A 111,866-nucleotide genomic window follows, 5' to 3' on the forward strand; every position below is an offset into this window, starting at 1 on the left:
TTCCCTTACATCCCTATCCCGTGCCTTACCCACCCGGTTATCACCCCCCCCCCCTTATCTAACTGCCAAAACAACCCAAACCGGCCCCACACCCCCCAAAACTCTGTTGGGGGGCGCGCATCTTATGTCCCCCGCCCCCCACTTCCTGTCCGGTAACAGGCGAACCCGTCACCGGTCTGCTACACCACCGGTCCGCTACTGGTCCCGGTACATCTCGGCGACGAGGAACGCCAGGTCGAGCGACTGGCTGCGGTTGAGCCGCGGGTCGCAGGCGGTCTCGTAGCGCTGGTGGAGGTCGTCGACGAAGATCTCGTCGCCGCCGCCCACGCACTCGGTGACGTCGTCGCCGGTCAGCTCGACGTGGATGCCGCCCGGGTGGGTGCCGAGGCCCTTGTGGACCTCGAAGAAGCCCTTGACCTCGTCGAGCACGTCGTCGAAGCGGCGGGTCTTGTGACCGGAGGCCGCCTCGAAGGTGTTGCCGTGCATCGGGTCGGTGATCCAGGCGACGGTCGCACCCGAGGCCGTGACCTTCTCGACCAGCTCCGGCAGCTTGTCGCGGACCTTGTCGGCGCCCATGCGGACGATGAAGGTCAGCCGGCCCGGCTCCCGGTCGGGGTCCAGACGCTCGATGTACTGGAGCGCCTCCTCGGCCGTGGTCGTCGGGCCGAGCTTGATGCCGATCGGGTTGCGGATCTTCGAGGCGAACTCGATGTGCGCGTGGTCCAGCTGCCGGGTGCGCTCGCCGATCCACACCATGTGCGCGGAGACGTCGTACAGGCGGCCGGTGCGGGAGTCGACGCGGGTGAGGGCCGACTCGTAGTCGAGGAGCAGCGCCTCGTGGGAGGCGTAGAACTCGACCGTCTTGAACTCCTCCGGGTCGGCCCCGCAGGCGTGCATGAAGTTGAGCGCCTGGTCGATCTCGCGGGCCAGCTGCTCGTAGCGCTGGCCGGACGGGGACGACTTCACGAAGTCCTGATTCCAGGCGTGGACCTGGCGCAGGTCGGCGTAACCGCCGGTGGTGAAGGCGCGGACCAGGTTCAGCGTGGAGGCGGACGCGTGGTACATCCGCTTCAGGCGCTCGGGGTCCGGGACGCGGGCGGCCTCGTTGAAGTCGAAGCCGTTGACCGAGTCACCGCGGTACGTCGGCAGGGTCACGCCGTCGCGGGTCTCGGTGTTCTTGGAGCGCGGCTTGGAGTACTGGCCCGCGATCCGGCCCACCTTGACGACCGGCACGGAGCCCGCGTAGGTGAGGACGGCGCCCATCTGGAGGAGGGTCTTGAGCTTGTTGCGGATCTGGTCGGCCGACACCGCGTCGAAGGCCTCGGCACAGTCGCCGCCCTGGAGGAGGAACGCCTCTCCCTTGGCGACGGCCGCCAACCGGGCGCGCAGCTGGTCGCACTCGCCCGCGAAGACGAGCGGCGGATACGACTCGAGGTCCGCGATCACTGCGCGCAGAGCCTCGGTGTCGGGGTACTCGGGCTGCTGCGCCGCGGGCAGGTCTCGCCAGGTGTTGCCAGCGCTCGCGCTGGTCTTAGCGTTCACGGTCACGCATCCCACATTACGGGGTCGTGTCGAGTGATTTTCGTGGGGCCCGACAGGTGAGACGCCCCGGTGCTCAGGTGCGCGTGGGGTAGGGTGCGTCGCGTGTTCGCGCTTTCGATCCAGAACTGGTGGTGGACCGCTCATCCGGCGGCCCACTGACTGCGCGTACGCAAGACTTCGCGAAGGCCGCCCGAGGGGCGGCCTTCCGTGTTTCCGGGCCCGGCCGTCCCTGTCGACTCTCTCCACCGAGAAGGACACGGACCCATGCATCTGCTCGACCTCCTGGCCGATCCCCGACCGTTCGCCCTGCTGCGCCGCCGCACGCCGGGCAGCCCCACGGAGGACGGCGCCACCGTGGAGCTGCTCCTCGGCCCGGTAGCCGTCCGCGAGCGGCTCATCGACCTGCCCGACGAGGGCCTCGCGCTCGTGCCGTTCCGTCAGATCCGGGAGCGCGGCTTCGACGTCCGCGACGACGGCACGCCGCTGTCCGTCCTGATCCCCGAGGAGCGGTACGAGATCCCGCTCGCCGCGGCGCTGGAACAGCTCCCCGCGCACGAGGTGCGTGTCGAGGGCGGCGGCTTCGACGTCGGCGACGAGGAGTACGCGGAGATCGTCGGGCGGGTGCTGCGGGAGGAGATCGGACGGGGCGAGGGGGCGAACTTCGTCATCCGGCGGACGTACGAGGGCGCGATCCCGGGGTTCGGAAGGGCCGACGCCCTCGCGCTGTTCCGGCGGCTGCTGGAGGGCGAGCGGGGCGCGTACTGGACGTTCGTCGTGCACACCGGGGACCGCACGCTGGTGGGGGCCAGCCCCGAGGTGCATGTGCGGATGTCCGGCGGCACGGTCGTGATGAACCCGATCAGCGGGACGTACCGCTATCCCGCCGAGGGGCCGACGCCCGAGCATCTGCTGGACTTCCTCGCCGACGGCAAGGAGATCGAGGAGCTGTCGATGGTCGTCGACGAGGAACTGAAGATGATGTGCACCGTCGGCGACATGGGCGGAGTGGTGGTCGGGCCGCGGCTGAAGGAGATGGCCCACCTCGCGCACACCGAGTACGAGTTGCGCGGGAGGTCCTCGATGGACGTGCGCGACGTGCTGAAGGAGACGATGTTCGCGGCGACCGTCACGGGTTCGCCGGTGCAGAACGCCTGCCGGGTGATCGAGCGGCACGAGGTCGGCGGGCGCGGCTACTACGGGGCCGCGCTGGCGCTGCTGGGGCGGGATTCCGGCGGGGCCCAGACCCTGGACTCCCCCATCCTCATCCGTACCGCCGACATCGACGCGGCCGGCCGGCTGCGGGTGCCGGTCGGGGCGACGCTGGTGCGCGGTTCGGATCCGGCGGGCGAGGTCGCGGAGACGCACGCGAAGGCGGCAGGGGTGCTGGCGGCCCTGGGCGTACGGCCGGGAAGGCCGCGGGCGGAGGAGGCGCGGGCCGGGCTGGCCGACGATCCCCGGGTGCGGGCGGCGCTGGACGGGCGCCGGGCCTCACTGGCGCCGTTCTGGCTGCGGATGCAGGAGCGGTCCCGGGAACTGACCGGGCACGCCCTGGTGGTCGACGGCGAGGACACCTTCACAGCGATGCTCGCGCACGTCCTGCGCTCGTCCGGGCTGGACGTCACCGTCCGGCGCTACGACGAGCCGGGGCTGCGGGCGGCCGTGCTCGCGCACGAGGGTCCGGTGGTGCTGGGCCCCGGTCCGGGCGACCCCTCCGATCTCACCGATCCCAAGATGCGGTTCCTGCGGGAGCTGACCGCGCGGGTGGTCCGGGAGCACCGGCACGGGGTGCTGGGCGTGTGCCTCGGGCACGAGCTGATCGCGGCGGAGCTGGGGCTGGACATCGTACGGAAGGAGGTGCCGTACCAGGGGGCGCAGACGCGGGTGGAGCTGTTCGGGCGGGAGGAGACCGTCGGGTTCTACAACAGCTTCGTGGCGCGGTGCGACGACGACGCCCGGCAGGAGCTGACCGCGCACGGGGTGGAGGTGAGCCGGGCGGAGAACGGGGAGGTGCACGCGCTGCGCGGGCCGGGGTTCGCCGGTGTGCAGTTCCATCCGGAGTCGGTGCTCACGCTGGACGGGGCGGCGATCGTGCGGGAGTTGATGGGTCAGCTGCGGGGCACCAGCACGTTCTCCGAGCGGCGCCCGGCGCTGTAGTCCAGGACGTTGCGCACCGTCGCCTCGACGATCTGGCCGACGGCGTCCTCGGTGTAGTACGCCTGGTGCGAGGTGACGAGGACGTTGGGGAAGGTGACCAGGCGGGCCAGGGTGTCGTCCGAGATGGCCTCCAGGGACTTGTCGAGGAAGAACAGGCCCGCCTCCGCCTCGTAGACGTCCAGTCCGACGCCCGTGAAGCGGCCCTCGCGCAGTTCGGCGACGAGGGCCGCGCTGTCGATGAGGCCGCCGCGGCTGGAGTTGACCAGGATCGCGTCGTCCTTCATGGCCTTGAGGGCGGCCGCGTCGATGAGGTGGCGGGTCTCCGGCATCAGCGGCAGGTGCAGGGAGACGAGGTCGGACTCGGCGAGGAGCTGGTCCTTGGGGACGTACGTCATGCCGCGTTCCACGCAGGCGGGGTTCTCGGCGATGTCCCAGCCGAGCAGCTTCACGCCGAAGCCGTGCGCGATGCGGGTGAAGGCCTCGCCGATCTTGCCGGTGCCGAGGACGCCGACGGTACGGCCGTGCAGGTCGCGGCCCATCAGTCCGTCGAGGCGGAAGTCGAAGTCGCGGGTGCGGTTGGAGGCCCGGACCACCCGGCGGTTGACGGCCATGGCGAGGGTCCAGGCGAACTCGGCGACGGAGTACGGCGAGTAGTACGAGACCCGGGCGACGGTCATGCCGAGGCGTTCGGCGACGTCCAGGTCGATGTTGTTGAAGCCGGTGGAGCGCTGGGCGATCATCCGGGTGCCGCCGGCCGCGAGGGCCTGCAGGACGGGCGCGCCGAGGTCGGCGTTGACGCTGGTGGAGATCACCTCGTGACCGGCCGCGATGGGGGCGGTGTCCTCGTTGAGGAAGACGTCGAGGCAGCGGACCTCGTGGGGCGCGGGGAAGGCCCGCTCGATCAGGGGCTTCTCGTCGGCCTGGACGCCGAAGGCGAGGATCTCCATGACAGCTGGCTCCCGATTCGTACGACTATGAGCGGAATCGACTCCGCCGAATATACGGCCCGCGCCCCGGAGGTTCAGCCGAAGAACACCCCGACCTCCTCGTACAGCTCGGGATCCACCGTCTTGAGCCGGGCCGTCGCCTCCGCGATGGGTACGCGGACGATGTCCGTGCCGCGCAGGGCGACCATCGTGCCGAAGTCGCGTTCGTGGACGGCATCGACGGCGTGCAGGCCGAATCGGGTGGCGAGCCAGCGGTCGAAGGCGCTGGGGGTGCCACCGCGCTGCACATGGCCGAGAACGGTGGTGCGGGCCTCCTTGCCGGTCCGCTTCTCGATCTCCTTGGCCAGCCACTCGCCGACGCCGGAGAGCCGGACGTGCCCGAAGGCGTCCAGGGTGCCGTCCTTGAGGACCAGGTCGCCGTCCTTGGGCATGGCACCCTCGGCGGTCACCACGATCGGCGCGTACGACGCCCGGAAGCGGGAGGTCACCCAGGCGCACACCTGGTCGACGTCGAAGCGCTGTTCGGGGATGAGGATGACGTTGGCGCCACCGGCCAGGCCCGAGTGGAGGGCGATCCAGCCGGCGTGACGGCCCATCACCTCGACCACGAGGACGCGCATATGGGACTCGGCGGTGGTGTGCAGGCGGTCGATGGCCTCCGTGGCGATGCCGACGGCGGTGTCGAAGCCGAAGGTGTAGTCGGTGGCGGACAGGTCGTTGTCGATCGTCTTCGGCACGCCGACGCAGGGCACGCCGTACTCGTCGGACAGGCGCGCGGCCACCCCGAGGGTGTCCTCGCCGCCGATCACGATCAGCGCCTCGACCTCCTGCCGGGCGAGGGTGTCCTTGATCCGGCGGATGCCGTTCTCCACCTTGAGGGGGTTGGTCCGGGAGGAGCCGAGGACGGTGCCGCCACGGGGCAGGATGCCGCGCACGGCCGCGATGTCCAGGGGGATCGACCGCCCCTCGAGGGGGCCGCGCCAGCCGTCGCGGTAGCCGACGAACTCATGGCCGTACTCCTGTACACCCTTGCGGACGACGGCCCGGATGACGGCGTTGAGGCCGGGGCAGTCGCCGCCCCCGGTCAGTACTCCGACGCGCATGGAAATGTCCCTTCGCCGCGGTTGCCTGACGAAGGTCACGGTAATGGTGATACAGGTCACACAGATATGCCCCGGCGGGTGCAATTCCGGTGAATCGGCGGGGTGTTACTCGTCGTCGAGGCCGCGCTCAATCGCGTACCTCACCAGCTCCACCCGGTTGTGCAGCTGGAGCTTGCCGAGGGTGTTCTGCACGTGGTTCTGGACCGTGCGGTGCGAGATGACGAGGCGTTCGGCGATCTGCTTGTAGCTCAGCCCCTTGGCGACCAGCCGCAGCACCTCGGTCTCGCGGTCGGTCAGCCGGGGCGCCTTCGGCTCGTCGGGGTCCGTGGCCGGCCCGGGGTCGGACGCCAGCCGCCGGTACTCGCCGAGCACCAGCCCGGCCAGCCCCGGTGTGAACACCGGGTCGCCGACGGCCGTACGCCGCACCGCGTCCAACAGCTCCTCCGTGGACGCCGACTTCAGCAGATAGCCGGTCGCACCGGACTTCACGGCTTCCAGTACGTCGGCGTGCTCGCCGCTCGCGGACAGCACCAGGACGCGCAGTGCCGGGTCGGCGGCGACGACCTCCTTGCAGACCTGGACGCCCGGCTTGGCGGGCAGGTTGAGATCCAGGACGATCACGTCGGGCGAAGTGGCCCTGGCGCGGCGCACGGCCTGCTCGCCGTCGCCCGCGGTGGCGACCACGTCGAGGCCGGCCTCGGCGAGGTCACGGGCGACGGCGTCGCGCCACATGGGGTGGTCGTCGACCACCATCACCTTGATCGGGCCCTGTCCGCTGCTCATCCTGTCCCTGCCTTCCCCCGCTTGGCCTGCTGTTTCGGTACCGTCAGTTCGACCTCGGTGCCCTGCCCCGGCGTCGACACCAGCTCGGCCCCGCCGCCGAGATCACGCAGCCGGCCCCGGATCGACTGGGCGACCCCGAGCCGCCCCTCGCCCTCGGCCTGCGCCAGCCGGCCCGCGGCGATGCCCGGACCGTCGTCCCGTACGGTCACGATCACCGCGTCGGGTTCGTCCTCCACCAGGATCCACGCCCGTGCCTGCTCCCCCGCGTGCTCGCGTACGTTGTCCAGCGCGGCCCCGACGGCGGCGGCCAGCTCCCGGGCGGCGGCCGGGGCCAGCAGCACCGGGGCGCCGGGCTCGGCGAGGTTGACCCGGGCGGCGGCGAAGGGGGCGAGCAGCGCGCGCAGATCGACCGGACCGTCCGCGGCCGAACCGTCCTCGGATTCGTCCACCGCGACCACGACCGCTCCCTCGGCGGCGTCCCGCGACACCCGGGAGACCGGGACGAGGCCGCGGGAGACCAGGGTGCGCAGCGCGACCTCCTGCTCGCCGGCCATCCGGCCCAGCTCGGCCGCCTCACCGCCGATGACCGCGCCCCGCCGCTGCACCATGGCCAGCACCTGGAGCACGCTGTCGTGGATGTCCCGGGCCAGCCGCTCCCGTTCACGGGTCGCGGCCTCGATCTCCAGGGCGCGGGCGAGGGTGCGCTCGGAGGCGCGGGCGACCTCGACGACGTAGCCGATGGCGATGGAGGCGACCCAGACGAGGATGACGTTGTGGACGGTGTCGCGGGCCGGGTGACCGCGCTCGATCAGGTTGGCGGCGGCGACCGGCGTGGAGGCGAACGCGGCCCAGCGCCAGCCGCCCTTGATGGCGAACGCCAGGACCGAGCCGGCCGTCCATATCGACGGCAGGGTGGGACCGCTCTCCTGGATGTGCTGGTCGCTGACGACCAGCGGGGTCAGCAGGATGCCGGTGAGCGCGATGAGGAGGTCGGCGGTGAGGAAGCGCTTGGTGCACGCCGTCGCGTTCTGCACGCGGGGCAGGGTGGCGAGCGTCCAGACGCACAGGACGGCGAAGTAGGCGACGGCGATGCCGGGGCGGTCGTAGGAGTCGTGGGAGGAGACGAACAGGCCCACCGCGTACAGCATGGTCAGCACCCGGTAGGCGGTGAGCGCACGCCACAGCGGCAGCTCGACCGACATCCTCATGACTCTCTCGCGCTTCGGCACTTCCCCCACCCCCCTGAGCCCCGGACTGCCGCCCCTAGGGCTCGGTCCGCTCGGACTTCTCCTTCTTGGCCTGGTCCTTCTCGGCCTGCGCGAGGGCCGCCTTCGCGGCCTTCTCCGCTTCCTTGTCGGCCTTCGCCGCGTCCGCGATCTGCCGCTTGGCGGCCGTCGCGTAGATGTCGACGTACTCCTGGCCGGAGAGCTTCATGATCTCGTACATGACCTCGTCGGTCACCGCGCGGAGCACGAACCGGTCGTGTTCCATGCCGTGGTAGCGGCTGAAGTCCAGCGGCCTGCCGATGCGGATGCCGGGACGCATGATCTTCGGCATCACCTGGCCGGGCGGCTGGATCTTCTCCGTGTCGATCATCGCGACCGGGATCACCGGAGCGCCGGTGGCGAGCGCCACGCGCGCGAGGCCGCCCGGTTTGCCGCGGTAGAGCCGGCCGTCGGGCGAGCGGGTGCCCTCCGGGTAGATCCCGAACAGCTCACCGCGCTCCAGCACGTCTATGCCGCTCTTGATCGCCGCCTCACCCGCGCCGCGGGCGCCGGAACGATCCACCGGGAGCTGACCGACGCCCTTGAAGAAGGCCGCCGTCAGCCGGCCCTTCACACCGGGCGTGGTGAAGTACTCGGCCTTCGCGATGAACGTGACCTTGCGGTCGAGGACCGCGGGAAGGAAGAAGGAGTCCGAGAAGGAGAGGTGGTTGCTCGCCAGGATGGCGGGGCCCTCGGCGGGAACGTTCTCCAGGCCCTCCACCCAGGGCCTGAAGATCATCTTCAGTGGCCCCCCGACGGAAACCTTCATCGCGCCGTACAACAACCGAGTGCCTCCTGATAAGTGTCGCTCAGACCTTAACCCGGAGTCGTGGCCAAAGGCCCCGACGACCCTGGTCGGTGTCAGTGCGGTCGCGTACGGTGAACCTCACGCCCCTCCCACCGAGCAATCCCCCGTCAAAAGCCTTCCCTCGAGAAATGACGAAGACAGGAGACCGAAGGTGCCGGTCCTTCCTGGAGCCGAGCCGTACCGCCACGACGGCGGGGAGGTCGGCATCCTCCTCTGTCACGGCTTCACCGGTTCCCCGCAGTCACTGCGCCCCTGGGCGCGGTACCTGGCCGGGCACGGCCTGACCGTCTCGCTGCCCCTGCTGCCGGGACACGGCACGCGCTGGGAGGACATGGCGCTCACCGGCTGGCCCGACTGGTACGCGGAGGTGGACCGCGAGCTGCGCGTCCTGCGGGAGCGGTGCGCGCGGGTGTTCGTGGCCGGGCTCTCGCTGGGCGGCGCCCTGGCCCTGCGGCTCGCCGCGCGGCACGGCGACGCGGTCGAGGGCGTCGTGGTCGTCAACCCGGCGAACAAGGTGCACGGCCTGGCCGCCCCCGCGCTTCCGGTGGCCCGTCACCTCGTCCGTACGACGAAGGGGATCGTCGGCGACATCGCCAAGGAGGGTGTCCCCGAGACCGGCTACGACCGCGTGCCGCTGCACTCGGCACACTCCCTGCGGACCTTCCTACGCCTCGTCGACGGGGAGCTGCCTCAGGTCACCCAGCCGCTGCTGCTCCTGCGCAGTGTGCGGGATCATGTGGTGCCGGCCGCCGACGCGGCCAGGATCCTGAGCCGGGTCTCGTCGACGGACGTGACCGAGGTCCTGCTGGAACAGAGCTACCACGTGGCGACGTTGGACCACGACGCGGACCGGATCTTCGAGGAGACTCTCGCGTTCATCGGCCGGCTCGCACCCAGTGTCGGCAAGGAAGGGACGACCGCAGGTGGCTGAGCACGACTCCGACCGCGAGGACCGTGAGGACCGCGAGGACGGCCGCGACCACGAGCCGGAGCAGAGCGTGCCCTTCGACGAGGAGGCCGCGTGGGCGGCGATCGTCGAGGGGTACGGCGACGAGCCGGTGGACCCGCCGGGCGCCAAGCCGTTCAAATCGGTCGAGGACCTGGCACTCCTCGAAGTGGAGACCAACGACGACACCCCGGCGTCCGGCGCACCCTCGGGTGCGGGCGCCGCGGACGAGCCCGGCGAGGAGAAGAAGCCGGCCAGACCGCTGGGCAGCTCGGTCTCCTTCGCCCCCGGTGTCGGTCCGCGCGACTACTCGCCGGCCGAGCCCGCCGAGCCCGCCGAGACGGACCTCGACGCGGAGGACGAGGGCCACTTCGTGCCGCCCGAGCCGCCGCCGCTGCCCGACGCCGACACGACGGCCAGGTTCGCCTGGCTCGGGGTGATCGGCGGCCCGATCCTGCTGTTGCTGGCGATCCTGCTCGGCTGGGACATGACCTGGTGGCTGACGACGATCTGCATCGGCGGCTTCCTCGGCGGCTTCGCCACGCTGGTGATGCGCATGAAACCGGACGACGAGGACGACCAGGACCCGGGGCGGGGAGCCGTGGTCTGAGGACCCGCCATGTGCTCGGCACTCCGAGGGCGGCCAGGACGGGCAAGTGGTCGGTGGCCGTCCTCAAGGCGGAATCCCCTGATGCCCCCACCGCTCTGCTCCGGAGGCCTCTCCGGCTTCGGGGGCCGCGCCGAACTCCGTCCGGCGGTCGGGGCTCAGACCGGGGGCAGCCGCAGGGCGGCCAGGACGGGCAAATGGTCCGTGGCCGTCCTCAGGTCCGTTTCGCTGATGCCCGGGAGACCGATCGGGACGCCGCAGCCCAGGACCTCCACGCCCTTGGTCGCGAGGACGGCGTCGATGCGGCGGTCCGGGTGGGCGGGCGGGAAGGTGTTCTCGCCGCCCCAGGGTGCCGTCGTCCGGCAGTCCTGGAGCGTGGCGGTCAGCCGGGTGAAGGTGCGTCCGCCGGGCCGCTCGTTGAGGTCGCCGCCCGCGATGGCGTGCTCCACGCCCAGCCCGGCGAGCCGGTCGAGAAGCATCCCCGCCTGGTCGTACCGCTCGGCCTCGTCCAGGCTCAGATGGCAGCTGAGGACACCGAGGCGGGCGCCCCCCAACCGGACGACTGCGGTGGCGAAGCCCCGTCGGTGGTGTCCGGGGGTGAGGGGCAGGAGCACGTCCTCGGTGCGTTCGACGGTCGCCCGCAGCGAGCAGAGGACGGCGGGACCCGCGGCCGTACCGCCGCCGGTGAGGATGACCTGCCCGGACGCGGCCGCGAGCCGGGCGAGCTTCTTGCGCCAGCGGAAGAAACGGGGGGCTTCCTGGACGAGGACCAGGTCGGGGGCGCAGGCGGTGATCACTCGGGCGAGGGCGTCGGTGTCGTCGTGCATCGACCGGATGTTGTAACTGAGGACGCGGATCACGGCGGAGCCGTCGGGTTCCGTACGGGGCTCGGGGAGCGGCGGGGACGTCACCATACCGTCACGATACGGGCTGATCGTCCGGCGGGCGCAAGGTCCCGGGAGGCCGCGCAGCAGTTCCCCGCGCCCCCGGAAGGGGTGCGGGGAACGCCCCTGCGTCAGAGAGCGACGGTCACATGATCGGGTCGGGTTCGCGGGCCAGGTCGGCCGCGCCCACCAGGCCCGCCTTGTTGCCCAGCTGGGCGGCGATCACGTCGGCCACCGGGCGCCAGTTGCCGCCGACCAGCCACCGCTTGTACGACTTGCGGATCGGGTCGAGGACCAGCTCGCCCTCGTCGGAGAGGCCGCCGCCGACGATGAAGGCGGACGGGTCGAAGAGGGAGGCCAGGTCGGCGAGGCCGGCGCCCGCCCAGCGGGCCAGCTCGCGGTAGGAGTCGACGGCGACCGGGTCGCCCTGGCGGGCGGCCATGGAGATGTGCTTGCCCTCGATGCCGTCGGGACTGCCGTCCCCCAGACCGAGCAGGATCGCGGCGTTCTCCGGGGTGGCGTTGGCGCGCTGCTTGGCGTACCGCACGAGGGCGCGGCCGGAGGCGTACTGCTCCCAGCAGCCCTGGGAACCGCAGCCGCACTGCAGCCCGTCCGGGACCATGCGGATGTGACCGAACTCGGCGGCCACGCCGAAGTGCCCGCGGCGCAGCTTGTTGCCGATGATGATGCCGCCGCCGAGGCCGGTGCCGAGCGTGATGCAGATGACGTTGCGGTGGCCCTTGCCGCCGCCGAACTTGTACTCGCCCCAGGCGGCCGCGTTCGCGTCGTTCTCCACGACGACCGGCAGGCCGACGCGGGCCTCGACCTTCTCCTTGAGCGGCTCGTTGCGCCAGTGGATGTTGGGCGCGAAGTAGACCGTCGAGCGCTGGCGGTTGACGTAACCGGCGGCACCGATGCCCACGCCGACGATCTCGTGCCCGGCGCGCGCCCCCTCCACCGCGGAGGCGATGGCGTCCACGATGCCCTCGGGCGTACCCGGGGTCGGCACCTTGAAGGTCGAGAGGATGTTGCCTTCCTCGTCGACCACGCCGGCCGCGATCTTCGTGCCGCCGATGTCGACGCCGATGGTGAGTCCCATGAATCCCTCAGTTTCGGTCGAGCCCCGCTACGGCCAACCGTACCCGAGGGCGCGGTGCCCCTACCGCGCGAGCGCCGGCCGGGGTGCGGGGCCGAGGACCGTCAGTCGAGGTCGATGCGCTGGTTGGGGCCTGGGCCGGGGCCCTCGTCGTCGTCGCGGGGGCCGGCCGGGTCCTGGCGCGGATCGGCGGTGCGGGCCGTCCAGCGCCGCTCCTGCTGCTGGACGGCGGAGCGGTAGGCGGCGAGCAGCTCGCCGCCCGCGGCGGCCAGGTGGTCGAAGACGTCCGGGTTGCGCTCGATGACCGGTTCGACGGCGGCCTTGGCCTGCTGGACGACCTGGCGCACCACCTGCTGGGCGGCGGGTCCGGCGACCGCGCCGAGCAGCGGGGACTGGAGGCCGGAGAGCTTGTCGGCGACCGTGTCGACGAGCCTGCGCAGTTCCTCGGCGGCCGATCCCTGGGGCACGCCGTGCTCCGCGCGCCGACGGGCCTTCTCCGCCGCCAGGTCCTCGGCACAGGCGGTGGACCAGGCGTCGGCGTCGGTCGCGCGAGGTACCTCGTCGACGGTCTGGTGCTCACCGGTGTCCGACGGGGGAAGCTCTTCGCTCATGACGGGCTCCTGACTACGTTTCGTCCCTACGACGTTACCCGAACGGCGGAACGTCCTTCAGCGGGTCCGCGGCCAGAGCGCGGGATCCGGCGCGAACCGCACGCGCAGTTCGCCGTCGCGCAGGGCGGCGCCCTCCACGGTGCAGCGGCGCAGGGCGGAGGGCAGTGGGACGATCCGGCGGAACGGCCCGGCGGTGACGACGAGTTCGTCGCCGCGGCGGACGAGGTCCAGCTCGTCGCGCAGAGCGCCGGGCAGCGGGAGGTGCCACACCAGGACGCCGTCCTCCGCGATCCGGTCCTCGACGGGCCACTCGACCGGGGAGGCAGCCGGATTGACGCCCGGCACGGCGAGCGCGGCCAGGTCGTCGGCGCCGCGGGGGTCACGGCCCAGGTGTGCGACGGTCCGCGCGTCGGCCCACTCCCCGAGGGTCTTCTGCTGCTGGGTGTGGAGCCCGGCCGGCCAGCCGCCGCCGGTCTCCTCGGGCAGGACGCGGTTGGCGAGGAGCGACTCGACGGACAGGCCGCGCAGGGCCAGACCGAGGCGGGCGTCCCGGACGGCGTCGGCACCGGCCGGCCCCGGCTCGGCGACCAGCCGTACGGCGGTCCGGCGGTCGGCGAGGACGGCCTCGACGGCGGCCAGTTCCATGTCCCAGCGGGCGGTCGTCTCGTACAGCCACTCGGCGGGCATGGGGACGCCGGCCAGGCGGCCGAGTACGGGGCGCAGGGCGCGGGCGGCCTGCCGCTCCGGGGGCAGCAGCCGGCGCAGGTAGCGCCGCAGTTCCTCCGGGAGCGCGAGCAGGGCGAGGGCCTGCGGGGCGGCCGGCAGGTCGACGACGAGGAGGTCGTGGGTCTCGGCGAGGGCGGCGTCCCGCAGGGCGCGCAGCAGGGTCAGTTCCTCCGCGCCGGGCAGCGGGGTGACCTCCTCCGGGTCGAGCCGGGAGGCGCCGAGCAGGTCCAGGACGGTGGAGGCACGGTCCTGGAAGGCGGTGAGGTCGTCCCGGAAGCCGGCGGTGGCGTCGGGGCGCCAGGCGGTGAGGGCCGGGCCCGCCTTCACCGGCACCGCCCCCGTCGCCACGCCGAGCGCCGCGCCCAGGGTGTCGGTGCGGTCGGCACTGAGCACGAGGGTCTTCACGCCCTCGCGGGCCGCCCCCAGTGCGGTGGCCGCGGCGACGGTCGTACGGCCGCTGCCGCCGGGGCCGGTGATCAGGAGGGTGCGCATGAGGGTGAACGGTAACGGAAGTCGGGGTTGTGCCCGGTTGACCGGTGGGCGTCGGCCGCGGCTGAGCCGGGGGTGGGGCTACTTCCCCGACTCGACGCGCTTCTTCAGGCCCGCCAGTGCTCGGTCGATGATGACCTTCTCCGCCTTGCGCTTGATCATGCCCAGCATGGGGATCTTGACGTCCACCGTCAGCTGGTAGGTGACCTCGGTCGCGCCCGCCCCGGCCGGCTTCAGGAGGTACGAGCCGTCCAGTGAACGCAGCATCTGGGACTTGACCAGCGTCCAGGAGACCTCGTTCTCACCGGTCCAGGTGTATGCCAGAGTCTGGTCGTCCTTGATCGCGCCCGCGTCCATGACCAGCCGCACCTGCTCGGCCCGCCCGGTCGCGTCGGCCGCGAGGACCTCCGCCTCCTTGACCTCGCCGGTCCAGTCCGGGTAGCGGGCGAAGTCGGCGATGACCGCCATGACGTCGGCCGGTGCCGCCTCGATCGTGATGCTCGAGCTGGTGTATTCCGCCATCGCGGTGGCTCCTCCAGATGCGGGCCGGTAGGGAGAGATCCCCCGTGCGCGAGCGTGCGCACGTGTGTGCAGCGTGAAGGCTACCGCGCGCCCGACCAGCCGCCTTCACTCCCGGTGTTCACCACTCCAGCGCCCACGGCTTTCCGGTGCCCGCGAAGTGCCCGACGTTGACGCATTCGGTGGCCCCGATCCGCATCCGGCGTACCAGCGGCTGGTGGACATGTCCGAAGAGGGAGTAGCGGGGGCGGGTGCGGCGGATGGCGTCCAGCAGGGCCCGGCTGCCGCGTTCGAAGCGGCGCGCGACGGTGTCGTAGACCAGTTCCGGCACCTCGGGCGGGATGTGCGTGCACAGGACGTCAACCTCACCGACGGCCTCGATCTTCGCGGCGTACTCCTCGTCGCTGATCTCGTAGGGGGTGCGCATCGGGGTGCGCAGGCCGCCGCCCACGAAGCCGAAGACCCACCCGCCGATCTCGACCCGTTCCCCGTCGAGCACGGTGGTGCCCGGTCCGGCGAACTCCGGCCACAGGGTCGGCATATCGACATTGCCGTAGGTGGCGTACGTCGGTGTGGGGAACGCGGCGAACATCTCGGCGTACTGCTTGCGCACCGCCCGCTCGATCACCGCGGACCGGTCCTCACCGACGCCGCCCCACAGCCGGGCGCCCAGCTCACGGGCCTCGGCGAAGCGGCGGGCCGTGCGCAGTTCGACGATGTGGTGCGCGTTCTCCACGCCGAACAGGTCCGGGAAGATGCCGCGGGAGTGGTCGGCGTAGTCGAGGAAGAGGACGAGGTCGCCCAGGCAGATCAGCGCGTCCGCGCCCTCGCCGGCCAGGGCCAGATCGCGCGCGTTGCCGTGCACGTCACTGACCACGTGGATACGTGTTCTGGGGTTTCCGGACGGTGTGGAGGCCATGGCGATCAAGGGTAGGCGTGTGCGGCATAGGTGAACAGTGGCGGCGAAGATAGCGGTTACTGGCCAGTCAGTTAATGGGTGGACTACCGTACGGACTGCAACACCCATCTGTGTGACGCAGCGAACATCTCGCCGGGAACCCCTGTCGAAGAAGCCATACCGGCGGGTAACGTCCGGGCAGTCCAGTCGTGCTCAGCATTTCAACAACCGGATGCGCGAGCACTTGCCCGAGCCTTGGACCGCACCGTCGCATCACACAACGTCGTGGCGCCGGCGCCCTATGAGGAGCAGCAGTCTTGCGCGAGTTCAGCCTTCCGGCTTTGTACGAGGTCCCCGCGGACGGCAATCTGACCGACATCGTCCGGAGAAACGCCGCGCAGCATCCCGACGTCGCCGTCATCGCCCGCAAGGTCGACGGCGTCTGGCAGGACGTGACGGCCACGGCCTTCCTGGCCGAGGTGCACGCGGCCGCCAAGGGCCTCATCGCCTCGGGCGTCCAGCCGGGCGACCGGGTCGGCCTGATGTCACGCACCCGCTACGAGTGGACGCTGCTCGACTTCGCGATCTGGTGCGCGGGCGCGGTCACCGTGCCGGTCTACGAGACCAGCTCGGCCGAGCAGGTGCAGTGGATCCTCTCCGACTCGGGCGCGACCGCCTGCGTCGTCGAGCTGGACGGCCACACCGCCGCCGTCGAGTCGGTGCGCGACACCCTGCCGGCGCTCAAGCACGTGTGGCAGATCGAGGGTGGCGGCGTCGAGGAGCTGCGGCGGCTCGGCACGGACGTCTCCGACGCGACCGTGGAGGAGCGCGGCTCGCTCGCCAAGGCCGACGACCCGGCCACCATCGTCTACACCTCCGGTACGACCGGCCGGCCCAAGGGCTGTGTGCTCACCCACCGCAGCTTCTTCGCCGAGTGCGGCAACGTGGTGGAGCGGCTGCGACCGCTGTTCCGCACGGGCGAGTGCAGCGTGCTGCTGTTCCTGCCCCTCGCGCACGTCTTCGGCCGCCTGGTGCAGATCGCCCCGATGATGGCGCCGATCAAGCTGGGCATGGTCCCGGACATCAAGAACCTCACCGACGAACTGGCGTCCTTCCGGCCGACGCTGATCCTCGGCGTGCCGCGTGTGTTCGAGAAGGTCTACAACGCGGCGCGGGCCAAGGCGCAGGCGGACGGCAAGGGCGCGATCTTCGACAAGGCGGCGGACGCGGCGATCGCGTACAGCAAGGCGCTGGACTCCCCGTCGGGCCCGTCGATCGGCGTGAGGATCAAGCACAAGGTCTTCGACAAGCTGGTCTACAGCAAGCTGCGCGCGGTGCTCGGCGGCAAGGGCGAGTTCGCCATCTCCGGCGGCGCCCCGCTGGGCGAGCGCCTCGGTCACTTCTTCCGCGGCATCGGCTTCACGGTCCTGGAGGGCTACGGCCTGACGGAGTCCTGTGCGGCGACCGCGTTCAACCCGTGGGACCGGCAGAAGATCGGCACGGTCGGCCAGCCGCTGCCGGGTTCGGTCGTGCGCATCGCGGACGACGGTGAGGTGCTGCTGCACGGCGAGCACCTGTTCAAGGAGTACTGGAACAACCCCCGCGCGACCGCGGAGGCGCTGGCCGACGGCTGGTTCCACACCGGTGACATCGGCACCCTCGACGAGGACGGCTACCTCCGGATCACCGGCCGCAAGAAGGAGATCATCGTCACCGCGGGCGGCAAGAACGTCGCCCCGGCCGTGATCGAGGACCGCATCCGGGCGCACGCGCTGGTCGCGGAGTGCATGGTGGTGGGCGACGGGCGGCCGTTCGTGGGCGCGCTGGTCACCATCGACGAGGAGTTCCTGGGCCGTTGGGCCACCGACCACGGCAAGCCGGCGGGCTCCACCGCGGCGTCGCTGCGCGAGGACGCCGACCTGCTGTCCGAGATCCAGTCGGCGATCGACGACGGCAACGCCGCGGTCTCGAAGGCGGAATCGGTGCGGAAGTTCCGCATTCTCTCCTCCCAGTTCACGGAGGACTCGGGCCACCTCACCCCGTCGCTGAAGCTCAAGCGCAACGTCGTGGCGAGGGACTACTCGGCCGAGATCGAAGCGATCTACGCGAAGTAGCTGTCCCTGGAGTTCTCCTGGCGGAGCGTCATGGCGCGGTGTCCTCGGCGAGGACCCGCGCCATCGTGCGTTCGGCGAGCGCGGTGATGGTGACGAACGGGTTCACCCCGATCGACCCCGGCACGAGCGAGCCGTCGGTCACGTACAGCCGCGAATAGCCCTTCACCCGGCCGTAGTCGTCGGTCGCCCTGCCGAGCACGCAGCCGCCCAGCGGGTGGTAGGTGAAGTCGTCGGCGAAGACCTTGTTGGAGCCGCCGAACAGGTCGTAGCGGTAGATCGTCGCGTTCGCCGCGTTGATCCGGTCGAACAGCTTCTTCGCCATGCCGACGGACACGGCGCTCTGCGCGGCGCTCCAGCCGAGCTTCACCGTCCCCGACGCCGGGTCGTACGTGAACGCCGCCCGCTGCGGGTTCTTGGTGATCGCCAGATAGAGGCTGACCCAGTGCTCCAGGCCCGTCGGCAGCGGGGCGATCTCCGCGAAGACGGGGTTGGCGGTGTTCGCCCAGTCGTCGATGCCCATGACCGGCATGGTCGACTGGTTCGCGCCGACGGTGTCCCGCAGGTGGTTCGCCCGCCCGAGCATCACGTTGCCGTTGGTTCCCCAGCCGGCCCCCACGCTGGCGTTCAGCGCGGGCAGCGTGCCCGTCTCCCGGGCGCGGACGAGGAGTTCGCTGGTGCCGAGGCTGCCGGCGCCGAGGAACAGGTACGTGCAGCCGTACTGCTTGGTCTCGACGACGTTCCCGGTGACGTCGATGCGGTCGGCGGTCAGGACGTACGTGCCGTCGGCGGCCCGGCTGATCGCGCGGACCTTCTCCAGGGTGTGGATGGTGACGTTGCCGGTGCCGAGCGCGGCGGCGAGGTACGTCTTGTCGAGGCTGCGCTTGCCCTGGTTGTTGCCGTAGATGACCTCGCCGGCCAGCGCCGACTTCGCCGCCGTGCCGGCCGCCTCGCGCTGCATGTACCCGAAGTCGTAGACGTTGGGCACGAAGGTGGTCTTCAGGCCGGCGTTCTGCGCGTGCTTGCGGGAGACGCGGCTGAATCTGTACCAGTCCGTCGCCTCGAACCAGGCGGGGTCCACGCTGTTGACGCCGAGCATCGAACGGGCCCGCGGGAAGTACGTGCCGTACATCTCGGCGGCATCGACGGTCGGGAACTGCTCGGCGAAGTACGACCGGAGCGGGGTGACCGCCATCCCGCCGTTGACCAGGGAGCCGCCGCCGACCCCGCGGCCCACGAAGACGGACATGTCGGCGAAGTGCACGCGGTCCAGGACGCCGGGGTAGCGGCTGATGTCCCTGTTGACGACGTCCAGCCAGAGGAAGCTGGCCAGCGGGGCCTCGGTGCGGGTGCGGAACCACATGGACCGCTGGTCGGGGGCGCTGGTGGAGCAGAACACCTTGCCGTCGGAGCCGGGGCTGTTCCAGAGGCGGCCCATCTCCAGGACGAGGGTGCGGATGCCTGCCTGGCCGAGGCGGAGGGCGGCCACGGCGGCGCCGTAGCCGGAGCCGACGACGATCGCCGGCGCGTTGTCGACCGCGTCGGGCTCCTCGTCCGGCTCTGCGGCTTGGGCGGAGGTGAGGGTGATACGGGTGAAACCCAGGGCGGCTGCCGTTTGCAGGGCTGCCGTGCCCAGGATTTGACGTCTCGTCAAGTGACGATGTATCAGGTTTGGTGTCATGTGGGCAGCATGGGCGGATTATTCGGTTCCGCCTAGTGGCCGCGGCGGCATTGGGGCGCCGTCCGGGGCGTCGGCACTACAGCAGCGTCTTCAGGCTCTCCGCCAGCAGGTCCCAGCGCCACCGCTCCTCCACCCACCGGCGGCCTCGTTCGCCCATGCGGCGGCGGAGCTCGGGGTCGGCGAGGAGGGCGGTGACGCGGTCGGCCGTGTCTTCGGGGGAGGTGCCTCGCACCACCCAGCCGGTCTCGCCGTCGAGCACCGCGTCGGGGGCGCCGCCGGAGTCGCCGGCGACGACGGGGAGGCCGGTCGCGGAGGCCTCCAGGTAGACGATGCCGAGGCCCTCGACATCGAGTCCGCCCCGGCGGGTGCGGCACGGCATGGCGAAGACGTCCCCGGCGCCGTAGTGGGCGGGCAGCTCCGACCAGGGGACGGAGCCGGTGAAGCGTACGGAGGCGGCGACACCGGTCTCGTGGGCCAGACGGCGCAGGTGCTTCTCGTAGGGTCCGCCGCCGACGACGAGCAGCACGGTCTCCGGCTCGGCGGCGAGGATGCGGGGCATGGCCCGGATCAGCGTGTCCTGACCCTTGCGCGGGACGAGCCGCGAGACGCACACCACCACCGGGCGGTCGGTGAGCCCGAGACGGGCGCGGACCTCGTCGCCGCCGGAGCCGGGGTGGAAGGTCTTCTCGTCGACGCCCGGCGGCAGTTGCACCATGCGGGCCGCGGCCTCGGGGCTCAGCGCCGTGGCGATCCGCGAGCGCGTGTACTCGCCGAGGTAGGTGATCGTGTCGGTGGCCTCGCCGATCCGCCCCAGCAGCTGCCGGGCGGCGGGCAGCTGCGCCCAGCCGGCCTCGTGGCCGTGCGTGGTGGCCACCAGCCGGCGGGCGCCGGCCTTCCTGAGCGCGGGCGCCATCAGCCCGAGCGGCGCGGCCGCCCCGAACCACACGGACGTGCACCCGTGCTCGCGCAGCAGCCCGACGGCCCGCCGGGTCGCGCCTGGCGTCGGCAGCAGCATCGTCGTGGGGTCCCGTACGACGGTGAAGGGCTGCTCGGCGTCGAAGGCGGCCGTCGCCTCGGTCCCCTCCCGGCCGCGCTTCCAGGTGGACGCGTAGACGACGACGCACTCGGGGTCGAGGCGCAGCGCCATGTTGTGCAGGAACGCCTGGATGCCGCCGGGACGGGGCGGGAAGTCGTTCGTCACGATCAAGGTCTTGTGCATCGCCGCCGACCCTATCCAAACCCTCCTCACAGCCGCGCCCGGCCGTGCCGCACGGGTCACGCACAGCCGGGCGGGAGATCATATGACCCACATACCCTTACCAAGGCGGACGAACAGGGACACAGGTGGAGTTCATGGACGACAGGCGCTCCCCGACCAGCCTGACGGGCCTGCTGGGCACCTGGGGCGTGACCCGGCTCGCGCTGCTGCTGTGCGTGTTCAAGGTGTACGTCTTCCCGGGCCCGGACGTCACCACGGACGTGTCGGTGATCTACCAGGGCTGGTACGACGTGCTGAGCACCGGCACCTTCCCGGTGGACGACGTCACCTGGCAGTACCCGCCCGCCGCCGCCCTCGCGATCCTCTCCCCCGGCCTGCTGCCCTTCCTGGACTACGCGTCGGCCTTCTTCGTCCTGGCCTTCCTCGCCGACCTCGCGGTCCTCGTCCTGCTGCTGCGCGCGGGCCGCTCCCCGCGCGGCGCCTGGGTGTGGGTGGCGGGCGTCCCCCTGCTGGGCCCGACGGTGTACGCCCGCTACGACCTGATGGTGACCGCGGTGGCGGTGGCCGCGCTGCTCTCGGGTGTCCGGCACCCCCGGCTCATGGGCGCGCTGGTGGGTCTGGGGGCGCTGCTGAAGGTGTGGCCCGTGCTGCTGCTGGCCGGTGCCGTGCGGCGGCGGGCCTGGGGCGCGGCGGCCGTCACCGTCGGCGTGCTGTCGGCCCTGTTCGCGGCGGCCGCGCCCGGAGCCTTCGCCTTCCTCTCCTTCCAGCGGGACCGCGGCACCGAGGTGGAGTCGCTGGGCGCCCTGGTCTTCCATGTGGCCCGGCACTTCGGCTGGAGCGGCGAGGTGCTTCTCCACTACGGCTCGGTGGAGTTCCTCGGCCCCCACGTGGGTGTGGTGAGCGACGCGGCCCTCGGTCTGACGGTGGCCGCGTTCGGCTGGCTGCTGCTGTGGCGGCTGCGGGCGACACGGTGGGCCCCGCACACGCTCGCGGACGCCGCCTTCACCGCCGTCCTGCTGTTCACCGTCACCAGCCGTGTGATCAGCCCGCAGTACCTGGTGTGGCTGGTCGGCCTGGCCGCCGTCTGCCGCTGCTTCCGGGACAGCAGAATGGGGCCGCCGACCGCTCTGGTGCTGGCCGCGTCACTGGTGACGGTGCTGGAGTTCCCGGTCTGGTTCGGCCACGTCGTCGCGAGCGATCCCCTCGGGCTCACCCTGCTGATCCTGCGCAACGGCCTGCTCGCGGCGGCCACGGTCACCGCGGCCGTACGGCTGTGGCGCTCGACGGTGCCACGCCCCGAGGCCCCGCCCGCCGAAGCCGGTCAGGCCGCCGCCCGTACCAAGGGCACGCCGGTCTCCTCCTGACGCCACGCCCGCCGCAGCAGCACGCCCACCAGCGCGCACTGCACGGCCATCGAGAGTGCCAGCGCCAGGCACACCCCCGGCAGCCCGAGCCCGGACAGGGCGTACGCGAGCGGCAGCTGGACGGCCGTGCCGAGCACGGTCACCCGCAGCAGCACGGGCGCTCCCCCGCTGCCCTCGAAGACCCCGCCGAGCGCGATGAACCCGGCCGTCAGCAGCAGATACGGGCCCACCGAGCGCAGGAACAGCACGCCCTGCGCCGCCACGGCGGGCCCGGCGCCGAAGGCGGCCATGATCCAGGGCGCCGCGGCGGCCAGCAGCAGGGCCGCCACGAGCCCGACGGCCCCGGAGACGAGCAGCGCCTGCCGTCCGATCGCCCACCGCTCTCCCGGTCGCCCCGCGCCCAGGGTGTGCGCCGTGTGGATGGAGGCGGCCTGCCGCACGGCGTAGAAGGCCATGGTGGCGACGTAGAGGATCTTGTAGGCGATCGCGTACGCGGCCACGGCCGTCACCCCGAGCCGGGCGACGACGGCGACCAGCGCGAGCGCGCCGGCCTGGCGCACCGTGAAGTCGAGGGACATCGGCAGCCCGGTCGTCAGCGTCCGCCGCAGGGCCGCCCAGGTGGACACGCCGGCCGGTACCTCGGCGGCCGACTTCAGCAGCGTGTTGCGGCGCAGCGCGACCAGGCCCAGGCCGAGGGCCACGCACCGGCACAGCACCGTGCAGGCGGCGGCGCCCGGGACGCCGTACAAGTGGATGAGGAGCGGGTCGAGGACGAGGATCAGGGCGTTGGTGAGCAGGGCCAGGCGCATCGGGGTACGGGTGTCGCCGGTGCCCTTGAGGAGGCCGTCGACGAGGTTCTGCGCGAAGAAGACGGCCACGCCCGGCAGGGAGATCGCGAAGTAGGCGACGGCGAGGCCGAGCGCGGGTCCGTCGTCGCCGCCGAGGACCAGCCGCGCCAGGGGTTCGCGCAGCAGGAAGCCGCCCACCGCGGCGACGGGGGTGACCACCGCGCACAGCGCCCAGCCGCCCCGTACGGCCGCGCGCACGGCCGCCGTATCGCATGCGCCGCGGGCGTGCGACACCAGCACGGTCGTGCCGGAGGCGAAGACCAGGGCGATGCCCAGCAGCACGTTCTCGGTGTTGGTGGCCACCGCGACGGCGGCGACGGCGGGCCCACCGAGCCTGGAGACCCAGACGGTGTTGATCAGCCCGGCGGCCACGGAGGCGAGGAGCGAGAAATAGACCGGGCGGGCGAGCGCGACGAGCTGCTCGCGGTGGCTGCGCACGGGGATCTCCGTTCAGTCGGCCCTGCCGGCCCAAGTTCCTCTTGTCGAGCTACCTCGGTTCGAGGTAGCTCGACAAGAGGTAGCATGAGGCCCCGGTGACCGCAAGAAGGAGACCGCGGAAGGAGTCCGCCGATGCTGGAACTGTCGGTCCTCGGCTTCCTCGCCGAGCAGCCGCTGCACGGGTACGAGCTGAAGGAGCGCATCAAGGCGCTCAGCGGCCACGTCCGCCCGGTCAGCGACGGAGCCCTCTACCCGGCGATCACCCGGCTGGTGACGGCCGGGAAGCTCGACCAGCACACCGAGGAGGGCGCGAGCGCGGCCCCGCGCCGGGTGCTGTCACTGACGGAGGCCGGCCACGCGGACCTGCTGGAGCGGCTGCGGCACCCCCGGCAGACCGAGATCACCGACCAGGTCCGCTTCAACACCGTCCTGTCGTTCCTGCGTCACCTGCCCGACCCGCGCGAGCAGGCGGCCGTGCTGCGCCGTCGGCTGGACTTCCTCCTGACGCCGTCGAGCTTCTTCTACCGGGAGGGCGAACCCGTACGGGCGGAGGAGGCCGGGGACCTGTTCCGGCAGGGCGTGCTGCGGGTCGCGCGGGCCACGGGCGAGGCCGAACGGGCCTGGCTCGAAGAGGCGATCGCGGCGCTGGAAGAGTGAGGGGCCGGGGCGCTGCTCAGCCCAGTTCCTCCTGGAGGTACTGGTGCCACTCGGCGGTGAAGTCCTCCAGGGTCGTCCCCAGGACGCTCTCCATCGCCCCCTCGACCGCCCCCGGCCGCTTCCCGTGCTCCCCCACGGCCCGGTAGAACGCATCGAGCTTCTCCTCCCCCCACCGCTCGGCGATCATCCGGCAGGCCGTCCAGCCGCCCTCGTACGCCCGCGCCAGCCGTGCCGCGTCCCCGGCGAAGCCGAAGTCCCCGTCGGACGGCAGCTCCCCCGGCATCCGGCCCTCGCGGACGGTCTTCTGCAGTTCGGGCGCGGCCTCGTCCGGGGCGCGGCCGGTGCCGCGGTAGCCGACCCAGTCGGCATACCCCTCCGACAGCCACAGCGGGGTCGCCGCGTTGGTGTCGGACCGGGTGGCGACATGCGTGGTCTCGTGGGTGAGCACGACCTGTTGGCCGACCGGGCCGAGTACGGCGTAGGCCTCCGGGTTGACGATGACCCGGTCCGCGGGCGCGTCGGGCCCGCCGCCCGTCTCCCCCGTGGTGACCGCGGCGATCCCCCGGTAGGACGAGGCGGGCGAGCCGAGCAGCGCCGCCATGCCGTCCAGCGACTTCGGTACGAGGACGACGACCTGCCGGGCCCAGTCGGTGCCCCACGCCTGCGAGACCGCGGGGACGGCCCGGTCGGCCAGCCCGGCGAAGGTCCGCAGGAGCGCGCCGGACTGGCCGACGCCGAGGACGAGACTGTGTGTGCCCCGCACGACGGTGACCGTGCCCTGGTCCCAGAGCTGCTGTCCGGCCTTCCGCGCGGGCTTCTCGGAGGCCACGGCCCACCGCCCGGCCCCGTCCCGGGTCAGCCGCAGGGTGCGCGCGACGGTCACCGGGGCCCTGTCGTGGCCCTGGATGCGGTAGCTCAGCTCCGCGTCGGCCGCGACGGCGGCGGAGGACCCGTCGGACCGTACGGCGGTGACCCGGTAGGACCAGGCGGCCAGCGGCACGGCCCGCAGCCGGGTGTACGCGGCGGGATCCCCGGTGGCGGCGTAGGCGGTCGCGTCGTGGGCCAGGACGGCGGCGGCCCGCCGGTCCAGCACCCGCTGCACCTCGGCCCTGGCGGTGTCCGTGGCGGGCCGCCCGCCGCAGCCCACGAGCAGCACGAGCAGCAGCACCGCGAGCCCCACGGCTCCGGATCCGCGCGCCCGCCTGCGACCAGCCATTCCCCCGATCGTACGGTGAGCCGCCCCGGAGGGAACCCGGCCGGCGCCCGTCGCACGCCCCGGTCAGGGCCTCGTCACCGAGGACACCGGCATCATCCCGACCGGGTCGTACCGCACGGGTGCGCCCGGGTACGGGGCGTGGATGACCTGGCCGTTGCCCGCGTACATGCCGACATGGCTGGCGTCGGAGCGGTAGGTGACGATGTCGCCGGGCTGCGCCTGGGAGAGCGGGACCCGCCGCCCGGCGTGCGCCTGGGCCTGCGAGGTCCGCGGCAGGCCGACCCCGGCCTGCGCGTACGACCACTGCATCAGGCCCGAACAGTCGAAGCCCGTGGGGCCGTTGGCGCCCCACACGTACGGCCTGCCGAGCGCGGAGCGGGCGGCGGCCAGGGCGGCGGCCGCACGGCCCGAGGCGGCGACGGCACCCTCGGGGCCGGGCAGGTCGGAGCGGCCGGACCGGGAGGCCCGGTCGTAGGCGGCGCGCTCGGCGGACGGCAGGGAGTTCAGCAGTTGCCGGGCCTTGGCGAGCTTCTGCTCGACGGTCCGCTTGTGCTTCTCGACGGCCTCGCGGCTCTTCTCCAGCTCGCCGAGCTTGCGGGTGGCCTCGGCACGTTCCTGGGCGAGTTCGCGCAGGGCGTCCTGGAGGTCCTTCAGTTCACCGGCCTGATGGGTGGTGATGCGGTCGAGGACGGAGGCCTTGTCGAGGTAGTCGGCCGGGTCGCCGGAGAACAACAGCGCCAGCGACGGATCGAGGCCGCCGGAGCGGTACTGGGCGCCGGCCAGCGAGCCGAGCTGTTCGCGCAGGTCGTTGATGCGCTCCTGCTTGCGGGCGATCCGGTCCTGGGAGTCGCCGACCTGCCGGCGCAGGGTGCCGGCCCGCTCCCCGGCCTCGTTGAAGGCCTCGGTGGCCTTCTCGGCGGCCTCGTAGAGCCGGTCCACCTCGGTCCGGGTGTCCTCGTGCGGGGCGGCCGTGGCCGGTAGGGCGGTGGAGACGGCGCCGAGGGCGGCTGCCGTGGCGGACAGGACGCACAGGGCGCCCCGGTCGAACCCGGACGGTGCAAGGCGGCGATGGGACCCCACGGGAAGCCGCGCTCCTTCCACTGGCGGACAGAGACCGTCCCCCCGGCACAAGTGGCGGGGGGAAACGCGGCAGACAGTAGCCCCGTGACAGGGGGCCCACCAACGACCTCTGCGGCCACACAACGTGACACCCCGCCTCTGACGCAGGTCATGGGCGGGGTGTGGGGTCAGCTCACGTCGTGGTGATTCGCCCGTTCGGGCGTCACGGTGTCGCGATCGCGCGGATGCTCAGATCCGGACGCCGAACTGGAACGGCATGTTGTTGATCGACTCGTAGCGCACGACCGTGCCGCTGCGCGGGGCGTGCAGCACCTGGCCGTTGCCCGCGTAGAAACCGACGTGGTGCAGGTCGCCGTAGAAGATCACCAGGTCGCCGACCTTGAGGTCGGACTGGGAGTAGATCCTCGTGCCGGCATTGGCCTGGTCCTGCGAGATGCGCGGGATGCTGACGCCGGCCTGGGCGAACGCCCAGGAGGTCAGGCCGGAGCAGTCGAAGGAGGACGGGCCGCTGGCGCCGTAGACGTAGGGCGAGCCGATCTTGCTCTGGGCGGCCTGGAAGGCAGCCATCGCGCGGCCGGAGGCGGGGCCCGTGTTGCCGAGGTCGACGCGCTCACCGGCGTCGCGGCTGGCGCGGGCGTCGGCGGCGGCCAGGTCGGCCTTCTCCTTCGCCGTCAGCGTGTTGAGGAGCTTCTGCGCCTCGGCCAGCTTGGCCTGGACTTCCTTCTTCTTGTTGCCCAGTTCGGTGCGGGTGGAGGCGAGGTCCTTGAGCTTGCCGGAGGCCTCCGCGCGATCCTGGGCCAGCTCGCGCTGCTTCTCCTGGATCTTCTTCAGCGACTCGACCTGCTGGGCGCTCAACTGGTCGGCGGTGGACGCCTTGTCCAGGTAGTCGTCCGGGTTCGACGACAGGAACAGCTGGAGGGAGGAGTCGATGCTGCCGGAGCGGTACTGGGCCGCGGCCGCCAGGCCTATGGAGTCGCGCAGCTCGTTCAGCTCGTCCTGGCCGCGGGCGACGTTGTCCTGGATCGTGGAGATCTCCTTCTGGAGCTTCTCCTGCTTCTCCTTGGCCCCGTTGTACTTCTCGGTGGCCTGCTCCGCCTCTTCGTAGAGCTTGTCGACCTTGGACTTGACCTCGTCCTTGCTGGGCTTCTCGCTCGGAGCGGCGTTGGCGGCCTGCGAGCTGAGGGCAACAGCGGCAGCGGCCGCGGTGGTCAGCACAGTCACGCGTGTGCGACTCGGCTGCTTGGGTCGACGGTGGGACGCCACGGAGAGCGAGCTCCTTCTTGTGAGTGATCACTCGTGCGGAGGTTCGAAGGCAGACCCTAGTGACCTTCTTGTGATCACTTCAAATCCTGGCGCAGAAAAAGTCGGTGACGGACCGCATTCTTTACACACAACCCACATGCAGTGACGCGCGATTGACGCTACGTTGCGTGACGTTTGCGCCAATTCGGGCATTGGCCCCTTACGTTGACCTTCAGGTCAGTCGCTTCAGGAGCACCGCAGAAGCGACAGGACGCGCCCCCGCCTTGGCCACCCCGTCGGCCACCTCACGGTCGGTCGAGGCGACGATGACCGGCCGGCCGGGCGGCTCGGCCCGCACCAGCTGGCGGATCAGCTCGTCGGCGGTGATCCCCGGCTTGGAGAACAGCACCCGCACCCCGCGCGGCGGCGCCAGCAGCACCGGCGCCACCAGCTCGGCCCCGTCGAAGACACAGGTGACCTCGGCGCCGGTCTGCGCGGCGAGCGCCGAGAGCTGCCCGAGCAGCCGCAGCCGCTGCTTCTCCAACGGCATCTGCGGATAACCGGTCTTGGTGACGTTGTAGCCGTCGACGACGAGATGCGCCTGCGGCAGGGCGAGCAACTGGTCCAGGATCGCGGGGTCGTTCTCCGACAGCGCCCGGGCCGCGATGTCCTTCGGGGTCATCCGGCCGGGCTCCACCGCGTCGACGGTCTCCGCCGGACGGACCGACACCGGCGGCAACGCCAGTTCCCTGCGCAGCCCTTGGGCCGATTCCAGCAAGGTGTCCAGCAACAGCCGTACCCGCATGTCCTCGACGCTGCGGTTCTCGCGGGCCGCCCGCCGGGTGGCCTCCAGCGCGGCCTCCGCCTCGCCGAGCCGGGTCTTCAGCCGCCGCGACTCGCTCTCGGCCGCGGACACCTGCGCCTGCCCCTCGCTCCGCACGGTGTCCAACTCGCCGCGGAGCTTGCGCAGGGCGGCCTCACCGCGCTTGACGTCACTGAGGGCCGACCGCAGCTTGCGGTGCAGCGACTCGGCCTCCCGTTTCGCCGTGTCCAGTTCGGTGCGCAGCCGCTCGGTCTCGGTCCGGGTCAGCTCACGGGCCTCGGCGAGCTGCTCGCGCAGCCGCTCCAGCTCCGCCCGGCTCTCCTCGTCGGCCCGCTCGGCGTCCGCCCGCTGGGCCTCCTCGCCGGCCGCGGTGACCAGCTTGACCCAGCCGGTGGGGCGCAGCACGTAGGCCGCGGCCGCCACGTCGAGCGGGTCCGCGGCCGGGGGCGGCGAGCCGGAGTCGAGGACACCGGCCAGTTCCGGCTGGGCCTCTCTGAACTTCTCCCCGATGCGCTGCCGGAACAGCGGATCGGTCTCCAGCGCGGCCGCCATCGCGTTGCCCGCGAACTTGGCCCTGCGGTTGGGCGCGAACCGGGCGTACTGCCGCAACTGGGCGGGCAGTTCGGCGACGGTCAGGCCGCCGAAGCCGTCCGAGACGATCTGCACGACCCGGCGGCGGACGCCGTCGGGCAGCGGACGGTCGAGCACCTCGGCGGCGCCGTCACCCGGCCCCCCGCCCGTGGTCTCCACCATCCGTCACACCCCAATTCCGTGCGGGGGCCGTCCCCCGTCCTCAGGAGCCGGCGCCCGGCCTGTCCACCAGTTCCACCTGATCCACGGCGTTGCACCAACGGCACCGCACCGACTCGATGGTCTCACTGACCACCTCGCGCTCCTCCACGTTCGCCTCACCGGCGAGATCGAGGTGGACGTACTCGACGACCTTCGACGAGCGCGTCACGTCGAACCGCGTGAGGTTGCCGCAGAGAGTGCAGCGCCACCGCGTCGTGGCGGTCGGCAGGGGAACCGTCATCGTGACCGTCCGCTTCCTTCTAGTGTCCGTCGTCCGGGACCGGGGCGCGCACAAGGCTCCCCGGAGCATGTGGCTCGTAACCCTACGGCCTGGCGGGTACTCGCCGCCCGTCCGTCCACGGCGGCGAGGCGGTCCGGCTGAGTACGTCCCGTTACGTCATGCTCTATGTCCATGATCAGCGACTGGAGCGGGCACCTGGGCCGGGCCGTCCGCCACCCCGTGGCGCCCGTGACGTACCTCCTGATGGCCCTGTGCTGCCTGGTCTTCGTGATCGGCCCGGCCTCGGGCTTCAACCCGGTGTACGGCACCGGCGAGGAGCAGGTGCTCGCGCAGCGCGCCTACTTCCGCCGGTGGGGCGTGATCCCCGCAGACCTGTTCGAAGGCGGGCCGAGGGCCGCCCTCACCCCCCTCACGGCCCTGTTCATCCACGGCAGCTGGGTGCATCTGCTGGGCAACATGCTCTTCCTCTACGTCTTCGGGGCGATGACCGAGCACCGGATGGGCCGCGTCGCGTTCACCCTCTTCTACCTCGGCAGCGGCTGCCTGGCGCTGCTGGGCTACGCCGCCGCCAACGCCGACTCCGAGCAGTCCCTGGTCGGCGCCTCCGGGGCGATCTCGGCGGTCCTCGGCGCGTTCCTGTACCTGTTTCCCCGGGCCCGCGTCACCAGTCTTCTGCCGTTCCTCTTCTTCCTGCCGCTGCGCTTCCCGGCCTGGGTCGTGCTGCCCTTCTGGGCGGCGCTGCAGTGGCTGGCGGCGGGGCGGGCCGGGCAGGGGCCGGGCGTGGCGTACCTGGCGCACCTCGTGGGCTTCGGGCTGGGCTTCGTCTACGCGTGGGCCCGGTTCACCCGGCCCACTAGAGTGAGCAGCAGCCCAGCTCCGGCCCCCGAGGGAGAGAACCAGCCGTGATCACCGCGATCGTCCTCATCAAGACCAGCGTGGACCGGATCCCCGAGATCGCGGAGTCGATCGCTTCGCTGGAATCCGTGAGCGAGGTGTTCTCCGTGACCGGCACCTACGACCTGATCGCCATGGTGCGGGTGCGGCAGCACGAGGACCTCGCCGAGATGATTCCGGGGCGGATCAGCAAGATCCCCGGCGTGGAGGCGACGGACACGCACGTGGCGTTCCGTACGTACTCGCAGCACGACCTGGAGGCGGCGTTCGCGATCGGCCTGGACTCCTGACCGTCTGAACACCGCCTCCGGCGGACGGGATCCCCTACACCGCCGGGACGCAGCGGCCGTCCTCGGTCCTGTACGTCCACTTCGCGCCCACGGTCACCAGTTCCCGTACGGCCGCGACGAAGCGGTCGACGTGCTCGTCGGGGGTGCCCGCGCCGAAGCTCACGCGGATCGCGTTGAGGGACTTCTCACCGGGGGCCGCCTCGGGGGCGCCGCACTCGCCCTGGCTCTGGGGGTCGCTGCCCAGGAGGGTGCGGACCAGGGGGTGGGCGCAGAAGAGGCCGTCGCGGACGCCGATGCCGTACTCGGCGGAGAGCGCGGCGGCGAAGTGGGAGCTGTTCCAGCCGTCCACGACGAAGGAGATCACGCCGACCCGCGGGGCGTCGTCGCCGAAGAGGGACAGGATCCGCACCTCGGGGACCTCCGCGAGGCCGGTGCGGACCTTCTCGACGAGGTACTGCTCGCGGGCCACCAGCGCGTCGAAGCCCGCCTCGGTGAGCGCCTTGCAGGCGGAGGCGATGGAGTAGGCGCCGATGACGTTCGGGGAGCCCGCCTCGTGCCGGGCGGCGCTCTCGTGCCACTCCACGTCCACTCCCCCGTCCTGACGCCGGGTGACCTTGCGGCTGGCGCCGCCGCCCGCGAGGTACGGCTCGGCCGCCCGCAGCCAGTCGGCGCGGCCGGCCAGGACGCCGGAGCCGAAGGGGGCGTACAGCTTGTGGCCGGAGAAGGCGACCCAGTCGACGTCGAGGTCACGGACGGACACCGGGTGGTGCGGGGCGAGCTGCGCGGCGTCCAGGACGATCCGGGCGCCGTGGGCGTGCGCCGCGGCTGCCAGTTCGCGTACGGGCCACAGCTCGCCGGTGACGTTGGAGGCGCCGGTGACGCAGACCAGGGCCGGGCCGTGGCCCTCTTGACCGGATGCGGTGCGGCCGGCGAGCGCGCTCTCCAGGGTGGCGACGGCCTGCCGCGGGGTGCGCGGGGCGTCGAGGTAGGTGACCCGGGCGTCCTTCCACGGCAGCAGCGAGGCGTGGTGCTCGGTCTCGAAGACGAAGACCTGGCAGTCGGCGGGGAGGGCGGCGGCGAGGAGGTTCAGCGAGTCGGTGGTGGAGCGGGTGAAGACCAGCTGGTCGTCGGGCCGGCAGTCGAGGAACTCGGCAACCGTCCGGCGGGCGTTCTCGAAGAGGTCGGTGGAGAGCTGGGAGAGGTACCCGGCGCCGCGGTGGACGCTGCCGTAGTAGGGGGCGTAGGCCGCCACGTCGTCCCAGACGCGCTGGAGGGCGGGGGCGCTGGCCGCGTAGTCGAGGGCCGCGTAGCTGACTTCGCCGCCGGTGACGAGCGGGACGGTGACATCACGTCCCAGAACGGGCAGCGGGGCACAAATGGTCTGGGCGGCGGCAGCGGTGGAGACGGACATGACTGAACTCCCGTGAAAGGAAAGGGCCGGGGTTGGGGGGAACCCCCAAAGGGCACGGCACCACGCGAGCGGTTACGGCTCGAGCGCGGGAAAGTGACAGAGGGACGCTGAAGCGGGGCTCTGCGGCCCTATCGCATTCGCTTGCTCACGGAAGGCTCCTCGACGACCAGGACCCCTGGCCGCGCTCACTCGGAGAGAGTGCGAGGGGTCCGCGCTTGCCGCAGACCTTGCTGTCCACGGCCTGGTCCTCACCCGGGGCACCCCGCCACGGACGGAGGGTTGCCGGACAGTCGGCCGGGGCCTCATGACTGTCGCTCATGACCTGGTACAGCATCCTGCCATACGATCATCGACGCGCAAGGCGCGGTCCATTTCCTGAGACAGACGGAATGTGGACCGCGCCCCGCGTCGCACCGTGCCGCGCTCAGGCGTGGGTGGCCGCCGCCCAGCGGTCCAGCGTCCGCTTCGCCGCCCCCGAGTCCAGGGACTCCGCGGCCCTGGCCATGCCGGTCCGCAACTGCTCGGCGAGCGGCGCGCCGGTGGGCTCCAGGGCGACCAGGGCTGCCGCCGAGTTCAGCAGTACGGCGTCACGGACCGGGCCCGTCTCGCCGTCCAGCAGCCTGCGCGCCACCTCGGCGTTGTAGGCGGCGTCGGCGCCCCGCAGGGCCTCGACGGGGACCAGGTCGAGGCCGACGTCCCGCGGGTCGAAGGACTCCTCGGTCACCTTGCCGTCGCGCACCACCCAGACCCGGGAGGTGGAGGTCGTCGTCAGCTCGTCGAGGCCGTCGTCGCCGCGGAACACCAGCGAGGAGTTGCCGCGCTCGGCGAAGACACCCGCGACGATCGGCGCCATGCGCGGGTCCGCCACACCGACGGCCTGGGCGCGTACGCGGGCCGGGTTGGTCAGCGGGCCGAGGACGTTGAAGACCGTGCGGATGCCCAACTGGCCGCGGGCGGCGCCCGCGTGACGCAGCGCCGGATGGAACTTGATCGCGAAACAGAAGGTGATCCCGGCCTCCTCGGCGACCTCGGCCACCCGCTGCGGGGTCAGGTCGAGGCGGACGCCGAGCTTCTCCAGGACGTCCGAGGCGCCGGACGCGGAGGACGCGGCCCGGTTGCCGTGCTTGACGACCTTCACGCCGGTGCCGGCGACGACGATCGAGGACATCGTGGAGATGTTGACCGTCTTCGCGCCGTCGCCGCCCGTGCCGACGATGTCGACCGTCCGACCCGGCACCTCGATCACGTTGGCGTGCTCGTACATCGCGCGGACCAGCCCGTTGATCTCCTCGACGGTCTCGCCCTTGGCGCGCAGCGCCACCACGAACCCGGCGATCTGGGCGTCGGTCGCCTCGCCCCGCATGATCCGGTCCATCGCCCACGCGGTGGCGTCGGCGCTCTGGTCACGGCCGTACAGCAGGGCGTTCAGCACCTCGGGCCAGGAACGGTCCGCCGCGGTGTCGCCTCCGGCGGGGGTCACAGCGCTCATAAGCCGCTCCTGGGTCAGTGTGGTCCCGCTGCACGGGACGCGTCTCGTCTGGTCCACCCTATCCAGCCGCGGACAGGGCGAAGGGCCCCGTCCGTACACCGGACGGGGCCCTTCTCCGTTGCGTGGCGACGCAGCGATCAGTGGTGGCCGTGGCCGCTCGTGATCTCCTTGTACTCCTCGACGGTCGGCTTGGGAATCTGGCTCTCCTCGCCGTAGTACGCCTTGCTCAGCTTGACGCGGACCTTCTCGCCGCGCTTCACCTTGCGCTCGACGCCGTTCTCGTCGACCGTCGGGCCGATCTCGGCCGGCGCGTACTGCTCGTGCGAGGTGAGCGTGTAGAGCGCCTCCTGGCTGAGCGGCTCGTGCACCTCGATGAACTCACCGTGCGGCAGGCGCTTGATGGTGCCGGTCTCACGACCGTGCAGCACCTTGTCCTTGTCGCGGCGCTGGAGGCCGAGGCAGATCCGCTTGGTGACCACGAAGGCGATGACCGGTCCGGCGAAGAAACCGATCCGGACGAACCAGGTGACCGCGTTGATCGACAGATGGAAGTGGGTGGCGATGATGTCGTTGCCACCGCCGATCAGCATGATCATGTAGCCGGTGACCCAGGCGACACCGAAGGCCGTACGGGTCGGGGCGTTGCGCGGACGGTCCAGGATGTGGTGCTCGCGCTTGTCGCCGGTGACCCAGGACTCGATGAACGGGTACATGGCGATCATGCCGAGGAACACACCGAACAGCACCAGCGGGACGAACACGCCCATCACCAGCGTGTGGCCCCAGAAGTTGATCTCCCAGCCCGGCATGGCACGGATCAGACCCTCGGCGAAGCCCATGTACCAGTCGGGCTGGGCGCCGGTGGACACCTGGTCCGGACGGTAGGGGCCCAGCACCCAGATCGGGTTGATGGACGCGATGCCGGCGATGGCCGCGATGGCACCGAAGACCAGGAAGAAGAAACCTCCGGCCTTGGCCATGTAGACCGGCAGCAGCGGCATGCCGACGACGTTCTTGTTGGTGCGTCCGGGACCCGCGAACTGGGTGTGCTTGTGGTAGAAGACCAGGATCAGGTGGCCGACCACGAGCCCGAGCATGATGCCCGGCAGCAGCAGGATGTGGATCGAGTAGAACCGCGCGACGAAGTCGCCGCCCGGGAACTCCCCGCCGAACAGGAACATCGAGATGTACGTGCCCACGATCGGCACGGACAGGATCGCGCCCTGCGTGAAACGGACACCGGTGCCGGAGAGCAGGTCGTCAGGGAGCGAGTAGCCGGTGAAACCGGTGAACATGCCCAGGACGAACAGCAGGAAGCCGAACAGCCAGTTGATCTCGCGCGGCTTGCGGAAGGCGCCCGTGAAGAAGACGCGCATCATGTGCACGAACATGCCGGCGAGGAAGATGACCGCGGCCCAGTGGTGGATCTGCCGGATGAGCAGACCACCGCGCACATCGAAGGAGATGTGCATGGTCGAGTTGAAGGCCTCGGACATCAGCTGACCCTGGAGCGGGACATAGCTGCCGTGGTACTCCACCTCGTTCATCGACGGGTGGAAGAACAGCGTCAGATACACACCCGTGAGGATGATGATGATGAAGCTGTAGAGGCAGATCTCACCGAGCATGAAGGACCAGTGGTCCGGGAAGATCTTGCGCATGTTGGCCTTGGCCAGGGAGTAGATCCCCAGGCGGCCGTCGGCCCAGTCGGCGACCCGCTCGCCCGCGGGTGCCTTGCGGCGGTCGTCCTTGTTACTCATCCGCGCTCCCAGAAGGCAGGACCGACGGGCTCTTCGAAGTCGCCGAGCGCCTCGAGGTAGCCCTCGTCGTTCACGCCGATGCGCAGCTGCGGCAGGGCGTGACCGGCGGGACCGAAGATGACTCGGGCACCGTCGGACAGGTCGAAGGTGGACTGGTGGCAGGGGCACAGCACGTGGTGCGTCTGCTGTTCGTACAGGGAGATCGGGCAACCGACGTGGGTGCAGATCTTCGAGTACGCCACGATGCCCTCGTGCGACCACTCGAGCTCGCGCTTGTCCTTGATGTTGTCCGGCTGGATGCGGACGATCATCAGGGCGGCCTTGGCGATCTCGGTCTGGAAGTCGTGGTCGTGCTCCTCCAGGCCCTCGGGCTTGGCGAAGGTGAGGGAACCGACGGCGACGTCCGAGGGACGCAGCGGCTCGTTGGTGTTCATGTTCACGAGCAGCTTGCCCTTGGCCCACAGCGTGTGCCGCAGCTTGTCCTCGGGCAGCGGACCGAGGTCGCGCAGCAGGACCACACCGGAGAGCGGGAACAGGGCCAGCGCGCCGAACATCGTGTTGCGGATCAGCTTGCGGCGGCCCAGCGCGGACTCCCTGGCGCCGTCCCGGAAGTCGGCCATGACCTTGGCCTTGACCTCGGGCTCCGCCGCGATCGCGTGACGCTCGTCGGCGATCTCCACGTCGGACATCAGGGTGCGGGCCCAGTGGACCGCGCCCGCGCCGATGCAGAACAGGGCCGCGCCCAGGGTCATACCGAGCGCGAAGTTCAGCGCGCTGATGTGGCCGAGCGGGAAGATGAAGACCGACTTGTCGGGCGGGATCGCCACGTAGGCGGCGATGAAGCCGACGGTGGCCAGCATCGACAGCGTGAACAGGAACGCGACCGCACGCTCGGACCGCTTGGCGGCCCGCTCGTCGATGTCCTGGATCCGGTGCTCGTGCGGCGGCAGCCCGGGGTCGGCGAACGGGTGCTTCTCGTCCGCGACGCCTACGGCACCATGGGCATGGTCCTGCTCAGCGGGCAGGTTCTCTTCGGGAATGTCTTGGCTACTCATGACTTCTTGGCCTTTGCGGTCCGGGCGGCGACCCACACAGCGACAGCGATCAGTCCGCCGAGACCGACGATCCAGCCGAACAGGCCCTCGCTGACCGGACCGAGTCCGCCCAGCTCCGTGCCGCCGGGGCTCACGGTGTCGTCGCCGTTGACCGCGTCCAGGTACGCGATGATGTCCTTCTTGTTCTGCTCCGACAGCGTCGTGTCGGGGAAGGAAGGCATGTTCTGCGGGCCGGTCTGCATGGCCTCGTAGATGTGCTTCGGGTCCACGTCCTCGAGCGAAGGCGCGTACTTGCCCCGGGTCAGGGCGCCGCCCTTGCCGGTGAAGTTGTGGCACTGGGCGCAGTTCGTGCGGAACAGGTCACCGCCCTTGGCGATGTCCGCGCCCTCGGGACCGTACTGGGCCTCGGTCGGGACGGACGGGCCGGCGCCGAGCGAGGCGATGTACGCGGCGAGCTGGTCGATCTCGGCCTGCGTGTAGATGTTCTTCTTCTCCGGCACCTGGGCGCCCTGGGAGGTCGCGGCCGGCATACGTCCGGTGGAGACCTGGAAGTCGACGGCCGCGGCGCCGACGCCGACCAGGCTCGGACCGTCGGAACTGCCCTGACCGCCGGTGCCGTGGCAGCTGGCGCAGCCGACGGCGTAGAGCTTCTTGCCCTCGTCGATGGCGAGGGACTGGGCGGTTTCGTCTGCCTGCGCCTTGCTCGCGGGTGCGAACACGGCGTACAGCCCCCCGGTGCATGCCAGCGCGAGGAGTAGGACGACGAGCGCCGCCATCGGATGGCGTCGTCGTGCGGAGAGCTTTTTCACGGATTACCCCGGTGTCAGGATCTTCTGCGTCGATGCTTGCGGGATGGGTGCGGGATCGGGCCCGGCTACTTGATCAGGTAGATCGTGGCGAATAGGCCGATCCAGACGACATCGACGAAGTGCCAGTAGTAGGACACGACGATGGCCGCCGTCGCCTGCTCGTGTGTGAACCTCTTCGCCGCGTAGGTGCGGCCGAGGACGAACAGGAAGGCGATGAGGCCACCCGTCACGTGCAGGCCGTGGAACCCGGTGGTCAGGTAGAAGGCCGAGCCGTAGGGGTCGGAGGAGAGCGAGAGCCCGTCCTTCTTGACCAGCTCGGTGTACTCGTACACCTGACCGCCGATGAAGATCGCACCCATCACGAAGGTGACGATGAACCACATCCTGAGCTTCTTCACGTCACCGCGCTCGGCGGCGAAGACGCCGAGCTGGCAGGTGAGGGAGGAGAGCACCAGGATCGTGGTGTTCGTCGCGGAGAACGGGAGGTTCAGCGCGTGGGCCTTCTCGGACCAGAAGTCCGGACCCGTCACCGATCGCAGGGTGAAGTACATCGCGAAGAGGGCCGCGAAGAACATCAGCTCGGAACTCAGCCAGATGATGGTTCCGACGCTGGTGAGGTTCGGCCGGTTGACCGACGGGTGCGCGTGCCCGGTATCTACTGTCGTTGCTGTCGCCACGACCGACATTATGTCGGTCGCTTATCCCGCCCTCACTCCGGGGGGTGCCGTTCGGAGTGTTCACACGTCGTGTACTGCCCGTATGGCCCATCGCAGGCATGTTCCAACAGGTGTTGACGAGGTGTCCGGGGGAGTAGCATCCGCCCCATCGGTACCCGAAGTTCCACTCCAATGACGCGGAGGAACCATGCAGGCGACCGCCACGGTGCTGGTCTACAGCGACGACGCCAACACCAGGGAGCAGGTACGGCTGGCCGCCGGCCGCCGGCCGGCCCCGGACGCGCCCCTGGTCGAGCTCCTGGAGTGCGCGACGCCCGCCGCCGTGCTGACGGAGCTGGACAAGGGCGGGATCGACGTGTGTGTGCTGGACGGCGAGGCCGCGCCCATGGGCGGCATGGGGCTGTGCCGGCAGATCAAGGACGAGGTGTTCCGCTGCCCGCCGGTGCTGCTGCTCATCGGCCGGCCGCAGGACGCGTGGCTGGCCACGTGGAGCCGGGCGGAGGCGGCGGTGACCCTGCCGGTGGACCCGGTGGAGTTCGCGGAGGCCCTGGCGGCGATTCTGCGCCGCAGGAACCTGGTCGGCGCCTGAGGGGTCGGGTGCGGGGGTTTTCCGGCGGCTGCGGGCCGTCTGCGGCTCGTCGCGCCGCTCCGGCGCGCCTCTAGGGGGCACCGGAGCTACACGGCCGCCGGCTGGAGCCGTGGCGTGTCCTCCTGGGTCTTCTGCTTGCCGCCGGTCAGGGCGCTGCCCTCGCGCCACTTCTTCCAGTCCAGGTTCCAGTCGCCGAAGCCGTTGCCGAAGGTCTCCATCGTGTCGCCGTCGCTGTTGACGACCTGGACGATGTCGCCCTCGCGGACGTTGTCGAAGAACCACTCGGCGTTCGAGGTGCTCATGCCGACGCAGCCGTGGCTGACGTTGGCATAGCCCTGGGAACCGACGGACCAGGGGGCGGCGTGCACGTACTCGCCGCTCCAGGTGACGCGGGTGGCGTAGTAGACGGGCAGGTCGTACGACTCCGAGGAGCCCTCGGCGATGCCGACGGTGGTGCCGCGCATCCGTACGAAGTACTCCTTGCCGAGGACCACCTTGACGCCGTTGCGGGTCTCGAAGCCGGGCTTGCCCGTGGTGACGGGGATCTGCTTCACCTCTTCACCGTTGCGGTACAGCGTGAGGGAGTGCGAGGAGGCGTCGGTGACGGCGATGACGCGGTCCCCGATGGTGAGTTTGGCGTCCTTCGCCTTGCCGCCCCAGAGCCGGTCGCCGACCTTGATGCCGTCCAGGTTGCTGTGGACGCGGACCGTGGCGTGGGCGGGCCAGTAGTCCTTCGGGCGGTAGTGCAGCGTCTTGTCGTCCACCCAGTGCCAGCCGCCCTGCACGGCGGGCCTGGCCTCGACCTTCAGGGCACGTTCGACCACCGCGCGCTGGGCGGGGTCCTTGATCGGCTGGCTGAGTTCGGCGGTGACGGGCCGGCCGACGCCGTAGGTGCCCGCGCCGGGGCCGAAGGTGACGGTCAGCCGCTTCTTGGCGGTGGGCTTGCCGGTGTCGAAGGTGAGGACCCGGCGGCCGGGGGCGCCGTCCTCGTCCTCGGTGCTCACCCGGACCGTGTAGTGGGCATCGGCGGCCAGCGGCTCGGTGCTGTGCCAGCGACTGCCGTCGGCGGCGAGTTCGCCCGCCACGTAGCGGCCTGTGGCGTCCAGGGCGGTGACGTCGGTGATCCGTCCGTCGGAGTCCTCCGCCCTGACCTCCAGGGGCTTGTCCGGGTCGGCCTTCCTGGCGTCGCCGCCGGGGACGTTGAACGAGATCTGGTCCGTCGCGTCGTACGGACGTGAGGAGAGCGGGTTGCCGTCCGAGCCGCAGGCGGTTGCGCCCGCGACCAGGGCGGTCACCAGCAGCGTGCAGCTGACGACGGTGCCGGGGCGGGGTTCGTGGCTCATGACCTCACGCTAGGCAGCCGCGTCAACCATGGCGCGCTGGGTGACACGGACGGGCGATCCCGATTACGGCAAAAGCAGGAGCCCGGACGCTCCTGACGGAGTGTCCGGGCTCTGCCGCGCGCGTCGCGTGCTACTGGGTGCGGCTCTCACCGCGGTAGTACTCGAAGACCCAGCCCCACAGGCCGATGAGGATCAGCGGGGCGGAGAAGTAGAGCAGCCACCAGCCGACCGCGACCCCCAGGAAGGCGAGGGCTCCGCCGACGGCCAGGGAGAGCGGCTGCCAGCTGTGCGGGCTGAAGAAGCCCAGCTCGCCGGCGTCGTCCGCGACGTCCGCCTCCTTGTTGTCCTGCGCACCGGTGTCGACCCGCCTGGCGGTGAAGCCCAGGTAGAAGCCGATCATGATGCACAGGCCGAAGGCCAGGAAGAGGGCCGTCGTACCGGCCGGCTCCTTCGACCACACGCCGTAGACGACCGCCATGGCGAGGACGAAGACGCTCAGCCAGATGAACATCGTGCCCTGGATCTTCACTTGCCGGCCTCCTTGCTGCCCGCGATGGCGCCGGCGCCGTGACCGGCGTGCTCCAGCTGCTCGAGCGCTGCGATCTCCGGGTGGTGCAGGTCGAACGCCGGGGATTCACTGCGGATCCGCGGCAGGGTGAGGAAGTTGTGCCGCGGCGGCGGACAGGAGGTCGCCCACTCCAGGGAGCGGCCGTAGCCCCACGGGTCGTCGACGGCGACCGGCTTGCCGTACTTGGCGGTCTTCCACACGTTGTAGAAGAACGGCAGGACGGACAGGCCGAGTACGAACGAGCTGATCGTCGAGATCGTGTTCAGGGCGGTGAAGCCGTCGGCGGCCAGGTAGTCCGCGTAGCGGCGCGGCATGCCCTCGGCACCCAGCCAGTGCTGGACCAGGAACGTGCCGTGGAAGCCGATGAACAGCGTCCAGAAGGTGATCTTGCCGAGGCGCTCGTCGAGCATCTTGCCGGTCATCTTCGGCCACCAGAAGTGGAAGCCGGCGAACATCGCGAAGACGACGGTGCCGAAGACGACGTAGTGGAAGTGCGCCACCACGAAGTAGGAGTCCGACACGTGGAAGTCCATCGGCGGCGAGGCCAGGATGACGCCGGTCAGACCACCGAAGGTGAAGGTGATCAGGAAGCCGGTCGCCCAGAGCATCGGGGTCTCGAAACTCAGTGACCCCTTCCACATCGTTCCGATCCAGTTGAAGAACTTCACGCCCGTCGGCACGGCGATGAGGAACGTCATGAAGGAGAAGAACGGCAGCAGCACACCGCCGGTGACGTACATGTGGTGGGCCCACACCGTCACGGACAGGCCGGCGATCGAGATCGTCGCGGCGATCAGGCCCATGTAGCCGAACATCGGCTTGCGGGAGAAGACCGGGATGATCTCGCTGATGATGCCGAAGAAGGGCAAGGCGATGATGTACACCTCTGGATGGCCGAAGAACCAGAAGAGGTGTTGCCACAGCAACGCGCCGCCGTTGGAGGCGTCGAAGATGTGGGCGCCGAACTTGCGGTCCGCCTCCAGGGCGAACAGCGCGGCCGCGAGGACCGGGAAGGCCAGCAGGACCAGGACGGCGGTCAGCAGCACGTTCCACACGAAGATCGGCATGCGGAACATCGTCATGCCCGGTGCGCGCATGCAGATGATCGTGGTGATGAAGTTGACCGAGCCGAGGATGGTGCCGAAGCCGGAGAAGGCCAGACCCATGATCCACATGTCGGCGCCGATACCCGGGCTGCGGACCGCGTCCGACAGCGGGGAGTAGGCGAACCAGCCGAAGTCGGCCGCACCGTCCGGCGTGAGGAAGCCGCCGACGGCGATGAGCGAGCCGAACAGGTACAGCCAGTAGGCGAACATGTTCAGCCGCGGGAACGCGACGTCCGGCGCGCCGATCTGGAGCGGCATGATCCAGTTCGCGAAGCCGGCGAACAGCGGCGTCGCGAACATCAGCAGCATGATCGTGCCGTGCATCGTGAACGCCTGGTTGAACTGCTCGTTCGACATGATCTGCAGGCCCGGACGGGCCAGCTCGGCGCGCATGAAGAGCGCCATCACGCCACCGATGCAGAAGAACGCGAACGACGTCACGAGGTACAGCGTGCCGATCGTCTTGTGGTCCGTCGTGGTGAGCCACTTGACGACGACTTCGCCGCGGCGCTGGCGCCGGACCGGCAGCTCGTCCTCATAGTGGGACCCTGCTGCGGCGGCACCCTGGGGTTCGTTGAGGATGCTCACAGGATGTTCGACTCCCGGTTCTTCTCGGGGCTCGTCTGCTCGATGCCGGCCGGAACGTAACCGGTCTGCCCCTTCTTGGCGAGGTCCTTCAGGTGCTGCTCGTAACGCTCGGGGGAGACCACCTTCACGTTGAACAGCATCCGGGAGTGGTCGACGCCACACAGCTCGGCGCACTTGCCCAGGAAGGTGCCCTGCTTGTTGGGGGTCACCTGGAAGGCGTTGGTGTGGCCCGGGATGACGTCCTGCTTCATGAGGAACGGCACCACCCAGAAGGAGTGGATGACGTCCCGCGAGGTGAGGATGAAGCGGACCGTCTTGCCCTCGGGGAGCCAGAGGGTCGGGCCGGGGTTGTCGGTCTGCGAGTTCCGCTCACCGGGGGTGCCGCAGGTGTAGACACCGCCCGAGTCGGCCGGGAAGTCCTTCTTGTACCGGTCCGGGATCGCGGCCAGGTTCTTGTCGGACTTCGCGTCACCGGTGGAACCGTCGACGCTCTCGATGTAGTTGAAGCACCAGCTCCACTGGAAGCCGACCACGTTGACCGTGACGTCGGGCTTCTTCTCGAGGCTGAGCAGCTTCGATTCGTCGCGGGCCGTGAAGTAGAAGAGGACCGAGACGATGATGATCGGTACCACCGTGTACAAGGCCTCGATGGGCATGTTGTACCGGGTCTGCGGAGGTACCTCGACCTTGGTGCGGCTGCGCCGGTGGAAGAAAGCACTCCACAGGATCAGGCCCCACACCAGCACGCCGGTGGCCAGCGCGGCAGCCCATGACCCCTGCCACAGGGAGAGGATCCGCGGAGCCTCTTCCGTGGTGGGGGTGGGCATACCAAGGCGGGGGAAGTCCTCGTATGTGCAACCGGTTGCGGTCGCAAGGACCAGGCCCGCGGTCAGTGCCTGCAGCAGCTTCCGCCGCATCGGGCGCCGCGGCGAGCGGTCGGAGCCGTTGGGACTCACGTAGCGCCTTCCCGAGAGTCTCGCCCGCGCGGTCGGCTGCGGCCTTCTCGCTGGTAGGTCGCCGCCCTGCGTCGGGCAGGGGTTTGGATGTTTATGCGGACCAAACCCTACTGGACGCGTTTTGGGGTCGCGCGGGGAGGGGTGGGCAACGCGCCGGGGGTCATGCCCAGGGGTGGGAGGAGGCGCCTAATCGCTCGGGGATGCGGCTTGTTGGGCATGTGCGGACGGGTTTGTGGCTGGTCGCGCAGTTCCCCGGGCCGCCGTCCGGCTCCCCCGCGTTCTACCGTTGCCGTGTGTCCTACTTCGATGCCGCCTCCGCCGCCCCGCTCCATCCCGTGGCCCGTCAGGCCCTGTTGGCCTCGCTCGACGAGGGCTGGGCCGATCCGGCACGGCTCTACCGGGAGGGCCGCCGGGCCCGGATGCTGCTCGACGCGTCCCGTGAGGCCGCGGCGGAGGCGGTGGGATGCCGGCCCGACGAGCTGGTGTTCACTCCGTCCGGGACACGAGCCGTGCACAGCGGTGTCGCGGGCGCGCTGACGGGTCGGCGGCGCGCCGGACGCCACCTGATCGTGTCAGCGGTCGAACACTCCTCCGTGCTCCATTCGGCCGAGGTGTTCGAGTCGGAGGGCGGGACGGTGACACAGGTGCCGGTGCTGCGGTCCGGCGCGGTGACCGTCGAGTCGTACGCCGGGGCCCTGCGGTCCGACACCGCGCTCGCCTGCCTCCAGTCGGCCAACCACGAGGTGGGGACCGAGCAGCCGGTGGCGGAGGTGGCCGAGGCCTGCCGGGAGGCGGGGGTTCCGCTGTTCGTCGACGCGGCGCAGTCGCTGGGGTGGGGGCCGGTGGAGGGGCCCTGGTCGCTGCTGGCGGCGAGCGCGCACAAATGGGGCGGGCCGTCGGGGGTGGGGCTGCTCGTGGTGCGCAAGGGCGTCCGGTTCGCTCCCCAAGGGCCGTCCGACGAACGGGAGTCGGGGCGGGCGGCCGGCTTCGAGAACATCCCGGCGATCGTGGCCGCCGTGGCGTCGCTGCGGGCGGTACGGGCGGAGGCGGCGGCCGAGACCGAGCGGCTGCGGGAGCTGACCGGGCGGATCCGGGCCGGGGTGGCACGGTCCGTGCCGGATGTGGAGGTGGTGGGTGACGCGGAGCGGCGGCTGCCCGGGATCGTCACCTTCTCCTGTCTCTATGTCGACGGGGAGACTCTGCTGCACGAGCTGGACCGTGAGGGTTTCTCCGTCTCGTCCGGTTCGTCCTGCACGAGCAGCACGCTCACGCCGAGCCATGTGCTCAAGGCGATGGGGGTGCTGAGCGAGGGGAACGTGCGGGTGTCGCTGCCGCCGGGGACGGCCGAGGAGGACGTGGAGCGGTTCCTCGCCGTGCTGCCGGGTGCGGTGGCGGGTGTCCGGGAGAAGCTCGGGGCGCCCACGCCCACGCCCCCGGCGGTCACCGGGGAGGACGAGCTGCTCGTGGACTCTCTCGGCAAGCTCTGCCCGATCCCCGTCATCGAGCTGGCGAAGGTCATCGGGCGGGTGCCGGTCGGCGGCACGGTGCGGGTCCTGTCCGACGACGAGGCTGCCCGGCTGGACATTCCCGCGTGGTGCCAGATGCGGGGGCAGGAGTACGTCGGTGAGGAGCCGGCGGACCGGGGCTCGGCCTATCTGGTCCGCCGGCTTCTCTGAGTCAGCTCAGGTGCTTCTGGACCTCGGCGGCGGCCTCGTCGCCGTACGCCTTCGCGAAGCGGTCCATGAAGTGGGCGCGGCGGAGCTGGTACTCCTGGGTGCCGATGGTCTCGATGACCAGGGTGGCGACCATGCAGCCGATCTGGGCGGCGCGCTCCAGGGAGACGCCCCAGGCCAGGCCGGAGAGGAAACCCGCCCGGAAGGCGTCGCCGACGCCGGTGGGCTCGGCCTTGCGCTCCTCCTGCGGGCAGCCGACCTCGATCGGGTCCTCGCCGGCCCGCTCGATGCGCACGCCCCGCGCGCCGAGGGTGGTGACGCGGTGGCCGACCTTGCCGAGGATCTCCTCGTCGCTCCAGCCGGTCTTGGACTCGATGAGGCCCTTCTCGTACTCGTTGGAGAAGAGGTACGTCGCCCCGTCCAGCAGGATGCGGATCTCCTCGCCGCCCATGCGGGCGATCTGCTGCGAGAAGTCGGCGGCGAAGGGGATGTTCCGGGAACGGCACTCCTCCGTGTGGCGGAGCATCGCCTCGGGGTCGTCGGCGCCGATCAGGACCAGGTCGAGACCGCCGACGCGGTCGGCGACGGTCTTCAGCTCGATGAGGCGGGCCTCGCTCATCGCGCCCGTGTAGAACGAGCCGATCTGGTTGTGGTCGGAGTCGGTGGTGCACACGAAACGGGCCGTGTGCAGGGTCTCGGAGATGCGGACCGAGGCGGTGTCGACGCCGTGCCGGTCCAGCCAGGCCCGGTACTCGTCGAAGTCGGAGCCGGCGGCGCCGACCAGGACGGGCCTCGTGCCGAGCTGCCCCATACCGAAGGCGATGTTCGCGCCCACCCCGCCGCGCCGTACGTCCAGCTTGTCGACCAGGAAGGAGAGCGAGACCGTGTGGAGCTGGTCCGCGACGAGCTGGTCGGCGAAGCGGCCGGGGAACGTCATGAGGTGGTCGGTTGCGATGGAGCCGGTGACTGCGATGCGCACGGCGTGGACTCTCCTGTGGGAGGTGGATTGACAGTTCACGCTATCCGGTCCGCCGCCGCCATTGAAGCGGAGGAAACTACCCGATAGTAGATCTTTCTTCGCGGGCTCGACCTGCATACGGTGCGGTGTATGACAAACCTCAAGGTCCCCGCGCCCGCTCCGGCCGACCTCGAAGGCGACCTGGCGTCGCTGCGGGGCGACTGCGCGCGGATGGCTCCGCACTGGACCGCACCGGAGAAGAGCGTGGCGCGTCCCGTGCCTCTGTCCCTGATCCACGGCGTGACCGTCCCGGCGGCCTCGGCCCGGCTGCTGGAGGCGATGCCGGAGTACGGCAACTAGCGCGAGGCCCCCACGGGCTTTCGCGCGGCCTTTCTTTCGGCCGGGGCGCCCGTAGGGGAACCGTGCGCTCCCCCGCTGCGTCCCATCGCTGTCCCCCGTAAAGGGGATGTCAGGTACGACAGCAGCGCAGCCGAAGGAGCGATGCGGTGAACACCGAGCGACCCGACAACGACGACGCCGCACGCGGGCCGAAGGACGGACGGACACCGGAGGACCGGGGTACGCCCGAGGACCGGGACGCCCCGGAGGCCGCGCGGGCGGCGGACGCCACGGTCGAGGAGACCGGGGAGGCCGACGGCGCCGAGGCGAGTGGGCCCCGGACGGCCGAGGCGGCCCGGCCTGCCGCCGGGGCCGGGCGGGAGCCCGGCCCGGAGGAGCCCGCCGATGCCCCCGGCACGGCGCCGGAAGCGGAAGCGGAGAAGCCCGCCGAGGCACCCCTCGCCGCGTCCGAGGAGGACGCCGAGGCCGACGTCCTCGGGCGCTCCTCCGCCGAGGGCAGCCCTCCCGGCGACGGCTCCCCCGACGGCGGCCGGCGGCGGTCCTCCGTGCTTGTCGCCTCTGTCGCCGCCGCTGTGCTGGTCGTCGGTGGGGGCGGGGCCTATCTCGCCGCCAGTGCGGGCGGTGCGGCCGACGGCAGCGCCGGGACGCCCTCCTCGGGGGGTGGCACTCCCCCGGCGCTCGTGCTGGACGACTACGCGCCGGCGTCCGCCGGGGGCAACGGCATCGCGCCCGGCGAGCCGAACCCGTACGGGGTGACCTACCGGGCCGACGGCGCTCTCCCCGACGGTCCGGCCTCGGCGTCCGTGTACTGGGCGAAGGGCGAGGTCACGCGGGCCGAGGTGGCCCGACTGGCGGGCGCGCTGGGGGTCGAGGGGACTCCGGTGACCGAGGGCCAGGCCTGGAGGGTCGGTTCCGGGAAGGACGGGTCCGGGCCGGTGCTCCGGGTGGAGAAGGGGGCGCCGGGTCTGTGGACGTTCAGCCGGTACGCCCCCGGCACCGACGACTGCAAGAGCGGCTCCACCGTCTGCACACCGGAGGCCACGGCCTCGTCCGTCGACCCGGTGAGCGAGGCGGCCGCGAAGAAGGCGGCGGCGCCGGTCCTGAAGGCGGTCGGGCAGGACGACGCCAAGATCGACGCGAGCCAGGTCATGGGCGCGCAGCGGATCGTGAACGCCGACGCCGAGGTCGACGGCCTGCCGACCTACGGCTGGACGACCGGCGTCACCGTCAGCGCCCAGGGCGAGATCGTCGGCGGCAGCGGCCAGGTGAAGGCGCCTGCCGAGGGAGAGACGTATCCCGTGCTGGGCGCGCAGGAGACGCTGGACCGGATGAACGCGGCGCCGGGGACCGACCAGCGTACGGGCATCGGCGGCTGCGCCACGCCCGTGCCGGCGAAGGACCGGCTGGAGAGCCCCTGCGAGGCGTCGACCGGCGTGCCGCAGAAGGAGACGCTCACGGTCGAGGACGCGGTGTTCGGGCTCGCCCCGCACGCCTCGGGCGGCCGGCAGGTGCTGGTGCCGTCCTGGCTGTTCTCGGTGCGCGCGACCGGGGCCGGGGACGACTACACGGTGACGCATCCGGCGGTCGAGCCGGAGTTCCTGAGCGCGCCCCCGGCGGCCACGCCGTCCGAGGCGCCGACCTCCGGGACGGAGACCCGTGAGGTGACGGTCGAGGGCTACACGGCCGAGGGCCGCGAGCTGGTCGTCGGTTTCACGGGCGGGGTGTGCTCCGACTACACGGCGAAGGCGGTGGAGAGCGAGGGCCAGGTGAAGGTCACCGTGACCGAGAAGCCGTGGCCGGACGCGATCTGCATCAAGATCGCCAAGTTCTTCCACCGGACCGTGCAGCTGGACGAGCCGCTCGGGGACCGGAAGGTCGTCGGGTCGGACGGCGAGCAGGTTCCGCTGGAGAAGCCGGGGGCGCGGCTGCCCCGGTAGGTCCGGACATACGGAAGGCGGCGGCCCCTCGGAGGGGGCCGCCGCCTTCCGTATGCCGTGCGGACGGCTTAGCTGAAGGAGTCACCGCAGGCGCAGGAGCCCGTCGCGTTCGGGTTGTCGATCGTGAAGCCCTGCTTCTCGATGGTGTCCACGAAGTCGATGGACGCGCCGCCCAGGTACGGGGCGCTCATGCGGTCGGTGACGACCTTGACACCATCGAAGTCCTTGACCACGTCACCGTCGAGGGAACGCTCGTCGAAGAAGAGCTGGTAGCGCAGGCCGGAGCAGCCACCGGGCTGGACGGCGACACGCAGGGCCAGGTCCTCGCGGCCTTCCTGGTCGAGCAGGGTCTTGACCTTCGCCGCGGCGGCGTCGGACAGGATGATGCCGTCGGTGACGGTGCTGGTCTCGTCCGATACGGACATCTACATCTCTCCCGGGTTGTACGGAGACTGCTTGCCGACGGTTTCAACCGGCGGGGCCGCGGATTCATTCCACGGGCCGGGCAACTTCTCTTCGCCCGTTCCTTCATGCTCGCACACCCACGCGGCAGCGAACAGCGGCCCTGGGCGCCCTGTGGACAAGCCGGAGCGGCGGCACCGGGATTCATGTCACATCGACGCAATGACCATCGTCAAAGTGACATGAAGCAGGTTATGATAGATAACGTCAGATCGACGAAAAGTAGAAAGGGTGCGTGCCGTGACCACCGCCCAGACCACGGAGCTCGACGTACAGCCGAGCCCCCTCGCCCTGTTGCTGCTCGGCCGTGAGGCCGACCCGAGGAGTGAGCGGGGCGTCGAGTGTCCCGGCGACCTGCCCTCGCCGTCCGACCCGGACCTGGTGGAGCGGGCCCGCGCCGCCAAGGAGAAGCTCGGTGACAAGGTCTTCGTCCTCGGGCACCACTACCAGCGCGACGAGGTCATCCAGTTCGCCGACGTCACGGGCGACTCCTTCAAGCTGGCCCGGGACGCGGCCGCCCGCCCGGAGGCCGAGTACATCGTGTTCTGCGGTGTGCACTTCATGGCCGAGTCCGCGGACATCCTGACGTCCGACGACCAGAAGGTGGTCCTGCCCGACCTGGCGGCCGGCTGCTCGATGGCCGACATGGCGACGGCCGAGCAGGTCGCCGAGTGCTGGGACGTGCTGACCGAGGCCGGCATAGCCGAGCAGGTCGTGCCCGTCTCGTACATGAACTCCTCCGCGGACATCAAGGCGTTCACGGGCAAGCACGGCGGCACGATCTGCACCTCGTCCAATGCGAAGAAGGCCCTGGAGTGGGCCTTCGAGCAGGGCGAGAAGGTCCTCTTCCTCCCCGACCAGCACCTGGGCCGCAACACCGCGGTGCGGGACATGGGCATGACGCTGGAGGACTGCGTCCTGTACAACCCGCACAAGCCGAACGGCGGTCTGACCGCTCAGCAGCTGCGCGACGCGAAGATGATCCTGTGGCGGGGCCACTGCTCGGTGCACGGCCGCTTCAGCCTGGAGTCGGTGGAGGACGTACGCGCCCGCATCCCCGGCGTGAACGTGCTGGTCCACCCCGAGTGCCGGCACGAGGTCGTGGCAGCGGCGGACCACGTCGGCTCGACCGAGTACATCATCAAGGCCCTGGAGGCCGCGCCCGCCGGTTCCAAGTGGGCCATCGGCACGGAGCTGAACCTGGTCCGCCGGCTGGCGAACCGTTTCGCGCCCGAGGGCAAGGAGATCGTCTTCCTCGACAAGACGGTCTGCTTCTGCTCGACCATGAACCGCATCGACCTGCCGCACCTGGTCTGGACCCTGGAGTCCCTGGCCGAGGGCAAGCTGGTCAACCGCATCGAGGTCGACAAGGAGACCGAGGCGTTCGCGAAGCTGGCGCTGGAGCGGATGCTGGCACTGCCGTAACCGGACCCCGCGGGCCCCGGATCACCCCGACAGCGGCTCCTGGTCGGGGTGGCCCGGGTCCAGCGTGAAGACGGTCCCGTCGGGGGTGAGCACCACCAGGGCGCCCTCGTCGAGGAACACCCGTGCCGTGGAGTACCCGAACTCGACGACCTGCTCGGCCCGCGCGGCGGACTCCCACAGGAGGCTGCCCGTCCCGATGTCGAGAGCGGCGACCCGTCCGGAGGCGCTGGCCGCGAACACCGCCCGCCCCTGCCCGTCCGCGACGGGTGTCCCCGGCTGCTGAAGGGTCGTCGAGGTCTGCCACAGCTGCTCGCCCGTCTCGGGCGAGTGGGCGGCCAACTGCCCTCGGGAGGAGGCGAAGCAGAGGACTCCGCCCACCAGCGCCGGCCTGCCGCGCGGGCCGCCCGGCAGCCTCTTCTTCCGTACGGTTCCGGTGTCCGGGTCGATCAGCAGGACCTCGCCGTACGCCGACTCCTGGGGGTTGCGGGCGTCCCGCGACACCTGCATCAGGAAGGCCAGGTCACCGTCGACGGCGCCGACGTACATGGAGTCGCCGTCCGGCACGCTCACCTTCCGGGTCGAACCGTCGGCCGGGTCGACGGCGTAGAACACGGTGCGCGTCGGTGTACCCGCGTCGGTGCAGCCCGCGTACGGGACGCTGTCGACGTCGTAGAACTGGCAGCCGTAGCTGGACGCGGCGGGCAGGGTGGCCGTCCAGAGCGCGGTGCCCCCGATCGGGTCGCGGGCGGTCACCCGGTTGCCGTCCGGGGTCATCAGCAGATCTCCCACGAGAGCGGCGGTGAGGCCGGTCGTGCTCATCAGGTGCGACCAGAGCCGCTCGCCGGTGAGGGAGTCGAGGGCGACGACGCTGGAGGTCGTGTCGTCGCCCGCGCTGTTGAGAGCCGACTGCGTGACCAGCAGCACACCGTCGCGCACCCCGAGGACGCTGCTCCCGTACCCCTCCTCCCCCAGGGAGGGCAGCCTGTCGGCCCGCCAGGCGAGCCGGCCCGTCGTCCCGTCGACCCGGACCGGGAGGACCCCGCTGCCCCCGCAGTAGAGGGCGCCCTTGCCCATCTCGCAGGACGGGGAGTTGCCGGAGGACGCTCCCGAGCCGGCCAGCGGCTTCGTCACCCCGCTCGCGGCGGTCCCGAACACCGAGGTCCGCCAGGGCTCCCAGCCGTCGGGCAGGGGGGCCCAGCCGGGGGAGTCGGAGCCGGTGACGTCCGACGCCGAGTCGTTGCCCCCGAAGGGGTCGAAGAGGAGATACCCGGTGAGCGTCACGGCCAGGATGCCCGCCACCCCGGCCAGGACCGGCCACCGGCGCAGCCAGGAGCGTCGGCCCGGCCGGGGCACGGCGGCGGGCCTGCCGGGTTCGTCGCTCGCCACGGACCGGGGCGGCAGCCGCAGGGTCACCGTCTCCTCGCCCGCCGCGGGTTCGGGCAGCGCCCGTGCCAAATCCTCGGCCAGCTCGTCGAGTCCGGGCCGGTCGGCGGTGTCCTTCGCCAGGCAGCGGGACAGGACCGCGCGCAGCGGCTCGGCCACCGCGTCCACCGCCGGTTCCTCGTGCAGCACCCGCCACGCCGTCAGGTAGGGGCTGTCCGCGTCGAAGGGCCCGCGGCCGGTCGCGGCGAACACCAGCAGCGCGCCGAGGGAGAAGACGTCCGAGGCCGGGCCGACCGACCGGGCGTCCTTGAACTGTTCCGGGGACATGAAGGGCGGGGTGCCGATCGCGTGGCCGGTCTCGGTGAGGGTCTGGTTCTCGGTGGCGCGGGAGATGCCGAAGTCGATGACCCGGGGGCCGTCCTCGGCCATCAGGACGTTGGAGGGCTTCAGGTCACGGTGCACGACCCCGGCCCGGTGGATGTCCCGCAGCGCCTCCACCAGCCCGAGGGTCAGCTGCCTCAGTTCCGTCCCCCTCAGCGGGCCGGCGTCGCGGATCCGGGCCGAGAGCGCGGCACCGGGCACGTACTGGGTGGCCATCCAGGGCCGGACGGCCTCCGGATCGGCGTCCACGACCGGGGCGGTGAAGGCCCCGCTCACCCTGCGGACGGCCTCGATCTCCTGGCGGAAGCGGGCCCGGAAGACCTTGTCCTGCGCGTACTGGGCGTGCACCACCTTGACGGCGACCTCACGCCCGGACCGGGACCGGCCCAGGTAGACGACGCCCATGCCCCCGGATCCGATCCGGTCCACGATCCGGTATCCACCGAGCGCCTTCGGGTCGTCCTTGTGCAGTGGCACCGCCCCGATCCCCTTCCCCCGTCGAGCAGTTCGAGTTCACAGGATAGGGAACCCGTACGGGGGAAGGGGTACCGGTGCGGCGGGGTCAGACTCCGGCCGGCTCCGGGGTCTTCTCCGGCTCGGCGGGCTGCCGCTTCGCCGCGCGCTTCTTCGCCCGGCGCTCCTTGCGGAGTTCGACCATCGCGTAGAGCGTCGGGACGAGCAGCAGGGTGAGCAGCGTCGAGGTGATCAGACCGCCGATCACGACGACCGCCAGCGGCTGGGCGATGAAGCCGCCCTCACCGGTGACGCCCAGGGCCATCGGCAGCAGGGCGAAGATGGTCGCCAGCGCCGTCATGAGGATGGGCCGCAGTCGGTGACGGCCGCCCTCGATCACGGCCTCGACGACGCCGTAGCCCTGCTTCCTGTACTGGTTGATCAAGTCGATCAGCACGATGGCGTTGGTCACCACGATGCCGATCAGCATCAGCATGCCGATCATCGCCGGGACGCCCATCGGGGTACCGGTGGCGATCAGCAGGCCGATCGCGCCGGTCGCCGCGAACGGGATGGAGACCAGCAGGATCAGCGGCTGGACCAGCGACCGGAAGGTCGCCACCAGCAGCATGAAGACGATCGCGATCGCCGCGAACATCGCCAGGGCGAGGTTCTTGAACGCGTCGTCCTGATCCTGCGAGACGCCGCCGATCTCGGCCGTGGCGCCCGCCGGCAGCTTCAGCGCGTCGAGCTCGGAGGTCAGGTCCGCGCTCACCGCGCCCGTGTTGTCGCCGGTCGGCCGCGCGGTGATGGTGGCCGCGCGCTGACCGTCGATGCGGGTCATGGCGACCGGGCCGTCGACGAGCTGCACGGTGGCGATGTCGCCGAGCTTCACCGGACCCAGGGGCAGGGCCTTGAGCTGCGCCAGCGTGGTGGCCGGCGCGGCGGAGGTGATGACGACGTCGCGCTCGGTGTCGTCCAGGATCGCCTTGCCCGCGGTGGTCCCGCGAACCGCCTGGGTGACCGCGGCGCCCAGCGTCTGCTCGTCGAACCCGGCCGCCGCGGCCTTGGCGTTCGCCTTGACCGAGATGCGCGGCACGCTCTGCGAGAGGTCGCTGGTGACGTCCGTGACGTCGTCCAGGCCGGCCACCGCGGAGCGGACCTGCTCGGCCGCCGTGCGCAGCGCCCCGGCGTCGGCCGCCTTCACGACGACGCTGAGGTCCTGGCTGCCGAAGCCGTCACCGGCGGCGACCGTGGTGCTGCCGATGCCGGACAGCTTCTTCAGGCCGTCCTCGATGTGGTCCTGGACGTCCTCGAAGGACGCCGAGTCCTCCAGCATCACCTGGTACGAGGCCTGGTTGGTGTCGGTGCCGCCGCCGAAGGCGGCCATGAACCCGGAGGAGCCGATGGTGACCTGGTAGTCCTTCACGCCCTCGGTGTCGGCGAGCAGTTGCTCGACCTTCTTGGCCTGGGCGTCGGTCGCCGCCAGGCTGGTGCCCGGCTTCAGCTCCTGCTTGACCGTCAGGACCTGCTGCTCCCCCTGGTCGAAGAAGTTGGTCTTCAGCAGGGGGGCCATGCCGAAGGTGCCGATCAGGACGACGGCCGCGATGGCCACGCTCATCAGGCGGCGCCGGGTCGCGAACCGCAGGACGGGGACGTAGAAGCGCTGGAGGCGGCTCCGTGCCTCCTTCTCCTCGGCCGCGCGGCGGGCTTCCTCGGCGTCCGCGGGGGTGCCCTTCGGGGGCCGCAGGAACCAGTACGACAGGACCGGGACGACGGTCAGCGACACCAGCAGGGAGGCCAGCAGGGCCGCCGTGACGGTGAGGCTGAACGAGCCGAACAGGGCGCCCACCATGCCGCCGACCAGGCCGATCGGCAGGAACACGGCGACCGTGGTGAGGGTGGAGGAGGTGACCGCGCCGGCCACCTCGCGGACCGCGGTGAGGATCGCGGTCTCGCGCTCCTCGCCGTAGCCGAGGTGGCGCTTGATGTTCTCCAGGACGACGATCGAGTCGTCGACGACCCGGCCGATCGCGATGGTGAGCGCGCCCAGGGTCAGCATGTTGAGCGACAGGTCGCGGGTCCACAGCACGATCAGGGCGAGGACGACGGACAGCGGGATGGACACCGCCGTCACCAGCGTCGAGCGGATCGACGCCAGGAAGACCAGGATGACCAGGACCGCGAAGAGCAGGCCGAGCGCGCCCTCCGTGGTCAGGCCCTTGATGGACTTCGACACCGCCGGGCCCTGGTCGCTGACGACCGTGATCGACGCGCCGGAGCCGAGGTCCTCGCGCAGGCCGGGCAGCTTGTCCTCGACCGCGTCGGAGATGGCGACCGCGCTGCCGTCGTGGTCCATGGTGACGGCGACGGCGAGGCTGGGCCTGCCGTCGGTGCGGGTGATGGAGTCGGCCGGGGCCTCCTCCTGCCGCACGGTGGCCACGTCGGCGAGACGGACCGGCTTGCCGCCCGCCTGGGCGGGGATCACCAGGTCCTGGATCTGCTTCAGGGAGGTGAAGCCGCCGCCGACCTGGACGGTGCGGTTGCTGCCCGCCTCGTCGAAGGAGCCGGCCGGGACGGTCACGCCGCCCGCCTGGAGAGCCTGGGCGAGGGACTGGGTGGTCAGCCCGGCCTTCGCCAGCTTCGCGTCGGCCGGGGTGACGGTGACGCGCAGGTCGCGCACGCCGTCGACGGTGACCTGGCCGACGCCGTCGATGTCCTTCAGCGCGGGCACGACGGTCGTGTCGAGCCGGTCGGCGAGGGCCTGCTGGTCACCGTCCGAGGTGACGGCGAGGACCACGGTCGGGATGTCGTCCGTGGAACCGGCGACGACCTGCGGGTCCACCGCGTCCGGGAGCTGGATGCGGGCCCGGTTGACGGCCTGCTGGACGTCGGCGACGAGCTGCTTGGTGTCGTTGCCGTAGTCGAAGGAGGCCAGGATGACGGCGTTGCCCTCGCTCGCCGTCGAGGTGACACCGGTGATGCCGTCGACCCCTTCGAGGTTGTCCTCGATCGGCTCGATCACCTGCTTCTCGACGACGTCCGGGGAGGCGCCCTGGTACGGCGCGAGCACGGACACCATCGGCAGTTCGATGGTGGGCAGGAGCTGCTGCTTGAGCTGCGGGATCGCGATCGCGCCGAACACGATCGCGATGATGGACATGAGGCCTATCAGGGCCCGTTGCGCGAGGCTGAACTTCGACAGCCAGGACATGGGTTACGGGTCTCTCTTCTGTGAACGGCAGAAGCGGCACGGCGGGAAGGGAAAGGGGGCGCGAGCACATATGAGCGCCCTCCCCTACACCCTGAGCCATCGGGAGAGCCCGATCCGTAAGCCCCAGGTCGATTTCCTTATCCGGCGCATACTCCGGGTGCAGTACGGCCGGGTGGAGATCAGTCCACCCTCGGGCGGACCAGCCCGGACTCGTACGCGATCACCACGAGCTGGGCCCGGTCGCGGGCGCCCAGCTTCGCCATGGCCCGGTTGACGTGCGTCTTCACGGTCAGCGGGCTGACCTCCAGGCGCTCGGCGATCTCGTCGTTGGAGTGGCCGCCGGCGACCAGGACGAGGACCTCGCGCTCCCGGCCGGTGAGCGCCGACAGCCGCTTCGCGCGGTCCGGGTCGTCGCCGTCGCCCCCGGCGTCGCCCTGGGCGAGGAAGCGGGCGATCAGCCCCTTGGTGGCGGTCGGCGAGAGCAGGGCCTCCCCGCCTGCGGCGACCCGGATGGCGTTGAGGAGTTCCTCCGGTTCGCTGCCCTTGCCGAGGAAGCCGGAGGCGCCCGCGCGCAACGACTGCACCACGTAGTCGTCGACCTCGAAGGTCGTGAGGATCACCACGCGGACCCCCGCGAGGGACGGGTCGGCGCTGATCAGGCGGGTTGCGGCGAGACCGTCGGTGCCGGGCATCCGGATGTCCATCAGGACGACGTCGGCACGCTCCTCCTTGGCGAGCCGGACCGCCTGCGCCCCGTCGGAAGCCTCACCGACCACCTCCATGTCGGGTTCGGAGTCGACGAGCACGCGGAACGCGCTGCGCAGCAGCGCCTGGTCGTCGGCGAGCAGGACGCGAATGGTCATGCGGAGTCCTCGGGGGCGCTGGAGCGGGTCTTGACGGGCAGGGTCGCATGGACGCGGTAGCCGCCTCCGTAGCGGGGACCGGTGGTGAGGGTGCCGCGCAGGGCGGTGACGCGCTCGCGCATCCCGAGCAGGCCGTGGCCGCCGCCGTCCTGCGACGCCGGGGCGTCCCCCGCGCCGTCGTCGAGGACGGTGACCTCGATGTTCGGTCCTACGCGTACGACGCTGACCTCGGCCTTGGCGTCCGGTCCCGCGTGTTTCTGCACGTTGGTGAGGGCCTCCTGGATGACCCGGTAGGCGGCCAGCCCGACGGCGGCGGGAAGCTTGGTGTCGTGGTCGGCGCGGGCCACCTCGACCTGGAGACCGGCGCTGCGGAAGGTGCCGGCCAGTTCGTCGAGCCGGTCGAGGCCGGGGGCCGGTTCGGTGGGGGCCTCCGGGTCGCCGGACTGGCGCAGCAGGCCGACGGTGGCGCGGAGTTCGTTGAGCGCGGAGCGGCTGGCCTCGCGGACGTGCGCGAGGGCCTCCTTGGCCTGGTCGGGGCGCCGGTCCATGACGTGGGCGGCGACCCCCGCCTGCACGTTGACCAGGGCGATGTGGTGGGCGACCACGTCGTGCAGGTCGCGGGCGATGCGCAGGCGTTCCTCGGCGACCCGACGGCGGGCCTCCTCCTCGCGGGTCCGTTCGGCCCGTTCGGCCCGCTCCCGGATGGCCCGCACGACGGCCCGGCGGCTGCGGACGGCGTCCCCGGCGGTGGCGCCGATGCCGGTCCAGGCGAAGATCGCCAGGTTCTCCTGGGCGTACCAGGGCAGCGGCCCGGCGAGCATCGCGGCGCCGGTGAGGACCGTCATGGTGAGCAGGCCGACCCGCCAGGTGGTGGGGCGGTCGGTGGTGGAGGCGACGGTGTAGAGGGCGATGACGGCGGACATCGCGACGGGGGCGCGGGGGTCGCCGGTGACGCTCTCGGCCACGGAGCAGGTGCCGGTGAGCGCGAGGACCGTCATGGGGGCGCTGCGGCGGAAGACGAGGGCGGCGGCACCGAGGGTGATCAGCAGCAGGCTGAGCGGGTCGGGGGTGCGGACGCTCCAGCTGACGCTCCGCTCGCCGTGCGGGTCGACGAAGGACCCTGCCAGCATGCACAGCAGTACGCCGGCGGCGAGGGCGGCGTCCAGGGCGAGGGGGTGGGCTTTCAGCCGGCGCTGGGCTCGGGCGAGGGGCGTCACTTTTCCGTACCGTCGCTTTCCTGGCCGTCGCTGGGGACCACTGCCGGGGGCCGCCGCCCTCGGACCCCGCTGTCGGCCTGAACGGCCTCGTGCCTCGTCCTCAGCCACCGGCCGGGCCGCGTCCACCCGCCTCGTCCTCAACCGCCGGCCGGGCCGGGTCCACCCGCCTTCGCCCGGAGTCAGCCCGTCTCACCCAGGGATCAGCCCGTCGTCGCCGAGCATCTCCCGGACCTCCTCCAGGCTCGCGTCCGGGGCCGGGAGGATCAGCTCCGAAGGTTCCAGGGAGTCGTCCGGGAGGGGCTCGCCGAGGCGCCGGACGGCGTCCAGGAGAGCGCCGAGGGTGCGGTGGAAACCGTCCTCGTCGCCGCCCTCCATCTCGGCCAGCAGTTCGTCGTCCAGCTTGTTCAGCTCGGCGAAGTGGGAGTCGGCCAGCGTCCACTGGCCCTCCCCCATGATCCGGACGATCATGTCGGCCTCCTCGGCTCCGGCCCCGGCGCCGAAGCTACTGCTTGTCGAAGCGCGGGGTGTCCTGCGGCTGCTGCTGGCTCTGCGACGGGTTCGCGCCGCCTTCGATGGCCTGCTGCCCGGACGAGGTGCCCCCGGCCAGCTCCGCCTTCATGCGCTGAAGCTCCAGCTCTACATCCGTACCACCGGAGAGCCGGTCCAGCTCGGCCTGGAGGTCGTCCTTGGCCATGCCGGTGGGGTCGTCCAGGGCGCCGGAGGCGAGGAGTTCGTCGAGGGCACCGGCGCGTGCCTGGAGCTGGGCCGTCTTGTCCTCGGCACGCTGGATCGCCAGGCCGACGTCGCCCATCTCCTCGGAGATGCCGGAGAAGGCCTCGCCGATCCGCGTCTGCGCCTGCGCCGCGGTGTAGGTGGCCTTGATGGTCTCCTTCTTGGTGCGGAACGCGTCGACCTTGGCCTGGAGGCGCTGGGCCGCGAGGGTGAGTTTCTCCTCCTCGCCCTGGAGCGTGCGGTGCTGCGTCTCCAGGTCGGTGACCTGCTGCTGGAGGGCGGCACGGCGGGAGAGCGCCTCGCGGGCCAGGTCCTCGCGGCCCAGCGCGAGCGCCTTGCGGCCCTGGTCCTCCAGCTTGGTGGACTGCGACTGCAACTGGTTCAGCTGGAGTTCCAGTCGCTTGCGCGAGGTGGCCACGTCCGCGACACCGCGGCGGACCTTCTGGAGGAGCTCCAGCTGCTTCTGGTACGAGTAATCGAGGGTCTCGCGCGGGTCCTCGGCCCGGTCAAGGGCTTTGTTCGCCTTCGCGCGGAAGATCATCCCCATACGCTTCATGACACCGCTCATGGGCTTCGCGCGCCCCCTTCTGACGTCCAGCTCCAGCTCTGCGACAGAACCCACAGTACGGGCCCTGCATCCATTGACGCACTGTTCGGGGACGGATGCGCTCATCCCCAAGGACGACTGACCAAGGCCTTGCTCCGGCGTAAGGAGTAGGTGACCGTCAGGGTGACCGCTGCGCCACCGCTTGTCCCGTCTCCACCGGTCTGTCCCGGGTCCGTCCTCACTTCAGACGACTGGCGTTGCCGGATCGTTCCCCACCGGGCTGGGGTCCATGCCCGGGGAGCGCTTACCCTTGGGTTTTGTGTTCCGTAGCCGTGCCAAGGATGAGAAGGCATCGGTCGCCGACAAGGCGCCGCTGACCGACTCCAAGCAGACCCGCGACCCGCAGGCCCCGAAGGGCAGGCCCACGCCCAAGCGCAGTGAGGCCCAGTCCCAGCGCCGCAGCGTCGCCAATACGTCGTCGTCGCGCAAGGACGCCGCCAAGCGTCAGCGCGAGGAGCGCCGAGCCCAGCTCGAGCGCCAGCGTCAGGCGCTGGCAGGTGGTGACGAACGGTTCCTGCCGGCCCGCGACAAGGGGCCGGTCCGCAAATTCGCGCGCGACACCATCGACTCGCGGTTCAACGTGGCGGAGTTCTTCCTCCCGATGGCCGTGGTCATCCTCGTGCTGAGCATGGTCCGGGTGGGCTCGCTCCAGACGGTCGCGCTGCTGCTGTGGCTGGTGGTGATCGTGCTGATCGTGCTGGACTCGCTCGTCACCGGGATCCGTCTGAAGAAGCGGCTCGCCGAGCGCTTCCCCGACCAGAACCGGCGGGGCGCGGTGGCCTACGCGCTCATGCGCTCCCTCCAGATGCGTCGGCTCCGGCTGCCCAAGCCGCAGGTCAAGCGCGGAGAGCGGCCCTGAGCACTGCTTCTTTCTCCGGGGGCGCGGCGAAGGCCTGGCTGAGCAGGCTGGGCGGACTGCGTGATGTCGTACGGCAGGAGCTGGTGGCCCGGCAGCTCGACGAACAGATAGCCGGGCGGTATCCGGTCGGGCAGCGGCTCCGCGTGCTCGACGTGGGCATGGGCCAGGGCACGCAGGCGCTGCGGCTGGCCCGGCTCGGTCATCAGGTGACCGGGCTCGAGCAGGACGCGACGATGATCGCCGCGGCCCGTGCGGCCCTGTCCGGCGAGCCCGAGGGCATCCGGGAGCGGATGCGGATCATGGAGGGCGACGGCCGGGACACCGGCGTGCACTTCCTGCCCGGCAGCTTCGACGTGGTGCTCTGCCACGGCGTGCTCATGTACGTCCAGGAGCCGGACCCGGTCCTCGCGGGCCTCGCGCGGGTACTGGCCCCCGGCGGGCTGCTGTCCCTTCTCGTGCGCAATGCCGACGCGCTGGCGATGCGGCCCGGCCTGGCCGGAGACTGGGCGGGGGCCCTGGGCGCCTTCGACACCACGGCGTACCGCAACCGCCTGGGCCTCGACGTCCGCGCGGACCGCCGGGAGACCCTGACCGCGACCCTCGCGGGAATCGGGGCACCGCTCCAGGCCTGGTACGGCGTACGGGTCTTCACGGACACGGCGGTGGACCGCGCGGAGGTCCCCGAGGACCTGGAGCCCCTGCTGGCCGCGGAGGAGCGGGCGGGCCGGACGGACCCGTACCGCAGCGTGGCGGCGCTGCTGCATCTGTGCGGGGTGCGGGGCTGAGCGCTTGCCCGGCGCGCTCGTTCGGGTGAGCTGCGCGCGCCGGGGGTCCGCTCGGTGGTGAGACTCGGGGCATGGACGCTTCCCGTACGCCTGCCCGGACAGCCGTCGTCGCGGCGGTCGTCGTGTGCTGCCTCGGGGGGCTGGTCGCCGGGTGCTCCGGTGCCGGGTCCCCGGCCGGGGAGGACCTCACCCGGCAGACCGCTCGGACCGCGCAGCCGGCGGCCGTGACGCGGGCCGACGATCTCCAGAGCGCGTACCAGAAGGTGATCCGGGACGTCCTGCCGTCGGTCGTGCAGATCGAGGGGCGCAGCGATCTGGGGTCCGGGGTCGTGTACGACGACGGTGGGCACATCGTCACCAACGCGCATGTCGTCGGCGACGAGAAGACCTTCCGGGTGACGACCGCGCACAGCGAGGACCCCCTCGCCGCCACGCTCGTCTCCAGCTACCCCGAGCAGGATCTCGCCGTCATCAAGCTGGACCGGGTGCCCGACGGGCTCAAGGCGGCCCGCTTCGGGGATTCCGGCAAGGTCGAGGTGGGGCAGATCGTGCTCGCCATGGGCTCTCCGCTCGGCCTGTCGTCGAGCGTGACGCAGGGCATCGTCTCGGCGACCGGACGGACCGTCAGCGAGGGCGGTGCGGACGGGGGTACGGGCGCGACGATCGCCAACATGGTGCAGACGTCCGCCGCCATCAACCCCGGTAACAGCGGAGGCGCGCTGGTGAATCTCGACGGCGAGGTCATCGGCATCCCCACCCTCGCGGCCGTCGACCCGAGCCTCGGTCAGGGCGCGGCGCCGGGCATCGGGTTCGCGATCCCCGCCTCGATGGTGCGGACCGTCGCCGACCAGATCGTGCAGGACGGCGAGGTCACCGACTCCGGGCGGGCCGCTCTCGGCATCACCGCACGGACGGTCGTGGACGTGGACCACCAGCCTGCCGGAGTCGCGGTGGTCGAGGTGACGGGAGGCGGCGCTGCCGACAGGGCGGGCCTCCGGGCCGGGGACGTCATCACCGGGTTGGGTGACACCGCGGTCACCACGATCACCTCGCTGGCGGAGGCACTGGCCGGAATGCGGCCCGGCGAACGGACGACGGTCGCCTTCACCCGGAACGGCGACGAGCGGACCGTCGACGTGACGCTGGGCGAGCAGTAGCGGGGCCGGTGGTACGGGGGCGGGCGGGGTGGCCGTCGACCGGCCACCCCGGGGTGAATCCGGTCCTAGGACTCGTCGGCGTGCAGGTTCATCGGGCCGTAGATCTCCGTGGCGTCCTCGAACAGCCGCACCTGGTCGGCGCCGCCTTCGAGCAGGGCCTTCCAGTGCTCCCCGAGCCAGGACTCGGCGTCCCCCTGCGTGGTGAACTCCTCCGGCTGCACCGCGGGCTGGACCTCCGTCCCGTCGGCCTTCTCGAACCGCCACGTCCATGCCGCCATGTACGCCTCCAACGTGTGAGCACATGCAGAGCAGAAGCCGGATCTTCGTCCGGCTCCTGGCACGCAGCCTAGCCGGATGCGCAAGACCTGATCGGACGCGCGAAAATCAGGTCCGTGGAAGTGACTCTGCTCGGTACCGGTGCCCCCGCGGGACTCCCCCGCCCCGACTGTCCCTGTGCCGTCTGCGCGACCTCCCTCGGGGTGGACGCGCGGGCGGCGACCGCGGTGCTCCTCGACGGGGCGCTGCTGCTCGACCTCACGCCGGGCGCCGCCTTCGCCGCGGCGCGCTCCGGGCATTCCCTGGGCGGCGTACGGCAGGTGCTGCTGTCGCATCCGCACGACGGGCCCGCCGTCGAGGTGCCGGCCGGGGTGCCGCAGCCCGGCCGGGTGCCGGACGGACGGGAGTTGACGCTGCTGACGGGCCACCGGGTGCGGGCGGTCGCGATGGACGCGCCCGGTACCGGGTACGCGGTGACCGGCCCGGACGGGCAGCGGCTGCTGTATCTGCCGCCGGGCGGCGCGCCGGCCGGGCTCGAGGAGGGCGGGGAGCCGGCCGAGCGGTACGACATGGTCCTCACCGACGTGGTGGGACGGCCCGACGCGCTGGCGAAGCTGCGCGCGGTGGGCGCGGTCGGGCCCACGACGGACGTCGTCGCCGTCCACCTGGACCACGACGTGCCGTCGGGCCCGGAGCTGCGGCGGCGGCTGGCCGCGGCGGGGGCGCGGGCGGTGCCGGACGGGTCGACGCTGACGGTGGGGGTGTACGAGGAGGTGCCGGACGTGCCGCGGCGGACCCTGGTGCTGGGCGGGGCGCGGTCCGGGAAGTCGGTGGAGGCCGAACGGCGGCTGGAGTCCTTCCCGGACGTGCTGTACGTCGCGACCGGCGGGTCGCGGGGCGGGGACGGCGAGTGGGCGGCGCGGGTCGCCACCCACCGGGAGCGGCGGCCGGGGTCGTGGCGGACGGTCGAGACGTGCGATCTGGTGCCGCTGCTCGGCGAGGACGGGGCTCCGCCCCTGCTGATCGACTGCCTGTCGCTGTGGCTGACCGACGCGATGGACTCCGTCGGGGCCTGGGACGACGCGGTGTGGGCGGACGGGGGTGAGCGGGAGCTGCGCTCGCGGGTGGCGGAGTTGGCGAGGGCGGTCCGGGGGGCTCGGCGGCCGGTGGTACTGGTGTCCAACGAGGTCGGTTCGGGGATCGTGCCGGCCACGGCGTCGGGGCGGCGGTACCGGGACGAACTGGGGCGGCTGAACGCGGCGGTCGCGGGCGAGTGCGAGGAGGTTGTGCTGGTGGTGGCGGGACAGGTGGTGGTGCTGCGGGGGTGACCCGGGGCCGGGACTCGGTGGCGGGTCGCACAGCCCGGCGCGTACGGCGCGCCGGCCGCCTGCGCCCACCCTCCCCCACTGACGGCTTCGCTCGAGGGGACCCCATCGCTCTGGGGGTCCCCCAGGCGCTTTAAGGCACTGGAGAGGCACGCACGCCCGCCCGCAGGCTGGGCGGGTGGGCGCCCAGGCCGGGAGGCGGGGCCGGTGCGTGCCCAGGCCGGGAGGCGGGGCCGGTGCGTGCCCAGGCCGGGAGGCGGGGCCGGGCACCGCAGGCCGCACGGCGGGGGCCGAAGACGCCCGCAGGCTGCGGGTGTTCGCCGCAGGCCGGAGCGGCGGAGCCGGCGCCGACGGCCACCGCGCGAGGACCGGCCACCGCAGGCCGCACAACGAGGGCCGAAGAGGGCGGCCGAAGACGCCCGCAGGCTGAGCGGGTGTTCGCCGCGGGCCGGGGCGGCGGAGCCGGCGCCGAGGGCCGCCGAGCGAGGGCCGACCACCGCAGGCCGCACGGCGGCGGCCGAAGACGCCCGCAGGCTGAGCGGGTGTTCGCCGCAGGCCGGAGCGGCGGAGCCGGCGCCGACGGCCGCCGCGCGAGGACCGGCCACCGCAGGCCGCACGGCGAGGACCGAAGGCAGGGGCGGACCGCACGGCGAGGGCCGAAAGCGGGGGCGGGCGGCGGCGGCCGGGCGACGGCCGAACGTGGACGCCGAAGGTGGACGCCGGTGGACGCGGACGGTGGGGCTGGGTGCTTCGTGGTCGACCGAGTCGGGTGACGGGTGGGGTGGGGTGGGCATAGGGCGCGGGGGGCTGGGGGCGGCAGTCCCCAGGCGGTGGGCGGGCCGAGGCGCATCTGTTCCGGGGGTCAGTTCTTGCGGGCGATCAGTCTGTACGTGTTCGAGAAGCGGGTGTGGCGGAGGAGCGGGGCCAGGGTGTGGTCCAGGGCGGTGGCCGCGGTGACCAAGGGGGTGGTGGCCTGCAGCAGGGCCGTACGGGGGGACGGGATCGCCCGGGAGAGGTACAGGGCGAGGGCCGCCGCGAGGTCGTGCGGGACATGGGCCCCGCTGCGGTCGGCCCTGACGATCGTGCAGCCCTGGGACTCGAGTTCGGCACGGAGGTTGGGCAGCGGGATCAGGTGCAGGTGGCGCGGCTGTCCGTGGGCCACCCACCACTTGCCGAGCAGCGCGGCGAACGCGCTGTGCGGGTCGGGGAGTTCGAGGAGCAGATGCCCGCCGGGCCGCAGCGCGACGAGGGCGGCACGGAGTTCCGCGCGCGGGTCGAGCGTGTGCTCCACATGGCCGAGCATGCTGACGACGTCGTAGCGGGCGCGCAGCCGTGCGCTGGTCGCGGGGTGGGTGAGCTGCCCCTGGTGGGCCTCCTCCACGCGGCCGGCCTCCTGGGCCCGGACGACCCGCGCGGTGGGGTCGAGCCCGTCGAAGGACGTGTAGGTGAAGACCTCCTTCGCCGCCTCGGGGAACAGCGCGTGCCCCGTGCCGACGTCCAGCCAGCTCTCGGGCTCGGGGAACGGCAGCATCGCGCGGGCGGTGGCCACCAGCCGGCGCCGGCGGGTGCGGGTGGCGAGGACGCGTTCGGCGGAGGGGCCGGGCAGGCCCCTGGCCGGGGGGCGGTGGTAGAGGGCGAGCCCCTCCGCGGTCAGCTTCGGGTTCTGGAAGGCGTGGGCGCAGTCCCGGCATTCGTCGACGGCGAAGGTGCCCGGCCGGTGATGGAGGAGGTCGGGTGCGCGCAGGCGGTTGCGCAGCCGTTTCGAGCCGCACCAGGGGCAGTTGTCGCGGCGCGGCTCGTGGATGGGCCTGGGGGGCATGAGCGGCTCCGTGGAGGGCGTCGAGGGATGCGGCAATTCACAGCAAAACGGAACGTATGGGATACCGATCTTGCGTGCAATGACGTCATGGGGGTGTGGTGCCGATGTGGCGCCGGACCGTTCGATCCGTGCCGGTACTGTTCGGCGAATGAGCTCGCTGAATCTCGACGACTTCACCGATCTGATCGAGCGCCCCGACGGCGGGGTGCGCCGCGACGCGGAGGCGCGCCGGGAACGTCAGGTCGTGCCGCCCGGATCGCTGGGCCGCCTCGACGACCTGGGTGAATGGCTGGCGGCGGCGCAGGGGTCGGTGCCGGTACGGCCGGTCGTACGGCCGCGGGTGGTGCTGTTCGCCGGCGACCACGGGATCGCCGGACTGGGCGTCTCCGCGCGGCCCGCGGGCAGCGCGGCGGAGCTGGTGCGGGAGGTGCTGGAGGGCGGCCGTCCGGTGTCGGTGCTCGCCCGGCGGCTCGACGTCCCCGTGCGGATCGTGGACATGGCGCTGGACTGCGAGCCGGACGCGTTCCCCGAGGGGGTCGTACGGCACCGGGTGCGGCGCGGCAGCGGTCGTATCGACATCGAGGACGCGCTGACCACGGAGGAGGCCGAGGCGGCCTTCCTCGCGGGGGTCGCGGTGGCCGACCAGGAGGCCGACTGCGGTACGGACCTGGCCGTGCTCGGCGATGTCAGCGTGGGCGGGACGACGGTGGCCGGTGTGCTGGTGGCCGCGTTGTGCGGGACCGACGCCTCCGTGGTGACCGGGCGGGGCGGCGAGGCGATCGACGACCTGGCGTGGATGCGCAAGTGCGCCGCGATCCGGGACGCGTTGCGGCGGGCGCGGCCGGTGCTCGGGGACCAGTTGCAGCTGCTGGCGACCGTGGGCGGCGCGGACCTCGCGGCGATGACGGGCTTCCTGCTCCAGTGCGCCGTACGGAAGGTGCCGGTGGTGCTGGACGGCGTGGTGGCGGCGGCGTGCGCGCTCGTCGGGCAGCGGATCGCGTTCCGGGCGCCGGACTGGTGGCTGGCCGGGCAGCGCAGCGGCGAGCCGGGGCAGGCCAAGGCGCTGGACCGGATGGCCCTGGAGCCGCTGCTGGACCAGGGCGTGACCGTGGGCGAAGGCGCGGGCGCGCTGCTGGCGCTGCCGCTGGTGCAGGCGGCCGCGGCCCTGGCCGCCGAACTGCCCGAGAAGCCGCAGGAGCCCGAGACCGAGACCGAGACCGAGGAACCTGCCGAGAAGGAGTCCGCCGAGGCGCTCGGCGCGGAGTAGCGGCGGGCGGCTCGGCCGGGCGGCCGCTTCCGTGTCAGCGGTGGTCGGCGGCCCGGGTCAGCTCGGCGTCGGTCTTGCCGCCCAGCCAGTCGCCGAGCACCCGCCGGGGGCCCGCCCAGCGGCGGTCGTGGTGGTAGGCCCGCAGGACGGCCTTGGCGCGGGCGCGAGGGCGCCTGCGGTAGAAGCGGCGGGCCCACGGGGAGTCGGGGCGGGCCACCCGGACGAGGCCGAACAGGGCGACGAACGGGATGATCACGCTGAAGATCGCCAGCTTGATCTTGCCCTTGCTCAGCACGGCCAGGGCGAACAGGAAGTTGACCGCCACGGTCGAGATCACGCTGCCCCGGTCCTGGAGTTCCTCGTCGCTGAGGTCGTTGACGCCGAACGGCGCGAAGCCCACCAGGACCAGGCCTACGAGGGCCGCCGTCAGCACGACGGCCTCCACGCTCTTGCGGCCGGCCTCCGTCCAGTACACGTCGTCGAGGTGCAGGACCAGCGCGAACTCGTCCAGGACCAGACCCGCGCCGATGCCGAAGACCACCGCGCACACGGCCGAGCCGAAGCCGTGCCGGCCGCTGGCCACCGCGCCGAAGCCGCCGACGACGGTGAGGACGACGCCGGGGACGACATGGTGGATGTGCACCCCGCCCGCGCTGACGTTGCCGAACGGGCCCTTCCCCGCGCGGATCAGACGGGTGACGACCCGGGTGATCAGAAAGGTCAGGACGAAGGCGGTCAGGGCGATGAGCAGCGGGAGTTTCCCCGGCTCGACGATGTTCCGCTGCAACCAATCTCCCATATGCGCATTTTCGTCCCGAGCTGCCGGGACCGCCTGTCCGACCGCCGGGTAACCTGCGCCGGTGTCCACGACCCCGCCCGCCCCGCGCTCCCCCCACCCCCTCGACGGGCTTCGTTTCGCCTTCGGCACTCTCACCGTGCTCCCGGTCCGGGTGACCCGCTGGGACCGCGGGGCCGCGCGCGGGGGCATGCTCGGCGCCCCGCTGGCCGGGCTGGCCGTCGGCGGCAGCGCGGCCGGGCTCGGACTGCTGCTGCTGTTCCTGGGCGCGGGCCCGCTGCTCGCCGCCGTCGCCTCCGCCGCCGTACCCGCCGTGCTCACCCGCGGTCTGCATCTCGACGGGCTGGCGGACACCGCGGACGGGCTGGGCAGCGGCAAGCCCGCCGACGACGCCCTGCGGATCATGAAGCAGTCGGACATCGGGCCCTTCGGGGTGCTCGCGCTCGTCCTCGTCCTGCTCGCCCAGGTGGCCGCGCTGGCCCAGCTGTACGACGCCTCGTGGGGCCGGGGCGCCCTCGCGGCCGTCACCTCCGCGGTCGCCGCCCGGCTGGCCCTCACCCTCGCCGCCCGCACCGGAGTCCCGGCCGCCCGGCCGGAGGGGCTCGGCGCGGCGGTCGCCGGGGTGGTCCCGGTCCGCGGCGCACTCGCCGTGGCGGCCGGCTGCCTCGCCGCGGCGGCGGCCTGGGGCGCCCTCCTCGGCCCGTACGACGCCGTCCGCACACCCGTCGCCGTCGTCCTCGCCCTCGGCGCCGCCGAACTGCTCCTGTGTCACTGCACGCGCCGCTTCGGCGGGGTCACCGGGGACGTGTTCGGGGGCCTGGCGGAGACGGCGGCCACGACGGCACTCGTGGTGCTCTGCCTGGGCTAGTCGACCGGGCTGGTCAACAGGCCTCCCGCCACGCCGTGAGTTCGTACTTCTTCAGCAGGGAACTCAGCTTCAGGCGGCGGGACTCGGCGCAGAAGCGGCTCGTGGGCAGCTCGTACTCGACGTGGAAGACGGCCTTGCCCGCCTCGATGAACGGGGTCGTCTCGTCGCACTCGCCGTACTGGGCGCACTGCTCGTTGACCGCGAAGTCGAAGTCGTCGACGAGTTCGGGGATCTGGTCGAGGTCGTTCTTCAGGCCGACGGACAGGCCCCGGTCGTGGGCGAGCCGGGCGATCAGCCGGTTGTAGCGGAGCTGGTCGGCGGCGGTCAGGGGGAAGCCGGTCTCGTTGCAGTAGCCGTCCATGTTGTCCGGCTCGACCGCGTCGAAGCCCTTGTCCCGGCACATGTCGATACGGGCCGCCATCAGGGGTTCGAGGACGTCGGTGCGGCGGATGTCCAGCCAGCGCTCGCCCTCCCAGCCGTTGCCCTCGCCCAGGACCGCCTTCGGGAACTCGTCCGCGTCCGGACGCCAGTCCTCCCAGGCGCCGGTGGACAGGTAGCAGATGACCTTGCGGCCGTCCTCGTGCAGTCCGGCGACGGCCGCCTCGCTCTGGTCGAAGCCGTCGACGTCGTACACCGGCACGTCGACGGAGGTGTCCAGACGCCCCCTCAGCTGCCACTGCCAGCCGATGCCGGGGCGCGGCTGCCAGCGGTCCCCCTCGGCCGGGCCGTCGTCCGGCGCGGCCGAGGGGGATGACTGGCAGCCCGCGAGCACCAACAGGAGGGCGGGCAGCAGGATCAGGCGTCTCACGGACGGGCTCCAGGATGGGCGACGGCGGCTCCCGGCATGATCTCCCGCCGCCGCCCGCCGCGAGACGCCGCCCTCCACCCCACCCGAGGCAGACCCGAGACCCGAGACCCGAGAGATGTGACCCCGTACGTCGAATGCGAGGATCGGGGAGTGGCCACGACGGCCACCGACAGGTGCACTCCCGTGCATGAGCGAACGCTCACGCACGCGTACGCTCGTTGCGGGGTTGCCGCGCCGGTACGCCGCGCCGGTGAGGCCGACCCCGGTAACGACCGCACCCCCAGCCCCAGGGTCGGCTGTCGGGCCCGGTCGACCCACACATCGGCCACAGCAACTCCACATCGGAAGCGAGAAATCACCACCGTGACTGCTCTCACTCTCAGCACCGCCGCGGCGCCCGGCCTCCGGGCCGACGCGATCGTGATCGGTGTCGCCAAGGGCGCCAACGGCCCCGTCGTAGCGCCGGGCGCCGAGGCCGTGGACAAGGCCTACGACGGCCGGCTCGCCGGCGTCCTGGAAACCCTCGGTGCCGCCGGCGCCGAGGGCGAGGTGACGAAGCTGCCGGCCCCGGCCGGCTTCAAGACGCCTCTCGTGCTGGCGGTGGGGCTGGGCGCGGAGCCCGAGAAGGACGCCTCGTACGACGCCGAGGCGCTGCGCCGCGCCGCCGGTGTCGCCGCCCGCGCCCTCGCCGGTTCCAAGAAGGCCGCGTTCGCCCTGCCCCTGACGGACGCCGCCGACCTCGGCGCGGTCGCCGAGGGAGTCGCGCTCGGCGCCTACTCCTTCGACGCCTACAAGGAGCAGGACAAGGACGCCAGGGCGAAGAAGGGCAAGGGCCCGCTCGCCGAGGCCATCCTGCTCGGCGGCAAGCCGCGCGACGCCGCCCACAAGGCCGCGCTCGCCCGCGCCGCCGCCGTGACCGAGGAACTCAACCGCGCCCGGGACCTCGTCAACACCCCGCCGAACGACCTCGACCCCGAGGCCTTCGCCGCCGTCGCCCAGACCGCGGCCAAGGAGCACGGCATCAAGGTGCAGATCCTCGACGAGAAGGCCCTCGCCAAGGGCGGCTACGGCGGCATCCTGGGCGTCGGTGCCGGCTCCGCCGCGGCCCCGCGCCTGGTCAAGCTGTCGTACACCTCCTCCAAGGCGAAGAAGCACCTCGCCTTCGTCGGCAAGGGCATCACCTACGACTCGGGCGGCATCTCGCTCAAGCCGGCCGGGCACAACGAGACGATGAAGTGCGACATGAGCGGTGCGGCGGCGGTCTTCGCCGCCGTGGTCGCCGTCGCGCGTCTCGGCCTGGACGTCAACGTCACCGGCTGGCTGGCGCTCGCCGAGAACATGCCGTCCGGCTCCGCCACCCGCCCGGGTGACGTGCTGCGCATGTTCAGCGGCAAGACGGTCGAGGTCCTCAACACCGACGCCGAGGGCCGGCTGGTCCTCGCGGACGCGCTGTGGGCCGCCTCCCAGGAGAAGCCCGACGCCATCGTGGACGTCGCGACCCTGACCGGCGCGATGATGCTGGCGCTGGGCAACCGGACCTTCGGGATCATGGCGAACGACGACGCGTTCCGCTCCGCGCTGCACGAGGCGGCCGAGGAGGTCGGCGAGCCGGCCTGGCCGATGCCGCTGCCGGACCACCTGCGCAAGGGCATGGACTCGCCGATCGCCGACATCGCGAACATGGGTGAGCGGATGGGCGGCGGACTCGTCGCCGGTCTCTTCCTCCGGGAGTTCGTGGGCGAGGGGATCACCTGGGCGCACCTGGACATCGCGGGACCGGCCTTCAACGAGGGCGGGCCGTTCGGGTACACGCCCAAGGGCGGCACGGGTACGGCTGTGCGGACGCTGGTCCGGCTGGCCGAGCTGACCGCCGAGGGCGATCTGGGCTAGTCGCTTTCGGGTGCGGGGACTGTGCGACTGATCACTCGGCCGGCCGCGGCTGCGCGGCGGAGCCGCAGATCGGCACAGCCCCGCACCCCGAGCGCATGCACGTGGGGTGTCTCACACCGTAGCCCGGCGTCTCGTTCGGCTCCTACAGGTGCGAAGATGGGGCTCGGCAGGACAGGGCCCCCACCACAGGGCCGAAGAAAGAGCGGCCGGACACCAGCCGCCGCCCGGTCACTGGAGACCGGCGTACGGCGCACATGCATGGAGGACGTGACGTGGCGAACGACGCCAGCACCGTTTTCGACCTAGTGATCCTCGGCGGTGGTAGTGGCGGTTACGCCGCGGCCCTGCGCGGGGCGCAGCTGGGCCTGGACGTCGCCCTGATCGAGAAGGACAAGGTCGGCGGCACCTGCCTGCACCGGGGTTGCATCCCCACCAAGGCTCTGCTCCACGCGGGTGAGATCGCCGACCAGGCCCGCGAGAGCGAGCAGTTCGGTGTCAAGGCCACCTTCGAGGGCATCGACGTCCCCGCGGTCCACAAGTACAAGGACGGTGTCGTCTCCGGCCTGTACAAGGGCCTCCAGGGACTCATCGCCTCCCGCAAGGTGACGTACATCGAGGGTGAGGGCCGGCTGTCCTCCCCCACCTCCGTCGACGTGAACGGGCAGCGCGTCCAGGGCCGCCACGTGCTGCTGGCGACCGGCTCCGTGCCGAAGTCGCTGCCGGGCCTGGAGATCGACGGCAACCGGATCATCTCCTCCGACCACGCGCTCGTCCTGGACCGCGTACCGAAGTCGGCGATCATCCTGGGCGGCGGTGTCATCGGCGTGGAGTTCGCCTCCGCGTGGAAGTCCTTCGGCTCGGACGTCACGATCGTCGAGGGCCTCAAGCACCTGGCTCCCCTCGAGGACGAGAACTCCTCCAAGCTTCTTGAGCGCGCGTTCCGCAAGCGCGGCATCAAGTTCAACCTGGGCACCTTCTTCTCGAAGGCCGAGTACACCGCCGACGGCGTCAAGGTCACCCTGGCCGACGGCAAGGAGTTCGAGGCCGAGCTGCTGCTGGTCGCGGTGGGCCGCGGACCCGTCTCCGCCGGTCTCGGCTACGAGGAGCAGGGTGTCGCGATGGACCGCGGCTACGTCCTGGTCGACGAGTACATGCGGACGAACGTCCCCACCATCTCCGCCGTCGGCGACCTCGTCCCGACGCTCCAGCTCGCGCACGTCGGCTTCGCCGAGGGCATCCTGGTGGCGGAGCGGCTGGCCGGTCTGAAGACCGTCCCGATCGACTACGACGGTGTCCCGCGGGTGACGTACTGCCACCCGGAGGTCGCCTCCGTGGGCATCACCGAGGCGAAGGCCAAGGAGATCTACGGCGCGGACAAGGTCGTCGCTCTGAAGTACAACCTGGCGGGCAACGGCAAGAGCAAGATCCTCAACACCTCGGGCGAGATCAAGCTCGTCCAGGTGAAGGACGGTGCCGTGGTCGGCGTCCACATGGTCGGCGACCGCATGGGCGAGCAGGTCGGCGAAGCCCAGCTGATCTACAACTGGGAGGCCCTGCCGGCCGAGGTCGCGCAGCTCATCCACGCCCACCCGACGCAGAACGAGGCGCTCGGCGAGGCCCACCTGGCCCTGGCCGGCAAGCCGCTCCACTCGCACGACTGACCCTCGGTCGACGAAGCGACTCCGCGACTCCGCGACGACACAGACTTCCGCAATTCGTAAGGAGCAACCGAAACCATGGCGGTTTCCGTAACCCTTCCGGCGCTCGGTGAGAGCGTCACCGAGGGCACTGTCACCCGCTGGCTGAAGGCCGAGGGCGAGCGCGTCGAAGCCGACGAGCCGCTGCTGGAGGTGTCGACCGACAAGGTCGACACCGAGATCCCCTCGCCCGCCGCCGGCATCCTGGCGTCCATCAAGGTCGCCGAGGACGAGACCGTCGAGGTCGGCGCCGAGCTGGCCGTCATCGACGACGGCACCGGTGCCCCGGCTGCCGCCCCGGCCCCGGCCGCCGAGCAGGTCGCCCCGCCGGCCCCCGAGCCGGCCCCGGCCGCACAGCCCTCCACCGAGCAGGCGGCCCCGGCCCCGGCTCCCACCGCCGAGGCCACCTCCGGCGGCGGCTCCGCCGAGGGCACGGACGTCGTCCTGCCCGCGCTCGGCGAGTCCGTCACCGAGGGCACCGTCACCCGCTGGCTGAAGTCGGTCGGCGACTCCGTCGAGGCCGACGAGCCGCTGCTCGAGGTCTCCACGGACAAGGTCGACACGGAGATCCCGGCGCCCACCTCCGGTGTGCTGCTCGAGATCACGGTCGGCGAGGACGAGACCGCCGAGGTCGGCGCCAAGCTGGCCGTCATCGGCGCTCCGGGTGCGGCTCCGGCCGCTGCCCCGGCGCCCGCCGCCCCGGCTCCGGAGCCCGCCCCGGCTCCGGCTCCGGCCGCCGCCCCCGCGGCTCCGGCTCCGGCCGCTCCGGCTCCGGCGCCCGCTGCTCCGGCGCCCGCCCCGGCTCCGGCCGCTCCGGCGCCCGCGCCGGCCGCGCCCGCTCCGGTCACCCCGGCCGCCCCGGCTCCCGTCGCCGCGCAGGCCACCGACGAGGGTGCCTACGTCACCCCGCTGGTGCGCAAGCTCGCCGCCGAGAACGGTGTCGACCTGGGCTCGGTCAAGGGCACCGGCGTCGGCGGTCGTATCCGCAAGCAGGACGTCATCTCCGCCGCCGAGGCCGCGAAGGCCGCCGCCGCTGCCCCGGCTCCGGCCGCGGCCGCCGCACCGGCCGCCGCGAAGAAGGCCCCCGCGCTGGAGGTCTCCCCGCTGCGTGGCCAGACCGTCAAGATGCCCCGCATCCGCAAGGTCATCGGCGACAACATGGTCAAGGCGCTGCACGAGCAGGCCCAGCTGTCGTCGGTCGTCGAGGTCGACGTCACCCGTCTGATGCGGCTGCGTGCCAAGGCGAAGGACTCCTTCGCGGCCCGTGAGGGTGTCAAGCTCTCGCCGATGCCGTTCTTCGTCAAGGCCGCCGCGCAGGCGCTGAAGGCCCACCCGGTCATCAACGCCAAGATCAACGAGGCCGAGAACACGATCACCTACTTCGACACCGAGAACGTCGGTATCGCGGTGGACTCGGAGAAGGGCCTGATGACCCCGGTCATCAAGGGCGCGGGCGACCTGAACATCGCCGGTATCGCCAAGGCCACGGCCGAGCTGGCCGGCAAGGTCCGCGGCAACAAGATCACTCCGGACGAGCTGTCCGGCGCGACCTTCACCATCTCCAACACCGGTTCGCGCGGTGCGCTCTTCGACACGATCATCGTGCCGCCGGGCCAGGTCGCGATCCTCGGTATCGGTGCCACGGTGAAGCGTCCGGCCGTCATCGAGACGGAGGAGGGTACGGTCATCGGCGTCCGCGACATGACGTACCTGACGCTGTCCTACGACCACCGACTGGTGGACGGGGCCGACGCGGCGCGGTACCTGACCGCGGTGAAGGCGATTCTGGAGGCGGGCGAGTTCGAGGTCGAGCTCGGCCTGTAGTCAGCGCACAGGGTTGTACGGCGCCCCCGCCCGGGTCTTCCGGGCGGGGGCGCCGCGCGTTCGTGTCCCCCGGGACTTCTCCCGCCCCCGCCCCCCTTCCCGTCCCGAACCTGGGGGCTGCCGCCCCCAGACCCCCGCTGTCGGCCTGAACGGCCTCGTCCTCAAACGCCGGACGGGCTGAGTCGGGGGCAGAACCCCCAGCGAGGCGCGGCGTAATGAGCGTGTAAGTCTCGTCTCACCTGCACTGAAGCGTGCCCGCGCGCTCCACCCGGGGAGCGAACCGGCCTTATTGTCTAAACGTCAAACGCCCCCGGGGCCGATGGGCGGCCCCTCCCTAAGGAGCCCTCATGACCGCGCCCGTCGTCCACTCGCTGCGCGAGCAGATCCGCGAGCACATCGTGGAGGGGATCGTCAGCGGGCGCTGGAAGCCGGGCGAGCGGATCGTGGAGCGGCGGATCGCCACCGAGCTGGAGGTCAGCCAGACGCCCGTGCGCGAGGCGTTGCGCGAGCTGGAGTCGCTGCGGCTGATCGAGTCCGCGCCGAACAAGGGCGTACGGGTGCGGAACCTGACCGCGGCCGACCTGGAGGAGAGCTATCCGGTCCGGGCCGGTCTGGAGGCGATCGCCGCGGAGCTGGCGGCGCGGCGGCTGGCCGAGGACTGCTCGGCGCTGGAGCCGCACGTGGCCGCGCTGTACGAGGCAGACCGGGCGTCGGACGGGACCGGCCAGGTGCGGCACACGGTGGGCTTCCACCGCGAGCTGGTCCGCGCGGCCGGCAACTCCGTGCTGCTGCACACCTGGGAGGGCCTCGGCATCGAGGTGTTCACGGCGCTGTCGATCCGCTGGCTGGGGACGGTGCAGCAGTCGTACGCGGAGGAACACGAGGAGCTGGTGGCGGCCTTCAAGCGGCAGGATCCGCGGATCGCGGAGATCGTGAAGGCGCACGTACTGGGCTGCGCGCCCCGGGCGTGAGCGCGCAGCATCGGGCGTGGGGCGTGCGTGGAACCCTGAGCGCGCACTCGCTCATACGTCGCCTCACCTGCGAAAACCTTTCGAAAATGCGGCACCCCGTGCCTTCGGCAGAGACACCCCGTGCCTACTTTCTCGTGATCAAGAGGTTTTCACCCTCAACCCTTTGATCGATCATCGATCAGGGAGTTACAGTCGCCGACGGGCTTCGCGACGGGGTCGTACCACGACACCGTCCTGAACCCCACGCCCTGTCCTGCCAAAGACAAAGGGCACCCCCGAACCCTTACCGATGAGGGAACCCCCTTCGACTGAGGAAGGCGGCGACATGACCGACCCCCACGCCATCCAGCCGAGCGCGCTCGACCAGCTCCCCGACCGGGACCCGGAGGAGACCGCCGAATGGCAGGCCTCCCTGGACGCGGTCACCCAGGCGGCCGGGCCGCACCGTGCCGCATACCTGATGCGGCGCACGCTGGAGCGTGCAGAGGGCAACGGCATCGCGCTGCCCAAGCTGCTCGAGACGGACTACGTCAACACCATCCCCACCGCCGCCGAGCCCGCAGCGCCGGGTGACGAGGCGATGGAGGCCCGGATCACCGCCTGGAACCGGTGGAACGCGGCAGCCATGGTGACCCGCGGTGCGAAACACGGCGTAGGCGGCCACATCGCCACCTTCGCCTCCGCGGCCTGGCTGTATGAAACCGGCTTCAACCACTTCTTCCAGGGCAAGGAGTCCCAGGACTCCCCCGGCTCGGGCGACCAGCTCTACATCCAGGGCCACGCCTCCCCCGGCATCTACGCCCGCGCCTTCCTCGACGGCCGGCTGACCGAGGCGCACCTGGACAACTTCCGTCAGGAGGCGGGCGGCAACGGCCTCCCGTCGTACCCGCACCCGCGGCGGCTGCCCTGGCTGTGGGAGTTCCCGACGGTGTCGATGGGCCTCGGCCCGCTCTCCGCGATCTACCAGGCGCGCTTCAACCGCTACCTGACCAACCGCGGCATCAAGGACGTCTCCAGCTCGCACGTCTGGGCGTTCCTCGGCGACGGCGAGATGGACGAGCCCGAGTCGACGGCGGCCCTCGCACTCGCCGCCCGCGAGGAGCTGGACAACCTCACCTTCGTCATCAACTGCAACCTCCAGCGCCTCGACGGCCCGGTCCGCGCGAACTTCAAGATCGTGCAGGAGCTGGAGGCCCAGTTCCGCGGCGCCGGCTGGAACGTCGTCAAGACGCTGTGGGGCACGGCCTGGGACGAGCTGTTCCGGCTCGACACCACGGGCGCGCTCGTACGCCGCCTGCGCCAGGTGCCCGACGCCCAGGTGCAGACGTACCAGACGCGCGACGCCGCCTATATCCGCCAGGACTTCTTCGGCGCCGACCCGGCGCTCGTCGAGATGGCGAAGCTGCTGAGCGACGACAAGATCCTCGAGTGCTTCCACCTCTCCCGCGGCGGCCACGAGGCGCGCAAGGTGTACGCGGCCTACAAGGCGGCCGTCGAGCACAAGGGCGCCCCGACGGTCATCCTGGCCCAGACGGTCAAGGGCCACACCCTCGGTGAGGGCTTCGCGTCGAAGAACGCCAACCACCAGATGAAGAAGCTCTCGGTGGACGAGTTCAAGGCGATGCGCGACCTGCTGGAGCTGCCGATCCCGGACAGCCGGTTCGACGACGGGGTCGTGCCGTACGGCCACCCCGGCGCCGACTCCCCCGAGGTCCGCTACCTCCAGGAGCGCCGCGCCGCCCTCGGCGGCCCGGCCCCGGCCCGCCGTACGCACCCGCTGGCCCCGCTGCCCGCCCCCGCGGAGAAGGCGTTCGCCTCCTTCGACAAGGGTTCCGGCACCCAGAACATCGCCACCACCATGGCGTTCGTCCGTCTGGTCAAGGACCTGGTCCGCGACAAGGAGACCGGCAAGCGCTGGGTGCCGATCGTCCCCGACGAGGCGCGCACCTTCGGCATGGAGTCGCTGTTCCCGTCGCTCGGGATCTACTCCCCCAAGGGCCAGACGTACGAGCCGGTCGACCGCGACCAGCTGATGTACTACAAGGAGGCCAAGAACGGCCAGATCCTCAACGAGGGGATCACCGAGGCCGGTTCGATGGCCGACTTCATCGCCGCGTCCACCGCGTACTCCACGCACGGCGAAGCGATGATCCCGTTCTACATCTTCTACTCGATGTTCGGCTGGCAGCGCACGGCCGACCAGATGTGGCAGCTCGGCGACCAGCTCGGCCGCGGCTTCCTCGTCGGCGCCACGGCCGGCCGGACCACCCTGACGGGCGAGGGCCTCCAGCACGCCGACGGCCACTCGCCGGTGATCGCGGCGACGAACCCGGCCGCGCTGTCGTACGACCCGGCGTTCGCGTACGAGATCGCCGTCATCGTCAAGGACGGTCTGCGCCGGATGTACGGCGAGGCGGCGCCGGGTGAGGACCAGAACGTCTTCTACTACCTGACCGTCTACAACGAGCCGATGCCGCAGCCCGCGAAGCCGTCCGGCCTCGGCATCGACGAGGCCATCGTCAAGGGCCTCTACCGCTTCAACACGGCGGAGTCGGCCGGCCTCGCGCCGGCTGCCAACGCGCCGCGCATCCAGCTGCTGGGCTCCGGTACGGCGATCCACTGGACGCTGAAGGCGCAGAAGCTGCTCGCCGAGGAGTGGGGGGTGGCCGCCGACGTGTGGTCCGCGACCTCCTGGACCGAGCTGCGGCGCGACGCGCTGGAGGCCGACGCGGCGCTGCTGCGCGGCGAGGAGCGGGTGCCGTACGTCCGTCAGGCGCTCCAGGGTGCCGACGGGCCGGTGCTCGCGGTCTCCGACTACATGCGCCAGGTTCCGGACCAGATCGCGCAGTGGGTCGAGCAGGACTACTCGTCGCTCGGCGCGGACGGGTTCGGTCTGTCCGACACCCGTGACGCGGCGCGCCGCCACTTCGGTGTCGACGCGGAGTCGATCGTGGTCGCGGCCCTCGCCCAGCTGGCCCGCCGCGGCGAGGTCCAGGCGACGGCGGTGAAGGAAGCACGGGAGCGGTACGGACTGTAGGACCGGTTCTGTACGGCGAGGGGCGCGGCGGCATCGGCCACCGCGCCCCTTCGCGCGCTGCCCCGCGCTGAGGGCTCCGCCTCCAGACCCCCGGGCCTGTGCCCACGCAACCACCCGACTCGGTGAGACAGGCCCGTCCGGTGCCCCTGTCGGTGCCACGCGGCATCATGCAGGTATGCGTGCTGCCCGGCTCATCAAGATGGTGCTGCTTCTTCAGGCCCGGCCCGCCATGACCGCCGCCGAGCTGGCGCGTGAGCTGGAGGTGTCGGAGCGGACGGTCACCAGGGACGCCCAGGCCCTGTCGGAGGCGGGCGTCCCGGTGTACGCCGAGCGCGGGCGAACCGGCGGCTACCGCCTCGTCGACGGCTACCGCACCCGCCTCACCGGCCTGGCCCGCGGCGAGGCGGAGGCCCTGTTCCTGAGCGGCGTACCGGGCGCGCTGAGGGAGATGGGCCTGGAGGACGCGGCCTCGGTGGCCCGCCTGAAGGTGTCGGCGGCACTGATGCCGTCCTTCAGGGACGCCCCGACGGCGGCGGCACAGCGGTTCCATCTGGACGCGCCGGCCTGGTTCCAGGAGCCGGAGACACCCCCGCTGCTGCCCGTGATCGCGGACGCGGTGTGGGACGACCGTCGGCTCGCCGCCCGCTACCACCGGGGCGAGGCGGAGGTCGTACGGGAGCTGGAGCCGTACGGTCTCGTGCTCAAGGCGGGCGTCTGGTACCTGTGCGCGAGAGTGGCCGAGGCAGCGGCCTTCCGGACGTACCGGATCGACCGGTTCACCGCCGCGGAGCCGCTCGCGGAGCGTTTCGGCCGGGACGAGGAGTTCGATCTGCCCGGCTTCTGGACGGGGCAGGCGGAGCGGTTCGCGCGGTCGATCCTGCGCGCCGAGACCGTCGTACGGCTCTCGCCGGCGGGGCGGCGCCGACTGCCGTACGCCGTGGACCCGGTGGCCGCGCGGGACGCACTCGCGGGGGCCGGGGAGCCCGACGCGCGGGGGTGGGTGACGGTCACCCTGGGCGTCGAGTCCGAGGAGGTGGCGCACAGCCAGCTCACCGCGCTGGGGCCGGAGGCCGAGGTCGTCTCCCCGGAGTCGCTGCGGCGCCGTTTCGCCGAGGACGCGGCCCGGCTGGCGGCGCTGTACCGGCGATGACAATCGCCCGCACTCCAGGTGCGGGCCACCCGTCCAGGCACGATGCTGGGACGCGTGATGGACGAGACGGAGTTCTGGGAGCTGGTCGACGACACCCGCGAGGCCGCCGAGGGCGACCCGGAGGAGCAGGCCGACCTGCTGGTGGAGCGGCTGGTCCGGCTGGACCCCGACATGGTGCTGGACTTCGCCCGTCACTTCGAGGCCCGCTTCAACCGGGCGTACACGTGGGATCTGTGGGGCGCCGCCTGGGTGCTGCTGGACGGGGCGAGCGACGACGCCTTCGACTTCTTCCGGTGCTGGCTGATCGGTCAGGGCCGGGAGGTGTACGAGGGTGCCGTGCACGACCCGGACTCGCTCGCGGACCTGCTGGGCGACTTCGACGAGGAGATCGACGGCGACGGCGAGGAGCTGGGCTACGCGGCCGACGAGGCCTACGAGCAGCTCACCGGGACCGTCGCGCCGGACCTGGGCATCGCGCCCGCCCCGGCTGAACCCGAGGGCACGCCGCTCGACTTCGAGAACGAGCGGGCGCTCGCGGAGCGGTATCCGCTGCTGTGGGAGCGCTTCAGGGAGTGATTCCCTTCGCGGGCCGGGCCTCAGAAGCCTGCCGGGGCCGGGGTCAGACCGTCGTGCGGCGGCGCGTGGCGTCCATCGGGATGTAGGCCTGCTGCTCGGCCCGCACGGCGTGGTGCAGCGGTGCCTTGTTGGCCTGCTCCAGGGCGGACGCGGTGGCCGCGGCCGGGCCGAGGACGACAGCGGCGACGGCGCAGACGATCGTCCAGGGGCTGCGGGCGGCCCGGTGCCAGCCGGTCGCCTTGTTCTGACTGGTGTGCGTGGTGCCGTTCGTGGTGCTGTTCATGATCCCCGCCTCGGTCGGCTTGTGTTGTGCATGACCGTAGGAGGCGGGGATGGGAGAACCCTGAACGGCGCCTAAGGCGTTCCTGTGAACGTCCGGCCCTGGAGGCGGGCCGCCGTCTGCCGGATCTCCGGGAGCCGGGCGGTGAGGGCCGCACCGGGGCAGCTGGTCATGTAGGCCTCCTTGTGGCCCGCGAGGGCGGGCAGGGCGGCCGTGGCCCCCGACGCGTACCGGCTGCCGCTGTTGCTGGAGGTCAGACGGACGCTCGCGCGCGGGTCGACGTCCGCCGGGCCGAGTTTCCAGGCGGCGAGGGCCGCGATCGAGTCGACCATCGCCTGCGGGACGGGGACGCCGGAGGTGAACGTGCCGAGGGCGGCGATGCCGGTCGTGCGGTGGTTGAAGCCCTGGGTGTGCGCGCCGGTGACGGGACGGTCGGTGCCGCCCGCGCGGCCCTCGTAGATGGTGCCGCAGCGGTCGACGAGGAAGTTGTAGCCGATGTCGTCCCAGTCGCGGCCACCGGTCTGGCCCGCGTAGAGGTAGCGGATGATGCGGGGCGCGTCGGCGCAGTCGTAGCCGTTGGGCGAGTCGGTGTGGTGCACGAAGACGGCGACGACCTTGTCGTCGTAGCGCGGGGGTGGCTGGGCGCGCGCGGCGTCGGCCACCCAGACCGAGCGCGGCACGATGGGCGGCCGGGCGGCGGAGTGCGCCGGGGGCTGTGCCGCCCGCTGCACGGGGCGGGCCGCCAGGGACGCGGTGACGGCGTGCTCGACGCCGCTCACGCACAGCGCCAGGGCGGCGACGGCGGCGAGGCCGGGCAGGCAGGCCAGGGCCACGCGGAGCGGGCGCGGCAGCGGGGCCGGCTTCCGTCCCCACCGGCCTCGCGCGGGTCTTCGCGCGGGCCTTCGCGCGCGGAGGACGGCCTGTCGAATGGCACGCATGGACCCACTGTCGGCCGGTTCCGTTCCGTCCGCGATGTGTGCTGTGCCACCCGGTGGAACCATCGTCCCGGTCCGGGACGTTTCCGGGCTACACGCGTGCGTGACCGGTCGTGGGCGGGTCACGCGCGCGAGGCTGATCACCGGGCCCGTCCCCCGCGTACTAAGGGGTCCGAGAGAAAGGCGGCTCCGTGGACCTGCTCGACATCCTGCTGGTGCTGGTGATCCTGGTGTACGCCGGGTCGGGCTACCGGCGGGGACTGGTGGCCGGCTGTGTCTCGCTGGCCGGTTTCGTGGGCGGCGCGGTGGTGGGCGTGTGGATCCTGCCGTGGGTGATGGACCTGGTGACGCCGGGGACGACGGCGGCGACGGTCACGGCGGTGCTCACCGTGCTGGTGCCGGCGGCGGTGGGGCACGAGTTGGCGGGGCGGCTGGCGCTGCGGCTGCGCAGGGAGCTGGAGCGGGGGCCGCTCAGGGTGGCCGACGGGGTCGGTGGGGCGGTGGCGAACTCCGTGGCGGTGCTGATCGTGGCCTGGGTGGCGGCGAGCGTGCTGGCCGTGTCGTCGACTCCGGTGGTGACGTCGGCGATCCGGGACTCCCGGCTGCTGGGGGCGGTGCAGGACACGATGCCGGACACCACCCCGGCCTGGTTCTCACGGGCCACGTCGGCGCTCACCCAAGCGGGCTTCCCGCAGGTCTTCAACCCGTTCGAGAACGAGTCGACGGCGGAGGTGGCCAGGCCCACCGGCGACAGCGTCACCCCGGCGGCCACCAGCGCGGCCAAGCTGAGCACGGTGAAGATCGAGGGCGTCTCGGGCGACCAGGGCCGCGAGGGCAGCGGGTTCGTGTACGCGCGCGAGCGTGTGATGACCAACGCGCACGTGGTGGCGGGCATCGACGACCCGACCGTACGGATCGGGGGCGTGGGGCGGTCGTACGAGGCACGCGTCGTGCTGTTCGACCCAGCCAAGGACGTGGCCGTGCTGTACGTGCCGGAGCTGCGGGCGCCGGTGCTGCGGTTCGACGACGACGCCTCGCGCGGGGACTCCGCGGTCGTCGCGGGGTATCCGGAGGACGGCGATCTGAACCTCCAGGCGGCCACGGTGGCGAACCGGGTCGACGCGACCGGGCGGAACATCTACAACGACGGGACCGTCACCCGGGAGATCTACTCGATCCGTTCCACCGTCCGCCCCGGCAACTCCGGCGGCCCACTGCTGACCACCGACGGCCGGGTCTTCGGTGTCGTCTTCGCCCGCTCCACCTCCGACGCCGAGACGGGGTACGTCCTGACGGCCGCCGAGGTCGCCGAGGACGCCCGGCGGGCGACGGCGGCGACGGCGGCGGTGGACACGGGCGAGCTGATCAGCTCGTAACGGCGGAAGGGGCTCGGAGGAGGGAGCGGCCCATGAACACGTCGTCCACGTACGAGCCGTCGAGGAGGAACTCCTCCGGCAGGACACCCTCCACCACGAACCCCTCGGACTCGTAGAGGCCCCGGGCCAGGGTGTTGTGGCCGAGGACGCGCAGGGTGATGCGGCGGGCGCCGAGCCGGCGGGCCTCCTCGACGGCCGCCCGGACCAACGCGCGTCCGACGCCCCGGCCGCGGGCCTCGTCGGAGACGGCGAGGCCCTGGATCTGGCGTACGTGCGCGTTGACGGCGAGTTCGGTGGGGCGGCCGAGCCGGATGTAGCCGGCGACACGGCCGTCCACCTCGGCGACCAGGTACTCCTCGGGGTGGTGCCGTTCGTCGAAGAAGGAGCTGTACGGCGGCTGCGGCCTGGGCATGACCGCGTGCAGGGGGGACCAGGTCACGCGGTCGATGAGGGCGAGCGTCTCGTCGTCCGCGGGCCGGGCGGGGCGTATGCGGGCGTCGGTGAGGTTCGGCAGGTAGGTCATGCGCGGCACCTTACGACGCGGACGCCCGCTCCGAACGGGGGTTTTACGAGGTCACGCGGGAGGATGGGGGCATGGAACGTACGCGAATCGCGGTGGCCGGCGCGTCCGGTCTCATCGGCAGCGCCCTGGTGCGGTCCCTGACCGCCGACGGGCACGAGGTGGTCCGCCTGGTGCGCCACGCGCCCCGGAGCGAGGCGGAGGTGCGCTGGGATCCCGAGCGGGGGCGGGTGGACGCGGCCGGCCTCGCCGGGTGCTCCGCCGTGGTCAACCTGGCGGGTGCGGGGGTCGGCGACCACCGCTGGACGGACGCGTACAAGCGCCGGATCCATGACAGCCGGGTGCACGGGACGGCCGCCCTCGCGAAGGCGGTCGCCTCGCTCGACGAGCGGCCGCGGGTGTTCGTGAACGGCAGCGCGATGGGCTACTACGGCGAGACGGGCGAGCGGGCCGTCGACGAGAGCGCGCCCGCCGGCCGGGGCTTCCTGCCGGAGCTGTGCGTGGAGTGGGAGGCGGCGGCGGAACCGGCACGGGCGTCCGGGGTGCGCACGGCGTTCACCCGGACCGGGCTGGTCGTGGCCCGCGGCGGCGGCGCCTGGGGTCGGCTGTTCCCGCTGTTCCGGGCGGGGCTCGGGGGGCGGATGGGCGACGGGCGGCAGTACTGGTCGTTCATCGCGCTGCACGACGAGGTGGCGGCGATCCGGCATCTCCTGGACCGCGACGACCTGTCGGGACCGTTCAACCTGACCGCGCCCGAGCCGCTGACCAACCGTGAGATCACCGCGGCCATGGGGCGGGTGCTGCACCGGCCGACGCTGTTCCCGGTACCGGCGCCGGTGCTGCGGACGGTGCTGGGCGAGATGGCCGGGGATGTGCTGGGCAGCGCGCGGGTGGTGCCCAAGCGGCTGCTGGAGTCGGGGTTCACCTTCGCGTTCCCCGGGATCGAGGACACCCTCCGAGCCGCCTGACGCCCTTTCGGGACCGCATGCGACCGCCGTGCGACCGTGCCCTGTCCATGCGCGACTGTTCCCGGCCGATCACGGCCCTACCCTCGATCCGAACTCGGGTATCCCGGACGCCAGTTGGGGGCATGACGTCTCCACCGGCCGCGCAACCTCGAGGAGGGGCACGTGCTTGAGCCCGCGTACCAGGCGGACGTCGTCATCGTGGGAGCCGGGGTCGCCGGACTCTCCGCGGCTCATCGGCTGACCAGCGCAGGAGTGACCACCACGGTTCTGGAGGCCGCCCCGTGCGTGGGCGGCCGCATGGCGACCGAGAAGGTCGACGGCTTCCGGCTCGACCGGATCGGACAGCTGTTGTCCACGGCGTATCCCGAACTGGCCCTGACCCCCGGGCTGGACGCGCTCACCCTGCGCCCCTTCGCCCCCGGGGTCCTGCTGCACAGCGGCGGACGCCACCATCGCGCGGGCGCGCAAGCGGGCGCGGGGGGCGCAAGGGGCGCACTCCATGCCGTACGCGCCCTCGCCGGCGCCCCCCGGAGCGGGGCGCTGCCCCGGCCGCGCACCGGCTCGGCCACCGCACCGCCACGGGTGCGGGCCGGGGCGCCGCTCGGCTCGGCCGTGGACCAGGCCCGGCTCGGCGCCGCGCTCACCCGGCTCGCGGCCACGCCCGCCGAACGGCTGCTGCGCCGGCCCGAGGCACCCGCCGCCGAGGCGCTCGCGGCGCGCGGTCTGCCCGCCCGGACCATCGACGGCTTTCTGCGGCCGCTGCTCGCCGCGCTGCTCTGCGACCCGGATCTGACCACGTCCAGCCGGTGCGCGGACCTGGCGCTGCGCGCCTTCGCGGCCGGCCGGCTGTGCCTCCCCGAGGGCGGGGCCGACGTCCTGCCGGAGCTGCTCGCGCGGACCCTCCCGCCGGGGACCGTGCACACGGGGGTGCGGGCCACCGCGGTCTCCACGACCTCGGTGACCACCGCCGAGCACGGCGAGTTCCGCTGCCGGGCGGTGCTGGTGGCCACCGACGCGCGCACCGCGGCGGAGCTGCTGCCCGGACTGCGGGTGCCCGACTTCCATCCGGTGACGGTCGTCCACCACACCACCGACGAGCCGCCGGGGACCGGGGCGTCGCTGCTGCTGGACGCCGACCGGGGCGGGCCGGTCGCCCATACGACGGTGACCAGTCGGGTCGACCCCAGCCGGGCGCCGGCCGGGCGGGCGCTGATCTCCTCCACGGTGCTCGGGCCGCCCCCGGACGGCGTCGACACGGCCGTCCGCATGCACCTCGCGCGGCTGTACGGCACCTCGACCGGGCGGTGGGAGACGCTGGCCGTGCACCACACCGCCGAGGCGGTACCGGCGATGCGGGCGCCGCACGACCTGCGCCGGCCGGTACGTCTCCTGGCCGGGCTGTACGTCTGCGGCGACCACCGGGACACCAGCACGGTCCAGGGCGCCCTGCACTCGGCCCGCCGGGCGTCGGCGGCGATCGTCTCCGACCTGGGCGGGACGGGATCGCTGCACACGGCCGAACCGGCCCGGACGGCCGCGCGAGCAGCGTGAACGCACTGGGGGCTCCGCCCCCAGCCCTCCGACCCATGCCCACCCACCACCCGACTCGGCGAGACCGACAGGTGCTCGACCACCCCATCTACCCCAGCGCCGCCACCCGGTCCCGGTACACCCTTGCCGGGGCCGCGTCCCGGTAGGGCTCGAGGCGGCGTTCGAAGTCGCGGACGTACTCCACCGCCCGCATCGACCGCATCTCCGCCGCCTGCCCCGCCGCCTCCGCGGCGATCTGGCAGGCCTGGTCGAGTTCGCCGAGACCGAGGCGGGCGGTGGCGAGGACGACCCGGCAGAAGAGGCGGCTGCGCGCGTACGCGGCGGGCCGCAGCTGGAGGGAGCGCTCGGCGTGCTGCGCGGCGGCCCGGAACTGCTGGAGGTCGCGGTGGCAGTGCCCGAACTCGTCGGCCAGCTGCCCCTCGTCGAAGAACCGCGCCCAGAAGGGCACCTCGTCCCCCGCCTTGGCCGCCTCCAGCGCCCGTTCGGCCCGGACGAGGGACGCCGTGCAGGCCCGCACCTCCCCCATCACCCCGTGCCCGCGCGCCTCGACCGCGTGCAGCAGCGCCTGCACGACGGGCGGCGAGCCGCTGCCGACGCCCTGCTGTGCCACCCGCGCGAGCTGTACGGCCTCCCGCCCGTGCCCGAGGTACACGGCCTGGCGGCTCATGGTGATGAGGACGTAGGAGCCGTACGCCCGGTCTCCGGCGGCCTGGGAGAGGCGCAGGGCCTGGACGAAGTACCGCTGGGCGAGGCCGTGCGCGGCGATGTCGAAGGAGGTCCAGCCCGCGAGGCGGGTGAGGTCGGCGGCGGCGCCGAACAGCCGGCGGCCGGTCTGCTCGCCGTAGGTGCCGCGCAGCATCGGCTCGCACTCGTGCTCCAGGTAGCGCACGAGGGCCTGACGGGCGTGGCCGCCGCCGTACATGTTGTCGAGGGTGCGGAAGAGTTCGCCGACCGAGCGGAGCGCGGAGATGTCGCCGCCGGTGACCCGCTGGCCGGGGCCGCGCTCGGCCGTGCCGCGCTGCCGGGGCACACCCGGCAGAACACCGGTCAGGCCGCCGGGCAGACCACCGGGCAGACCGGCCGTGGGCCCGGTCCTGGGCTGGGCGGCGGGCCTCGGCTGGGCCGGGCGGGGGGACGGCGGCCGGCCCTGGACCGGCACGCGGGCGGCCGGATCGCCGTGGGCCACCTTCTCGTCGGCCCGGCCGATCAGCCAGTCCCGGCTGGGCACCACCAGCCCGGCCGCGGTGAACGCGATCTTGCGCAGCTCGGCGTGGCTGCCGGAGTCCTTGCGCCACAGCCCGCTGACGATCTCGACGGCCTCCTCGGGGGTGCCGGCGAACTCCAGCCCCGCGTACACGGGGGCGCAGGCGTCGAGGCCGAGGTCCTGGGCGGTCAGCCGGCGGCCGAGGCGGCGGGTGAAGACCTCGGCGATGAGGGCGGGCGTGGTGCCGCGGGGCTGCTGGCCGCGCAGCCACCGGGTGACGGACGTCTTGTCGTATCTGAGGTCCAGGCCGTGCTCGAGACCGAGCTGATCGACGCGTCGGGCCAGACCCGCGTTGGAGAAGCCCGCTTCTGCGATGAGCGCGGCGAGCTGACGGTTGGGAGTGCGCTGCGCGGGTCGTTCCGTCATCTGCGGTGCGGTCTCCTGCCTTCCGGGCCTCTGACATGCCCGGATGAAGTGCCCTGATTGCTGTGAGCTGCCCTGATGGCCTCGTGAACGGCGCGAATGTAGCGGAGCGTAAGCAGGCCCTCGCACATCTCCACGTTCATTCATCCGATCGTGTGAGGATTGCCCGCGGGGCTGACGCGTGACGGACGGACGTACAGTTGCTTGGGGCGCGGTCGGGCCTGACAGACAGGCCCCGGGTAACCGGCACAGCGCCGGCACAGCCCGCGCCGCACCGCCGTATCGCCTAGGGAGGCGCTTGCCGTGAGTGAGTTGCGGTTCGTTCGCATGGGCTTCGGAGCGGACGCCGTCGAGTACCGGAAGGCGTGGGACGAGCAGCGCCTGGTGCACGCGGCGCGGTTCGCGGACGAGGTACCCGACACCGTGCTGCTGCTGGAACACCCGCCCGTGTACACGGCGGGCCGGCGCACGGTCGAGAGCGAGCGCCCCCTTGACGGCACCCCGGTGGTGGACGTGGACCGGGGCGGCAAGATCACCTGGCACGGTCCCGGCCAGCTGGTGGGCTACCCCATCCAGAAGCTCCCGCGCCCGGTGGACGTCGTGGCGCACGTGCGGCGGCTGGAGGAGGCCCTGATCCGGGTCTGCGCCGAGTTCGGCGTGCGGACCTCGCGGGTCGAGGGCCGCAGCGGGGTGTGGGTGCTCGGCGATCCGGTCGAGCAGCGCCCGTCGCTCGGCGGACTTTCCCTGGACCTGGATCCCCGGCTGCACGACGAGGAGTTCGACCCGCGGCTGAACGGCCCGGAGTACGCGCCCTCCAACGCCGGCCAGCGCCGCGAGGACCGCAAGATCGGGGCGATCGGCATCCGGGTCGCCAAGGGCGTCACGATGCACGGCTTCGCGCTGAACGTGAACCCGGACAACGCCTGGTTCGACCGCATCATCCCGTGCGGGATCCGCGACGCGGGCGTCACGTCCCTGGCCGACGAGCTGGGCCGGGACGTCACGATCGACGAGGTGCTGCCGGTCGCCGAACGGCACCTGAAGGACGTACTGGAGAACGCGGAGCTGAAGCCGCGGGAGATCGAGAAGGCGACCGTCTAGGACGGCGGTGCCCGGCCACCGGGGGGAATGACCCCCCGGGTCTCCGGGTTGGCCTCACCGGTAGGGCTCAACAAACACGGGCGTACCCTGGTGTACGCCGAAGAATCGAAGCTACAGGGAGCCGGTCGTGTCCGCAGTCGCACCCGACGGACGCAAGATGCTGCGCCTGGAGGTCCGCAACAGCCAGACCCCCATCGAGCGCAAGCCCGAGTGGATCAAGACCCGGGCGAAAATGGGTCCCGAGTACACGAAGATGCAGAACCTCGTGAAGAGCGAGGGCCTGCACACGGTCTGCCAGGAAGCCGGCTGCCCGAACATCTACGAGTGCTGGGAGGACCGCGAGGCGACCTTCCTCATCGGCGGTGACCAGTGCACGCGGCGCTGTGACTTCTGCCAGATCGACACCGGCAAGCCCGAGGCGCTGGACCGCGACGAGCCCCGCAGGGTCGGCGAGTCCGTGGTCACCATGGACCTGAACTACGCCACCATCACCGGCGTCGCCCGCGACGACCTGGCGGACGGCGGCGCCTGGCTGTACGCGGAGACGGTCCGCCAGATCCACGCGCAGACCGCGAACCGCGAGGCCGGCCGCACCAAGGTCGAACTGCTCGCCCCCGACTTCAACGCCGAGCCGGAGCAGCTCGCCGAGGTCTTCTCCTCGCGCCCCGAGGTCTTCGCGCACAACGTGGAGACGGTCCCGCGGATCTTCAAGCGCATCCGTCCGGGCTTCCGTTACGAGCGCTCCCTGAAGGTCATCACGGAGGCCCGCGACGTCGGCCTGGTCACCAAGTCCAACCTGATCCTCGGCATGGGTGAGACCCGCGAGGAGGTCAGCGAGGCGCTCAAGCAGCTGCACGAGGCGGGCTGCGAGCTGGTCACCATCACGCAGTACCTGCGCCCGTCGGTGCGCCACCACCCGGTGGAGCGCTGGGTGAAGCCGCACGAGTTCGTGGAGCTGAAGGAGGAGGCCGAGCAGATCGGCTTCTCGGGCGTCATGTCCGGCCCGCTGGTACGGTCCTCGTACCGCGCCGGGCGCCTGTACCAGATGGCCGTCGAGAAGCGCGGTTCCTTCGTGGCCGTCCAGGCCGTCTGACGCTCCGTCAAGATCCGTTCGCCGCGCGCCGACCGTGCACCGGGGAGCGGGCGTGTGAATTCACGCACAAGCGATTACCCGCCGGTAGCGGCCGATTCGACGCGGTCCTGACCGTCCTCGCAGATGAGGACGTACGTCAGGGCCGCGTCAGCATTTCGGCCCCTCGCATCAAGGCTTCATTGGTGTTTGACCGGTCGGTCATGCCCTGGTAACACCAATCAGTGACGCTGGTGTCACACCACGTAGATCCGTGCCAAGCCGCTTCCGAGGGGGACCCCCACCATGCAGGCCGCGCCCGTTCGCGCCACCGCGATCCCGTCCTTCACCGACGCCCTGCGCGCCGTCGAGTCCCTGCTCATGAGCGGCGGCCAGCGCACCGCCCGGCGCAACGCCTGGACGTCCGTCCTGGAGGACCGCCGTCGAGCCAAGGACCGTTTCGAGGCGGAGCGCGTCCTCGAAGAGGCCACCTCCGCCCGTCTCTGACGAGCCCCGCCCTCCTCTGCGGGCATTTCAGGGCCGTCTCAGGGCCGCCTCCGGGACACTGCCGTCGTCGGCACTCCCCGGGCCACGTAGACTGCGTGGCATGGCGAGGAAGGACACGGCGGCGGACGCCGCCAACACCGGGCGACTGAAACAGATCGCCCTGACCTACAAGATGACCCGCAAGGCCGACAAGAAGATCGGTCTTGTACTCGCGGCTGTCGGAATCGTCACCTTCGGTGTCTTCCTCGCGATCGGTTTCCTGATCGGTCACCCCATCTACGCGGGCATCCTGGGCTTCCTGCTCGCTTTCCTCGCGACGGCGATCGTGTTCGGTCGCCGGGCGGAGCGGGCGGCCTTCGGGCAGATGGAGGGCCAGCCGGGCGCTGCCGCGGCGGTGCTCGACAACATCGGCCGAGGCTGGACGACGACCCCCGCGGTGGCGATGAACCGCAGCCAGGACGTGGTGCACCGGGCGGTCGGCAAGGCCGGCATCGTGCTGATCGCCGAGGGCAACCCGAACCGGGTGAAGAGCCTGCTGGCGGCCGAGAAGAAGAAGATGAACCGGATCGTCGCGGACGTCCCGGTGCACGACCTGCTCGTCGGCACGGGTGACGGCCAGGTCGAGCTGAAGAAGCTGCGGACCACCATGCTGAAGCTGCCGCGGGTGCTGACCGGTCCCCAGGTGACCGCCACCAACGACCGGCTGCGTGCCATGGGCGACCTGATGAGCAACATGCCGCTGCCGAAGGGCCCCATGCCCAAGGGCATGCGCCTGCCGAAGGGCGGGCAGCGGCCCCGCTGATCCCCGTCACACACGAAGGGGGCGCCCGGACCTTATCCCTATGCGGCTACCGCCGCTTGGTCCGGGCGCCCCCTTCGTCGTACGGTCGCGCGCCTCGTCGTGGCGTCCCGCGCCTCGTCGTGGCGTCCCGCGCCTCGTCGTGGCGTCGTGCGGTGCTCGGGTTCAGGTGCGGACCTCGACCGTGCGGGCCACGCGGTCGTGGAGGCCGCGGCCGTCCCGGTCCCAGATCAGGGCGGGGACGGCGAGGCAGAGCAGGACCGTGCGGGCCGCCGCGCGCAAAGGGTTCACCGTGCCGGTGTCGAGGGCCACCACCCGCAGGCCGAAGAGGCGCTTGCCGGGGGAGAAGCCGAGCGTGCCGACCGTGAGGAGACTCATCACGAGGAAGATCAGCAGGGCCCAGTTGCTGGTCGCCGGCCCGTAGCCGTGCGTGATCAAGCTGTATGCGATCAGGACGCACAGTCCCCAGTCCACGGCCAGCGCGCCCAGCCGGCGGCCGGGGCGGGCGATCGAACCCGGCCCCTCCTCCGGCAGGCCCAGCTGCTCGCCCCGGTATCCGAAGTCGGCACCGGCGTCCTCCATGGCCGCGCGGGGCCCGGACAGCCACGATCCGATTGCTTGCCTGTTGTCCACCCGTCCACGGTACTGCGCACCCTTTTGCGCGAGGGACGGCGGGGTGCGTCGGAGTTACGGTGGAACCCTGGCTGGTTAACTTCTGCGAAACAAACGGGTCACGCCCGAGAAACCACCCGTCCCTAGGGTCGACGACAGCGTGTGCCACCGCACTGGCCGCACGAACGAACTACCACCCCGGCTCGACGGTCGGGAGTAGGAGGAGCTGGATGTTCCAGAACGCCGACGAGGCCAAGAAGTTCATCGCGGACAAGGACGTCAAGTTCGTCGACGTCCGCTTCTGCGACCTGCCGGGCGTCATGCAGCACTTCACGCTGCCCGTCGAGGCGTTCGACCCGGACGAGGAGCTGGCGTTCGACGGCTCGTCGATCCGTGGCTTCCAGGCCATCCACGAGTCCGACATGGCGCTGCGCGCCGACCTGTCGACGGCGCGGGTGGACCCCTTCCGCCGCGACAAGACGCTGAACATCAACTTCTTCATCCACGACCCGATCACGGGCGAGCAGTACTCCCGTGACCCGCGGAACGTGGCGAAGAAGGCCGAGGCGTACCTGGCGTCGACCGGTATCGCCGACACGGCCTACTTCGGTCCCGAGGCCGAGTTCTACGTCTTCGACTCCGTGCGCTTCAAGACGTCGGAGAACGAGTCCTTCTACCACATCGACTCCGAGGCCGGCGCCTGGAACACCGGTGCGCTGGAGGACAACCGCGGTTACAAGGTCCGCTACAAGGGCGGCTACTTCCCGACCCCGCCGGTCGACCACTTCGCCGACCTGCGTGCGGAGATCTCCCTGGAGCTGGCCGCGTCCGGCCTCCAGGTCGAGCGCCAGCACCACGAGGTGGGCACCGCCGGCCAGGCCGAGATCAACTACAAGTTCAACACGCTGCTCGCCGCGGCCGACGACCTTCAGCTGTTCAAGTACATCGTGAAGAACGTCGCCTGGCGCAACGGCAAGACCGCGACCTTCATGCCGAAGCCGATCTTCGGTGACAACGGCTCGGGCATGCACGTCCACCAGTCGCTGTGGACCGGCGGTTCCCCGCTGTTCTACGACGAGGCCGGTTACGCGGGTCTGTCGGACATGGCCCGCTACTACATCGGCGGCATCCTCAAGCACGCCCCGTCGCTGCTGGCCTTCACCAACCCGACGGTGAACTCGTACCACCGCCTGGTCCCCGGCTTCGAGGCCCCGGTCAACCTGGTCTACTCGCAGCGCAACCGCTCCGCCGCGATGCGTATCCCGATCACCGGCTCGAACCCGAAGGCCAAGCGCGTCGAGTTCCGCGCGCCCGACTCCTCCGGCAACCCGTACCTGGCGTTCTCCGCCCTCCTCATGGCGGGCCTGGACGGCATCAAGAACAAGATCGAGCCGGCCGAGCCGATCGACAAGGACCTCTACGAGCTGGCTCCCGAGGAGCACGCGGGCGTCGCGCAGGTCCCGACCTCGCTGCCGGCCGTCCTGGACCGTCTCGAGTCCGACCACGAGTTCCTGCTCGCCGGTGACGTCTTCACGTCCGACCTGATCGAGACCTGGATCGACTACAAGCGCACCAACGAGATCGCGCCGCTCCAGCTGCGACCGCACCCGCACGAGTTCGAGCTGTACTTCGACGTGTGATATCGCCCCAGGTCAGAGCGGGTAACCGCTCCCCTGGGCCGTGTGTGGGCCGTCGGCCGTATTCTTCCCACTCCGGGAAGGGCACGGCCGGCGGCCGTTTGCGCTCAGGGTCCGGGCGGCACCCCCTTGCCGAACACTGAGTCGATGGCCCGGCGCGCACGGTCCCTGCTGTTCGGCATCAAGTGTGTGTACGTCCGCAGCGTGAACCCTGGATCGGAGTGACCGAGGTACTCGGCCAGGGCCTTGATGTTCTCTCCCGAGTCCAGCAGGACCGACGCGTAGTAGTGCCGCAAGGCGTGCATGCCGTGCTCACGCGAAGGTTTGAACCGCTCCCCCGGCACCCGCTCAGGAATGACACCACCGGCAATCAGGGCGGGCTTCCACAGGTACATGTTGAAGTAGTTCCTGTTCAGTGCCTTACGCTCCCGCGAGTAGAACAGCAATTTCGCTGTGACCGGCGGGCCGTCGGGGGTCTTCCACGGCAGAGTGACGTCGATAGGGGGCCGGCGGGTGATGTGCGTGGCAAGCGCATCCGACACCACGTCGGGCAGCGGCACGTCTCGCAGCTTGCCGCCCTTGGGCGGGGCGAACACCATCTGCGGGCCGATCAGCTTGACCTGCCGTGCGATGTGCAGCACTCCCCCGTCGAAGTCGACTTCATCGACGGCCAGCCCGAAGATCTCGCCTTGCCGCAAACCGCACCCCGCGCCGAGATCCACCGTTGTTGCGTACTGCTCCGGGAGTCCTGCGCGTACGGCCACCACTCGATCACGCGTCCATGGCTTGATCTTCCGAGGATCAAGCTTGGGCGCTCGCACGGAACCCGCACGGCAGGGATTGCGGGAGATGATGCCGTCGTCCACGGCCGCGCCGAACACAGCAGAGACGTTCGCGAACACGGTCCGCTGATATGACGCTGCCATCCCGGAGTCCATGAGTGCCCGCGCCCACGTGCGGATGTGGGTGGGCTGGAATGCGGTCATGGAGCGCGAACCGATGTACGGAAAGGCGTGCAGCCGAAACCGCAGCTCCATGTTCACGATGGTTGAAGGGTCCGTGGTCTGAGATGCCAGCCATGCCGTGGCGAAGGCTTGGAACGTCACCTTGCCTGCCGACGGGTCGACGTACTGCCCGCGCGTCATGTCCGTCTCGATGGCGCTCAGCCACTTCTCGGCAAGTCGCTTCTTGCCGTCGGCGAAGCTCTTGGACTTCTCGGTTCCGTCGGGGCCGATATAGCGGGCCCGGTAGCGCAGGCCGCTGCCGTGGCGGTCGCTCTTGACCCGGACGGTCTTGCCGTCGGGGTTCGTCTCGGTCTTGAACCAGCGGTCTTGGATGTGGCCTGCCATGAGGCGGCGGTCCTCTCAACACGCAGCAGGGAGAGCCGCCGGGTAGCGGCTCTCCCTGCTGTCTGCGGTGGCTGTTAGGTCAGGCAGCGTTGCGGTCGGTGCTCTTGCGCTCGGCGACGTGAGCGAGCACGTCGGCGGGGTCGTAGCGGATGTACTTGCCGATGCGGAATCCGGGCGGTCCCATGCGCTTCCGGCGCCACTGGTAGACCGTCTCTTTGGGCACTTTGAAGATGACGGCGATGTCGTCGGCCGTGAGGTAGCGGTCCGGCAACCCGCCGCGGAGCGTGGCGCGCGGGTCCGGCTGTTCACGTGCGGTGCTCATGGCATTTCCTCCGTGCGCGGGCGAGGATCCTGTTTCGGGGGCGAGCCTGTCCGAGGTGCGGATCTCTGCGTCATGGCGTCATGAGCGTCATTTAGGGCTCTGACCTGGGGTTTTGCTCGACGCAGTGGTTAGGGCGTGCGTCATGTTGGCGTCATGGGGTGCGTCATCGGATGACGCAGATGACGCAGGATGACGCAGAGCCAGCTGTCTGCGTCATGCTGCTTGCGCAGGTCAGGTGCCGTTTTCCGGCTCGCGTGACGCGCATGACGCAGCGTCTTCCTTCTTAGGACAAAGAAGGGGCTGCCTGTTGTAGTTCGGTGCGCCTCACAGCGTGAAGAAGGAGCCGCTGCGCGGCGCGACCTTGGGGCGGCGTTCCGCCGAACAGCAAGAGGAGCACGTGCTCCTCTTGCTGTTCGCTTGAGCGTGCGGATCGCGGTCAGAACGCCCGTGATTGCTCGTGTGGTGCCGGGGGGAGTGTGCGGGTCATTTCGAGGTAGCGGCCCGCGCTGGTGCGGCCCGAGTCGACAAGGACGCGCCGGGCGGCCAGCGTTGGTTGGAGGCGCTTGAGCCGGTCGGAGAGGACTTTGCCGGTCGTCGGCCATCCCTTGGGCAGGGGGCGGCAGTCGTCGCCGCTGTAGAGGCGGCTGAGGCAGGACAGCCACTCGGTGGACGTCATCCGCTGCGCCCCGCCGGGCTCGATGGTCTCGGCGTGCTTGAGGACGGTTTGCGCGAGGAGGTCGCCCTCGATCACGTCGTCGTTCAGGTCGTCCAGGCTGGCCCGGTAGGCGGGGAGAGCTCCCAGGCCGGTCGCCGCGTCGAACTGTGCGCACAGGTGGGCGAAGTCTGCCATCCGCAGGTCGGTCGGAGTCTCTGCCTCGGCGGCGCGGACCTTGACCGTCAGGTCCAGGAGCGAGCCGAGAACGACGGGCAGTACCTCGGCGTAGTCCGCCCACAGTTCCGCCTCGGTACGCCTCACGCGGGGCCGCTCCAACCGCAGTGGTAGGAGCCGGTCTGCGAGGTCGGGCCGGATGACACCGACGTCGATACCGGTGAGAAGCAGGGGCCGGCGGTAGCCGACGCGGAACACGTCCCCGTCGGTGAACAGCGCGCGCTTGACGCTCTCGACCCCCGTCACGATGCAGCACATCGCGTCCGACAGATCCGGCGTCACGTGGGAGAGGTTGTCCAGCGCGGTGACCCATCCGGCCGCCACCGCTGCGATCAGGTTCTCTTCGTCCTTCGGGGCGCGTCGCAGGTCACCGCTCATCCCCTCGATGATCCGCACGAGCATCCGGCCTCCGGTGGACTTGCCCGCTCCTTGCGGTCCGGTGAGGAACGGTGCGGGCACGGGCACCGACGGACCGAGGCAGCCGATCAGCCACACGATGGCCAGGCACTCCGTCTCGGCGTTGGCGAAGTTGCACAGCCGCATCAGCAGGTCGATGCCCTTGCCGTCCGTGTCCTTGGCCGGCAGGGGCAGTTCGCCGGTGAGTTGGGTGCGCCGCCAGCAGACTTCGCGCGGGTCGGGGGTGAGGATGTCCCAGCCGGTGGGGTGGATGCGGACGGACTGCCCGTCATCGCGGCCCAGGTCCAGCCACGTCGCCCCGTCGAATCCGGGAGCGACGCGGATGTGGACGGGCTGGACGTCCTCGGACAGGGCCAGTGCTTCGATCAGGTCCAACGCCTCTTTGAGGGCGGACCCGTTGAACACGCCGTGCCCGTCTTTGAACAGTCCGACCATGAGTTCCTGGCGGTGGCTGCCGGTCGTGCCCTGGGAGCGGATCGGGCGGGCGACGGGGTGCCCGTTCTTCTGCGCGTACACGGTTCCTTCGGCGGTGCGGAAGTACCGGAAGTGCGCTTGCGCGTAGTCCGCGATGACCTGGCGGCCGGGAGTCTTGTCGTCCTCAGACATGGTTCAGTCCCAACGTGTTCAGGGCGTTCGTCCACGCGTCGGCGCAGTGCCGCGGTGATTCGCCCTTGGCCTGCGCCGCGGTGAACAGCCGCGCGGTGTGCGCCTCGGTCAGGCAGCCGCACCGCCCGTGCGTGGACAGCACCGCGAGGAACGTGCGGTAGACGGTGGCGTGCACCGCCTCGCGGGCCGCGGTGATGCGCTGCTCCGCCATGGCAATGCCACGCTCCAGGTAGGTCGGCGTGCGGTGCGGGCACTCCCCGCCCGCAGCCATCGCGGGCACTGGGACGGTCGCCGGTCGGACTGTGATCGGCTTCTTCACCGGCAGCGCGCGGACGACGTCGGGCAGCTCGGTCATACGGCCGGTGCCGGGGCCGAGCCAGCGGGCGTACTGCATGGATGACTTGACGTCGACGCCGGGCAGGACCGCATTGGCGGACTGCATGGCGCCCTGGTAGAGCCAGTGCTCACCACGAGTGGTGGGCACGATCCGGGTGGCGGGCAGACTCGCACGGGCCCACGCGATGGCTTCCGAGCTGTCGAGGTCAACGACGGTGAGTCCGGCGCCGCCGGGGTGGTAGGCCACCGCCGCCGCCTCGCGCCACGCGCGCACCCAGGACAGCGAGTCGATGACGCCGGGGTTGGTGGTGGCGGCGGCCCAGCCGTGGCAGGGCGCCGGGCACGTGCAGGGGCCGGGGGTCTTCATGTTCGGCCGGCCACCACAGGCGTTCTTGGCGCATGCCGGGCAGTTTCCGAACGGCACCTTCCCGGCTCGTAACGGCAGCACCGGCACGCCGGAGGCCGCCAGGGAGAGCGCGGTACGCAGGTGCTCTCCGCGAATGTCGGTCGGTTGCGTCATGCTGGGAGACCTCCACTGGTCTGTTGTGGGCAGGTGGACAAGGGCGGCCCCGGTTTCTTTGGCGAGATGGGGGGCCGCCCTTGGCGTAGCTAGAAGGGCGGTTCGCTGCTGTAGCCGTCGTTGCGCCACCAACGGCGGCGGGGAAGGGGCAGCAGGACCGTGCGGTGGTTCTCGTTCCAGCAGTGGCAGGGCTCCCACTCAGTGCTGGCGTACTCGCCGTTGGAGTCGCCGTAGTGGTACGCGGTGCCGCCGTCGCCCTCGCAGGCCGGGCAGTCGGGGGCGGGGGTTTCGGTGAGGATCAGGGCCCGGCGGGGCCAGTCGGTGAGGCGGATGCGCAGTCGCACGGTTGTCGCTCTCCTTCGGGTCAGTTCCGGGTGCGGGCGAGCTTGAGGGTGATGCCGCCGACTCCGATGGGTCCGGCGGCGCCGGCGATGACGGTGGCGGTGTGGGCTGCGGTGTCGAGCAGGAAGCACAGGGCGGCGACCAGTCCCCAGGTGCCGGCGACGGCCGCGCCGGCGATGGCGAACGGGATGAGCAGGCGCCGCCACGGGATTCCGACCGGGGTGTCGTTGACGACGATCACGACCGGTTGCCCGGTGGCCTGCGCGCGGTGGTAGGCGTCGGCGGGGATGTGGGGGGCGAGGTTTCCGTGCGGTTCGCGGTGGTGCATGTGGTGCTCCTTCCGGCGAGCCGTAGACGTGTCGGGGCGCCCGCTCGAAGGGTTCGAGGCAGGCGCCCGCTGGTGACGGTGTGTGGTCGTAGTGGTCAGTGGCTAGTGGCTACTGGCAAGCCGAAAGAGCCTGCTAGAGGCGCGTGGTGGGCAGTAGAGGGGTGTTCTAGTGGCTAGTGGCAAGTTGGCGGTAGCCAGTAGCCGGTAGCCGTGTGTGAGCGTTCAGGCGTGGTCGGGGTGGACGTAGACCGAGTGCGGTCCGTTGTCCCGGTAGACCAGATCGCCGCGTTCGGCGGCGGTTTTGAGTGCTTCGCGCACGGCTTGGCGGCTGCGGTTGACGCGGTCGGCCACGGCGGACGGCTTCATGCCCGTCGGGCCCGCTTCCGCGATCGCCGTGATCGCGTCGGCAAGCCAGTCCGGCCCGCCCTCCCGTCCGACGGTCGCCCCTTCGATGTCACTGCTGTCGCGGCGCAGCGCGGACAGGTTCAGCCCGCTGGGCCGGGTCGGAGGGGTGTCGGAGTTGGAGGTGTGGGGTTCGGGGGCGGTGGCGAACTGGGCGTCGATCTCTGCCCGGAAGCGGCGCAGCATCTCGTCGTCCGGCGCGACCGGCGCCGACTGCTCGGTGCGCAGGGCGGACAGGTTCAGCGCGCCACCGCCCGGGTGCCCAGCAGGCGTCTCCGTGCTCGGTTCGATGGGGGTGTGTTCGCGCATCCAGGCGATGCGCTCCGCGTCCCAGCGCCCGGCGTAGGCGGGCCCGGCAGCCTTGGCGGACACCTCGTCGAGCCGGGGGTGGCGGTCGGAGGTGGCGGCGATGATGTCGCGGATCTGGTTCGGGAGGATCCGCCACGCCTTGAACAGGGCGGCCGGGGACTCGGGGGTGCCCATGAACCCGGCACCCTTGTAGGGGGCCTGCTCGACGCGCAGGCCTCGGCGGCCGGGGAACATCTTGCCCAGGTCCATGCCCTCGGTCTCACCGCCGGTCAGGGCGACCCGCACCTTTCCCTCACGACGGATCATCAGGTTGCCCAGCACCGACCCGGTAGCCCCCAGGGCGGTAAGGACGGTGCGCACGCCCATCGCGCGCAGCATGCGGATGACTTCCAGGATCTTCTTCGCCAGTTCCTTCATCTGCCGATCGGTGCTGACCAGGATCTCCGCACCCTCGTCGATGACCAGCAGAATCTGGGGGATCCTGGCGCTGATGGGCAGCAGATCAGTGTTCGCCCGCGACAGCAGGTCCTGGTAGGCCTTCTTGCGGTGCAGGCCGATGTCCAGCGCCGCATCCAGCATGGTCAGCGCTTCCTCGTGCGTGCCGGCGAGCCAGTCGATACCGGGCCGGACCGGCTTACCGTCCTCCCGCTTGACCGCGCCGTTCAGCGCGGGCAGCACCCACGGCAGACCGGCCGATCCGGCGTTGAGGTCGATCACCCACGTGAGCACGTCTTCGGCGCGGGCGAACCCGGCGAGGATCGTGTGCACCATGTTCGTCTTGCCTGATCCGGTCGGACCGACGACCAGCGCGCACTGTTCACGCAGGTGGACGGGGACGACTTCGGCGTTCGTCCGCACCCCCCACGGGATGCCGGTGAGCACGGACAGCGGCCCGTAGTCGTCGGGGTAGGGGCAGTCCTCCTTGAGAACGTTGACCGTGGTCACGTCCAGGATGGTGCGGCCCTGGTGGATGCCGGGCCCGGCGGTGGCGGTGCAGCCGTGCGGCAGCTTGGCATCCGCCGACAGCGCCACGGAATGCTGAGCGATCCGGTCGTGCGTGATGCCGCCCTGCGGTTCGAGATCGAGCGAATACCCGGCCCCCGACGGCCACTTCTCCACCCCGACCACCCGCACGCTGATCCCGCAGATCCGCTGGATGCGCTCCACCCACTCCGCGGCGATCGCCCTGCGCTCCGCGGACAGTTCAGCGGCGATCTGCCGCTGCTCCGCGGCGATGGCCTCTTCCTCCCGCGCCTCCTCAAACAGCGCGGACGATCGGGCGGCGGCGCCGATGCCGATGCCGATGGTGGTCAGGGAGCCGAGGGCGGCCCAGGTGAGGGGGCCGTGGGTCATGGCCCAGGTGGTCCAGCCGGCTCCGACGAGCCAGGACGCGGCGTGGGTGGCGAGGGTGCGGCCGGCGTTGCGGATGCGGAGTCCGGCGACGGTGTGGCCGATGGCTCCGGCGGCGCCGGCGGCGAGGGCCCAGCCGGGCGGCATGGACGTGGCGGCGCCGGTGGTGGCGAGGGCGAAGGCTCCGGTGGTGGCGGACAGGGCGCCGGTCACGGGTCCGTGACCGGCACTCCAGTCCAGCACCGGGCCACTACTGGTGTTCTTCGTGGCGGTGGTGCTCATGTCAGACGTTCCAGCCCTTCTCTGCCTCGCTGCCGTTGCGGGGGTCCTCGTGGCGGGCGATGTCCTGCTCGTGGACGCGGCGGAAGATGGCCGGGAGTTCCTCGGCTCCGTCCGCGGCCTTACGGAGCAGGTCGTAGATGTCGTTGAAGCCGCCGGCGACTTCCTTCTCCAGCGGGAACTCGCTGTCGGAGCGCTCCGCGAGGATCTGCATCACGTGCGCGATCATGTTCAGCGCCTCGGGGAGGCCCTCGACCATGGCGAGGATCTCCATGCAGCCGTCCGGCTCGTAGAGCATCGCGGCGGCCTGCATCTCGGTGGCGTGGTCCTCGAACTTGAACCCAGAGCTGGACACAGAAGATCCCTTCTCGAAGTCGGGAGTGCTGGGGGTGGTGGGTTCGGGCCGCTCGATGTGCTCAGCGATGCCCTCGGTGACGTCCTCGGCGGCCTCGGCCTCGGCCTCGGCCTCCGCTTCGCGCTGCTGCTCGCGGATCTCCTCATCCCGCGCCGCCCGCTGCTCCGCGGCGGTGCCGGTGAGCCGCTGGTAGAGGCGGCGACCGGGGTGGATGAGCCAGGGAATGCGGAGCTTGCGGCCGATCGGGCTGGTCAGGAACCCGAGCAACCCGAGGGGGAGGGCGAGTAGGGCGGCGAGCAGGCGGCGCTGGTGGAAGCGGGCCGCCGACCGTCGCAACGCAGCACGGGCCGCCTTGCGGGCGGGCGCCTTGCGCAGCGCACCGCGCTGGGCATCCACCTGCCGACCGGCTGCCGCATCCCGCTTCGCGCGCTGCTTGGCGACGGCCGCGTCCCGCATGGCACGCGCCTTGCGCCCGGTGCCACCCAGCAGACGCCCGGCCAGACTTCCCTTGCCGCCCGACCGGGTCTTGCTGCCGGGGGTGTTGGTGTTGCGGCGGGCGTCGGCGACTGCTCGGCGGGCCGCGGTCTTCTGCGCCCGGCGCTCAGCGCGCGAGCCGCCCGCAGCCTTCTGCGCATCCCGCAGCGCCTTCACCTGACTGGCCCGGCTCGCAGCCTTGCCACCGAACCCGGGCAGAACACCCGCCTTGCCCTGCCGCGTCCGACCGGACTGGCCGGTGCCGATGTTGGCCCGGCCGCTCTTGCTGCCCGCCGGACCGGTCGTGCGGGCGGCGGACCCGCGGCGGTGCTGGCTGGGCACCTTGCCCGACCCACCGGTACCGGAGCGGCCCCCGCGGTGCCCGGAGGCTCGGTTGCCACCCGTCCCGGCGGTGCGGGCGGCGGCGGAACGACCGGCCGCGCGGGCAGCGGCCCGGCGTGCCTCGCGCCGCGGGCCGGGCTTGCGGCTGCGGGTGGCCGCGGCCATTCCGAGGGCAACGGCGCCGGTCATGGCGACGGCCGCGGCGATCGGGCCGCCGGCCAGGGAGGCGGCGGCGACCATGCCCACGGTGGTGTTCGTGCCCGACAGAGCGAGCGGGACGACCGGCCAGCCACCGGGCGTGTGGTCCACTTCCGCGGCGGCCGGGGCCGGGTTGGGGGGTGTCTGCGGGGGCGAGGGTGTGTCCGGCCATGCCGGTTGGGCTACCGGTTCGGTGCTGACTTCCGTCATGCTGCTTGTGCTCCTTCTGGGGAGTAGGGCCCGGCCGGGGCTGTAGGAGGTCGCTGGCCGGGCCTGCTGACAGGGGGTTAGGCGGTGCGCTGTTCTTCGGCGATCTGGCACAGGCCACAGATGCCGTGCCTGGTGGAGATGCAGTAGCCGACGTCCAGCTGGCAGCGGGGGCAGGTGCGGCGGGCGAGCATCGCCAACGCCAGAGCACCCCACTTGCGCGACGTCATCGGCCGCACGGGCTTAGCCAGGTCGAGGCGGTAGAGGTAGGCGACGCGGGCGCCGTGGCGGCGACTGGTCACCATCACCTGCGCGGCGACGTCTTGTCCGCCGGGCCGCAGGCCGCGGGCCCGGAGCTGGCGGCGGGTGGCGTAGCCGTCCGGGGCCATCCGCCACGGGTAGGTGGGTATGCCGTAGCGGGCGCCGGTGGGGTCGTAGCAGCGGCTGTAGGCGGTCGGCATCAGGCACCGCCGATGGCCACCAGGTGCGGCCGGTCGGAGTCGTCGCCCTCACGCACGGCAAGGATCTGCTTGCGTCCCCACGACTCGCTCATGCCGTACGCCTCACCAAGCGCGCGAGCGCTGAGAGGGCGTGCGGCCTGTACGGATTCGGCGTACGTACGGCGTGCGTCCTGCCGCATCCGCTCCAGCTCTGCTTCCTCGAACTGCGCCTGCCGGTCGGCCTGCTCCTGCGCGCTCAGCTCCGGTGTGCGGAGGGCGTGCGGGGTGTACGGATGCGGCGTCCGCACGGCGTCCGCACCCTCGCTCACCTGCGCCAGTACCGGCTCCGAAGTCACCTGCGGTGCCCCAGTGAGGGCAGTGTGCGGGAACTCTGGGGCGGGCTGTTCGGGGGTATGCGGGAGGGGTGCGGATACGCCCGCCCCCCTCCCGTCCGCCGATCCGTCCGAGGGCGTGGGGCGGTGGTGGAGCACCTTGGCGACCAGGTCGGACCCGAAGTAGATCGAGCCGACCGGCAGGGAAGTGGCGAGCAGGACCAGGGCCCAGTTCGCGGGGTCCCAGTCGGCGAGCCGGCCCCAGTCCACGGCGTGGCCGTGCAGCTCGGGCACCAGGCCGTGCACGTAGTTCAGGATCAGGGAGGCCAGGGTGTAGGTGGCCAGGACCCGCAGCGCGAACCGCTTGTCGCGCTCCTCGGTCAGCACCAGGGTGGCGACCAGGGCCAGGGCCATCAGGCCGTCGACCACGAACGGGTACAGCGTTGCCGCGGTCGCATCCGCGCCGACTACACGGGCCACGTCCCGCAGTGCGTTCCACGAGACCCGGAACGCCATCGCGACCACGCCGACCAGGGCCAGCACCAGCAGCGTCTTCCCGAAGCGGTTCACGCCGCACCCCCCGCCGACACAGCGGCCGGGGTGTCGATGTCACCGAAGCCGGTCAGCTCCAGTTCGGCGCCCGCGTAGGCGGTCACCGTGTTCAGCACGCGGGTACGACCGTTGCTCTGCTCTCGGTAGAGCACGTCGTCCGCGCAGATCCCCAGAGCCTCCCGCCACAGCTCGAAGTCGGCCAGGCGGTTGTGGAACGTCAGCTCCAGCCGGTTCGGGTAGACCGTCGACACCTGCACGTCCGGCGCCGGCAGGTGCCCGAAGTCCACAGCCAGCAGGCGCAGCACACGCAACGGCACGGCAAGGCCGTCCAGGGTGAGGATCTCGGCACTCACGCGCTCACTCCCGCGGCCATGGCCGACAGGTTCGTCAGCTCCAGCCGCGCGGCCAGCGCCCGGCGCCGGGCCCGACGCAGCCGACGCTTGTCCAGCTCCGACGGGGTGCGGTCCAGGGTGGCAATGTGTGCGTCCAACAGTTCCAAGTCCGCGAGGATGACCGGCATCTCGGTCTCAATCGCGTCCAGCTCCGCATCCGTCGGCTCGATCCCGTCGGCGGACGCGGTAACAGCGTCCTGAGCAGTGACGATGTGACTCATTGGGTCGTGTTCCTCTCACAGGGGTGAACGGCCTGAACCGCACCCCCGGAGTAGGCGCTCCGGGGGTGCTTGCCGTTGGGTGGGACCCTCTGCCGCAAAGCACGGCGGGGGGAAGCGCCCCGGCCAGGAGTCGAACCCGGCCTTCGACCATCGGAGCTATGTCGTATCGCGGCTCTGTGCGCGCCTTGCTCCGCCTCCTTTGGACGGCGCGCGGTCACCGCGCCACTCAGTCGTCACTCGCTGAGCGGTCTCCCTGGGTGTCATGGACCGGGTGCAGCCCAATCACCGGGGTCCCCGTGATCCGGCCCCTGGGTCCACGCCCGAGGGTCAGACCAGCGGCTTAGCCGATGACACCGATCAATCCGTGAAGACGACGGGCTTTTACGTCTCCCCTGCCGCTCGGACCGCATGGAAGCGGGTCCGACGGGGCCATTCACACGTTCTTGCAGGTCAGGCAGGCGAGATACGCTTCCCCCCGCTGCTTAGGGGGGGTTGCCGTCTCGCTTGATAGGTACCATAGGCAAACCTGCCCGTGCACGCAACCCCCTCTCGCGATAGGGTTCGTTAGCCCCCCTAGGCGACGATGGGAGAACAGTGCACGACGACATGAAGCGGGTCTCTGAGATCTCGGCCCCGGTTGACCGCGCCAAAGCCGCAATTGACCTGATGGCGACGTATCAGGGATGGGTGCTGGAGCTGTCCCGCATCCGTCGAGAGGCCATCGAGGAGGCGCAGGCATCCGGTATGACCCAGGCCGAGATTGCCAAGAGTCTCGGTGTGAGCCGTGGACGTGTCGGGCAACTCGCGTCCGCCGGCCCGCCCCCGGAGCGAGCGTTCTTCGGTACGGGCTCGGTGACCGTCTCGCTCGGTGGCAAGTACGAAGCTGGCAAGGCCCCGGACCAGAACCCGAGCGCGGTCGTGACGAGGGAGGACCTCGACAACTTCGAGCACCTGCGCAAGTTGCTGGGCGGGATGAAGCTCGATGCCGAGTACGAGGTGATCCCTCCGACCGGAATCGTCAACCTGAACCGCGACAACCACGTGGTTGTCTGCGGACCGCGACTCTCCCCGATCATCGCGCAGGTACTTGAAGGGGATGACAACCTACGGTTCGCCAAGGACGAGGCTTGGCACCTCGTGGACCAAACTGCAGGGACCACATACCGCTCCCCGATGGATGAGGACGGCTCAGCGGGGGACGTTGGTTATCTGGGACGACTCCCCCGCCTGGACGGACGAGGGACGTTCCTGTACATCGCCGGAATCCACGCCATCGGCGCGAACGGAGTCGTCCACTATCTCGAAAACAATCTTGCAGAGCTGTACAGGGAGGTTCGTACGCGTCGGTTCTCCACACTCATTTCATGCCGCTACGACCCCGAGACGCTCGCCGTGCTGGAAAGCCGGCGCGTCACCCCGCTCTACCGACATGAAGGCTGATCATGCGCGTCTGTTTTGACACACGTCGGGGGGGAGCCAATCCGAACGAGGATTGGGTGGCCGGCACTCCGACGCTCGTCGTCGTGCTGGACGGACTCAGCACCGCGGGCCTGAACACGGGATGCCGCCACGGCGTCCCGTGGTACGTCGCCCACCTCGGTAGCCAGATCGTCTCTGCCCTCTCGGCCCCGGACAAGCCACTCGCGGACGGGTTGGCCGACGCCATCGCGCGTGTTGCGGAGCTGCACCCCGGGTGCGACCTCGACAACCCGGGGACACCGTCGACCACGGTCGCGATCCTGAGAGAGAACTCCGGTTCCCTTGACCACCTGGTTCTCGCGGACTCACCCGTCGTGTTCGACGGACCCGACGGTATCTCGGTGATCACTGATCTTCGGGTAGACGAAGTACTGTCCGACTTGAAGGCCGAAGTCGAGCAGTACGAGACACACACCGACGAGCACAGGGAAGCTCTGCAGAAACTCGTATCGGCACAGCGGCACGTACGCAACACACCTGAGGGGTATTGGGTGGCAGCGGCTGTTCCCCAAGCAGCAGAGCACGCCCTGAGCGGCACGGTGCCCCGAGTCGACGTACGTGCTGCGGCCGTGATGTCCGACGGCGTATCGCGACTCGTGACCGAGTACGAGATGGCCACTTGGTCCGAGGTTTTCGACACGCTCAGGACGGGCGGGCCTTGCGAGTTGATCGATACCGTCCGCAAGGTCGAGGCGACGGACCCAACCGGCCGCCGCTGGCCGCGGTACAAATCCGGCGATGATGCCACAGTGGCGTTCTGCCAGTGGTGACGGACCGGCAAGAGACCGCCGGGCCGTCTCTATTACAGGAACATCACGCGCAACAGGCACTGGCGTAGCTGGCCACATCGTCAGACAGGCTCCCAGCTCCTGCGCCGCCGTAAAGGCACCGGACCTCGTGACTTGATCTGGTTGACACCCCGATAATGTGGCTGGAGTCGGTGGGGTGCAGCGAAGCACATGCACGCGTGGTCGGTAGGCGCACTGAACAGCAGTAGGTCGTCAGGGAGCAGAAGAGAGACCGCCTCTGACCCAACCAGTTGGGTCAGAGGCGGTCTCTCTGTTCACCGTGCGAACGATACAAGCGGCTAGATCAGTTAGGCGTGGCGCTGCCGGTGCACACGTATTCCGAGAATCCCCAGATTTCGCTATCCTCACCGGTTCCATAGGTGTCGCTACTGGATCCTCCGGCCCGGATACTCGCAGACTGTATGTAGGGATATTCGCCAATCCAGTTCCAAAGCGTTGCCTTGACCGGAAGATTGTTCACGTAAGAATTAATACCATTCCACGGGTTGGTCAGGCCATAATCGATCAACTCAAAGCAGGCACTAGTGCTCGCCGAAGTGAGCGCTAGCGTCCGATACTCGGTGCTCCTATATAGACACAACTTTCCCGAAGGGCATGTCTCGGCAGCGACCGCTGGCGTTGCGGTGGTCAACGAACTCCCCCCGATCAAGGCGAGAGCTGCGATAGCCATGGCACCTATACGCTTAAACTTCACAATAACCCCTGCTTTCGGTGGGTGAATCATCACATCACCCGAGATTCTATTTTGAGCGGCTTCGCGAATTATCTGAGCGACTCCATTAGCCGAGCCCCTTGATCAACTTTACGAGTCACCCGCACCTTCGGTCAACACGGCTAGACAGATTCTCGACACTGACGCAAATAGTGCACAATGCTCCAAATGTTTCCACATGAGTGCTTTACCTAAATATCCCTAGCCAACTAGGTAAAGTGGCCCGAATCGCTTCGTCAGACCGAAGAGGCGTTTAGACGGCCATGGAATATGTATAGAATTTTCCACATAAATTGTGGCACGTCCACTCATGCACTGAAGCGTTTTCTGGGTTCAAGAAGCCTATGGATCCATTGCTCCACAGAACCGACATAGAGAAACCACGATGACTGCAGGTGACCATTTCTCCCCTGGACCACCTACAAGATCAGGGCTGGAGACCTCAACAATCTTCGTCTCCGCAGTCCACATCGAGGGGAACACCGCAACGCCTCTGCTCGGGCCCTCTCTGGGCCGTGCAGAGGTACTCAACGACAACCAACAATGACAACCGCCGACACCTAAGCCGCAGGTCGCAGCGTTGATCGATTACGTGGCCGCAGGTCAGAAATCCGACCCGTCACTTCTTCGACGTCTGATCGGCCCGCGCAGGCCGTCGGCCTGTTGGGCTCCGCCCCCGTTCCTGGTTTCTCAGGGCGGGGGCGCCGTCGTATGGTTTCCGGCACTGCTGTTCGACACGGGTGACGGGGAGAGACGGAGATGTCCCAACAGGACGACGCCGAGCGGGAGTTCGACATCAAGTGGGCCGACGGCGCGGAGTACAAGGAGCCCTCGGCGCGCGCCCGCATGCTGGCCGCCCGCTGGAAGGAGAACCCGCCCGAGCCGCAGCCCTTCCGGGCCGCCCCCGGCCCGAGGACACCCCGCCGGTCGTCATGGACGTCGACGGCGATCGTCCTGGGCTGTGTGGTCGCGGTGATCCTGCTGCTGGGGTACTCGCGGTTCCAGGCACCGTACTAGGAGCGGGCGCGTGCACATCGACCACACGCGGGGAGCGGCCGCGGCCGGACGGCTCGCGGAGGGCGCGGCGCTGCGGGAGGTCGTCGACGTCGGCGCTCCCGATTCCTGGATCCGGCTCGACGCCGGGGTGCGGTCGGACGAGTGGTGCCACCCGACCCATGGCCTGCCCACCTGGGAACAGGCCGACGGCGGGCGGGCGCTGTCCGCCGCCGTGCGGTCCGGCGAGGTGCTCACCGAGGCGCAGCTCGCCCTCGCCCCGTGCCACCGCGACGGCCGGATCCGCGAGCATGCGCGGCGGGCCGCGTTCCGGCTGGTGCTGGAGCGGGGCGGTGACGTACTGCGGCGCGTGCTGGTGGTGGTGCGGGACGATCCGGACGAGCGGCTGCGGGAGCGGGCGGCGCGGATCACCGCCCTGTCGGTCGGGCGCTGACGGGGCCACCGGCGCACCGGGACCTTTTGCTCCTCCTGGGGACGTCACGGACCCGTTCATGGGAGGGGTGCGAGGCACACTGGCAGTGGGGCGAGTGCCTGACTGTGGGTGGTGGTGCGTATGCGAAGTCGGTTCCGGGGCGACCGGGGGCTGACCGTGCGGATGACGGTCACGCTGTTCCTGCTCGGGTTGCTGTACGTGGCGTTCGTCGCCGCGTTGATCGTGTTGCTGAAGTCGTGGGTGCTGGTGATCGTCGTCGCGGCAGGGGTGCTCGGCGCGCAGTACTGGTTCTCCGACCGGATCGCGCTGTTCGCGATGCGCGGGCGGGTGGTGGAGCGGGAGGAGTATCCCGAGCTGCACGCCGTCGTCGACCGGCTGAGTGCGCTGGCGGACATGCCCAGGCCGTCGGTCGCCGTGTCGGAGATCGACATGCCGAACGCGTTCGCCACCGGGCGCGATCCCAATCACGCGGTGGTGTGCGTGACCACCGGACTGCTGCGGCGGCTGGAGCCGGCCGAGCTGGAGGGCGTGCTGGCGCACGAGTTGTCGCACGTGGCGCACAAGGACGTCGCCGTGATCACGGTCGCGTCGTTCCTCGGGGTGATCGCGGGGCTGGTCGTGCGGTTCGCCTTCTACAGCCAGGTGTTCGGCGGCGGGCGCAGGGACCAGAACACCGCGGTCGTGTTCGCGGCCGTCATGGGTGTCTCCGCGGCCGTGTACGCGCTCAGCTTCCTGCTGATCCGGGCCCTGTCCCGGTACCGGGAGCTGGCGGCGGACCGGGCGGCGGCGCTGCTGACCGGGCGGCCCTCGGCGCTGGCCTCCGCGCTGACGAAGGTCACCGGGGACATCGCGCGGATCCCGTCGAAGGACCTGCGGACGGCCCAGGCGTTCAACGCCTTCTACTTCACCCCGGCGCTCGGCTCCGAGCCGGGTGTCGCGCGGCTGTTCTCCACCCACCCGAGCCTGGAGCAGCGGCTGGAGCAGTTGGGGCGGATCTCCGCCGAACTGGGCGAGGCGGTCGTCCCGGGGAAGGCGGACTGATCATGGGGCTGCTGGACATCCTGCTCGGCCGGTCGAAGCCGGTCGCGCCCGACCTGGACCGGCTGTTCGCGCTGCCGTCGGCGGCGGTGACGCTGGAGGCGGCGGCAGGGTTCACCCCGACCGGGCGGGGCGCGGTGTGCTTCGCGACGGTCGAGGGGTCGGCGTTCGAGCAGACGCACCGCGAGGTCCAGGCACTGCTGGACGCGGACACCGAGCGCACCGGCCCTCCGGTGCGGCTGCTGCGGGACGACTACGGCTACTCCTGGCTGGTCTCCCACCGTTCCCCCGGCGAACTCCCGCTGCTGGTCAACGATCTGCACGCGGTGAACAGCGCGATGGAGGTCAACGGCTTCGGCCCGCAGCTGCTGTGCTCGCTCGCGGGGTTCGAGGACCGGGGCGGGCGGCGGCTGGCGCTGGTGTACCTGTACAAGCGGGGCTCCTTCTACCCGTTCGCGCCGCTGCCCGGTACGGGGCAGCGGCGCGACAGCGCGCTGGAACTCCAGGTGAAGGCGGCGCTCGGGGCCGACCTGCGGACCGAGGAGGACCTCGGCCGCTGGTTCCCGCTGTGGGGCGCCCCCGGGCTGTGAAGGGGCCGGGGGTTTCCTACCGGCCGCCGCGCTCGCGGGCGTAGCGGCGCTCCCACCTGGCCTGCTGGTCACGGCGTGCCCGGTAGGCCTTGTACGAGGTCGGCGCGGACGCGGGGGTGGGGGCGGGGGTCTGCAGAGAGCCCGCGACCGGGCCCGACGACGTCGGGGACGAGCCGCGGCCGTGGCGCGCGTACAGGTAGAGGACGGCGACCGCGGCGAGCCAGTACAGATGGTTACCGAATCCCAGGACCACCAGGACGGCGGTCCCGGAGAGAACGACGGTGCCCATGGCGTGCCTCCTTCCTGGGCTTGGACGGACGGGTGTGCTGTGTGGGGGGGGGTGGCTTCTCCAGCGTAGGGAGGCGGTCACTCGACGTGCATCTCCTTTTCCTGTCCGAGCCCGTGAGTGAATGGGCCGATGAGAGCCTTTGTGTACGAGCACGGCGGTGAGCGGCTCAGTGGTGTGTACGGCGATGGCGGCGGCGGTCCCGGTGCGGCCACCGCCGTCGTCCTGCACGGCGCGGGCAGGAGCAGCAAGGAGCGTCTGCTGCCGCTGCTCGGCGAGTTCACGGCGCACGGCTGCCACGCCCTCGCCGTGGACTTCTCCGGGCACGGCGAGAGCAGCGGCGCACTGCGGGAGTTGAGCCTGCGGCGGCGCCTCGAGCAGGCCGCGGCGGTGATCGAGGCGTACGTGCCGGGGGACGGGCCGCTGGTGCTCGTCGGGTTCAGCATGAGCGGGCAGACGGTGGCCGACCTCACCGCCCACTACGGGGACCGGGTCGCGGCCCTGGGGCTGTGCGCGCCCGCGGTGTACGCGGGCGAGGCGTGGGACGTGCCGTTCGGGGACGGGGACGGCCGGTTCAGCGCGATCATCCGGACGCCGGGGAGCTGGCGGGCGGCGCCGGCGCTCGACGCACTGCGGGCGTACGAGGGGCGGGCGGTGCTCGCCGTGCCGGGTACGGACGCGGTGATCCCGGCGGAGGTCACCGAGGCGGTGCAGGACGCGCTGGCCGCCCGCGCCCAGTACACCCGCCTCGAACTGCCGGAAGCCGACCATCAGTTGGGTGCCTGGCTGCGCGATCACCCCGGCGACCGGCGGGCGTTCGTGGGTGCCGTGCTCACCGGCCTCGGTGAGGGCGGCTGGACGGCGTCCCGCGCCTGTCCGGCCAAGCAGGTACCGGCGGGCCGTACGGTCGTCGGCTCCCGCCCGCTGTACGGCGGTTCGAGTTCGTAGGAGCGGCGGCTCTCCCTCGCCGACGGCCCCGACCCGGTGCTGCGGGCGTTTGTGAGGCGCCCGGCCTTCTGGCGCGGGAGGCGGACGTGGGGTCCCTGCTCGCCGGGCAGGAGGGCATCCCCGCGGCGCAGCTGATCGCCGTCGACGCGACGGGTGAACCCAGCGACCACGCGACCTGTTGATGTCGGCGCGGCCGGGCCGGGTCCGCGTCGACGAGGAGGACCGGGAGGCCGGCCGGACCTGCTCGCGGCGCAGCTCGTCAGCAGTTCGGTCAGCCGGTCGCGGCCCTGGCGTTCCAGTACGGCGACGGGGTCGGGGCGGTCGACGGGAGGGAGCCGGTCGGCGTGCGCGGAGCGGAGGGCCGCGCTTGCGGGCGGCCCGGCCGCGGCGGGCGCGGTCCGCAGGCGCGGTCCGCGGGGGTGGTCCGCGGGCGCGGTCCGCGGGGGTGGTCCCGCGGGCGCGGTCCGCGGGGTGGTCGGTCATGCGGGCCGTCTCCGGGGCACGACGGGCCTCCCCGCTCGCGTTCACGCCCCCACGCGTGCGCAGGACGCGTCGGGTGCGTGTGTCTGCGCTTGATCGCGGTGAAGGCCCGACAGGGGGGCCGTGCGCGTGCCGGGTCCGCCGAACGGGTGACACGGGCCCGTTGTCAGTGGGGTCGGGGAGGATGACGGAAGGGACGCGGAGCGACGGACGGAGAGCGGTATGGGCGGCGCGGGCGACGGGGTGGTGCGGTACATCGACGGGGCGGAGCGGCGGGCCCGGCTGGCCCTGCGGCACCGGTTGGCGCCGACGGCTCGTGCCCGGACGCCGGAAGAGGTCGCCGACGCGCTGCTCGCTCTGCACGGGAGCGACCCGGCGACGGTGTACCTGGCGGTGGGGGCACGGCTCGCGGACCCGTCGGTGACGGTGAAGGAGACGGACCGGGCGCTGTACCAGGACCGGACGCTGGTGCGGATGCACGGCATGCGGCACACGGTGTTCGTGTTCCCCGCCGGATGCACGGCGGTCGTGCACGCCTCGACCGGCCTCACGGTCGCCACCCGGGAGCGGGCCTCTCTGCTGAAGGACATGGCCAAGGCGGGTGCGCCGGACGCGGCCTGGCTGAAGGAGGTCGAGGAGTCGACGCTCGCCGCGCTGGGGCGGCTGGGCCAGGCGACGGCGGCGGAACTGACCCGCGAGGAGCCGCGGCTGCGGGAGCAGTTCGTGCACTCGGCCGGG

104 protein-coding genes, 1 pseudogene and 1 riboswitch (1 of these 106 cut by a window edge) are annotated in these 111,866 nt (G+C 71.3%); of the genes and pseudogenes, 43 read left to right on the forward strand and 62 right to left on the reverse strand.

Annotated elements, in window-relative coordinates:
• Window positions 1-195: 195 nt before the first annotated feature.
• Window positions 196-1,548 carry a class II 3-deoxy-7-phosphoheptulonate synthase gene (locus ACFWJX_RS27260; protein WP_383248270.1) on the reverse strand — a complete coding sequence of 451 codons (1,353 nt, stop codon included), beginning with the start codon at window positions 1,546-1,548 and terminating at the stop codon, window positions 196-198.
• A 96-nt stretch (window positions 1,549-1,644) separates the two neighbouring features.
• Here ACFWJX_RS27260 and ACFWJX_RS27265 point away from each other — a divergent pair, with 96 nt between their 5' ends.
• On the forward strand, window positions 1,645-1,701 hold the full coding sequence (locus ACFWJX_RS27265) for a trp operon leader peptide (protein WP_115913573.1): 57 nt from the start codon (window positions 1,645-1,647) through the stop codon (window positions 1,699-1,701).
• A gap of 105 nt (window positions 1,702-1,806) precedes the next feature.
• The gene (locus tag ACFWJX_RS27270) at window positions 1,807-3,696 is read left to right on the forward strand and encodes an anthranilate synthase family protein (protein ID WP_383248272.1); all 1,890 of its coding nucleotides are present in this window, start codon (window positions 1,807-1,809) and stop codon (window positions 3,694-3,696) included.
• On the opposite strand, the gene ACFWJX_RS27275 is transcribed toward ACFWJX_RS27270, so the two are convergent.
• The 5 genes from ACFWJX_RS27275 to ACFWJX_RS27295 all read right to left on the reverse strand — a co-directional run bounded on the left by ACFWJX_RS27275 (window position 3,648) and on the right by ACFWJX_RS27295 (window position 8,563).
• Window positions 3,648-4,643 (reverse strand): 2-hydroxyacid dehydrogenase, encoded by a 996-nt coding sequence (locus tag ACFWJX_RS27275; RefSeq protein ID WP_383248274.1) that lies wholly within the window; start codon window positions 4,641-4,643, stop codon window positions 3,648-3,650. The genes ACFWJX_RS27270 and ACFWJX_RS27275 overlap by 49 nt on opposite strands.
• 74 nt (window positions 4,644-4,717) lie before the next feature.
• The gene (locus tag ACFWJX_RS27280) at window positions 4,718-5,746 is read right to left on the reverse strand and encodes a 6-phosphofructokinase (RefSeq protein ID WP_383248276.1); all 1,029 of its coding nucleotides are present in this window, start codon (window positions 5,744-5,746) and stop codon (window positions 4,718-4,720) included.
• Between the two features lie 105 nt (window positions 5,747-5,851).
• Window positions 5,852-6,529, reverse strand: a complete 678-nt coding sequence (locus tag ACFWJX_RS27285) for a response regulator (RefSeq protein ID WP_383248278.1) — start codon at window positions 6,527-6,529, stop codon at window positions 5,852-5,854.
• Window positions 6,526-7,758, reverse strand: coding sequence for a MacS family sensor histidine kinase (gene macS / locus ACFWJX_RS27290; RefSeq protein WP_383248280.1), 1,233 nt, complete (start codon window positions 7,756-7,758; stop codon window positions 6,526-6,528). The genes ACFWJX_RS27285 and macS overlap by 4 nt, the downstream gene beginning before the upstream one ends.
• Window positions 7,759-7,792: 34 nt before the next feature.
• Window positions 7,793-8,563, reverse strand: a complete 771-nt coding sequence (locus ACFWJX_RS27295) for a lysophospholipid acyltransferase family protein (RefSeq protein WP_383248282.1) — start codon at window positions 8,561-8,563, stop codon at window positions 7,793-7,795.
• Window positions 8,564-8,753: 190 nt separating this feature from the next.
• On the opposite strand from ACFWJX_RS27295, the gene ACFWJX_RS27300 reads away from it, so the two are divergent.
• Entirely contained in the window at window positions 8,754-9,533 is a 780-nt protein-coding gene (locus ACFWJX_RS27300) for an alpha/beta hydrolase (RefSeq protein WP_383248284.1), read from the forward strand.
• Window positions 9,526-10,158, forward strand: coding sequence for a hypothetical protein (locus tag ACFWJX_RS27305; RefSeq protein ID WP_383248286.1), 633 nt, complete (start codon window positions 9,526-9,528; stop codon window positions 10,156-10,158). The genes ACFWJX_RS27300 and ACFWJX_RS27305 overlap by 8 nt, the downstream gene beginning before the upstream one ends.
• Window positions 10,159-10,313: 155 nt before the next feature.
• Here ACFWJX_RS27305 and ACFWJX_RS27310 read toward each other — a convergent pair whose 3' ends face one another.
• The 6 genes from ACFWJX_RS27310 to ACFWJX_RS27335 form a co-directional block, all read right to left on the reverse strand.
• Window positions 10,314-11,069, reverse strand: a complete 756-nt coding sequence (locus ACFWJX_RS27310) for an endonuclease/exonuclease/phosphatase family protein (RefSeq protein WP_383248288.1) — start codon at window positions 11,067-11,069, stop codon at window positions 10,314-10,316.
• Window positions 11,070-11,184: 115 nt separating this feature from the next.
• Window positions 11,185-12,138 (reverse strand): ROK family glucokinase, encoded by a 954-nt coding sequence (locus ACFWJX_RS27315; protein ID WP_383248290.1) that lies wholly within the window; start codon window positions 12,136-12,138, stop codon window positions 11,185-11,187.
• A gap of 101 nt (window positions 12,139-12,239) precedes the next feature.
• Complete coding sequence (locus tag ACFWJX_RS27320) at window positions 12,240-12,746, reverse strand: DUF5304 domain-containing protein (RefSeq protein ID WP_383248292.1); 507 nt, start codon at window positions 12,744-12,746, stop codon at window positions 12,240-12,242.
• A gap of 57 nt (window positions 12,747-12,803) precedes the next feature.
• Complete coding sequence (locus tag ACFWJX_RS27325; RefSeq protein ID WP_383248294.1) at window positions 12,804-13,964, reverse strand: ArsA family ATPase; 1,161 nt, start codon at window positions 13,962-13,964, stop codon at window positions 12,804-12,806.
• 78 nt (window positions 13,965-14,042) lie between these two features.
• Window positions 14,043-14,483 (reverse strand): SRPBCC family protein, encoded by a 441-nt coding sequence (locus tag ACFWJX_RS27330; protein WP_383248296.1) that lies wholly within the window; start codon window positions 14,481-14,483, stop codon window positions 14,043-14,045.
• A gap of 118 nt (window positions 14,484-14,601) precedes the next feature.
• Entirely contained in the window at window positions 14,602-15,357 is a 756-nt protein-coding gene (locus ACFWJX_RS27335; protein ID WP_383248628.1) for a metallophosphoesterase, read from the reverse strand.
• A 338-nt stretch (window positions 15,358-15,695) separates the two neighbouring features.
• Between ACFWJX_RS27335 and ACFWJX_RS27340 the strand changes: the two genes are divergently transcribed.
• Window positions 15,696-17,492 carry an AMP-dependent synthetase/ligase gene (locus ACFWJX_RS27340; RefSeq protein WP_383248298.1) on the forward strand — a complete coding sequence of 599 codons (1,797 nt, stop codon included), beginning with the start codon at window positions 15,696-15,698 and terminating at the stop codon, window positions 17,490-17,492.
• Between the two features lie 28 nt (window positions 17,493-17,520).
• On the opposite strand, the gene ACFWJX_RS27345 is transcribed toward ACFWJX_RS27340, so the two are convergent.
• Entirely contained in the window at window positions 17,521-19,170 is a 1,650-nt protein-coding gene (locus ACFWJX_RS27345) for a GMC oxidoreductase (RefSeq protein WP_383248300.1), read from the reverse strand.
• A gap of 76 nt (window positions 19,171-19,246) precedes the next feature.
• Window positions 19,247-20,389, reverse strand: coding sequence for a glycosyltransferase family 4 protein (locus ACFWJX_RS27350; RefSeq protein WP_383248303.1), 1,143 nt, complete (start codon window positions 20,387-20,389; stop codon window positions 19,247-19,249).
• 134 nt (window positions 20,390-20,523) lie between these two features.
• On the opposite strand from ACFWJX_RS27350, the gene ACFWJX_RS27355 reads away from it, so the two are divergent.
• Window positions 20,524-21,753 (forward strand): glycosyltransferase 87 family protein, encoded by a 1,230-nt coding sequence (locus ACFWJX_RS27355; RefSeq protein ID WP_383248305.1) that lies wholly within the window; start codon window positions 20,524-20,526, stop codon window positions 21,751-21,753.
• Here the strand turns inward: ACFWJX_RS27355 and ACFWJX_RS27360 are convergent.
• The gene (locus ACFWJX_RS27360; RefSeq protein ID WP_383248307.1) at window positions 21,711-23,039 is read right to left on the reverse strand and encodes an MATE family efflux transporter; all 1,329 of its coding nucleotides are present in this window, start codon (window positions 23,037-23,039) and stop codon (window positions 21,711-21,713) included. The two genes, ACFWJX_RS27355 and ACFWJX_RS27360, sit on opposite strands and share 43 nt — an antisense overlap.
• Before the next feature lie 132 nt (window positions 23,040-23,171).
• Here ACFWJX_RS27360 and ACFWJX_RS27365 point away from each other — a divergent pair, with 132 nt between their 5' ends.
• Window positions 23,172-23,696, forward strand: coding sequence for a PadR family transcriptional regulator (locus tag ACFWJX_RS27365; protein WP_383248309.1), 525 nt, complete (start codon window positions 23,172-23,174; stop codon window positions 23,694-23,696).
• Between the two features lie 16 nt (window positions 23,697-23,712).
• Here ACFWJX_RS27365 and ACFWJX_RS27370 read toward each other — a convergent pair whose 3' ends face one another.
• The 5 genes from ACFWJX_RS27370 to ACFWJX_RS27390 form a co-directional block, all read right to left on the reverse strand.
• Complete coding sequence (locus tag ACFWJX_RS27370; protein ID WP_383248311.1) at window positions 23,713-24,912, reverse strand: hypothetical protein; 1,200 nt, start codon at window positions 24,910-24,912, stop codon at window positions 23,713-23,715.
• Window positions 24,913-24,975: 63 nt separating this feature from the next.
• Window positions 24,976-25,992 carry an NlpC/P60 family protein gene (locus ACFWJX_RS27375; protein ID WP_383248313.1) on the reverse strand — a complete coding sequence of 339 codons (1,017 nt, stop codon included), beginning with the start codon at window positions 25,990-25,992 and terminating at the stop codon, window positions 24,976-24,978.
• Window positions 25,993-26,220: 228 nt separating this feature from the next.
• Complete coding sequence (locus ACFWJX_RS27380; RefSeq protein ID WP_383248315.1) at window positions 26,221-27,255, reverse strand: NlpC/P60 family protein; 1,035 nt, start codon at window positions 27,253-27,255, stop codon at window positions 26,221-26,223.
• A 211-nt stretch (window positions 27,256-27,466) separates the two neighbouring features.
• On the reverse strand, window positions 27,467-28,810 hold the full coding sequence (locus tag ACFWJX_RS27385; RefSeq protein WP_383248317.1) for an NYN domain-containing protein: 1,344 nt from the start codon (window positions 28,808-28,810) through the stop codon (window positions 27,467-27,469).
• A 40-nt stretch (window positions 28,811-28,850) separates the two neighbouring features.
• Window positions 28,851-29,090, reverse strand: coding sequence for a hypothetical protein (locus tag ACFWJX_RS27390; RefSeq protein WP_086768194.1), 240 nt, complete (start codon window positions 29,088-29,090; stop codon window positions 28,851-28,853).
• Between the two features lie 171 nt (window positions 29,091-29,261).
• On the opposite strand from ACFWJX_RS27390, the gene ACFWJX_RS27395 reads away from it, so the two are divergent.
• Both ACFWJX_RS27395 and ACFWJX_RS27400 read left to right on the forward strand, forming a co-directional pair.
• Complete coding sequence (locus ACFWJX_RS27395) at window positions 29,262-29,996, forward strand: rhomboid family intramembrane serine protease (protein ID WP_383248630.1); 735 nt, start codon at window positions 29,262-29,264, stop codon at window positions 29,994-29,996.
• Window positions 29,993-30,274 carry an Lrp/AsnC family transcriptional regulator gene (locus ACFWJX_RS27400; protein ID WP_073491884.1) on the forward strand — a complete coding sequence of 94 codons (282 nt, stop codon included), beginning with the start codon at window positions 29,993-29,995 and terminating at the stop codon, window positions 30,272-30,274. Before ACFWJX_RS27395 ends, ACFWJX_RS27400 begins: the two co-directional genes overlap by 4 nt.
• A 34-nt stretch (window positions 30,275-30,308) precedes the next feature.
• On the opposite strand, the gene ACFWJX_RS27405 is transcribed toward ACFWJX_RS27400, so the two are convergent.
• The 6 genes from ACFWJX_RS27405 to ACFWJX_RS27430 form a co-directional block, all read right to left on the reverse strand.
• Window positions 30,309-31,685, reverse strand: a complete 1,377-nt coding sequence (locus ACFWJX_RS27405; RefSeq protein ID WP_383248320.1) for an aminotransferase class V-fold PLP-dependent enzyme — start codon at window positions 31,683-31,685, stop codon at window positions 30,309-30,311.
• Window positions 31,686-31,891: 206 nt separating this feature from the next.
• Window positions 31,892-32,008: riboswitch (SAM riboswitch) on the reverse strand.
• Window positions 32,009-32,109: 101 nt separating this feature from the next.
• Complete coding sequence (trpD, locus tag ACFWJX_RS27410; RefSeq protein WP_383248321.1) at window positions 32,110-33,174, reverse strand: anthranilate phosphoribosyltransferase; 1,065 nt, start codon at window positions 33,172-33,174, stop codon at window positions 32,110-32,112.
• A gap of 137 nt (window positions 33,175-33,311) precedes the next feature.
• Window positions 33,312-34,934, reverse strand: coding sequence for a cytochrome bc complex cytochrome b subunit (locus ACFWJX_RS27415; protein WP_383248323.1), 1,623 nt, complete (start codon window positions 34,932-34,934; stop codon window positions 33,312-33,314).
• On the reverse strand, window positions 34,931-35,989 hold the full coding sequence (locus ACFWJX_RS27420) for a Rieske 2Fe-2S domain-containing protein (RefSeq protein ID WP_383248325.1): 1,059 nt from the start codon (window positions 35,987-35,989) through the stop codon (window positions 34,931-34,933). Before ACFWJX_RS27420 ends, ACFWJX_RS27415 begins: the two co-directional genes overlap by 4 nt.
• Complete coding sequence (locus tag ACFWJX_RS27425) at window positions 35,986-36,798, reverse strand: c-type cytochrome (RefSeq protein WP_383248327.1); 813 nt, start codon at window positions 36,796-36,798, stop codon at window positions 35,986-35,988. Before ACFWJX_RS27425 ends, ACFWJX_RS27420 begins: the two co-directional genes overlap by 4 nt.
• A gap of 65 nt (window positions 36,799-36,863) precedes the next feature.
• On the reverse strand, window positions 36,864-37,484 hold the full coding sequence (locus tag ACFWJX_RS27430; RefSeq protein WP_073491889.1) for a heme-copper oxidase subunit III: 621 nt from the start codon (window positions 37,482-37,484) through the stop codon (window positions 36,864-36,866).
• A 178-nt stretch (window positions 37,485-37,662) separates the two neighbouring features.
• Between ACFWJX_RS27430 and ACFWJX_RS27435 the strand changes: the two genes are divergently transcribed.
• Window positions 37,663-38,064, forward strand: coding sequence for a hypothetical protein (locus tag ACFWJX_RS27435; RefSeq protein WP_383248329.1), 402 nt, complete (start codon window positions 37,663-37,665; stop codon window positions 38,062-38,064).
• 86 nt (window positions 38,065-38,150) lie between these two features.
• On the opposite strand, the gene ACFWJX_RS27440 is transcribed toward ACFWJX_RS27435, so the two are convergent.
• From ACFWJX_RS27440 to coxB, 4 genes are all read right to left on the reverse strand, one after another.
• A complete protein-coding gene (locus ACFWJX_RS27440) occupies window positions 38,151-39,407 on the reverse strand; it encodes an Ig-like domain-containing protein (RefSeq protein ID WP_383248331.1) in 1,257 nt (418 codons plus the stop codon).
• A 130-nt stretch (window positions 39,408-39,537) separates the two neighbouring features.
• On the reverse strand, window positions 39,538-39,936 hold the full coding sequence (locus ACFWJX_RS27445; RefSeq protein ID WP_383248333.1) for a cytochrome c oxidase subunit 4: 399 nt from the start codon (window positions 39,934-39,936) through the stop codon (window positions 39,538-39,540).
• On the reverse strand, window positions 39,933-41,669 hold the full coding sequence (ctaD, locus tag ACFWJX_RS27450) for a cytochrome c oxidase subunit I (RefSeq protein WP_073491893.1): 1,737 nt from the start codon (window positions 41,667-41,669) through the stop codon (window positions 39,933-39,935). Before ctaD ends, ACFWJX_RS27445 begins: the two co-directional genes overlap by 4 nt.
• Window positions 41,666-42,625, reverse strand: a complete 960-nt coding sequence (coxB, locus tag ACFWJX_RS27455; RefSeq protein ID WP_383248335.1) for a cytochrome c oxidase subunit II — start codon at window positions 42,623-42,625, stop codon at window positions 41,666-41,668. Before coxB ends, ctaD begins: the two co-directional genes overlap by 4 nt.
• 293 nt (window positions 42,626-42,918) lie before the next feature.
• Between coxB and ACFWJX_RS27460 the strand changes: the two genes are divergently transcribed.
• The gene (locus ACFWJX_RS27460; RefSeq protein WP_383248337.1) at window positions 42,919-44,301 is read left to right on the forward strand and encodes a cysteine desulfurase/sulfurtransferase TusA family protein; all 1,383 of its coding nucleotides are present in this window, start codon (window positions 42,919-42,921) and stop codon (window positions 44,299-44,301) included.
• Window position 44,302: 1 nt separating this feature from the next.
• On the opposite strand, the gene ACFWJX_RS27465 is transcribed toward ACFWJX_RS27460, so the two are convergent.
• Entirely contained in the window at window positions 44,303-45,277 is a 975-nt protein-coding gene (locus tag ACFWJX_RS27465; RefSeq protein WP_383248339.1) for a carbohydrate kinase family protein, read from the reverse strand.
• A 129-nt stretch (window positions 45,278-45,406) separates the two neighbouring features.
• On the opposite strand from ACFWJX_RS27465, the gene ACFWJX_RS27470 reads away from it, so the two are divergent.
• Both ACFWJX_RS27470 and ACFWJX_RS27475 read left to right on the forward strand, forming a co-directional pair.
• Window positions 45,407-45,616 carry a hypothetical protein gene (locus ACFWJX_RS27470; RefSeq protein WP_383248341.1) on the forward strand — a complete coding sequence of 70 codons (210 nt, stop codon included), beginning with the start codon at window positions 45,407-45,409 and terminating at the stop codon, window positions 45,614-45,616.
• Window positions 45,617-45,762: 146 nt separating this feature from the next.
• Entirely contained in the window at window positions 45,763-47,553 is a 1,791-nt protein-coding gene (locus ACFWJX_RS27475; RefSeq protein WP_383248343.1) for a hypothetical protein, read from the forward strand.
• 68 nt (window positions 47,554-47,621) lie between these two features.
• Here ACFWJX_RS27475 and erpA read toward each other — a convergent pair whose 3' ends face one another.
• Complete coding sequence (gene erpA / locus ACFWJX_RS27480) at window positions 47,622-47,978, reverse strand: iron-sulfur cluster insertion protein ErpA (RefSeq protein WP_073497023.1); 357 nt, start codon at window positions 47,976-47,978, stop codon at window positions 47,622-47,624.
• Window positions 47,979-48,255: 277 nt separating this feature from the next.
• On the opposite strand from erpA, the gene nadA reads away from it, so the two are divergent.
• Window positions 48,256-49,440: a quinolinate synthase NadA gene (gene nadA, locus ACFWJX_RS27485; RefSeq protein WP_383248345.1), complete on the forward strand. Its 1,185-nt coding sequence runs from the start codon at window positions 48,256-48,258 to the stop codon at window positions 49,438-49,440.
• 21 nt (window positions 49,441-49,461) lie between these two features.
• Here nadA and ACFWJX_RS27490 read toward each other — a convergent pair whose 3' ends face one another.
• The 6 genes from ACFWJX_RS27490 to ACFWJX_RS27515 form a co-directional block, all read right to left on the reverse strand.
• On the reverse strand, window positions 49,462-51,681 hold the full coding sequence (locus ACFWJX_RS27490; protein ID WP_383248347.1) for a PQQ-binding-like beta-propeller repeat protein: 2,220 nt from the start codon (window positions 51,679-51,681) through the stop codon (window positions 49,462-49,464).
• An 85-nt stretch (window positions 51,682-51,766) separates the two neighbouring features.
• Window positions 51,767-54,871, reverse strand: coding sequence for an efflux RND transporter permease subunit (locus tag ACFWJX_RS27495; protein ID WP_383248349.1), 3,105 nt, complete (start codon window positions 54,869-54,871; stop codon window positions 51,767-51,769).
• Between the two features lie 179 nt (window positions 54,872-55,050).
• Entirely contained in the window at window positions 55,051-55,734 is a 684-nt protein-coding gene (locus ACFWJX_RS27500) for a response regulator transcription factor (RefSeq protein WP_319260519.1), read from the reverse strand.
• Window positions 55,731-56,951: a sensor histidine kinase gene (locus ACFWJX_RS27505; RefSeq protein ID WP_383248351.1), complete on the reverse strand. Its 1,221-nt coding sequence runs from the start codon at window positions 56,949-56,951 to the stop codon at window positions 55,731-55,733. The genes ACFWJX_RS27500 and ACFWJX_RS27505 overlap by 4 nt, the downstream gene beginning before the upstream one ends.
• 189 nt (window positions 56,952-57,140) lie before the next feature.
• Window positions 57,141-57,419: a hypothetical protein gene (locus ACFWJX_RS27510; RefSeq protein WP_073497030.1), complete on the reverse strand. Its 279-nt coding sequence runs from the start codon at window positions 57,417-57,419 to the stop codon at window positions 57,141-57,143.
• 34 nt (window positions 57,420-57,453) lie between these two features.
• Window positions 57,454-58,224, reverse strand: a complete 771-nt coding sequence (locus ACFWJX_RS27515; protein ID WP_245873743.1) for a PspA/IM30 family protein — start codon at window positions 58,222-58,224, stop codon at window positions 57,454-57,456.
• Window positions 58,225-58,519: 295 nt separating this feature from the next.
• Here ACFWJX_RS27515 and ACFWJX_RS27520 point away from each other — a divergent pair, with 295 nt between their 5' ends.
• The 3 genes from ACFWJX_RS27520 to ACFWJX_RS27530 all read left to right on the forward strand — a co-directional run bounded on the left by ACFWJX_RS27520 (window position 58,520) and on the right by ACFWJX_RS27530 (window position 61,091).
• Window positions 58,520-59,149: a DUF3043 domain-containing protein gene (locus ACFWJX_RS27520; RefSeq protein ID WP_383248354.1), complete on the forward strand. Its 630-nt coding sequence runs from the start codon at window positions 58,520-58,522 to the stop codon at window positions 59,147-59,149.
• Window positions 59,150-59,232: 83 nt separating this feature from the next.
• Complete coding sequence (locus ACFWJX_RS27525) at window positions 59,233-59,934, forward strand: methyltransferase domain-containing protein (protein ID WP_383248356.1); 702 nt, start codon at window positions 59,233-59,235, stop codon at window positions 59,932-59,934.
• A 71-nt stretch (window positions 59,935-60,005) separates the two neighbouring features.
• On the forward strand, window positions 60,006-61,091 hold the full coding sequence (locus ACFWJX_RS27530) for a S1C family serine protease (protein WP_383248358.1): 1,086 nt from the start codon (window positions 60,006-60,008) through the stop codon (window positions 61,089-61,091).
• A 65-nt stretch (window positions 61,092-61,156) separates the two neighbouring features.
• Here the strand turns inward: ACFWJX_RS27530 and ACFWJX_RS27535 are convergent, their stop codons facing one another.
• Window positions 61,157-61,369, reverse strand: a complete 213-nt coding sequence (locus tag ACFWJX_RS27535) for a hypothetical protein (protein ID WP_073497036.1) — start codon at window positions 61,367-61,369, stop codon at window positions 61,157-61,159.
• Between the two features lie 114 nt (window positions 61,370-61,483).
• Between ACFWJX_RS27535 and ACFWJX_RS27540 the strand changes: the two genes are divergently transcribed.
• Entirely contained in the window at window positions 61,484-62,695 is a 1,212-nt protein-coding gene (locus ACFWJX_RS27540; RefSeq protein WP_383248360.1) for a bifunctional adenosylcobinamide kinase/adenosylcobinamide-phosphate guanylyltransferase, read from the forward strand.
• 859 nt (window positions 62,696-63,554) lie between these two features.
• On the opposite strand, the gene ACFWJX_RS27545 is transcribed toward ACFWJX_RS27540, so the two are convergent.
• Complete coding sequence (locus ACFWJX_RS27545) at window positions 63,555-64,511, reverse strand: class I SAM-dependent methyltransferase (protein WP_383248362.1); 957 nt, start codon at window positions 64,509-64,511, stop codon at window positions 63,555-63,557.
• Between the two features lie 148 nt (window positions 64,512-64,659).
• On the opposite strand from ACFWJX_RS27545, the gene cobT reads away from it, so the two are divergent.
• A complete protein-coding gene (gene cobT, locus ACFWJX_RS27550) occupies window positions 64,660-65,778 on the forward strand; it encodes a nicotinate-nucleotide--dimethylbenzimidazole phosphoribosyltransferase (RefSeq protein ID WP_383248364.1) in 1,119 nt (372 codons plus the stop codon).
• A 34-nt stretch (window positions 65,779-65,812) separates the two neighbouring features.
• On the opposite strand, the gene ACFWJX_RS27555 is transcribed toward cobT, so the two are convergent.
• Window positions 65,813-66,577 (reverse strand): hypothetical protein, encoded by a 765-nt coding sequence (locus ACFWJX_RS27555; RefSeq protein ID WP_383248366.1) that lies wholly within the window; start codon window positions 66,575-66,577, stop codon window positions 65,813-65,815.
• Window positions 66,578-66,638: 61 nt separating this feature from the next.
• On the opposite strand from ACFWJX_RS27555, the gene ACFWJX_RS27560 reads away from it, so the two are divergent.
• Window positions 66,639-67,442, forward strand: a complete 804-nt coding sequence (locus tag ACFWJX_RS27560) for an adenosylcobinamide-GDP ribazoletransferase (RefSeq protein WP_383248368.1) — start codon at window positions 66,639-66,641, stop codon at window positions 67,440-67,442.
• Between the two features lie 13 nt (window positions 67,443-67,455).
• Here the strand turns inward: ACFWJX_RS27560 and ACFWJX_RS27565 are convergent, their stop codons facing one another.
• The gene (locus tag ACFWJX_RS27565; protein ID WP_383248370.1) at window positions 67,456-68,250 is read right to left on the reverse strand and encodes an endo alpha-1,4 polygalactosaminidase; all 795 of its coding nucleotides are present in this window, start codon (window positions 68,248-68,250) and stop codon (window positions 67,456-67,458) included.
• A gap of 363 nt (window positions 68,251-68,613) precedes the next feature.
• On the opposite strand from ACFWJX_RS27565, the gene ACFWJX_RS27570 reads away from it, so the two are divergent.
• The 7 genes from ACFWJX_RS27570 (at window position 68,614) to ACFWJX_RS27600 (ending at window position 79,395) form a co-directional block, all read left to right on the forward strand.
• The gene (locus ACFWJX_RS27570) at window positions 68,614-70,140 is read left to right on the forward strand and encodes a leucyl aminopeptidase (RefSeq protein ID WP_383248372.1); all 1,527 of its coding nucleotides are present in this window, start codon (window positions 68,614-68,616) and stop codon (window positions 70,138-70,140) included.
• Between the two features lie 272 nt (window positions 70,141-70,412).
• Window positions 70,413-71,801 carry a dihydrolipoyl dehydrogenase gene (gene lpdA / locus ACFWJX_RS27575; protein ID WP_383248374.1) on the forward strand — a complete coding sequence of 463 codons (1,389 nt, stop codon included), beginning with the start codon at window positions 70,413-70,415 and terminating at the stop codon, window positions 71,799-71,801.
• 75 nt (window positions 71,802-71,876) lie between these two features.
• Window positions 71,877-73,661 carry a 2-oxoglutarate dehydrogenase, E2 component, dihydrolipoamide succinyltransferase gene (sucB, locus tag ACFWJX_RS27580; RefSeq protein WP_383248377.1) on the forward strand — a complete coding sequence of 595 codons (1,785 nt, stop codon included), beginning with the start codon at window positions 71,877-71,879 and terminating at the stop codon, window positions 73,659-73,661.
• A 347-nt stretch (window positions 73,662-74,008) separates the two neighbouring features.
• The gene (locus ACFWJX_RS27585) at window positions 74,009-74,632 is read left to right on the forward strand and encodes a GntR family transcriptional regulator (protein WP_319263197.1); all 624 of its coding nucleotides are present in this window, start codon (window positions 74,009-74,011) and stop codon (window positions 74,630-74,632) included.
• Between the two features lie 325 nt (window positions 74,633-74,957).
• Entirely contained in the window at window positions 74,958-77,669 is a 2,712-nt protein-coding gene (gene aceE, locus ACFWJX_RS27590; protein WP_383248379.1) for a pyruvate dehydrogenase (acetyl-transferring), homodimeric type, read from the forward strand.
• Between the two features lie 175 nt (window positions 77,670-77,844).
• On the forward strand, window positions 77,845-78,819 hold the full coding sequence (locus ACFWJX_RS27595; RefSeq protein WP_383248381.1) for a helix-turn-helix transcriptional regulator: 975 nt from the start codon (window positions 77,845-77,847) through the stop codon (window positions 78,817-78,819).
• Between the two features lie 57 nt (window positions 78,820-78,876).
• Window positions 78,877-79,395: a DUF4240 domain-containing protein gene (locus ACFWJX_RS27600; RefSeq protein WP_383248632.1), complete on the forward strand. Its 519-nt coding sequence runs from the start codon at window positions 78,877-78,879 to the stop codon at window positions 79,393-79,395.
• Window positions 79,396-79,438: 43 nt separating this feature from the next.
• Here the strand turns inward: ACFWJX_RS27600 and ACFWJX_RS27605 are convergent, their stop codons facing one another.
• Both ACFWJX_RS27605 and ACFWJX_RS27610 read right to left on the reverse strand, forming a co-directional pair.
• Window positions 79,439-79,678, reverse strand: coding sequence for a hypothetical protein (locus ACFWJX_RS27605; RefSeq protein ID WP_383248383.1), 240 nt, complete (start codon window positions 79,676-79,678; stop codon window positions 79,439-79,441).
• Between the two features lie 71 nt (window positions 79,679-79,749).
• Window positions 79,750-80,613: a peptidoglycan recognition protein gene (locus tag ACFWJX_RS27610; protein ID WP_383248385.1), complete on the reverse strand. Its 864-nt coding sequence runs from the start codon at window positions 80,611-80,613 to the stop codon at window positions 79,750-79,752.
• Window positions 80,614-80,801: 188 nt separating this feature from the next.
• On the opposite strand from ACFWJX_RS27610, the gene ACFWJX_RS27615 reads away from it, so the two are divergent.
• Window positions 80,802-81,986, forward strand: a complete 1,185-nt coding sequence (locus ACFWJX_RS27615; protein WP_383248387.1) for a MarP family serine protease — start codon at window positions 80,802-80,804, stop codon at window positions 81,984-81,986.
• Here the strand turns inward: ACFWJX_RS27615 and ACFWJX_RS27620 are convergent.
• Window positions 81,976-82,509 carry a GNAT family N-acetyltransferase gene (locus tag ACFWJX_RS27620; protein ID WP_383248389.1) on the reverse strand — a complete coding sequence of 178 codons (534 nt, stop codon included), beginning with the start codon at window positions 82,507-82,509 and terminating at the stop codon, window positions 81,976-81,978. The two genes, ACFWJX_RS27615 and ACFWJX_RS27620, sit on opposite strands and share 11 nt — an antisense overlap.
• Window positions 82,510-82,580: 71 nt before the next feature.
• On the opposite strand from ACFWJX_RS27620, the gene ACFWJX_RS27625 reads away from it, so the two are divergent.
• Entirely contained in the window at window positions 82,581-83,474 is an 894-nt protein-coding gene (locus tag ACFWJX_RS27625; RefSeq protein ID WP_383248391.1) for a TIGR01777 family oxidoreductase, read from the forward strand.
• Window positions 83,475-83,636: 162 nt separating this feature from the next.
• Window positions 83,637-85,025, forward strand: a complete 1,389-nt coding sequence (locus tag ACFWJX_RS27630) for an NAD(P)/FAD-dependent oxidoreductase (protein WP_383248393.1) — start codon at window positions 83,637-83,639, stop codon at window positions 85,023-85,025.
• Window positions 85,026-85,113: 88 nt separating this feature from the next.
• Here the strand turns inward: ACFWJX_RS27630 and ACFWJX_RS27635 are convergent, their stop codons facing one another.
• A complete protein-coding gene (locus ACFWJX_RS27635; RefSeq protein WP_383248395.1) occupies window positions 85,114-86,655 on the reverse strand; it encodes a regulator in 1,542 nt (513 codons plus the stop codon).
• 300 nt (window positions 86,656-86,955) lie between these two features.
• Here ACFWJX_RS27635 and lipB point away from each other — a divergent pair, with 300 nt between their 5' ends.
• The 4 genes from lipB (at window position 86,956) to ACFWJX_RS27655 (ending at window position 90,131) form a co-directional block, all read left to right on the forward strand.
• Window positions 86,956-87,753, forward strand: a complete 798-nt coding sequence (lipB, locus tag ACFWJX_RS27640) for a lipoyl(octanoyl) transferase LipB (RefSeq protein ID WP_383248397.1) — start codon at window positions 86,956-86,958, stop codon at window positions 87,751-87,753.
• Window positions 87,754-87,880: 127 nt separating this feature from the next.
• Complete coding sequence (lipA, locus tag ACFWJX_RS27645; protein WP_383248399.1) at window positions 87,881-88,846, forward strand: lipoyl synthase; 966 nt, start codon at window positions 87,881-87,883, stop codon at window positions 88,844-88,846.
• A gap of 282 nt (window positions 88,847-89,128) precedes the next feature.
• Complete coding sequence (locus tag ACFWJX_RS27650; RefSeq protein WP_086768280.1) at window positions 89,129-89,329, forward strand: hypothetical protein; 201 nt, start codon at window positions 89,129-89,131, stop codon at window positions 89,327-89,329.
• A 100-nt stretch (window positions 89,330-89,429) separates the two neighbouring features.
• A complete protein-coding gene (locus ACFWJX_RS27655) occupies window positions 89,430-90,131 on the forward strand; it encodes a DUF4191 domain-containing protein (RefSeq protein WP_383248402.1) in 702 nt (233 codons plus the stop codon).
• A 162-nt stretch (window positions 90,132-90,293) separates the two neighbouring features.
• Here ACFWJX_RS27655 and ACFWJX_RS27660 read toward each other — a convergent pair whose 3' ends face one another.
• A complete protein-coding gene (locus ACFWJX_RS27660) occupies window positions 90,294-90,761 on the reverse strand; it encodes an RDD family protein (protein WP_383248404.1) in 468 nt (155 codons plus the stop codon).
• A gap of 209 nt (window positions 90,762-90,970) precedes the next feature.
• On the opposite strand from ACFWJX_RS27660, the gene glnA reads away from it, so the two are divergent.
• Complete coding sequence (gene glnA, locus ACFWJX_RS27665; RefSeq protein ID WP_086768272.1) at window positions 90,971-92,380, forward strand: type I glutamate--ammonia ligase; 1,410 nt, start codon at window positions 90,971-90,973, stop codon at window positions 92,378-92,380.
• Between the two features lie 104 nt (window positions 92,381-92,484).
• Here glnA and ACFWJX_RS27670 read toward each other — a convergent pair whose 3' ends face one another.
• From ACFWJX_RS27670 to ACFWJX_RS27725, 12 genes are all read right to left on the reverse strand, one after another.
• On the reverse strand, window positions 92,485-93,726 hold the full coding sequence (locus tag ACFWJX_RS27670; RefSeq protein WP_383248406.1) for a tyrosine-type recombinase/integrase: 1,242 nt from the start codon (window positions 93,724-93,726) through the stop codon (window positions 92,485-92,487).
• Window positions 93,727-93,805: 79 nt separating this feature from the next.
• Window positions 93,806-94,048: a helix-turn-helix domain-containing protein gene (locus ACFWJX_RS27675; RefSeq protein ID WP_383248408.1), complete on the reverse strand. Its 243-nt coding sequence runs from the start codon at window positions 94,046-94,048 to the stop codon at window positions 93,806-93,808.
• A gap of 436 nt (window positions 94,049-94,484) precedes the next feature.
• Window positions 94,485-95,960 carry an ATP-binding protein gene (locus ACFWJX_RS27680; RefSeq protein ID WP_383248410.1) on the reverse strand — a complete coding sequence of 492 codons (1,476 nt, stop codon included), beginning with the start codon at window positions 95,958-95,960 and terminating at the stop codon, window positions 94,485-94,487.
• Window positions 95,953-96,816, reverse strand: a complete 864-nt coding sequence (locus ACFWJX_RS27685; protein WP_383248411.1) for a bifunctional DNA primase/polymerase — start codon at window positions 96,814-96,816, stop codon at window positions 95,953-95,955. Before ACFWJX_RS27685 ends, ACFWJX_RS27680 begins: the two co-directional genes overlap by 8 nt.
• 89 nt (window positions 96,817-96,905) lie before the next feature.
• A complete protein-coding gene (locus ACFWJX_RS27690; RefSeq protein WP_383248413.1) occupies window positions 96,906-97,160 on the reverse strand; it encodes a hypothetical protein in 255 nt (84 codons plus the stop codon).
• 20 nt (window positions 97,161-97,180) lie between these two features.
• Window positions 97,181-97,486: a hypothetical protein gene (locus tag ACFWJX_RS27695; protein WP_383248415.1), complete on the reverse strand. Its 306-nt coding sequence runs from the start codon at window positions 97,484-97,486 to the stop codon at window positions 97,181-97,183.
• Between the two features lie 222 nt (window positions 97,487-97,708).
• Window positions 97,709-99,829: a hypothetical protein gene (locus tag ACFWJX_RS27700; protein ID WP_383248417.1), complete on the reverse strand. Its 2,121-nt coding sequence runs from the start codon at window positions 99,827-99,829 to the stop codon at window positions 97,709-97,711.
• Window position 99,830: 1 nt separating this feature from the next.
• Window positions 99,831-101,405, reverse strand: coding sequence for a hypothetical protein (locus ACFWJX_RS27705; RefSeq protein ID WP_383248419.1), 1,575 nt, complete (start codon window positions 101,403-101,405; stop codon window positions 99,831-99,833).
• Between the two features lie 77 nt (window positions 101,406-101,482).
• A complete protein-coding gene (locus ACFWJX_RS27710) occupies window positions 101,483-101,863 on the reverse strand; it encodes an RRQRL motif-containing zinc-binding protein (protein ID WP_383248421.1) in 381 nt (126 codons plus the stop codon).
• Complete coding sequence (locus tag ACFWJX_RS27715; protein ID WP_383248423.1) at window positions 101,863-102,744, reverse strand: DUF2637 domain-containing protein; 882 nt, start codon at window positions 102,742-102,744, stop codon at window positions 101,863-101,865. The genes ACFWJX_RS27710 and ACFWJX_RS27715 overlap by 1 nt, the downstream gene beginning before the upstream one ends.
• Window positions 102,741-103,079 carry a hypothetical protein gene (locus ACFWJX_RS27720; protein WP_383248425.1) on the reverse strand — a complete coding sequence of 113 codons (339 nt, stop codon included), beginning with the start codon at window positions 103,077-103,079 and terminating at the stop codon, window positions 102,741-102,743. The genes ACFWJX_RS27715 and ACFWJX_RS27720 overlap by 4 nt, the downstream gene beginning before the upstream one ends.
• Window positions 103,076-103,339, reverse strand: coding sequence for a DUF6284 family protein (locus tag ACFWJX_RS27725; RefSeq protein WP_383248427.1), 264 nt, complete (start codon window positions 103,337-103,339; stop codon window positions 103,076-103,078). Before ACFWJX_RS27725 ends, ACFWJX_RS27720 begins: the two co-directional genes overlap by 4 nt.
• A 594-nt stretch (window positions 103,340-103,933) precedes the next feature.
• Between ACFWJX_RS27725 and ACFWJX_RS27730 the strand changes: the two genes are divergently transcribed.
• On the forward strand, window positions 103,934-104,779 hold the full coding sequence (locus tag ACFWJX_RS27730; protein WP_383248429.1) for a sigma factor-like helix-turn-helix DNA-binding protein: 846 nt from the start codon (window positions 103,934-103,936) through the stop codon (window positions 104,777-104,779).
• A gap of 56 nt (window positions 104,780-104,835) precedes the next feature.
• The gene (locus tag ACFWJX_RS27735; RefSeq protein WP_383248431.1) at window positions 104,836-105,588 is read left to right on the forward strand and encodes a hypothetical protein; all 753 of its coding nucleotides are present in this window, start codon (window positions 104,836-104,838) and stop codon (window positions 105,586-105,588) included.
• 322 nt (window positions 105,589-105,910) lie between these two features.
• Here ACFWJX_RS27735 and ACFWJX_RS27740 read toward each other — a convergent pair whose 3' ends face one another.
• A complete protein-coding gene (locus tag ACFWJX_RS27740; protein ID WP_383248634.1) occupies window positions 105,911-106,351 on the reverse strand; it encodes a peptidase inhibitor family I36 protein in 441 nt (146 codons plus the stop codon).
• 747 nt (window positions 106,352-107,098) lie between these two features.
• Between ACFWJX_RS27740 and ACFWJX_RS27745 the strand changes: the two genes are divergently transcribed.
• From ACFWJX_RS27745 to ACFWJX_RS27760, 4 genes are all read left to right on the forward strand, one after another.
• Entirely contained in the window at window positions 107,099-107,356 is a 258-nt protein-coding gene (locus tag ACFWJX_RS27745; protein WP_383248433.1) for a hypothetical protein, read from the forward strand.
• A gap of 10 nt (window positions 107,357-107,366) precedes the next feature.
• On the forward strand, window positions 107,367-107,786 hold the full coding sequence (locus ACFWJX_RS27750) for a hypothetical protein (RefSeq protein WP_383248435.1): 420 nt from the start codon (window positions 107,367-107,369) through the stop codon (window positions 107,784-107,786).
• Window positions 107,787-107,906: 120 nt separating this feature from the next.
• Window positions 107,907-108,827, forward strand: coding sequence for a zinc metalloprotease HtpX (gene htpX / locus ACFWJX_RS27755; RefSeq protein ID WP_383248437.1), 921 nt, complete (start codon window positions 107,907-107,909; stop codon window positions 108,825-108,827).
• 2 nt (window positions 108,828-108,829) lie between these two features.
• Entirely contained in the window at window positions 108,830-109,414 is a 585-nt protein-coding gene (locus ACFWJX_RS27760) for a hypothetical protein (RefSeq protein WP_383248439.1), read from the forward strand.
• A 16-nt stretch (window positions 109,415-109,430) separates the two neighbouring features.
• Here the strand turns inward: ACFWJX_RS27760 and ACFWJX_RS27765 are convergent, their stop codons facing one another.
• Window positions 109,431-109,703, reverse strand: coding sequence for a hypothetical protein (locus tag ACFWJX_RS27765; protein WP_383248440.1), 273 nt, complete (start codon window positions 109,701-109,703; stop codon window positions 109,431-109,433).
• Window positions 109,704-109,832: 129 nt separating this feature from the next.
• On the opposite strand from ACFWJX_RS27765, the gene ACFWJX_RS27770 reads away from it, so the two are divergent.
• Entirely contained in the window at window positions 109,833-110,648 is an 816-nt protein-coding gene (locus tag ACFWJX_RS27770; protein WP_383248442.1) for an alpha/beta hydrolase, read from the forward strand.
• 260 nt (window positions 110,649-110,908) lie between these two features.
• Here ACFWJX_RS27770 and ACFWJX_RS27775 read toward each other — a convergent pair.
• Window positions 110,909-111,059: pseudogene (locus ACFWJX_RS27775) on the reverse strand (DUF2252 domain-containing protein); the annotation flags it as partial.
• A 291-nt stretch (window positions 111,060-111,350) separates the two neighbouring features.
• Here ACFWJX_RS27775 and ACFWJX_RS27780 point away from each other — a divergent pair.
• Window positions 111,351-111,866 carry the start of a winged helix DNA-binding domain-containing protein gene (locus ACFWJX_RS27780; RefSeq protein WP_383248444.1) on the forward strand. It continues 681 nt past the right edge of the window, so 516 of the gene's 1,197 nt are visible here — the first part of the coding sequence; its start codon is at window positions 111,351-111,353; its stop codon lies off the right edge, out of view.

Source organism: Streptomyces sp. NPDC058335 (genome assembly GCF_042723915.1).
In the GTDB taxonomy this organism is placed as follows: domain Bacteria; phylum Actinomycetota; class Actinomycetes; order Streptomycetales; family Streptomycetaceae; genus Streptomyces.

Excerpts from the sequence above, each read along its gene's own strand:
- ACFWJX_RS27270 (WP_383248272.1), top strand. The coding sequence starts at position 1,807 with ATGCATCTGCTCGACCTCCTGGCCGATCCCCGACCGTTCGCCCTGCTG.
- ACFWJX_RS27275 (WP_383248274.1), bottom strand. The coding sequence starts at position 4,643 with ATGGAGATCCTCGCCTTCGGCGTCCAGGCCGACGAGAAGCCCCTGATC.
- ACFWJX_RS27280 (WP_383248276.1), bottom strand. The coding sequence starts at position 5,746 with ATGCGCGTCGGAGTACTGACCGGGGGCGGCGACTGCCCCGGCCTCAAC.
- ACFWJX_RS27285 (WP_383248278.1), bottom strand. The coding sequence starts at position 6,529 with ATGAGCAGCGGACAGGGCCCGATCAAGGTGATGGTGGTCGACGACCAC.
- ACFWJX_RS27295 (WP_383248282.1), bottom strand. The coding sequence starts at position 8,563 with ATGAAGGTTTCCGTCGGGGGGCCACTGAAGATGATCTTCAGGCCCTGG.
- ACFWJX_RS27310 (WP_383248288.1), bottom strand. The coding sequence starts at position 11,069 with ATGGTGACGTCCCCGCCGCTCCCCGAGCCCCGTACGGAACCCGACGGC.
- ACFWJX_RS27315 (WP_383248290.1), bottom strand. The coding sequence starts at position 12,138 with ATGGGACTCACCATCGGCGTCGACATCGGCGGCACGAAGATCGCGGCC.
- ACFWJX_RS27320 (WP_383248292.1), bottom strand. The coding sequence starts at position 12,746 with ATGAGCGAAGAGCTTCCCCCGTCGGACACCGGTGAGCACCAGACCGTC.
- ACFWJX_RS27325 (WP_383248294.1), bottom strand. The coding sequence starts at position 13,964 with ATGCGCACCCTCCTGATCACCGGCCCCGGCGGCAGCGGCCGTACGACC.
- ACFWJX_RS27330 (WP_383248296.1), bottom strand. The coding sequence starts at position 14,483 with ATGGCGGAATACACCAGCTCGAGCATCACGATCGAGGCGGCACCGGCC.
- ACFWJX_RS27345 (WP_383248300.1), bottom strand. The coding sequence starts at position 19,170 with ATGACACCAAACCTGATACATCGTCACTTGACGAGACGTCAAATCCTG.
- ACFWJX_RS27350 (WP_383248303.1), bottom strand. The coding sequence starts at position 20,389 with ATGCACAAGACCTTGATCGTGACGAACGACTTCCCGCCCCGTCCCGGC.
- ACFWJX_RS27355 (WP_383248305.1), top strand. The coding sequence starts at position 20,524 with ATGGACGACAGGCGCTCCCCGACCAGCCTGACGGGCCTGCTGGGCACC.
- ACFWJX_RS27365 (WP_383248309.1), top strand. The coding sequence starts at position 23,172 with ATGCTGGAACTGTCGGTCCTCGGCTTCCTCGCCGAGCAGCCGCTGCAC.
- ACFWJX_RS27370 (WP_383248311.1), bottom strand. The coding sequence starts at position 24,912 with ATGGCTGGTCGCAGGCGGGCGCGCGGATCCGGAGCCGTGGGGCTCGCG.
- ACFWJX_RS27385 (WP_383248317.1), bottom strand. The coding sequence starts at position 28,810 with ATGGTGGAGACCACGGGCGGGGGGCCGGGTGACGGCGCCGCCGAGGTG.
- ACFWJX_RS27390 (WP_086768194.1), bottom strand. The coding sequence starts at position 29,090 with ATGACGGTTCCCCTGCCGACCGCCACGACGCGGTGGCGCTGCACTCTC.
- ACFWJX_RS27395 (WP_383248630.1), top strand. The coding sequence starts at position 29,262 with ATGATCAGCGACTGGAGCGGGCACCTGGGCCGGGCCGTCCGCCACCCC.
- ACFWJX_RS27405 (WP_383248320.1), bottom strand. The coding sequence starts at position 31,685 with ATGTCCGTCTCCACCGCTGCCGCCGCCCAGACCATTTGTGCCCCGCTG.
- trpD (WP_383248321.1), bottom strand. The coding sequence starts at position 33,174 with ATGAGCGCTGTGACCCCCGCCGGAGGCGACACCGCGGCGGACCGTTCC.
- ACFWJX_RS27415 (WP_383248323.1), bottom strand. The coding sequence starts at position 34,934 with ATGAGTAACAAGGACGACCGCCGCAAGGCACCCGCGGGCGAGCGGGTC.
- ACFWJX_RS27420 (WP_383248325.1), bottom strand. The coding sequence starts at position 35,989 with ATGAGTAGCCAAGACATTCCCGAAGAGAACCTGCCCGCTGAGCAGGAC.
- ACFWJX_RS27430 (WP_073491889.1), bottom strand. The coding sequence starts at position 37,484 with ATGTCGGTCGTGGCGACAGCAACGACAGTAGATACCGGGCACGCGCAC.
- ACFWJX_RS27435 (WP_383248329.1), top strand. The coding sequence starts at position 37,663 with ATGCAGGCGACCGCCACGGTGCTGGTCTACAGCGACGACGCCAACACC.
- ACFWJX_RS27440 (WP_383248331.1), bottom strand. The coding sequence starts at position 39,407 with ATGAGCCACGAACCCCGCCCCGGCACCGTCGTCAGCTGCACGCTGCTG.
- ACFWJX_RS27470 (WP_383248341.1), top strand. The coding sequence starts at position 45,407 with ATGACAAACCTCAAGGTCCCCGCGCCCGCTCCGGCCGACCTCGAAGGC.
- erpA (WP_073497023.1), bottom strand. The coding sequence starts at position 47,978 with ATGTCCGTATCGGACGAGACCAGCACCGTCACCGACGGCATCATCCTG.
- ACFWJX_RS27495 (WP_383248349.1), bottom strand. The coding sequence starts at position 54,871 with ATGTCCTGGCTGTCGAAGTTCAGCCTCGCGCAACGGGCCCTGATAGGC.
- ACFWJX_RS27500 (WP_319260519.1), bottom strand. The coding sequence starts at position 55,734 with ATGACCATTCGCGTCCTGCTCGCCGACGACCAGGCGCTGCTGCGCAGC.
- ACFWJX_RS27510 (WP_073497030.1), bottom strand. The coding sequence starts at position 57,419 with ATGATCGTCCGGATCATGGGGGAGGGCCAGTGGACGCTGGCCGACTCC.
- ACFWJX_RS27515 (WP_245873743.1), bottom strand. The coding sequence starts at position 58,224 with ATGATCTTCCGCGCGAAGGCGAACAAAGCCCTTGACCGGGCCGAGGAC.
- ACFWJX_RS27520 (WP_383248354.1), top strand. The coding sequence starts at position 58,520 with ATGCCCGGGGAGCGCTTACCCTTGGGTTTTGTGTTCCGTAGCCGTGCC.
- ACFWJX_RS27530 (WP_383248358.1), top strand. The coding sequence starts at position 60,006 with ATGGACGCTTCCCGTACGCCTGCCCGGACAGCCGTCGTCGCGGCGGTC.
- ACFWJX_RS27535 (WP_073497036.1), bottom strand. The coding sequence starts at position 61,369 with ATGGCGGCATGGACGTGGCGGTTCGAGAAGGCCGACGGGACGGAGGTC.
- ACFWJX_RS27545 (WP_383248362.1), bottom strand. The coding sequence starts at position 64,511 with ATGCCCCCCAGGCCCATCCACGAGCCGCGCCGCGACAACTGCCCCTGG.
- cobT (WP_383248364.1), top strand. The coding sequence starts at position 64,660 with ATGAGCTCGCTGAATCTCGACGACTTCACCGATCTGATCGAGCGCCCC.
- ACFWJX_RS27555 (WP_383248366.1), bottom strand. The coding sequence starts at position 66,577 with ATGGGAGATTGGTTGCAGCGGAACATCGTCGAGCCGGGGAAACTCCCG.
- sucB (WP_383248377.1), top strand. The coding sequence starts at position 71,877 with ATGGCGGTTTCCGTAACCCTTCCGGCGCTCGGTGAGAGCGTCACCGAG.
- ACFWJX_RS27585 (WP_319263197.1), top strand. The coding sequence starts at position 74,009 with ATGACCGCGCCCGTCGTCCACTCGCTGCGCGAGCAGATCCGCGAGCAC.
- aceE (WP_383248379.1), top strand. The coding sequence starts at position 74,958 with ATGACCGACCCCCACGCCATCCAGCCGAGCGCGCTCGACCAGCTCCCC.
- ACFWJX_RS27595 (WP_383248381.1), top strand. The coding sequence starts at position 77,845 with ATGCGTGCTGCCCGGCTCATCAAGATGGTGCTGCTTCTTCAGGCCCGG.
- ACFWJX_RS27600 (WP_383248632.1), top strand. The coding sequence starts at position 78,877 with ATGGACGAGACGGAGTTCTGGGAGCTGGTCGACGACACCCGCGAGGCC.
- ACFWJX_RS27605 (WP_383248383.1), bottom strand. The coding sequence starts at position 79,678 with ATGAACAGCACCACGAACGGCACCACGCACACCAGTCAGAACAAGGCG.
- ACFWJX_RS27610 (WP_383248385.1), bottom strand. The coding sequence starts at position 80,613 with ATGCGTGCCATTCGACAGGCCGTCCTCCGCGCGCGAAGGCCCGCGCGA.
- ACFWJX_RS27620 (WP_383248389.1), bottom strand. The coding sequence starts at position 82,509 with ATGACCTACCTGCCGAACCTCACCGACGCCCGCATACGCCCCGCCCGG.
- ACFWJX_RS27625 (WP_383248391.1), top strand. The coding sequence starts at position 82,581 with ATGGAACGTACGCGAATCGCGGTGGCCGGCGCGTCCGGTCTCATCGGC.
- ACFWJX_RS27635 (WP_383248395.1), bottom strand. The coding sequence starts at position 86,655 with ATGACGGAACGACCCGCGCAGCGCACTCCCAACCGTCAGCTCGCCGCG.
- ACFWJX_RS27650 (WP_086768280.1), top strand. The coding sequence starts at position 89,129 with ATGCAGGCCGCGCCCGTTCGCGCCACCGCGATCCCGTCCTTCACCGAC.
- ACFWJX_RS27655 (WP_383248402.1), top strand. The coding sequence starts at position 89,430 with ATGGCGAGGAAGGACACGGCGGCGGACGCCGCCAACACCGGGCGACTG.
- glnA (WP_086768272.1), top strand. The coding sequence starts at position 90,971 with ATGTTCCAGAACGCCGACGAGGCCAAGAAGTTCATCGCGGACAAGGAC.
- ACFWJX_RS27670 (WP_383248406.1), bottom strand. The coding sequence starts at position 93,726 with ATGGCAGGCCACATCCAAGACCGCTGGTTCAAGACCGAGACGAACCCC.
- ACFWJX_RS27675 (WP_383248408.1), bottom strand. The coding sequence starts at position 94,048 with ATGAGCACCGCACGTGAACAGCCGGACCCGCGCGCCACGCTCCGCGGC.
- ACFWJX_RS27680 (WP_383248410.1), bottom strand. The coding sequence starts at position 95,960 with ATGTCTGAGGACGACAAGACTCCCGGCCGCCAGGTCATCGCGGACTAC.
- ACFWJX_RS27685 (WP_383248411.1), bottom strand. The coding sequence starts at position 96,816 with ATGACGCAACCGACCGACATTCGCGGAGAGCACCTGCGTACCGCGCTC.
- ACFWJX_RS27695 (WP_383248415.1), bottom strand. The coding sequence starts at position 97,486 with ATGCACCACCGCGAACCGCACGGAAACCTCGCCCCCCACATCCCCGCC.
- ACFWJX_RS27700 (WP_383248417.1), bottom strand. The coding sequence starts at position 99,829 with ATGAGCACCACCGCCACGAAGAACACCAGTAGTGGCCCGGTGCTGGAC.
- ACFWJX_RS27705 (WP_383248419.1), bottom strand. The coding sequence starts at position 101,405 with ATGACGGAAGTCAGCACCGAACCGGTAGCCCAACCGGCATGGCCGGAC.
- ACFWJX_RS27710 (WP_383248421.1), bottom strand. The coding sequence starts at position 101,863 with ATGCCGACCGCCTACAGCCGCTGCTACGACCCCACCGGCGCCCGCTAC.
- ACFWJX_RS27725 (WP_383248427.1), bottom strand. The coding sequence starts at position 103,339 with ATGAGTCACATCGTCACTGCTCAGGACGCTGTTACCGCGTCCGCCGAC.
- ACFWJX_RS27740 (WP_383248634.1), bottom strand. The coding sequence starts at position 106,351 with ATGATTCACCCACCGAAAGCAGGGGTTATTGTGAAGTTTAAGCGTATA.
- ACFWJX_RS27745 (WP_383248433.1), top strand. The coding sequence starts at position 107,099 with ATGTCCCAACAGGACGACGCCGAGCGGGAGTTCGACATCAAGTGGGCC.
- htpX (WP_383248437.1), top strand. The coding sequence starts at position 107,907 with ATGCGAAGTCGGTTCCGGGGCGACCGGGGGCTGACCGTGCGGATGACG.
- ACFWJX_RS27760 (WP_383248439.1), top strand. The coding sequence starts at position 108,830 with ATGGGGCTGCTGGACATCCTGCTCGGCCGGTCGAAGCCGGTCGCGCCC.
- ACFWJX_RS27765 (WP_383248440.1), bottom strand. The coding sequence starts at position 109,703 with ATGGGCACCGTCGTTCTCTCCGGGACCGCCGTCCTGGTGGTCCTGGGA.
- ACFWJX_RS27770 (WP_383248442.1), top strand. The coding sequence starts at position 109,833 with ATGAGAGCCTTTGTGTACGAGCACGGCGGTGAGCGGCTCAGTGGTGTG.